This is a genomic window from Rhizobium sp. TRM96647, from assembly GCF_025780115.1.
Classification (GTDB): Bacteria; Pseudomonadota; Alphaproteobacteria; order Rhizobiales; family Rhizobiaceae; genus Mycoplana.
In genome coordinates this window covers 283,176-396,732 of the sequence record NZ_JAOXHF010000003.1, presented here as the reverse complement: position 1 = coordinate 396,732, position 113,557 = coordinate 283,176, and the positions used below count along the sequence as shown (strand labels likewise).

The 113,557-nt window shown below is 65.7% G+C and carries 107 protein-coding genes (2 of these 107 only partly in view); 68 read left to right on the top strand and 39 right to left on the bottom strand.

What is annotated here, in order from left to right; translation table 11 throughout:
- The 9 genes from otnC to OCK02_RS07620 form a co-directional block, all read left to right on the top strand.
- Positions 1-217, top strand: partial view of a 3-oxo-tetronate 4-phosphate decarboxylase gene (otnC, locus tag OCK02_RS07660; protein ID WP_263812508.1) — the final stretch only. It extends 425 nt beyond the left edge of the window; the window shows 217 of its 642 coding nt (coding positions 426-642); its start codon lies beyond the left edge, outside the window; it ends in the stop codon at positions 215-217.
- Positions 218-417: 200 nt separating this feature from the next.
- Positions 418-1,191: a FadR/GntR family transcriptional regulator gene (locus OCK02_RS07655; RefSeq protein WP_263812507.1), complete on the top strand. Its 774-nt coding sequence runs from the start codon at positions 418-420 to the stop codon at positions 1,189-1,191.
- A gap of 42 nt (positions 1,192-1,233) precedes the next feature.
- Positions 1,234-2,217, top strand: coding sequence for a D-erythronate dehydrogenase (gene denD / locus OCK02_RS07650; RefSeq protein WP_263812506.1), 984 nt, complete (start codon positions 1,234-1,236; stop codon positions 2,215-2,217).
- On the top strand, positions 2,217-2,993 hold the full coding sequence (locus OCK02_RS07645; protein WP_263812505.1) for an SDR family oxidoreductase: 777 nt from the start codon (positions 2,217-2,219) through the stop codon (positions 2,991-2,993). Before denD ends, OCK02_RS07645 begins: the two co-directional genes overlap by 1 nt.
- Before the next feature lie 103 nt (positions 2,994-3,096).
- On the top strand, positions 3,097-4,164 hold the full coding sequence (locus OCK02_RS07640) for an ABC transporter ATP-binding protein (protein ID WP_263812504.1): 1,068 nt from the start codon (positions 3,097-3,099) through the stop codon (positions 4,162-4,164).
- Positions 4,165-4,324: 160 nt separating this feature from the next.
- Positions 4,325-5,632: an ABC transporter substrate-binding protein gene (locus OCK02_RS07635; RefSeq protein ID WP_230806737.1), complete on the top strand. Its 1,308-nt coding sequence runs from the start codon at positions 4,325-4,327 to the stop codon at positions 5,630-5,632.
- 119 nt (positions 5,633-5,751) lie between these two features.
- Positions 5,752-6,684 carry a carbohydrate ABC transporter permease gene (locus OCK02_RS07630; protein ID WP_263812503.1) on the top strand — a complete coding sequence of 311 codons (933 nt, stop codon included), beginning with the start codon at positions 5,752-5,754 and terminating at the stop codon, positions 6,682-6,684.
- 13 nt (positions 6,685-6,697) lie between these two features.
- Entirely contained in the window at positions 6,698-7,600 is a 903-nt protein-coding gene (locus tag OCK02_RS07625; protein WP_230806740.1) for a carbohydrate ABC transporter permease, read from the top strand.
- A gap of 43 nt (positions 7,601-7,643) precedes the next feature.
- Positions 7,644-8,390, top strand: a complete 747-nt coding sequence (locus OCK02_RS07620; RefSeq protein ID WP_263812502.1) for an SDR family NAD(P)-dependent oxidoreductase — start codon at positions 7,644-7,646, stop codon at positions 8,388-8,390.
- 30 nt (positions 8,391-8,420) lie between these two features.
- Here OCK02_RS07620 and OCK02_RS07615 read toward each other — a convergent pair whose 3' ends face one another.
- The 5 genes from OCK02_RS07615 to OCK02_RS07595 form a co-directional block, all read right to left on the bottom strand.
- Positions 8,421-8,879, bottom strand: a complete 459-nt coding sequence (locus tag OCK02_RS07615; RefSeq protein ID WP_263812501.1) for a DUF6790 family protein — start codon at positions 8,877-8,879, stop codon at positions 8,421-8,423.
- Between the two features lie 456 nt (positions 8,880-9,335).
- Positions 9,336-10,715 (bottom strand): GntP family permease, encoded by a 1,380-nt coding sequence (locus tag OCK02_RS07610; protein ID WP_263812500.1) that lies wholly within the window; start codon positions 10,713-10,715, stop codon positions 9,336-9,338.
- 60 nt (positions 10,716-10,775) lie between these two features.
- Positions 10,776-11,315: a gluconokinase gene (locus tag OCK02_RS07605; RefSeq protein WP_263812499.1), complete on the bottom strand. Its 540-nt coding sequence runs from the start codon at positions 11,313-11,315 to the stop codon at positions 10,776-10,778.
- Between the two features lie 366 nt (positions 11,316-11,681).
- On the bottom strand, positions 11,682-12,920 hold the full coding sequence (locus tag OCK02_RS07600; RefSeq protein ID WP_263812498.1) for a saccharopine dehydrogenase family protein: 1,239 nt from the start codon (positions 12,918-12,920) through the stop codon (positions 11,682-11,684).
- A gap of 50 nt (positions 12,921-12,970) precedes the next feature.
- Positions 12,971-14,068 (bottom strand): carboxynorspermidine decarboxylase, encoded by a 1,098-nt coding sequence (locus OCK02_RS07595; RefSeq protein ID WP_263812497.1) that lies wholly within the window; start codon positions 14,066-14,068, stop codon positions 12,971-12,973.
- Positions 14,069-14,654: 586 nt separating this feature from the next.
- On the opposite strand from OCK02_RS07595, the gene OCK02_RS07590 reads away from it, so the two are divergent.
- Positions 14,655-15,491, top strand: a complete 837-nt coding sequence (locus OCK02_RS07590) for a pseudouridine synthase (protein WP_412178783.1) — start codon at positions 14,655-14,657, stop codon at positions 15,489-15,491.
- A gap of 12 nt (positions 15,492-15,503) precedes the next feature.
- Here OCK02_RS07590 and OCK02_RS07585 read toward each other — a convergent pair whose 3' ends face one another.
- Positions 15,504-16,670 (bottom strand): dihydrodipicolinate synthase family protein, encoded by a 1,167-nt coding sequence (locus OCK02_RS07585; protein WP_263812496.1) that lies wholly within the window; start codon positions 16,668-16,670, stop codon positions 15,504-15,506.
- A 463-nt stretch (positions 16,671-17,133) separates the two neighbouring features.
- On the opposite strand from OCK02_RS07585, the gene OCK02_RS07580 reads away from it, so the two are divergent.
- The 14 genes from OCK02_RS07580 (at position 17,134) to OCK02_RS07515 (ending at position 33,304) form a co-directional block, all read left to right on the top strand.
- Complete coding sequence (locus OCK02_RS07580) at positions 17,134-18,246, top strand: LacI family DNA-binding transcriptional regulator (protein WP_263812495.1); 1,113 nt, start codon at positions 17,134-17,136, stop codon at positions 18,244-18,246.
- The gene (locus OCK02_RS07575) at positions 18,176-19,204 is read left to right on the top strand and encodes a Gfo/Idh/MocA family protein (protein WP_263812494.1); all 1,029 of its coding nucleotides are present in this window, start codon (positions 18,176-18,178) and stop codon (positions 19,202-19,204) included. The genes OCK02_RS07580 and OCK02_RS07575 overlap by 71 nt, the downstream gene beginning before the upstream one ends.
- Before the next feature lie 8 nt (positions 19,205-19,212).
- Positions 19,213-20,823: an acyl CoA:acetate/3-ketoacid CoA transferase gene (locus OCK02_RS07570; RefSeq protein ID WP_263812493.1), complete on the top strand. Its 1,611-nt coding sequence runs from the start codon at positions 19,213-19,215 to the stop codon at positions 20,821-20,823.
- The gene (locus OCK02_RS07565) at positions 20,816-21,595 is read left to right on the top strand and encodes an enoyl-CoA hydratase/isomerase family protein (RefSeq protein WP_263812492.1); all 780 of its coding nucleotides are present in this window, start codon (positions 20,816-20,818) and stop codon (positions 21,593-21,595) included. Before OCK02_RS07570 ends, OCK02_RS07565 begins: the two co-directional genes overlap by 8 nt.
- Positions 21,595-23,103 (top strand): aldehyde dehydrogenase family protein, encoded by a 1,509-nt coding sequence (locus OCK02_RS07560; RefSeq protein ID WP_263812491.1) that lies wholly within the window; start codon positions 21,595-21,597, stop codon positions 23,101-23,103. The genes OCK02_RS07565 and OCK02_RS07560 overlap by 1 nt, the downstream gene beginning before the upstream one ends.
- A 185-nt stretch (positions 23,104-23,288) precedes the next feature.
- Complete coding sequence (locus OCK02_RS07555) at positions 23,289-24,530, top strand: ABC transporter substrate-binding protein (protein ID WP_412178776.1); 1,242 nt, start codon at positions 23,289-23,291, stop codon at positions 24,528-24,530.
- Positions 24,531-24,709: 179 nt separating this feature from the next.
- Complete coding sequence (locus OCK02_RS07550) at positions 24,710-25,591, top strand: carbohydrate ABC transporter permease (RefSeq protein WP_230806771.1); 882 nt, start codon at positions 24,710-24,712, stop codon at positions 25,589-25,591.
- The gene (locus OCK02_RS07545; RefSeq protein WP_263812490.1) at positions 25,588-26,469 is read left to right on the top strand and encodes a carbohydrate ABC transporter permease; all 882 of its coding nucleotides are present in this window, start codon (positions 25,588-25,590) and stop codon (positions 26,467-26,469) included. Before OCK02_RS07550 ends, OCK02_RS07545 begins: the two co-directional genes overlap by 4 nt.
- Positions 26,470-26,474: 5 nt before the next feature.
- On the top strand, positions 26,475-27,590 hold the full coding sequence (locus OCK02_RS07540) for an ABC transporter ATP-binding protein (RefSeq protein ID WP_263812489.1): 1,116 nt from the start codon (positions 26,475-26,477) through the stop codon (positions 27,588-27,590).
- Between the two features lie 8 nt (positions 27,591-27,598).
- Positions 27,599-29,110: a GMC oxidoreductase gene (locus tag OCK02_RS07535; protein WP_263812488.1), complete on the top strand. Its 1,512-nt coding sequence runs from the start codon at positions 27,599-27,601 to the stop codon at positions 29,108-29,110.
- A complete protein-coding gene (locus OCK02_RS07530) occupies positions 29,107-29,904 on the top strand; it encodes a 3-ketoacyl-ACP reductase (RefSeq protein ID WP_263812487.1) in 798 nt (265 codons plus the stop codon). Before OCK02_RS07535 ends, OCK02_RS07530 begins: the two co-directional genes overlap by 4 nt.
- A 142-nt stretch (positions 29,905-30,046) precedes the next feature.
- Positions 30,047-31,702: a GMC family oxidoreductase gene (locus OCK02_RS07525; protein WP_263812486.1), complete on the top strand. Its 1,656-nt coding sequence runs from the start codon at positions 30,047-30,049 to the stop codon at positions 31,700-31,702.
- Between the two features lie 9 nt (positions 31,703-31,711).
- The gene (locus tag OCK02_RS07520; protein ID WP_263812485.1) at positions 31,712-32,029 is read left to right on the top strand and encodes a Dabb family protein; all 318 of its coding nucleotides are present in this window, start codon (positions 31,712-31,714) and stop codon (positions 32,027-32,029) included.
- Positions 32,030-32,035: 6 nt separating this feature from the next.
- The gene (locus tag OCK02_RS07515; RefSeq protein ID WP_263812484.1) at positions 32,036-33,304 is read left to right on the top strand and encodes a glycerate kinase; all 1,269 of its coding nucleotides are present in this window, start codon (positions 32,036-32,038) and stop codon (positions 33,302-33,304) included.
- Between the two features lie 25 nt (positions 33,305-33,329).
- On the opposite strand, the gene OCK02_RS07510 is transcribed toward OCK02_RS07515, so the two are convergent.
- The gene (locus OCK02_RS07510; RefSeq protein WP_263812483.1) at positions 33,330-33,644 is read right to left on the bottom strand and encodes a plasmid stabilization protein; all 315 of its coding nucleotides are present in this window, start codon (positions 33,642-33,644) and stop codon (positions 33,330-33,332) included.
- 188 nt (positions 33,645-33,832) lie between these two features.
- Between OCK02_RS07510 and ung the strand changes: the two genes are divergently transcribed.
- Positions 33,833-34,528: a uracil-DNA glycosylase gene (gene ung, locus OCK02_RS07505; RefSeq protein WP_263812482.1), complete on the top strand. Its 696-nt coding sequence runs from the start codon at positions 33,833-33,835 to the stop codon at positions 34,526-34,528.
- A 42-nt stretch (positions 34,529-34,570) separates the two neighbouring features.
- Here the strand turns inward: ung and OCK02_RS07500 are convergent, their stop codons facing one another.
- The 6 genes from OCK02_RS07500 to OCK02_RS07475 form a co-directional block, all read right to left on the bottom strand.
- Positions 34,571-35,524, bottom strand: a complete 954-nt coding sequence (locus OCK02_RS07500) for a nucleoside hydrolase (RefSeq protein WP_263812481.1) — start codon at positions 35,522-35,524, stop codon at positions 34,571-34,573.
- A gap of 29 nt (positions 35,525-35,553) precedes the next feature.
- Entirely contained in the window at positions 35,554-36,792 is a 1,239-nt protein-coding gene (locus OCK02_RS07495) for an NAD(P)/FAD-dependent oxidoreductase (RefSeq protein WP_263812480.1), read from the bottom strand.
- A gap of 149 nt (positions 36,793-36,941) precedes the next feature.
- The gene (locus OCK02_RS07490) at positions 36,942-37,805 is read right to left on the bottom strand and encodes a metal ABC transporter permease (RefSeq protein WP_318530119.1); all 864 of its coding nucleotides are present in this window, start codon (positions 37,803-37,805) and stop codon (positions 36,942-36,944) included.
- Positions 37,802-38,632, bottom strand: coding sequence for a metal ABC transporter permease (locus OCK02_RS07485; protein WP_318530124.1), 831 nt, complete (start codon positions 38,630-38,632; stop codon positions 37,802-37,804). Before OCK02_RS07485 ends, OCK02_RS07490 begins: the two co-directional genes overlap by 4 nt.
- A 32-nt stretch (positions 38,633-38,664) precedes the next feature.
- Positions 38,665-39,552 (bottom strand): manganese/iron ABC transporter ATP-binding protein, encoded by an 888-nt coding sequence (locus OCK02_RS07480; protein WP_318530120.1) that lies wholly within the window; start codon positions 39,550-39,552, stop codon positions 38,665-38,667.
- Positions 39,549-40,445 (bottom strand): metal ABC transporter substrate-binding protein, encoded by an 897-nt coding sequence (locus OCK02_RS07475; RefSeq protein ID WP_263812478.1) that lies wholly within the window; start codon positions 40,443-40,445, stop codon positions 39,549-39,551. The genes OCK02_RS07480 and OCK02_RS07475 overlap by 4 nt, the downstream gene beginning before the upstream one ends.
- A gap of 267 nt (positions 40,446-40,712) precedes the next feature.
- Between OCK02_RS07475 and OCK02_RS07470 the strand changes: the two genes are divergently transcribed.
- Positions 40,713-41,402: a hypothetical protein gene (locus OCK02_RS07470; RefSeq protein WP_263812477.1), complete on the top strand. Its 690-nt coding sequence runs from the start codon at positions 40,713-40,715 to the stop codon at positions 41,400-41,402.
- A 256-nt stretch (positions 41,403-41,658) separates the two neighbouring features.
- Here OCK02_RS07470 and lysS read toward each other — a convergent pair whose 3' ends face one another.
- The 4 genes from lysS to OCK02_RS07450 form a co-directional block, all read right to left on the bottom strand.
- Positions 41,659-43,155, bottom strand: coding sequence for a lysine--tRNA ligase (gene lysS / locus OCK02_RS07465; protein WP_263812476.1), 1,497 nt, complete (start codon positions 43,153-43,155; stop codon positions 41,659-41,661).
- Positions 43,156-43,331: 176 nt separating this feature from the next.
- Positions 43,332-44,798 carry a glutamate--tRNA ligase gene (gene gltX, locus OCK02_RS07460; protein WP_263812475.1) on the bottom strand — a complete coding sequence of 489 codons (1,467 nt, stop codon included), beginning with the start codon at positions 44,796-44,798 and terminating at the stop codon, positions 43,332-43,334.
- 411 nt (positions 44,799-45,209) lie between these two features.
- Positions 45,210-45,968, bottom strand: a complete 759-nt coding sequence (locus tag OCK02_RS07455) for a TerC family protein (RefSeq protein WP_263812474.1) — start codon at positions 45,966-45,968, stop codon at positions 45,210-45,212.
- Positions 45,969-46,146: 178 nt separating this feature from the next.
- Positions 46,147-46,818 carry a TetR/AcrR family transcriptional regulator gene (locus OCK02_RS07450; protein ID WP_263812473.1) on the bottom strand — a complete coding sequence of 224 codons (672 nt, stop codon included), beginning with the start codon at positions 46,816-46,818 and terminating at the stop codon, positions 46,147-46,149.
- A 158-nt stretch (positions 46,819-46,976) separates the two neighbouring features.
- On the opposite strand from OCK02_RS07450, the gene OCK02_RS07445 reads away from it, so the two are divergent.
- From OCK02_RS07445 to OCK02_RS07410, 8 genes are all read left to right on the top strand, one after another.
- A complete protein-coding gene (locus OCK02_RS07445; protein WP_263812472.1) occupies positions 46,977-48,206 on the top strand; it encodes an HlyD family secretion protein in 1,230 nt (409 codons plus the stop codon).
- Positions 48,207-48,453: 247 nt separating this feature from the next.
- Positions 48,454-50,049, top strand: a complete 1,596-nt coding sequence (locus OCK02_RS07440; RefSeq protein ID WP_263812471.1) for a DHA2 family efflux MFS transporter permease subunit — start codon at positions 48,454-48,456, stop codon at positions 50,047-50,049.
- A gap of 121 nt (positions 50,050-50,170) precedes the next feature.
- Positions 50,171-51,292: a metallophosphoesterase gene (locus OCK02_RS07435; protein WP_263812470.1), complete on the top strand. Its 1,122-nt coding sequence runs from the start codon at positions 50,171-50,173 to the stop codon at positions 51,290-51,292.
- A 98-nt stretch (positions 51,293-51,390) separates the two neighbouring features.
- Positions 51,391-52,455, top strand: a complete 1,065-nt coding sequence (locus tag OCK02_RS07430) for a LacI family DNA-binding transcriptional regulator (protein ID WP_263812469.1) — start codon at positions 51,391-51,393, stop codon at positions 52,453-52,455.
- Positions 52,456-52,467: 12 nt separating this feature from the next.
- Positions 52,468-53,931, top strand: a complete 1,464-nt coding sequence (gene xylB / locus OCK02_RS07425; protein WP_263812468.1) for a xylulokinase — start codon at positions 52,468-52,470, stop codon at positions 53,929-53,931.
- Between the two features lie 234 nt (positions 53,932-54,165).
- Positions 54,166-55,476: a xylose isomerase gene (gene xylA / locus OCK02_RS07420; protein WP_263812467.1), complete on the top strand. Its 1,311-nt coding sequence runs from the start codon at positions 54,166-54,168 to the stop codon at positions 55,474-55,476.
- 126 nt (positions 55,477-55,602) lie between these two features.
- On the top strand, positions 55,603-55,854 hold the full coding sequence (locus OCK02_RS07415) for a GlsB/YeaQ/YmgE family stress response membrane protein (RefSeq protein WP_263812466.1): 252 nt from the start codon (positions 55,603-55,605) through the stop codon (positions 55,852-55,854).
- 238 nt (positions 55,855-56,092) lie between these two features.
- Positions 56,093-56,767 carry a class I SAM-dependent methyltransferase gene (locus tag OCK02_RS07410; RefSeq protein WP_263812465.1) on the top strand — a complete coding sequence of 225 codons (675 nt, stop codon included), beginning with the start codon at positions 56,093-56,095 and terminating at the stop codon, positions 56,765-56,767.
- A gap of 53 nt (positions 56,768-56,820) precedes the next feature.
- On the opposite strand, the gene OCK02_RS07405 is transcribed toward OCK02_RS07410, so the two are convergent.
- The gene (locus OCK02_RS07405; RefSeq protein WP_263812464.1) at positions 56,821-57,840 is read right to left on the bottom strand and encodes a LacI family DNA-binding transcriptional regulator; all 1,020 of its coding nucleotides are present in this window, start codon (positions 57,838-57,840) and stop codon (positions 56,821-56,823) included.
- A gap of 175 nt (positions 57,841-58,015) precedes the next feature.
- Between OCK02_RS07405 and OCK02_RS07400 the strand changes: the two genes are divergently transcribed.
- From OCK02_RS07400 to OCK02_RS07365, 8 genes are all read left to right on the top strand, one after another.
- The gene (locus OCK02_RS07400) at positions 58,016-59,542 is read left to right on the top strand and encodes a sugar ABC transporter ATP-binding protein (RefSeq protein WP_263812463.1); all 1,527 of its coding nucleotides are present in this window, start codon (positions 58,016-58,018) and stop codon (positions 59,540-59,542) included.
- 61 nt (positions 59,543-59,603) lie between these two features.
- Positions 59,604-60,614 carry an ABC transporter permease gene (locus OCK02_RS07395; RefSeq protein WP_263812462.1) on the top strand — a complete coding sequence of 337 codons (1,011 nt, stop codon included), beginning with the start codon at positions 59,604-59,606 and terminating at the stop codon, positions 60,612-60,614.
- A gap of 67 nt (positions 60,615-60,681) precedes the next feature.
- A complete protein-coding gene (locus tag OCK02_RS07390; protein ID WP_263812461.1) occupies positions 60,682-61,626 on the top strand; it encodes a substrate-binding domain-containing protein in 945 nt (314 codons plus the stop codon).
- 211 nt (positions 61,627-61,837) lie between these two features.
- The gene (locus OCK02_RS07385) at positions 61,838-62,890 is read left to right on the top strand and encodes a sugar phosphate isomerase/epimerase family protein (protein ID WP_263812460.1); all 1,053 of its coding nucleotides are present in this window, start codon (positions 61,838-61,840) and stop codon (positions 62,888-62,890) included.
- Positions 62,891-63,091: 201 nt separating this feature from the next.
- Complete coding sequence (locus tag OCK02_RS07380; RefSeq protein ID WP_263812459.1) at positions 63,092-64,276, top strand: Gfo/Idh/MocA family protein; 1,185 nt, start codon at positions 63,092-63,094, stop codon at positions 64,274-64,276.
- A gap of 191 nt (positions 64,277-64,467) precedes the next feature.
- Positions 64,468-65,502 carry an iron ABC transporter substrate-binding protein gene (locus OCK02_RS07375; RefSeq protein ID WP_263812458.1) on the top strand — a complete coding sequence of 345 codons (1,035 nt, stop codon included), beginning with the start codon at positions 64,468-64,470 and terminating at the stop codon, positions 65,500-65,502.
- 38 nt (positions 65,503-65,540) lie between these two features.
- Positions 65,541-66,548, top strand: coding sequence for a FecCD family ABC transporter permease (locus OCK02_RS07370; RefSeq protein WP_263812676.1), 1,008 nt, complete (start codon positions 65,541-65,543; stop codon positions 66,546-66,548).
- The gene (locus OCK02_RS07365) at positions 66,545-67,336 is read left to right on the top strand and encodes an ABC transporter ATP-binding protein (RefSeq protein WP_263812457.1); all 792 of its coding nucleotides are present in this window, start codon (positions 66,545-66,547) and stop codon (positions 67,334-67,336) included. Before OCK02_RS07370 ends, OCK02_RS07365 begins: the two co-directional genes overlap by 4 nt.
- A gap of 12 nt (positions 67,337-67,348) precedes the next feature.
- Here OCK02_RS07365 and OCK02_RS07360 read toward each other — a convergent pair whose 3' ends face one another.
- Positions 67,349-67,558 (bottom strand): TOBE domain-containing protein, encoded by a 210-nt coding sequence (locus tag OCK02_RS07360; protein WP_230806830.1) that lies wholly within the window; start codon positions 67,556-67,558, stop codon positions 67,349-67,351.
- A 187-nt stretch (positions 67,559-67,745) separates the two neighbouring features.
- Here OCK02_RS07360 and OCK02_RS07355 point away from each other — a divergent pair, with 187 nt between their 5' ends.
- Positions 67,746-68,144 carry a GFA family protein gene (locus tag OCK02_RS07355; RefSeq protein ID WP_263812456.1) on the top strand — a complete coding sequence of 133 codons (399 nt, stop codon included), beginning with the start codon at positions 67,746-67,748 and terminating at the stop codon, positions 68,142-68,144.
- Between the two features lie 36 nt (positions 68,145-68,180).
- Here OCK02_RS07355 and OCK02_RS07350 read toward each other — a convergent pair whose 3' ends face one another.
- The 3 genes from OCK02_RS07350 to OCK02_RS07340 form a co-directional block, all read right to left on the bottom strand.
- Positions 68,181-69,125: a rhodanese-related sulfurtransferase gene (locus OCK02_RS07350; RefSeq protein WP_263812455.1), complete on the bottom strand. Its 945-nt coding sequence runs from the start codon at positions 69,123-69,125 to the stop codon at positions 68,181-68,183.
- Positions 69,126-69,190: 65 nt separating this feature from the next.
- Positions 69,191-70,093, bottom strand: a complete 903-nt coding sequence (locus tag OCK02_RS07345; RefSeq protein WP_263812454.1) for a CHAD domain-containing protein — start codon at positions 70,091-70,093, stop codon at positions 69,191-69,193.
- Positions 70,068-70,565, bottom strand: coding sequence for a CYTH domain-containing protein (locus tag OCK02_RS07340; RefSeq protein WP_263812453.1), 498 nt, complete (start codon positions 70,563-70,565; stop codon positions 70,068-70,070). Before OCK02_RS07340 ends, OCK02_RS07345 begins: the two co-directional genes overlap by 26 nt.
- Before the next feature lie 227 nt (positions 70,566-70,792).
- Here OCK02_RS07340 and OCK02_RS07335 point away from each other — a divergent pair, with 227 nt between their 5' ends.
- The 4 genes from OCK02_RS07335 to OCK02_RS07320 all read left to right on the top strand — a co-directional run bounded on the left by OCK02_RS07335 (position 70,793) and on the right by OCK02_RS07320 (position 73,322).
- Positions 70,793-71,431, top strand: coding sequence for a 2-dehydro-3-deoxy-phosphogluconate aldolase (locus OCK02_RS07335; RefSeq protein WP_230806835.1), 639 nt, complete (start codon positions 70,793-70,795; stop codon positions 71,429-71,431).
- 146 nt (positions 71,432-71,577) lie between these two features.
- Entirely contained in the window at positions 71,578-72,318 is a 741-nt protein-coding gene (locus OCK02_RS07330; RefSeq protein WP_230806836.1) for a tellurite resistance TerB family protein, read from the top strand.
- Between the two features lie 99 nt (positions 72,319-72,417).
- Positions 72,418-73,110 (top strand): GNAT family N-acetyltransferase, encoded by a 693-nt coding sequence (locus OCK02_RS07325; RefSeq protein ID WP_263812452.1) that lies wholly within the window; start codon positions 72,418-72,420, stop codon positions 73,108-73,110.
- The gene (locus tag OCK02_RS07320) at positions 73,107-73,322 is read left to right on the top strand and encodes an intracellular growth attenuator family protein (RefSeq protein ID WP_263812450.1); all 216 of its coding nucleotides are present in this window, start codon (positions 73,107-73,109) and stop codon (positions 73,320-73,322) included. The genes OCK02_RS07325 and OCK02_RS07320 overlap by 4 nt, the downstream gene beginning before the upstream one ends.
- Before the next feature lie 13 nt (positions 73,323-73,335).
- On the opposite strand, the gene OCK02_RS07315 is transcribed toward OCK02_RS07320, so the two are convergent.
- From OCK02_RS07315 to OCK02_RS07305, 3 genes are all read right to left on the bottom strand, one after another.
- A complete protein-coding gene (locus OCK02_RS07315) occupies positions 73,336-74,421 on the bottom strand; it encodes a nickel/cobalt transporter (RefSeq protein WP_263812449.1) in 1,086 nt (361 codons plus the stop codon).
- Positions 74,415-75,056, bottom strand: a complete 642-nt coding sequence (locus OCK02_RS07310) for a DUF1007 family protein (RefSeq protein ID WP_263812448.1) — start codon at positions 75,054-75,056, stop codon at positions 74,415-74,417. The genes OCK02_RS07315 and OCK02_RS07310 overlap by 7 nt, the downstream gene beginning before the upstream one ends.
- Before the next feature lie 107 nt (positions 75,057-75,163).
- Positions 75,164-76,066, bottom strand: a complete 903-nt coding sequence (locus tag OCK02_RS07305) for a LysR family transcriptional regulator (protein ID WP_230806841.1) — start codon at positions 76,064-76,066, stop codon at positions 75,164-75,166.
- 529 nt (positions 76,067-76,595) lie between these two features.
- On the opposite strand from OCK02_RS07305, the gene odc2 reads away from it, so the two are divergent.
- Complete coding sequence (gene odc2 / locus OCK02_RS07300) at positions 76,596-77,729, top strand: ornithine/lysine decarboxylase (RefSeq protein WP_263812447.1); 1,134 nt, start codon at positions 76,596-76,598, stop codon at positions 77,727-77,729.
- A 95-nt stretch (positions 77,730-77,824) separates the two neighbouring features.
- Positions 77,825-78,415, top strand: coding sequence for a GNAT family N-acetyltransferase (locus tag OCK02_RS07295; protein ID WP_263812446.1), 591 nt, complete (start codon positions 77,825-77,827; stop codon positions 78,413-78,415).
- 26 nt (positions 78,416-78,441) lie between these two features.
- Here OCK02_RS07295 and OCK02_RS07290 read toward each other — a convergent pair whose 3' ends face one another.
- On the bottom strand, positions 78,442-80,370 hold the full coding sequence (locus tag OCK02_RS07290) for a hypothetical protein (RefSeq protein WP_263812445.1): 1,929 nt from the start codon (positions 80,368-80,370) through the stop codon (positions 78,442-78,444).
- Positions 80,371-80,790: 420 nt separating this feature from the next.
- Between OCK02_RS07290 and OCK02_RS07285 the strand changes: the two genes are divergently transcribed.
- The 3 genes from OCK02_RS07285 (at position 80,791) to OCK02_RS07275 (ending at position 83,311) form a co-directional block, all read left to right on the top strand.
- Complete coding sequence (locus tag OCK02_RS07285; RefSeq protein WP_263812444.1) at positions 80,791-81,483, top strand: OmpW/AlkL family protein; 693 nt, start codon at positions 80,791-80,793, stop codon at positions 81,481-81,483.
- Positions 81,484-81,642: 159 nt separating this feature from the next.
- Positions 81,643-82,674: a serine hydrolase domain-containing protein gene (locus tag OCK02_RS07280; RefSeq protein WP_263812443.1), complete on the top strand. Its 1,032-nt coding sequence runs from the start codon at positions 81,643-81,645 to the stop codon at positions 82,672-82,674.
- 193 nt (positions 82,675-82,867) lie between these two features.
- Complete coding sequence (locus OCK02_RS07275) at positions 82,868-83,311, top strand: glyoxalase superfamily protein (protein ID WP_263812441.1); 444 nt, start codon at positions 82,868-82,870, stop codon at positions 83,309-83,311.
- Between the two features lie 75 nt (positions 83,312-83,386).
- Here OCK02_RS07275 and cysE read toward each other — a convergent pair whose 3' ends face one another.
- The 4 genes from cysE to OCK02_RS07255 form a co-directional block, all read right to left on the bottom strand.
- Positions 83,387-84,229 (bottom strand): serine O-acetyltransferase, encoded by an 843-nt coding sequence (gene cysE / locus OCK02_RS07270; protein WP_263812440.1) that lies wholly within the window; start codon positions 84,227-84,229, stop codon positions 83,387-83,389.
- 95 nt (positions 84,230-84,324) lie between these two features.
- Complete coding sequence (locus tag OCK02_RS07265; protein WP_263812439.1) at positions 84,325-85,314, bottom strand: WD40 repeat domain-containing protein; 990 nt, start codon at positions 85,312-85,314, stop codon at positions 84,325-84,327.
- Positions 85,314-86,411 carry a CobW family GTP-binding protein gene (locus tag OCK02_RS07260; RefSeq protein WP_263812438.1) on the bottom strand — a complete coding sequence of 366 codons (1,098 nt, stop codon included), beginning with the start codon at positions 86,409-86,411 and terminating at the stop codon, positions 85,314-85,316. The genes OCK02_RS07265 and OCK02_RS07260 overlap by 1 nt, the downstream gene beginning before the upstream one ends.
- 105 nt (positions 86,412-86,516) lie before the next feature.
- Positions 86,517-87,323, bottom strand: a complete 807-nt coding sequence (locus OCK02_RS07255; protein ID WP_263812437.1) for a creatininase family protein — start codon at positions 87,321-87,323, stop codon at positions 86,517-86,519.
- A gap of 99 nt (positions 87,324-87,422) precedes the next feature.
- On the opposite strand from OCK02_RS07255, the gene OCK02_RS07250 reads away from it, so the two are divergent.
- From OCK02_RS07250 to OCK02_RS07235, 4 genes are all read left to right on the top strand, one after another.
- Positions 87,423-87,944: a MarR family winged helix-turn-helix transcriptional regulator gene (locus OCK02_RS07250; protein WP_263812436.1), complete on the top strand. Its 522-nt coding sequence runs from the start codon at positions 87,423-87,425 to the stop codon at positions 87,942-87,944.
- A gap of 52 nt (positions 87,945-87,996) precedes the next feature.
- Positions 87,997-89,028 (top strand): LacI family DNA-binding transcriptional regulator, encoded by a 1,032-nt coding sequence (locus tag OCK02_RS07245; RefSeq protein WP_230806851.1) that lies wholly within the window; start codon positions 87,997-87,999, stop codon positions 89,026-89,028.
- 30 nt (positions 89,029-89,058) lie between these two features.
- Positions 89,059-90,018, top strand: a complete 960-nt coding sequence (locus OCK02_RS07240; protein WP_263812435.1) for a 2-hydroxyacid dehydrogenase — start codon at positions 89,059-89,061, stop codon at positions 90,016-90,018.
- A gap of 101 nt (positions 90,019-90,119) precedes the next feature.
- Positions 90,120-90,536, top strand: coding sequence for an AprI/Inh family metalloprotease inhibitor (locus OCK02_RS07235; protein ID WP_263812434.1), 417 nt, complete (start codon positions 90,120-90,122; stop codon positions 90,534-90,536).
- Positions 90,537-90,546: 10 nt separating this feature from the next.
- Here OCK02_RS07235 and OCK02_RS07230 read toward each other — a convergent pair whose 3' ends face one another.
- Positions 90,547-91,326, bottom strand: a complete 780-nt coding sequence (locus OCK02_RS07230) for a gamma-glutamyl-gamma-aminobutyrate hydrolase family protein (protein WP_263812433.1) — start codon at positions 91,324-91,326, stop codon at positions 90,547-90,549.
- Positions 91,327-91,823: 497 nt separating this feature from the next.
- On the opposite strand from OCK02_RS07230, the gene OCK02_RS07225 reads away from it, so the two are divergent.
- From OCK02_RS07225 to OCK02_RS07200, 6 genes are all read left to right on the top strand, one after another.
- A complete protein-coding gene (locus OCK02_RS07225) occupies positions 91,824-94,136 on the top strand; it encodes a putative bifunctional diguanylate cyclase/phosphodiesterase (protein ID WP_263812432.1) in 2,313 nt (770 codons plus the stop codon).
- Positions 94,137-94,302: 166 nt separating this feature from the next.
- Positions 94,303-95,067, top strand: a complete 765-nt coding sequence (locus OCK02_RS07220; RefSeq protein WP_412178775.1) for an N-acyl amino acid synthase FeeM domain-containing protein — start codon at positions 94,303-94,305, stop codon at positions 95,065-95,067.
- Between the two features lie 200 nt (positions 95,068-95,267).
- Positions 95,268-95,492 carry an aa3-type cytochrome c oxidase subunit IV gene (locus tag OCK02_RS07215; RefSeq protein ID WP_230806857.1) on the top strand — a complete coding sequence of 75 codons (225 nt, stop codon included), beginning with the start codon at positions 95,268-95,270 and terminating at the stop codon, positions 95,490-95,492.
- An 84-nt stretch (positions 95,493-95,576) separates the two neighbouring features.
- Positions 95,577-96,728, top strand: a complete 1,152-nt coding sequence (locus OCK02_RS07210; RefSeq protein WP_263812430.1) for a Re/Si-specific NAD(P)(+) transhydrogenase subunit alpha — start codon at positions 95,577-95,579, stop codon at positions 96,726-96,728.
- The gene (locus OCK02_RS07205) at positions 96,728-97,138 is read left to right on the top strand and encodes an NAD(P) transhydrogenase subunit alpha (protein ID WP_263812429.1); all 411 of its coding nucleotides are present in this window, start codon (positions 96,728-96,730) and stop codon (positions 97,136-97,138) included. Before OCK02_RS07210 ends, OCK02_RS07205 begins: the two co-directional genes overlap by 1 nt.
- 10 nt (positions 97,139-97,148) lie before the next feature.
- A complete protein-coding gene (locus tag OCK02_RS07200) occupies positions 97,149-98,546 on the top strand; it encodes an NAD(P)(+) transhydrogenase (Re/Si-specific) subunit beta (protein ID WP_230806859.1) in 1,398 nt (465 codons plus the stop codon).
- A 174-nt stretch (positions 98,547-98,720) separates the two neighbouring features.
- Here OCK02_RS07200 and OCK02_RS07195 read toward each other — a convergent pair whose 3' ends face one another.
- Together OCK02_RS07195 and rpsU are read right to left on the bottom strand one after the other, a co-directional pair.
- Positions 98,721-99,608, bottom strand: a complete 888-nt coding sequence (locus tag OCK02_RS07195) for a tetratricopeptide repeat protein (protein ID WP_412178782.1) — start codon at positions 99,606-99,608, stop codon at positions 98,721-98,723.
- A 294-nt stretch (positions 99,609-99,902) separates the two neighbouring features.
- Positions 99,903-100,130 (bottom strand): 30S ribosomal protein S21, encoded by a 228-nt coding sequence (rpsU, locus tag OCK02_RS07190; RefSeq protein WP_097137118.1) that lies wholly within the window; start codon positions 100,128-100,130, stop codon positions 99,903-99,905.
- 326 nt (positions 100,131-100,456) lie between these two features.
- Between rpsU and OCK02_RS07185 the strand changes: the two genes are divergently transcribed.
- From OCK02_RS07185 to OCK02_RS07160, 6 genes are all read left to right on the top strand, one after another.
- Positions 100,457-101,710 (top strand): sarcosine oxidase subunit beta family protein, encoded by a 1,254-nt coding sequence (locus OCK02_RS07185; protein WP_263812427.1) that lies wholly within the window; start codon positions 100,457-100,459, stop codon positions 101,708-101,710.
- A 64-nt stretch (positions 101,711-101,774) separates the two neighbouring features.
- Positions 101,775-102,119 (top strand): sarcosine oxidase subunit delta, encoded by a 345-nt coding sequence (locus tag OCK02_RS07180; protein WP_263812426.1) that lies wholly within the window; start codon positions 101,775-101,777, stop codon positions 102,117-102,119.
- Complete coding sequence (locus OCK02_RS07175; RefSeq protein WP_263812425.1) at positions 102,116-105,109, top strand: sarcosine oxidase subunit alpha; 2,994 nt, start codon at positions 102,116-102,118, stop codon at positions 105,107-105,109. Before OCK02_RS07180 ends, OCK02_RS07175 begins: the two co-directional genes overlap by 4 nt.
- A complete protein-coding gene (locus OCK02_RS07170) occupies positions 105,102-105,650 on the top strand; it encodes a sarcosine oxidase subunit gamma (RefSeq protein WP_263812424.1) in 549 nt (182 codons plus the stop codon). The genes OCK02_RS07175 and OCK02_RS07170 overlap by 8 nt, the downstream gene beginning before the upstream one ends.
- A 69-nt stretch (positions 105,651-105,719) precedes the next feature.
- Positions 105,720-106,001: a CopG family ribbon-helix-helix protein gene (locus OCK02_RS07165; protein WP_263812423.1), complete on the top strand. Its 282-nt coding sequence runs from the start codon at positions 105,720-105,722 to the stop codon at positions 105,999-106,001.
- A 3-nt stretch (positions 106,002-106,004) separates the two neighbouring features.
- On the top strand, positions 106,005-106,292 hold the full coding sequence (locus tag OCK02_RS07160) for a type II toxin-antitoxin system RelE/ParE family toxin (protein WP_263812422.1): 288 nt from the start codon (positions 106,005-106,007) through the stop codon (positions 106,290-106,292).
- A gap of 5 nt (positions 106,293-106,297) precedes the next feature.
- On the opposite strand, the gene OCK02_RS07155 is transcribed toward OCK02_RS07160, so the two are convergent.
- From OCK02_RS07155 to glgB, 6 genes are all read right to left on the bottom strand, one after another.
- On the bottom strand, positions 106,298-106,786 hold the full coding sequence (locus OCK02_RS07155; RefSeq protein ID WP_263812421.1) for a MaoC family dehydratase: 489 nt from the start codon (positions 106,784-106,786) through the stop codon (positions 106,298-106,300).
- A gap of 113 nt (positions 106,787-106,899) precedes the next feature.
- Positions 106,900-108,861 (bottom strand): glycogen debranching protein GlgX, encoded by a 1,962-nt coding sequence (gene glgX / locus OCK02_RS07150; protein ID WP_263812420.1) that lies wholly within the window; start codon positions 108,859-108,861, stop codon positions 106,900-106,902.
- A gap of 105 nt (positions 108,862-108,966) precedes the next feature.
- The gene (locus OCK02_RS07145) at positions 108,967-110,595 is read right to left on the bottom strand and encodes an alpha-D-glucose phosphate-specific phosphoglucomutase (RefSeq protein ID WP_263812419.1); all 1,629 of its coding nucleotides are present in this window, start codon (positions 110,593-110,595) and stop codon (positions 108,967-108,969) included.
- 3 nt (positions 110,596-110,598) lie between these two features.
- On the bottom strand, positions 110,599-112,038 hold the full coding sequence (glgA, locus tag OCK02_RS07140) for a glycogen synthase GlgA (RefSeq protein ID WP_263812418.1): 1,440 nt from the start codon (positions 112,036-112,038) through the stop codon (positions 110,599-110,601).
- A gap of 3 nt (positions 112,039-112,041) precedes the next feature.
- Positions 112,042-113,304: a glucose-1-phosphate adenylyltransferase gene (glgC, locus tag OCK02_RS07135; protein WP_230806870.1), complete on the bottom strand. Its 1,263-nt coding sequence runs from the start codon at positions 113,302-113,304 to the stop codon at positions 112,042-112,044.
- Between the two features lie 22 nt (positions 113,305-113,326).
- Positions 113,327-113,557 carry the end of a 1,4-alpha-glucan branching protein GlgB gene (glgB, locus tag OCK02_RS07130; RefSeq protein ID WP_263812417.1) on the bottom strand. 1,974 nt of this gene lie beyond the right edge of the window, so only the last 231 of its 2,205 coding nucleotides appear in the window; its start codon lies beyond the right edge, outside the window — the gene reads right to left on this strand; it ends in the stop codon at positions 113,327-113,329.

Genomic DNA, 113,557 nt, shown 5'->3' with positions numbered 1-113,557 from the left:
CGATGCCGCGCTTGCCGGGGCAGTGGCGGAGAAGGCGCGCGAAAGCCATGCGGTGCTGCTTGCCAACCACGGTCCGGTGGTGGCCGGCGCGACGCTGCGCGAGGCGCAATATGCCACCGAAGAACTGGAGGAGACTGCCAAGCTTTTTCTGATGCTGCGGGGCGAGCGCATCCGGCCGCTGACGGCCGAGCAGCGCGACGCGCTGGCACGGAAGTGAGGCAGGCCGTGCCTTCGATCGCCCGGTCGCCGGCAACGGCCGGCCACGCGCGCGGCAGCCTCTATCGCGGCGCACAATCAGACTGGCGTTATTTGGTGCGTCGCCGCGACGAAGTTGGATTGACTAGTCATACTTTTGACCGTTCAATCGCAACTGATCTGGTGGACCAACCAGTAGTCAGTTATCAGCGGGTACGGTGCATGGGCGGACGTCCGATCCTCACGCAGATGCCGAAAGTCGGGCACAGCCTCGACCGTCGCACCGCGCGTGACGTGATCGCCGAGAAGCTGATGGTGCTGATCGCCACCAACATGCTGCATCCGGGCGACGAGATTCCCGGTGAGCGGGAGCTGGCGCAGGTGCTGCATGTGAGCCGGGAGACGGTGCGCGGCGCGATCCAGTCGCTGGCGGCGCGGGGGATCGTGGAGGTCTCCCAGGGCAGCAGGACACGGGTCGCAAACGTCGATCTCGGCAACCTGACCGTGACGATCGCCACGCCCAACGCTATCGACGCCTACGACCTCGAAGCGGTCCATGCGGCGCGGCTGCATATCGAACTGAAGGTCGTCGGCGATGCGGCGGAACGGATCGACGCCGAGACGCTGGGCAAGCTGGAAAGCCTGCTGGAGGCGCAGAGGCTGGGCGGCAGCGATTCGATGCGGTTTTTGATCTGCGACCGGGAATTTCACCTGGCGATCTATCGCGCCTGCGGCAACGCGCTTCTGTCGGATTTCGTCACCGACCTCTATACCTACATGATGAACCACCGGCGCATCGCCATGTCGCGCCCCGGTGCGATCGATGCCAGCTACGAAGACCATGCCGAGATCGTTGCCGCCCTGCGGCGACGGGACCGCGACGCCGTCGTCGCGGCCTTCCGGCACCACCTGACACGCATATACGAGACGACACGCGAGCTTCTGGCCGAGGTCGGCCAGGGCCCGGAGGAGACGAAGATCGAAACGGCACGCTGATCCGGTCCTTCCGGACGGCACAACTGGGAGGGTTGGCCGCGAATGCATGTGATGGTGATAGGCGCGGCCGGCATGATCGGCCGCAAACTGGTGGAAGCGATTGCAGCCGATCCGGCGGCAGTCGGGGCAGAGGTCGACAGGCTGACCCTCGTCGACGTGAACGCACCCGCCGTTCCGCCGGCGCTCGCTTCGGTCGGCAAGGCGCTGGCCGTGGACCTGTCGCAGCCGGGCGAGGCCGAGCGGCTCGTCGAGACGCGCCCCGATCTGGTGTTCCATCTTGCCGCGATCGTGTCCGGCGAGGCGGAAGCTGATTTCGACAAGGGCTACAGGGTCAATCTCGACGGCACGCGTGCGCTGTTCGAGGCGATCCGGCACGAGGGCCAGCGCGAGCCCTACGCTCCGAAGGTGATCTTCGCATCGTCGATCGCCGTCTTCGGCGAGCCGTTCCCGGAGAAGATCGGCGACGAGTTCTTCACCACGCCGCTGACGAGCTACGGCACGCAGAAGGCGATCTGCGAGCTGCTGCTGGCGGACTATACGCGCCGCGGCATCTTCGACGGCGTCGGCATCCGCCTGCCGACCATCTGCATCCGTCCCGGTACTCCGAACAAGGCGGCCTCGGGCTTCTTCTCCAACATCCTGCGCGAACCCCTGTCCGGCAAGGAGGCGGTGCTTCCGGTCGACGAGGGCGTGCGGCACTGGTTCGCCAGCCCGCGGTCGGCGGTCGGCTTCTTCCTTCATGCCGCACGGATGGACACGTCCGCGATCGGCCCCCGGCGCAACCTGACGATGCCGGGCCTCTCGGCGCTGGTCGGCGAGGAGATCGAGGCGCTCAGGCGGGTCGCCGGCGAACCGGCGGTCAAGCTGATCCGCCGCGAGCCCGACCCGGTCATCCGCCGGATCGTTTCCGGCTGGGCGACCGATTTCGACGCCAGGCGCGCCAGCGCGCTCGGGTTCAAGGCGGAGACGACCTTCGACGAGATCATCCGCATCCACATCGAGGACGAACTCGGAGGAAAGATCTGATGGCGCGCAGGGAGCAGACGGGCAAGGGGCGGATCGCGGTCGTCACCGGCGGCGGCACGGGCGTCGGGCGCGGCATCGCCGAAGCGCTGGCCGCGGAGGGCTATGCCGTCGTCATCACCGGCCGGCGCCTGGATGTGCTGGAACAGGCGGCGGCGGAGATTGCCGGCGCGAGCGAGGCGAAAGTCAGGGCGATTGCCTGCGACATCGGTGATCCCGAGCAGGTCGCCCGCCTGTTCGACGCCGTCCGTTCCGAATTCGGCCGGCTGGATCTGCTGGTGAACAATGCCGGCAGCGGCGCGCCGACGATCCCGATGGAAGAGCTGACCTTCGAGCACTGGAACAAGGTCGTTTCCGCCAATCTCACCGGCGCCTTCCTCTGCACGCAGCAGGCGCTGAAGATCATGAAGGCACAGGAGCCGCGCGGCGGGCGCATCATCAACAACGGGTCGATCTCCGCCACGACGCCGCGCCCGCATTCGGCCCCCTATACCGCGACGAAGCACGCGATTACGGGGCTGACGAAATCCACCGCGCTCGACGGGCGGCCCTTCGACATCGCCTGCGGCCAGATCGACATCGGCAACGCAGCGACGAACATGACGTCGAGGATGAGCTCGGGCGTGATCCAGGCGAATGGCGAGATCGCGACGGAGCCTACGATCGCCGTCGAGCATATCGCCGACGCCGTCGTCTACATGGCAAGCCTGCCGCTGGAAGCGAACGTGCTGACCATGACGGTGATGGCGACCAAGATGCCGCTGGTCGGCCGCGGGTAGCGGCAGCCGGCAGGAGGATGCGTCCCGGCGCGGCGGCAGACGGCCTGGAGAGGCCCGCCGCGCGCGGCCGGGGAAGAGGAACAACGTTCTGGGAGGAACGCAGATGGCAGGTGTCGACTTCGTCGATGTGAGAAAATCGTTCGGTGCCTTTCCGGTGATCAAGGGCGTCGACATCCAGATCGAAGACGGCGAGTTCGTCATCTTGGTCGGGCCGTCCGGCTGCGGGAAGTCGACGCTGCTCAGGATGCTTGCAGGGCTGGAGAACATCACCGCCGGCGAGATCCGCATCGGCGGGCGCACCGTCAATGCGCTGCCGCCGAAGGATCGCGACATCGCCATGGTGTTCCAGAACTACGCGCTCTATCCGCACATGACGGTTTCCGACAACATGGCGTTCTCGCTGATGCTGAATGGCTCGCCGAAGGCGGAGATCGACAAGCGGGTGAATGCGGCGGCCGAAATCCTCGGCCTGACCAAGCTGCTCGACCGTTTTCCCCGCCAGCTTTCCGGCGGCCAGCGCCAGCGCGTCGCCATGGGCCGTGCGATCGTGCGCGATCCGCAGGTGTTCCTCTTCGACGAGCCGTTGTCGAACCTCGACGCCAAGCTGCGCGTGGCCATGCGCGCCGAGATCAAGGAGTTGCACCAGCGGCTGAAGACCACCACGGTCTATGTCACGCACGACCAGATCGAGGCCATGACCATGGCCGACAAGATCGTCGTGATGCATGACGGCGTCGTCGAGCAGGTCGGTGCGCCGCTCGAACTCTACGACCGCCCGGCCAACCTTTTCGTCGCGGGCTTCATCGGCTCGCCGGCGATGAACATGATCAAGGGCCGCCTCGACCCGGCCGATCCGACCCGCTTCGTCGCGACCGACGGGACCGCGCTGCCGGTGCACCGGCCGCCCGCTGCCGCAAAGGGCCGCGACCTCGTCTACGGCCTGCGCCCCGAATACATGGCGCTGGCGGGCGAGGGGCAGCCGGCCGAGGTCGTGGTGATCGAGCCGACGGGCTACGAGACGCAGATGATCGTCCGCCTCGGCGGTACGGATGTCACCTGCGTGTTCCGCGAGCGGGTCGACGTCCGGCCCGGCGAAACCATCCACCTGAAGATCGATGCCGAGCACGTGCATCTCTTCGACGTCGAGAGCGGCAGCAGGCTGTTCGACTGATACTGTTGCGGATGCGTGCGTGCCGGGGAGAGGAGCCCCGCCATGCCGCTTCCGGGACGGACGTTTCCGGCGCTGCCGGGAGCCGATGCCGATGCATCCGCCAAACGGGACGGCGGGTGCCGGAATGTGACGTTCCCGTATTTTTCGAGGAGGAACTTTCATGACTTTCAAGAGACGTGATTTTCTTGCAGCATCCGCCGCTGCCGCCGGCATTGCCGGCCTCGGCATCCGGCCGTCCTTCGCGCAGGCCGCCGAGCCGGTCTACAAGCCCGAGGAAGGCGCAAGCCTCAGGCTTCTGCGCTGGACGCCCTTCGTCAAGGGCGACGAGGACGCCTGGCTCGCCAACACCGCGAAGTTCACCGAGGCAACCGGCGTCGAGGTCCGCATCGACAAGGAGAGCTGGGAGGACATCCGCCCGAAGGCTGCGGTTGCCGCCAATGTCGGCTCCGGCCCGGACATGGTGATGTGCTGGTTTGACGATGCGCACCAGTATCCCGACAAGCTCGTCGACATGACCGAGCTCGCCAACTATCTCGGCGGCAAGTATGGCGGCTGGTACGACGGCATGAAGGGCTATGCCGCCCGTGACGACAAGTTCATCGCCATCCCGCTGACGGCGATCGGCAACGCGGTGGTCTATCGCGACAGCCACATGAAGGCCGCCGGCTTCAACGAGTTCCCGAACGACACCGACGGCTTCCTCGAGCTCTGCAAGGCGATGAAGGCCAAGGGCACGCCCGCGGGCTTCCCGCACGGCAAGGCCGTCGGCGACGGCAACAACTATGCGCACTGGCTGCTCTGGAGCCATGGCGGCAAGATGGTGGACGAGAGCGGCGCCGTCACCATCAACAGCCCGGAGACGCTGAAGGCGATCAACTATGCCAAGGCGCTCTACGAGACCTTCATCCCCGGCACCGAAAGCTGGCAGGACATCAACAACAACCGCGCCTTCCTGGCCGGCCAGGTGTCGCTGATCGCCAACGGCGTCTCGGTCTATTATGCGGCGCAGAACGATCCGGCGCTGGCGGAGATCGCCGCGGACATCCGCTCGACCAACTTCCCGATCGGCCCGATCGGCCAGAGCGTGGAACTGCACCAGACCAGCTCGCTGCTCCTGTTCAGCCACACCAAGTATCCGGAAGCGGCCAAGGCCTACATCAAGTTCATGATGGAAGCCGACCAGATGAACTCGTGGATCTCCTCGGCGAGCGGCTATTGCTGCCAGCCGCTCAAGGCGTTCGCCGAGAACCCGGTCTGGACCTCCTCGCCGATCCTGGCTCCCTATGCCAAGGCGTCCGAGACGCTTCGTCCGAACGGTTATGCCGGACCTCTCGGCTACGCATCCGCCGGCACGATGGCCGACTACGTGCTGGTCGACATGTTCGCGGCAGCCGTGACCGGGCAGATGACGCCGGAAGAAGCCATGGTCGAGGCCGAGCGCCGGGCCAACCGCTACTATCGCGTCTAAGCCCCCGCAGCCTCGCCAAGGGAAGGCGCGGACTCTCCCCCGCGCCTTCCCGGAACGCCCGCGCGGCGCCACCGGCGCCGCAGTGAAATTCCGTGCAACCGCATCGCCGGAGACGCCCGATGACGACCGTACCCACGACCCAGCCGAAAGCGACGTCGGCGCCCTGGCTGCAGAACAACAACCTGCTCGGCTTCTTCTTCATGCTGCCGGCCGCCGTCTTTCTCGTCTGCTTTCTGACCTACCCTTTGGGTCTCGGCGTCTGGCTCGGCTTCACCGATACCCGCATCGGCCGCGACGGCGTGTTCATCGGGCTGGAAAACTACGTGTTCCTCTCGCAGGACAAGGTGTTCTGGCTCGCCGTCTTCAACACGTTGCTCTACACGCTGGTCGCCTCGATCCTGAAGTTCGCGCTCGGGCTGTGGCTGGCGCTGCTTTTGAACGAGAACCTGCCGATGAAGTCGTTCTTCCGCGCCATCGTGCTTCTGCCCTGGGTGGTGCCGACGGTGCTTTCGGCGCTGGCGTTCTGGTGGATCTTCGACAGCCAGTTCTCGATCCTGTCGTGGTCGCTGATGCGGCTCGGACTGATCGACGGGCCGATCAACTTCCTGGGTGACCCGACCAATGCGCGCATGTCGGTGATCGCGGCAAACGTCTGGCGCGGCATCCCCTTCGTGGCGATCTCGCTGCTCGCCGGCCTGCAGACGATCCCTGCGTCGCTGCAGGAGGCGGCCTCGCTCGACGGCGCCACCAACTGGCAGCGCTTCCGCTATGTGACGCTGCCGATGCTGACGCCGATCATCGCCGTCGTGATGACATTCTCGGTACTGTTCACCTTCACGGACTTCCAGCTCATCTACGTGCTGACCAAGGGCGGACCGGTGAATGCGACGCATCTGATGGCGACGCTGTCCTTCCAGCGCGGCATCCCCGGCGGGCAGCTCGGCGAGGGGGCTGCGATCGCGGTCGCCATGATCCCGTTCCTGCTCGCCGCCATCATGTTCAGCTTCTTCGGTCTGCAGCGCCGCAAATGGCAGCAGGGCGGCCAGGATTGAGGGGAGAGAGACGATGAACACGACCACCACCAAGATCCAGCCCGACGTCCTGACCGACAATGCCGAGGGGATGAGCTACCTCAACCGCCTGCCGCGGCGGGTCGTCACGCTCTACCTGCCGATGGCCGTCTTCGTCTTCGTGCTGCTGTTTCCGTTCTACTGGATGGCGATCACGGCGATAAAGCCGAACGCGCAGCTGACCGACTACAACAACTACAGCCCGTTCTGGGTGGTGGGGCCGACGCTGGACCACATCAAGTACCTTCTGTTCGAAACCTCCTATCCGGGCTGGCTGTGGAACACGATGCTGGTCGCCGTCTGCTCGACCTTCCTGTCGCTGGCAGCTTCGGTCTTCGGCGCCTATGCGATCGAGCGCGTGCGCTTCACCGGCGCGCGGCCGGTCGGGCTGATGATCTTCCTCGCCTATCTGGTGCCGCCGTCGATCCTGTTCATCCCGCTCGCCTTCATCGTCTTCAAGCTCGGCATGTACGATACGAAGCTGGCGCTGATCTTCACCTATCCGACGTTCCTCATCCCGTTCTGCACCTGGCTCCTGATGGGCTACTTTCGCTCGATCCCGTTCGAGCTGGAGGAAAGCGCGCTGGTCGACGGCGCATCGCGCTGGCAGATCCTGGTGAAGATCATCCTGCCGCTCGCCGTGCCCGGATTGATCTCGGCCGGCATCTTCGCCTTCACCCTGTCCTGGAACGAATTCATCTACGCGCTCACCTTCATCCAGTCGTCGGAGAACAAGACGGTGCCCGTCGGCGTGCTGACGGAGCTCGTGCGCGGCGACGTGTTCGAATGGGGATCGCTGATGGCCGGCGCGCTGTTCGGCTCTCTGCCCGTCGTGATCCTCTATTCCTTCTTCGTCGACTACTACGTGTCGTCGATGACGGGCGCAGTGAAGGAATAGCCCGCGTGTCTTCCAGCACTTCTTTTCAAGGATGGATTTGCCGATGAACCGGATCGATCTTTCAGGCCAGCACGCCGTCATCACCGGGGGCGCGCAGGGGCTGGGTTTCGCCATGGCCCGGCGCATGGTGGCCTCGGGGGCGAAGGTGACGCTCTGGGACATGGACGCTCCGCTTCTGGAAAAGGCGGTCGTGGAGCTCGGTGACCAGGCGCGTGCGGTCCGCGTCGACGTGACGGACTGGAATGCGGTCGAGGCGGCGGCGGCAGAAACGGCCTCGGGCGGCGGGCCGATTTCGATCGTCGTCAATTCGGCGGGCATCGCCGGTCCGGCGGCAGCGCTCGACGTCTATGACGTCGCGACCTGGAAGAAGATCGTCGACGTCAACCTGCACGGTACCTTCCATGTCTGCCGGGCGATCGTGCCGGGCATGAAGGCGTGCAACTACGGGCGGGTCGTCAACATTGCCTCCATCGCCGGCAAGGAGGGCAATCCGAACGCGTCCGCCTATTCGGCTTCGAAGGCCGGCGTGATCGGGCTGACCAAGTCGCTCGGCAAGGAACTGGCCTCCTACGACATTGCCGTCAACTGCATCACGCCGGCCACGGCCGAGACGCGCATCCTCGAGCAACTGACGCCGGAGTTCATCGAATACATGCGTTCGCGCATTCCGCGCGGACGGTTCCTCGAGGTCGAGGAGGCCGCCGCGATGGTGGCCTGGCTGGTGTCGAAGGAAAACAGCTTCACCACGGCCGCCGTGTTCGACCTTTCGGGCGGACGAGCGACCTACTGAACGGGCGGGGTGGCCGCTGCGGCGGGAAGATCAGGCCAGGCGCGCAATCACGCCGAGGGCGATGACGGCGGCGGCGAAGAAGTCGGTGAGCATGGCGATGTTCTCCGCCCTGCTGCGGCCCGTGTTCATGGCGTGCTTGATGCCGGCGAGGCCCAGGTAGAGCCCGCCGGTGATGCCCGCAGGAACGACCCAGGCCGGCTCCAGAAGCGTCAGCACACCGACCAGTCCCATGGCGAGATTGCCGAAGCCGATCTCGGTCACGAGCTTCTCGGCCTCCGGGTCTTTGATCCGGAAGATCGTCGTCGCCGTGAACGAGGGCTGCATCACCTGTCGGACGCCCGCGAGGAGGAGCCGGACGCCGACGATCCAGAACACGAACCATTTTCCGATCAGATACAACAGGCTGGCGTCTGTGCCGGACAGTTGCTCGATCAGGATCGAGGCGATCGGAAGGACGACCATCAGGGCCAAGAGCATCAGCAGGTACATCGGCATCCCCCGGTTTGCACATGATGCCATCATAGATTGCGGATGTTGTTGTACAAGCGCTTTCTCATATAATGCGCCCGCCTTGATCGAGGCGCACTCCAGCCCGCGTTCAACCCAGTTCAAGCGTGGTGACGGCGAAGACGCCGGAAGTGCTCTAATTCAGCAGTTGGATGCCTGACGCTGTTCTTCCTGCAACGGCCTGCCCGTCAGCGGCTTGCTGCAGCAGATCGTGTCGGCATCCTACGGGCTGTCGACGCAGGATCGTAAAGGCGTGGCGACCTGGCCTGGTCTTTCGTCAGGTTAGGTCGCCACGATCTCCCCGGAACGGGCCGCCTGTCAAAGGCGCACCCAGTTCGAGAGTCTGACTGCTTCAGTATGAAGCAGTCAGACTCTCGCTTTCTTTGTCATTGTTTGTCTTTTTCGGGAAAACCGGATTCCACTTTTCCCTGACAAACTCTAGGCGAGCCAGAACATAAGGCCCGCCAGCGCGAAGCCCATGAGGCCGACGAGCGTCTGCATGACGGTCCAGGTCTTGAACGTGGTCTTGACGTCCATGTTGAAGAAGCGGCCGACCAGCCAGAAGCCGGAGTCGTTGACGTGGGACAACATCACCGACCCTGCCGCCAGCGCCAGAACGACGGCCGAAAGCTGGAGTCCTTCGTAGCCTGCTGCCTGCACGGCGGGTTGCACGAGCCCGGCGGCGGTTATGAGCGCCACGGTCGCCGAGCCTTGGGCGACCCTCAGCGCGGTCGCGATGAGGAAGCCTGCAACGAACACGGGCAGGCCGATATCCGAAAGTGCATCCGACAGGGCGTTTCCGATGCCGGAGGCGCGCAGGACGCCGCCGAACATGCCGCCGGCGCCGGTGATCAGGATGATGGAGCAAACGGGTCCGAGAGCCGAATCGAGGATGCGTTCGACCTTGACGGCATCCCTTCCGCGCCTTGGACCCAGCACATAGCCGGCGACAAGGACCGAGATCAGGAGCGCGATGGGCGTAGCGCCGATCGTGCGTGCAAGCTGGAACCAGGCCGCATTGCTGTCGACCCACCCCTGTGCGCGGGCGAAGTCGAGACCCGTATTGATGAAGATGAGAAGCAGCGGCAGCAGCAGGAGGGCAACCACCAGACCGGGAGCCGGAGGATCCGCGTCTTCACCGGCGGATTTGTCGGTCGCAAGATTGTCCGGCACCGGCAGCAGGATGCGCTTGCCGATCCATGCGCCGAACAGATGGCCTGCCACGATCCAGGTCGGTATGGCGACCATGAGGCCGGCCAGAATCAGGAGGCCCGCATCGGCGCCCAGAAGCTCGGCTGCGGCAACGGGCCCCGGATGCGGCGGCACGAAGACGTGCATGACGGAAAACGCCGTGGCGACCGGGATGCCGTAGAGCAGGAGGCTGCCGCCCAGGCGGCGCGCAACCGTGAAGACCACGGGCAGCATCACCACGAGCCCGGCATCGAAAAAGATCGGGAAGCCGAAGATCAGGGATGCGATGCCCAGCGCCATCGGAGCCCGCTTCTCGCCGAAGCGTCTCACGAGATCGTCCGCAAGCGCCTGCGCACCGCCGGACACCTCGAGCATGCGCCCGAGCATCGCGCCGAGACCGACCAAGAGGGCGACCCCGCCCAGCGTCGACCCGAAGGATGAGGTGAGGGTCGTCAGGATATTGCCTGCCGGAATGCCGGCCACGATCGCCGTCAGGACGCTGACAACGATGAGGGCGACGAATGCATGGATGCGAAACTGGATGATCAGCAACAGCAGCAGCGCAACGGCGCCAACCGCTATGGATATAAGCGCTCCTGCGCCCAGTGTCTGTTCGAATTCTGGCACGTATCTACTCCTTGCACGCGTCCCCGGCCGCGATCGTTCCGGAGGACGCGTCTTCTAAATCTATTGCTTGATATGAGAATTCAGGTTCAACCCGGTGAGGGCGCGATCGACCACCGTCTCGGGCGGCGCGTCGACGGTGATCTTGACGCCATTCTCGTCCTCTTGCAGGTCCTCGAGCGTGGCGAACTGCGAATCAAGAAGCGACGGCGGCATGAAATGGCCCTTTCGCCGGGCCATACGCTCTGCCACGAGCTTCTTGTCTGCGACGAGTTCGACGAAGCGCACGTCCGCCCGCGCACCGTTCAAAATCTCACGATAGCTGCGTTTCAAAGCCGAACACGTCAGGACGACATTGCTGCCTGCATCCGCCTTCTCGCTGATCCAGTCCCGGATCTTCTTGAGCCAGGGCTGGCGATCGGCGTCGTCAAGGGGAATGCCCGCCGACATCTTCTCGATGTTTTCGGGCGGGTGGAAGGTGTCTCCTTCCGCACATTCCCATCCGAGTTTCTGTGACAGGAGTTCGGCCGTCGTGGTCTTGCCGATGCTGGAGGGCCCCATGACGATCAGGGCGATGGGTTTATCGTTGGTCGTTTCAATCATTCTAATAGATTCCGCTAATGTCCCGGCTCGGGGTGGTAAACGTCTGAAGATCAATTCGCATCAAAAAGCCGGTCCATCCAGTAAAAGGAACGTGTCGTCCCGCTGTCTGTGGTCGCCTTTGATTTCATTGCTTTTTCTGAAGCATGGGTATCTGAAGTCCGCCAGATCGTTCGTGCCTCGCCGGTTGTCGTGGCCGAGATCGGTGAAAAACACCTGTGCCCGTCGAGCGAAACGTCAAGGCCTCATGCAGCGCGTTCGCCGCAATCTGCAAGCGAAAGCGCGCGACAAGTCGTTCAGCGGACGACGACCCGCCACAGGATGGCGGGTCGTTTTCCGGTCGATGGACGGCAGGGCTGTGGCTGCTCCCTATTCGAACAGCGGGCGTTCCTGGCCGTTTTCGCGGATCCAGGTGGACAGGCCGATCCTGGCGAGGACAGAGAGGAAGGGCTTGGGCGGCAGTTCCTCGACGTTGGCCATCTGCTTCACGTCCCATTCGCCGGTGGCAACCAGCATGGCGGCGGCGACCGGGGGGACGCCGGCAGTGTAGGAGATGCCCTGCGAACCGACCTCGTTGTAGGCTTCCTTGTGGTCGGCGACGTTGTAGATGAAGACCTCGCGCTCCTTGCCGTCCTTGATGCCCTTGACGAAGTCGCCGATGCAGGTCTTGCCTTCGTATTCGGGGGCGAGCGAGGCCGGGTCGGGCAGGCAGGCCTTGACGACTTTGAGCGGCACGACCTCGGAACCGTCGGCGAGCTTGACCGGCTGCTCGGAGAGAAGGCCGATGTTCTTCAGGACGGTGAAGACGTTGATGTAGTGATCGCCAAAGCCCATCCAGAAGCGCACGTCGGCGCCGTCCATGTTCTTGGCCAGTGAATGTACCTCGTCATGGCCGCAGAGATAGGCGCGGCGGGTGCCGACGACCGGCAGGTCATAGTCCTTGCCGATCTCGAACATCTTGTTGACGTTCCATTCGCCGCCCTGCCACGAATAGACGACGCCGGTGAATTCGCGGAAGTTGATTTCCGGGTCGAAGTTGGTGGCGAAATACTTGCCGTGGCTGCCGGCATTGATGTCGACGATATCGACGTCGGTGACCTTGTCGAGATAGTCGTCCTTGGCCAGACGCGCATAGGCGTTGACGACGCCCGGGTCGAAGCCGGCGCCGAGGATGGCGGTGATGCCCTTTTCCTTGCACTCGTCGGCGCGCTTCCACTCGTAGTTTCCATACCACGGCGGGGTCTCGCAGATCTTGTTCGGCTCTTCGTGGATGGCGGTGTCGATATAGGCGACGCCGGTATCCATGCAGGCGCGCAGCACCGACATGTTGAGGAAGGCGGTGCCGACGTTGATGACGATCTGGCTGCCGGTCTTGCGGATGAGCGCCTTGGTGGCCTCGATGTCCAGCGCATCGAGCGCGTGGGCTTCGAGCACGCCCGGCTGCTTCATTGCCTTCTTCTCGCGGACGGAGGCGATGATGGCATCGCACTTCGCCTTGGTGCGCGAGGCGATATGGATGTCGCCGAGCACGTCGTTGTTCTGGGCGCATTTGTGCGCGACCACCTGCGCGACGCCGCCGGCGCCGACGATGAGTACGTTCTTCTTCATTTGGGGACCAACTCCTTGCGTCCAATCGTCAGAAAGTCTTCCTGAGGGTGTCAGGAAAGGCTCTGTTCGTAGTCCGTGTAGTCGAACTCACGGACCGTCCTGAGGCTGCCATCCAGTTCGCGGATGGCGATTGCCGGCATCTTCACGCCGTTAAACCAGTTTTTCTTGACCATCGTATAGCCGGCGGCGTCCTGGATCGAGATGCGGTCGCCGACGTTCAGTTCGTCCGGAAAATCGAACTCGCCGAAGATGTCGCCGGCCAGGCAGGACTTGCCGCAGACCATGTAACGATGCGGTCCCTGGTTGGGGTGAACCTTCGCGCTTTCACGATAGATCAGAAGATCCAGCATGTGCGCTTCGATGGAACTGTCCACCACGACAAGGTCCTTGCCGTTGTAAAGCTTGTCGAGCACGGTAACTTCCAGCGTGGTCGAGCGGGTGATGGAGGCCTCGCCGGGTTCCAGATAGACCTGGACGCCATATTCGCCGGAAAAGCGTTTCAGCCGCTCGGCGAACGTCTCCAGCGGGTAGTTGTCGCCGGTGAAGTGGATGCCGCCGCCGAGGCTGACCCATTCGGCCTTCTTCAGGAGCGGTGCGAACCGCTCCTCGATCGTGCCCAGCATGCGGTCGAACAGGGCGAAATCGCCGTTCTCGCAGTTGTTGTGGATCATGAAGCCGGAGACCCGTTCCATGACGCGCTCCACCTTCGCCACGTCCCATTCGCCGAGCCGGGAGAAGGGGCGGGCGGGATCGGCCAGGTCGAAGGTGGAGGAACTCACCTGCGGATTGAGGCGCAGGCCGCGGACGATGCCGGACGCCTTGTCCGAAAACCGCTCGAGTTGGCCGATCGAATTGAAGATGATCTTGTCGGCATGGGAGACGACCTCGTCGATCTCGTAGTCGGCATAGGCCACCGAATAGGCATGGGTTTCCTTGCCGAAGCGCTCGTGGCCGAGGCGGACCTCGTTCAGCGACGACGACGTCGTGCCGTCCATGTAGTCGCGCATGAAGTCAAAGACCGACCAGGTGGCAAAGCACTTCAGCGCCAGCAGCGCCTTGGCACCGGACAGCTCGCGCAGGGTCGCGATCTTCTCCATGTTGCGGAGCAGGCTGGACTTGTCGATCAGGTAGTAGGGCGTCTCGATCATGCGGGTCGGGTCTTTCGTGGGTGAAGCGTCGCGTCCGCCTGCCGGCGGGCGCGGCCGGCTTCGGACTTCGGGACCATCGTCATTTCTTGGCGCGAACGGCTTTGCGGTCGCCGTGTCAGGGAACTGTCATCATCGATCCGGAAGGCCGGCTGTCGAAACGGGGGCGGTATCGTGGTCTCTCGGCATCTGCCAGCCTGGTGAACGATCTGTCCCGACCGTGTACCGCGCAAATGTGACGGTCGGGCTACAATCGCGCGCCGAGGCGCGACAACTCCAGACTGGTTCGAGAGAGCAAAGACAGCATGGCGCCTATCTAGCTTCACGGCCAGGGAAGTCAAGGCGGGCGGGCTGCCGGCGTGTTGCCGGACGGACGCGATCCCGGTCTTGCGAAATCGCAGCGGAATGTTATCTGACGATCGAGACGCCGGCCCCGCTCAGCCGTGGCCCGCAAAGATCGACAGCTACGCCCCGGAGCGTCGCCTTGCCCAGAAGAGCCCTGCCCAGAAAGGCCCAGCCGCGAAAGCCTCTCTCGGGCAAAAAAGCGGCCGGAAAAATCGTGTCGGGGAAGCCCGGCTCTGGAAAAGCCGTGCCCGGGAAGGCGCTCGCCGGAAAGCCACCGTCCGGAAGACCCGGAGCGGACAAAGTCGGCCGGGTGACGCTGCAGCGGGCGTTCTCCAAGCTCGGCATCTGCTCGCGAAAGCAGGCGGAGGCCTTCATCGTGGAAGGGCGGGTGCGGGTCAACGGGCAGGTGACTGCGGCGGTCGATACCTGGGTCGACATGAATTCCGACCGGATCGAACTCGACGGCAGGCCGCTGGCGGCGCGGGAAAAGGTCTATCTCGCGCTGAACAAGCCGCGCGGCCTCGTCACCACGCGCGATGATCCGGAGCGGCGCAAGACCGTCTTCGATTGCCTGGAGGGGCTCGATCTGCCCTTCGTCGCCCCGATCGGCCGGCTCGACAAGGCGAGCGAGGGACTGCTGCTGTTCACCAACAACACGCAACTGGCGCAGCGCCTGCTCGATCCCGACAAGGACGTCCGGAAGGTCTACCATGTCCAGGTGACCGGCGTGCCGGGCGAGGCGGAACTCGCGCGGATGAGGGCCGGGATCGTCGCGGACGATCAGGTGCTGACGGCGGCGGACGTGCGCCTGCTGCGGGCAGGGGACAAGAACGCCTGGCTCGAAGTGGAACTCACCGAGGGCAAGAACCGGCAGATCCGGCGCATGCTGGACGTGCTTGGAATGGAGTGCCTGCGGCTCGTCCGGGTTTCCATCGGCGCCGTTCTCCTCGGCGACCTTGCCAAGGGCGCTGTGCGTTTCCTCAGCGACGACGAGATCCGGTCGCTGCGGGAGGGCGCCGGGCCTCGGCCGGCGGCCGAGACGGTCGAGAAGCGCCCGGCCAAGGGACGCAGTGCAGGCTGAGGCCCCGTCCCGTCAGCCCTCGATGCCGTGCACGGCCAGGAGGATTTTCATCCGCTCTGTCGCCAGGTCCGGCCGGTCCAGCACGCGGGCACGGTCGGCAAGGCGGAAGATGTCGGCATAGTGGACGATGCCGCGGGCCGATTGCAGGCCGGCCGGCATGGTGAAATGCGACTGGTGGCCGTTGAGCCAGGCGAGGAAGACGACGCCGGCCTTGTAATACTGCGTCGGCGCCTCGAAGATCTTGCGCGACAGCGGTACGGTCGGCTCGATCACCGCGCGGAAGGTGGCGACGTCGCCGGAGGCGAGGGCGGACAGCGCCTTCGAGGCCTGCGGGGCGACCGCATCGAAGATGCCGAGCAGGGCGTGGCTATATCTCTGTCCGTCGCCCTCGATCAGTTCCGCATAGTTGAAGTCGTCGCCGGTGAAGCAGAGCACGCCCTCTGGCAATTGCTCGCGGAGCGCCACTTCGCTGGCATTGTCGAGCAGCGAGATCTTGATGCCTTCGACCTTGTCGCGGTTGTCGGCGATGATCGACAGCACGGTCGAGAGCGCGCCTTCGAAATCCTCGCTGCCCCAGTAGCCCTTCAGGTGCGGGTCGAACATGGCGCCCAGCCAGTGCAGCACGACCTTGTCCTTCGCCTGGCGGAGGAGGCGGCCATAGACCTCGCGGTAGTCGTCGGGCGACCGGGCGACCCGGGCCAGCGCCCGGCTCGCCATCATGATGGCGCGGCCGCCGTGCGTCTCGACGAAGCCGATCTGTTCCTCGTAGGCGGCGATGACGTCGTCGAGCGTCTTCGCGTCGCCGGGCGAGAGCTGGTCGGTTCCCGCCCCGCAGGCGAGGTCGGCGCCGGGAACGGTGCGGGCTTCGGCCAGCGAGCGGCGAATGAGTTCCTGCGCGCCGGCCCAGTCGAGCCCCATCCCGCGCTGGGCGGTGTCCATCGCCTCGGCGATGCGGAAGCCGAGCGACCACAGGTGATGCCGGAAGGCGAGCGTCGCATCCCAATCGATCGCCGGCGCATCCCAGGGGCGCGCGTCGCGGACGGGATCGGATACGACGTGGGCTGCGGCATAGGCGATGCGGTTGAAGACGGGCGGAGCCACCGGCCTTTCGGTCGGAGCGCCCGAAAGCACATAGCGTTCGATCGTGCCGTCCGCTCCCGGCAGATGGATTGTCGACATGAGAACCTCCTCCACGGTTTGGAGGCTTGTTAATTTAGATCGATCCAAATTGCAAGGGCGGGGATGAAGGATGGATGCGGCCGGACGCGGCGGACGGGCGGGATGCGGGCTCTGGATGGTCGGATGTGCGTGCCGGGGTCCCGCTACGCGCGGGTGGCTTTCCTTGCTGGTATCATCCTCGGGCCTGTCAGGGGCCGAGTCCACCGAAAAACCTTTTGTTTTATTTGTTTATGGGGGTATCGAGGACGGGCTGGTGGGTCCTCGGGATAAGAAGAAGGATGGCGGCGGGGTGTGGTGCGCGGGCTGGGTCGAGGTTCTGTCGCGCACGACGCACAGAAGGGCGAGGCTCGGTTGACGGGTCTCGTTCCGCGGACGCCGTCGCAAATGACGCTTGACTATTTTGGAACGATCCAATAAATCCTTGCCTCGAAGCGGACGGAAGAGGGCCGCGCGGGAGGATGGCGTGAACAGGAGCAGGGTGACAGTCGTCGATATTGCGCGCGCCGCCGGCGTGTCGAAGTCGACCGTGTCGCTCGTGCTGCAGGCGAGCCCGCTGGTCAATGAGCAGACCCGCGCCAGAGTCAATGCCGCGATCCGCGAGCTGGGTTATGTCTATAATCGCGGCGCGGCGAACCTGCGCCAGACGGCGTCCTCGAAGATCGTCGGCATCGTCGTCAACGACCTCACCAATTCGTTCTTCGCCGAACTTGCCGTCGGCATGGACATGGTCATGCAGTCGGCCGGCTTTGTGCAGTTTCTCGCCAATACCGGCGAGAGTCTCGACCGCCAGCGCGAGGTGATCGCCTCGATGCGCGAGCACGGCATTTCCGGCCTGATCATCTCGCCGGCGCGCGGCACGGAGGCTGCGGACTTCAAGCCGCTGACGGCGAGCGGCGTGCCCGTCGTCGTCGTCGTGCGCAACGTCGCCGGCGCCAAGGTGTCCTCGCTGCTGTCCGACAACCGCGCCGGCGCGCGCGAGGCGACGGAGCACCTGATCTCGCTCGGCCATCGCCGCATCGCCTTTCTCGGCGGCTTTGCCGATACCGCCGTCTCCGGCGAACGCGTGCAGGGCTATCGCGAGGCGCTGTCGGCAGCCGGGCTCGACGCGGATGCGTCGCTCGTCGTCAATTCCGCGCCGTCGCGCGCCGGCGGCGTGACCGCGATCGAGCGCGCCATGCTGATTTCCGGGCGGCCGACTGCGGCGCTCTGCTTCAACGATGCGGTCGCCTTCGGCGTCTGCGACGGGCTGCGCGCCCGCGGGCTCGAGCCCGGCCGCGATTTCGGCGTCGTCGGCTTCGACGACGTGATCGAGGCGCAGACGGCGGTGCCGGCGCTGACGACGGTATCCGTCGATCCGCAGGGCATGGGACGGCGTGCGGCGCAGATGCTGCTGAAACAGATCAATTCCGGCCGGGTGGAGGCCGAGGCGACGGTTGCCTCGGTTCGGCTGGTGGTGCGCCAAAGCTGCGGCGCGAAGACGACGACTTGGTACGGAGGAACCTCGCATGACACAGCCCCTGGCGACAGAAGCTCAGACACGGTGGGGACTGATCGGCGCCAGCACGATCGCGCGTGAGTGGGTGATCGGAGCGATCCGCGCCACCGGCGGCGAGGTCGTTTCCGTCATGAGCACCAGCGCCGAGCGCGGCCGCGCCTATGCCTCCGAGCAGGGCATTGCGAAGTCGGTCACGCGGCTGGAGGACCTGCTCGGCGACGACGAGGTCGATGCCGTCTACATCTCCACCACCAACGAGTTGCACCGCGACCAGGCGATCGCCGCGGCCCGCGCCGGCAAGCATGTTCTTTGCGAGAAGCCGCTGGCCACCTCGCTGGAGGACGCGCGCGCCATGGTGAAGGCTGCGAGGGATGCGGGCGTGGTCCTTGCGACGAACCATCACCTGCGCAACGCCGCCACCCATCGCGCCATGCGTGACGCGATCGCGGCGGGCCGCATCGGTCGGCCGCTCGCCGCCCGGGTCTTTCATGCCGTCTACCTGCCGCCGCACCTGCAGGGCTGGCGCCTCGACCGGCCGGAGGCCGGTGGGGGCGTCATCCTCGACATCACGGTGCACGATACCGACACCTTGCGTTTCGTGCTCGGCGACGATCCGGTCGAGGCCGTCGCCTTCAGTCAGCAGAGCGGCATGACGAAGGCGGGGCTCGAGGATGCGGTGATGGGCGTGCTGCGGTTTCGCTCCGGCGTCATCGCCCAGTTCCATGACGGCTTCACCACGAAATTCGCCGAGACGGGCCTGGAGGTGCATGGCAGCGAGGGATCACTGATCGGGCGCAACGTCATGACCCAGCGGGCCGTGGGCACGGTGACGCTGCGCGATGCGGAGGGCGAACGCGACCTGCCGCTCGACCATCGCAATCTCTACGAGACCGGTCTTGCCGCCTTCCATGCGGCGATCGCCGGCAAGGGCGAGCCGTCCGCGACCGGCGAGGATGGCGTCTGGTCGTTGGCCGCGGGGCTCGCGGTCGTCAAGGCCGCGCAGGGCGGCATGGCCGTCAAGATCGAACCGGGACTATGAGCAGCAACATGAGCAAGCACATCTCGCCAGCGGAAGCGGCAGGCCTCATCCCGGACGGCGCGGTCGTCTCGGTTTCCTCCTCGTCCGGCCTCGGCTGCCCGGACCTGATGCTCAAGGCGATCGGCGATCGCTTCGAGGCGACGGGCCATCCGAAGAACATCACCACCCTGCACCCGATCGCGGCCGGCGACATGAGCGGCATCCGGGGCGTGGACCACATCGCCCGCAAGGGACTGCTGGCGCGGATCATCGGCGGTTCCTATCCGTCCGGCCCGTCCTCGGCGGAACCGCCGCTGATCTGGCAGATGGTCGCCGGCAACGAGATCCCCGCCTACAACATCCCCTCCGGCATCCTGTTCGACATGCACCGCGAGGCGGCGGCCAAGCGGCCGGGCGTGCTCACCAAGGTCGGCCTCGATACCTTCGTCGATCCGGCCCGCCAGGGCTGCGCGATGAACGACAGGGCCGCCGGCGAGCCCGTCGTGAAGAAGGTCACCTTCGAGGGCGAGGAGTGGCTCTATTTCCCGGCGATCGTGCCGCAGGTCGCGATCATCCGCGCCACGACCGCCGACGAGCGCGGCAACCTCACCTATGAACACGAGGGCGCCTATCTGGGCGGTCTCGACCAGGCGCTCGCCGCCCGCAACAATGGCGGGATCGTCATCGCGCAGGTCAAGCGCCTCACCAAGGAGGGCGCGCTGAAGCCGCATGACGTGCGCGTGCCCGGCATGCTGGTCGACTATGTCGTCGTCGATCCGGACCAGAAGCAGACGACGCAGACGCTCTACGATCCCGCCATCTCCGGCGAAATCATGCGGCCGCTCGGCAGCTTCCGCGTGCCGGAATTCAACATCCAGAAGGTGATCGCCCGCCGCGTCGCGCAGGAGCTGGAAGCCGGAAGCTGCGTCAACCTCGGTTTCGGCATCTCTGCCAACGTGCCGCGCATCCTGCTGGAGGAGGGGCTGCACGGCGACGTCACCTGGGTGATCGAACAGGGGGCGGTCGGCGGCGTGCCGCTGCTCGATTTCGCCTTCGGCTGCGCGTCGAACGCCGATGCCTACATGCCCTCGCCCTACCAGTTCACCTATTTCCAGGGCGGCGGCTTCGACGCCTCGCTGCTGTCCTTCCTCGAGATCGGCCGCGACGGCTCGGTCAACGTCTCCAAACTCTCCTTCCGCCCGCACGTCACGGCAGGCGCAGGCGGCTTCGTCGACATCACCGCGCGGGCGAGGAAGATCGTCTTTTCCGGTATGTTCAACGCCGGCGCGAAACTCGGCATCGAGGGCGGGAAGCTCGTGATCGAGAAGGAGGGCAAGCTGAAGAAGCTGGTCAACGAAGTCGAGCATGTGACCTTCTCCGGCCGCCGCGCCATCGAGCAGGGGCAGGACATCACCTATGTCACCGAGCGCTGTGTGATGAGGCTGACGCCTGATGGCATCGTGCTTACCGAGATCGCGCCCGGCGTCGACCTGCAGGCCCATGTCCTCGACCAGTCGGAATTTCCGCTGATCGTCTCCGAAAACCTGAAGGTCATGGATGGCGCGCTCTTTGCCGATGCGCCGCTCGGCCTGAAGTTGCCGCACAAGGTGCAGCGTATGCTGGGGGCGGGCCATGTCTGAGCCGCGCATCAGGATCGCCATCGAGGGCGCCGTTGCCGCCATCACCGTGGCCCGGCCCGAAAAACTGAACGCTTTCGATATCGGCATGCTGAAGGAACTGTCGGACGCTTGTGACACCGTCGAAGCGAATGCCGTCGTTCGGGTCGCCGTCCTGACCGGCGAAGGCAAGGCCTTTTCAGCCGGCGGCGATATCAGGGCCTGGGGCGGCATGCAGCCGAACGAGTTCGGCCACGCCTGGGTGCGCTTCGGCCATCGCGTGTTCGAGCGGCTGGCGAGCCTGCGGATGCCGCTGATCGCGGCCGTCAACGGCCATGCCCTGGGCGGCGGGCTCGAGCTTGCGGCGGCGGCCGATATCCGCATCGCCGAGGCCCAGGTGAAGATCGGCCTGCCGGAGGCGGGGCTCGGCATGGTGCCCGGCTGGTCGGGGACGCAGCGGCTGGTGAAACGCTTCGGTGCGCAGGCCGTGCGCCGGATGCTGCTCGGCGGCGAGGTGCTGACGGCCGCGGAGGCCGCGGGTCTCGGAATCGTCGACAAGGTTGTGGAGACCGGGCAATCGGTCGCGGCGGCAAAGGACTATGCGGCCCGTATCGCCGCGCGCGGCCCGGCGGCGACGGAAATCTCGAAACTGATGATCGCCGTGGCCAACGGCGAGGACAATGGCAGCGCGGTGGAGGCCCTCGGCTCGATCCTCGTCGCCAAGACCGGCGACCTGAAGGAAGGCGTCGCCGCCTTCACCGGCAAGCGCCCGGCGGAATTCAAGGGAGAATGGTGATGACTGCTATCGTGAAGCCGAAGGCGCTGGAAAACCACAAGGTGCGCGACTTCCGCATGCTGATTTCCGGGGCGTGGGTGGAGGCCGAGGGCGGCAAGATGCTGGAGCGCGTCGCGCCCGGCCACGGCGTCACCGTCAGCCGCTATCAGGCCGGCACAAAAAAGGATGCCGAGCGTGCCATCGCCGCCGCCCGCCGCAGCTTCGACGACGGCTTCTGGCCGCGCATGACCGGGGCAGAGCGCTCCAACATCCTGCTGAAGGCGGCGGACCTGATCGCCGCCCGCGCCGAGGAACTGGCCTTCCTCGATGCGATCGAGAGCGGCAAGCCGATCAGCCAGGCGAGGGGCGAACTCGGCGGCGCCGTCGACATCTGGCGCTATGCGGCAGCGCTCGCCCGCGACCTGCACGGCGAGAGCTACAACACGCTCGGCGACGGCACGCTCGGCGTCGTGCTGCGCGAGGCGATCGGCGTCGTCTCGATCATCACGCCGTGGAACTTCCCCTTCCTGATCGTCAGCCAGAAGCTCCCCTTCGCGCTGGCCGCCGGTTGCACGACGGTGGTCAAGCCGTCGGAACTGACGTCCGGCTCGACGCTGGTGCTCGGCGAAATCCTCGCCGAGGCCGGGGTGCCGGCGGGTGTGGTCAACATCGTGACCGGCACGGGGCCGGAGGTCGGCGCGCCGATGACGACGCATCCCGACGTCGACATGGTCTCGTTCACCGGTTCCACCGGCGTAGGGCGGCTGACCATGGCGAACGCGGCGCAGACGCTGAAGAAGGTCTCGCTCGAACTCGGCGGCAAGAACCCACAGATCGTCTTCCCGGACGCCAATCTCGACGACTTCATCGATGCAGCGGTGTTCGGCGCCTACTTCAACGCCGGCGAATGCTGCAATGCCGGCTCCCGTCTCATCCTGCATCGCGACATTGCCGACGCGGTGACGGCCCGCATCGCCGAACTGTCGAAGAAGGTGCGCGTCGGCGATCCGCTCGATCCGACAACACAGGTCGGCGCGATCATCACGCCGCAGCACCTGGAGAAGATCGCAGGCTACGTTTCGGACGCGCGGCAGGCGGGTGCCGGCGTGGCGCTCGGCGGCGAGAGCCTCGATCTCGGCCTCGGCCAGTTCATGGCGCCGACCATCCTCTCCGGCGTCAAACCGGACATGGCGGTGGCGCGCGAGGAGGTGTTCGGCCCCGTACTTTCGATCCTCACCTTCGAGACGACCGAGGAGGCGATACGGATAGCCAACGCCATCGACTACGGCCTTTCCGCCGGCGTCTGGAGCCGCGACTTCGACACCTGCCTGACGATCGGCCGCCGCGTCCGCGCCGGCACGATCTGGATGAACACCTTCATGGACGGCGCCTCCGAACTGCCCTTCGGCGGCTATCGCCAGTCGGGCCTCGGACGCGAGCTCGGTCGCCACGCGGTAGAGGACTATACCGAGACGAAGACGCTCAACATGCACATCGGCGCGCGCACCAACCGGTGGATGCCGCAATGAGCAAAAGGCGAGTGTTAATCGATTTAAGGAATGCGGAAGTGGCGCTTGACGCGCGCGCGACAGTCACATCTTAATTGGGAGCGCGGCGAGGAGGCCGCGCAACAGACAAACTGCAGACACGGATTGGGGTACACCCTGAGGCGGAAGGGGTTCCGCCATACAACTTGCTAGCTGGGAGGAAAACGATGCGCAAGTTTCTGACGACGACTGCAATGTCACTGGCACTGATGGCGGGCGCGGCGCAGGCCGCGGAAAACGTGGAGGTGCTTCACTGGTGGACGTCCGGCGGCGAGGCCGCGGCGCTCGACGTCCTCAAGAAGGACCTCGAATCCAAGGGCATCACCTGGACCGACATGCCGGTCGCAGGCGGGGGCGGTACCGAGGCCATGACCGTTCTGCGCGCCCGCGTCACCGCCGGCAACGCGCCGACGGCCGTGCAGATGCTCGGCTTCGACATCCTGGACTGGGCCAAGGAAGGCGCGCTCGGCAACCTTGACGACGTTGCAGCCAAGGAAGGCTGGGACAAGGTGATCCCGACCGCACTGCAGCAGTTCTCCAAGTATGACGGCCACTGGATCGCCGCACCGGTGAACGTCCACTCCACCAACTGGATGTGGATCAACAAGGCGGCCCTCGACAAGGCGGGCGGCAAGGAGCCGGCCAACTGGGACGAACTCGTAGCACTGCTCGACAACTTCAAGGAGCAGGGCATCACGCCGGTCGCCCATGGCGGCCAGCCGTGGCAGGACGCGACCATTTTCGATGCCGTCGTGCTCTCGCTCGGCAACGACTTCTACAAGAAGGCCTTCATCGATCTCGACGCCGAAACGCTCGGCGGACCGCAGATGAAGGAAGCCTTCGACCGCATGACGAAGCTGCGCTCCTACGTGGACGACAACTTCTCCGGCCGTGACTGGAACCTCGCTTCGGCGATGGTCATCGAGGACAAGGCCGGCCTGCAGTTCATGGGCGACTGGGCCAAGGGCGAGTTTCTGAAGGCCGGCAAGAAGCCGGGCACGGATTTCGTCTGCATGCGCTTCCCCGGCACGCAGGGCTCGGTCACCTTCAACTCCGACCAGTTCGCCATGTTCAAGGTCGCCGACGACAAGGTTCCGGCACAGCTCGCCATGGCCTCGGCAATCGAAAGCCCGACGTTCCAGTCGGCCTTCAACGTGGTCAAGGGCTCGGCTCCGGCGCGTACCGACGTTCCGGACACCGACTTCGACGATTGCGGCAAGAAGGCCATCAAGGATCTCGCCGAAGCCAATGCCAACGGCTCGCTCTACGGGTCGATGGCGCATGGCCATGCCAACCCGGCGGCGGTCAAGAATGCGATCTACGACGTCGTGACCCGCCAGTTCAACGGCGAGCTTTCCTCCGAGGAAGCCGTCACCGAACTGGTCGCCGCCGTCGAGGGTGCGAAGTAGGCCGGCATGATCGGGGGGCGCTGCCCCTCATCCGGCCTGCCGGCACCTTCTCCCCGCGAGCGTGGAGAAGGGCACATGCCGCATCGTATCCGTCCCCTCTCCCCGCTTGCGGGGAGAGGGTCAGGGTGAGGGGCAGCTTTCCCGCACCGATGACCTATTCACAACAGATGGTAACGCCCATGGACAGCCGCTCGCGCCTGCAGGAGCTTCTTCCCAAGCTCGTGCTCGCCCCCAGCTTTCTCATCGTGCTCGTCTTCGTCTACGGCTTCATCGCCTATACGGGGCTGCTGTCGCTGACCGACAGCAAGATGCTGCCGTCCTACAACTTCGTCGGCCTGCAGAACTATGTCCGGCTCTGGGCGCTGCCGCACTGGTGGCGGGCGATCAGCAATCTCGCGATCTTCGCCTCGCTCTACATCGTCATCTGCAGCGTGCTCGGCCTCGGGCTTGCGATCCTGCTCGACCAGCGGATCCGCATCGAGGGCCTGCTCCGGCCGATCTATCTCTATCCGATGGCGCTGTCCTTCATCGTCACCGGCACCGCCTGGAAATGGTTCCTCGATCCGGGCATCGGGCTCGAGAACACCATGCACCTGTGGGGCTGGGAGAGCTTCTCGTTCAACTGGATCAAGGACCGCAACTACGCGATCTACTGCGTCGTCATCGCCGCCGTTTGGCAGTCGTCCGGCTTCGTCATGGCGATGTTCCTCGCGGGGCTCCGCGGCGTCGACAACGAGATCATCAAGGCGGCGCAGATCGACGGCGCCTCCACCATGACGGTCTACCGCCGCATCATCATCCCGCTGATGCGCCCGATCTTCCTCTCCGCCTTCGTCGTCCTCGCCCATCTTGCGATCAAGGCCTACGACCTGGTCATCGCGCTGACCGGCGGCGGCCCCGGACAGGCGACCGAACTGCCGGCGACCTTCATGTATTCCTACACCTTCACCCGCAACCAGATGGGCATCGGCGCATCGTCTGCGATCATCATGCTGATCATGATCTTCTCGATCATCGTCCCCTATCTCTATTCCGAAATCCGAGGAGGCAAGGGCCGATGAGCGCTGCAAGCACCGACAACGTCATCAGCCACGACCGGCTCACGCGCGCCCTCATCTATACGGCGCTGATCATCTTCGCGGTCTATTACCTGCTGCCGCTCTATGTGATGCTTGTCAATTCGTTCAAGCCGCTGGAGGAGATCCGGCAGGGCGGCATGCTGAACCTGCCGCAGGTGTGGACCATCGAACCCTGGCTGTCGGCCTGGTCGACGGCACAGATCGGCGTGCAGCCGACTGGCCTTCGCCCGTTCTTCATCAATTCGATCCTGATGGTCGTGCCGGCGGTTGCCATCTCCACCATCATCGGTGCGCTGAACGGCTATGTGCTGACGAAATGGCCTTTCCGCGGCTCCAACATCTTCTTCGGGCTGCTGCTTCTGTCCTGCTTCATCCCGTTCCAGATCGTGCTGATTCCGATGGCGCGCATGCTCGGGATCTTCGGCATCGCCGGCTCGATCTGGGGGCTGATCATGGTGCACGTGATCTACGGCATCGGCTTCACCACGCTCTATTTCCGCAACTACTACGAAAATTTCCCGACCGAGCTGGTGCGCGCCGCCCAGATCGACGGTGCGAGCTTCTTCCAGATCTTCCGTCGCATTCTCCTGCCGTCGTCCGGGCCGATCATCGTCGTCTCGGTCATCTGGCAGTTCACCAACATCTGGAACGACTTCCTGTTCGGCGCGTCCTTCTCCGGCCCCTATTCCACGCCGATGACGGTGGCGCTGAACAACCTCGTCTCCTCGTCGACCGGCGTGAAGGAATACAACGTCCACTTCGCGGGCGCGATCCTCGCAGCCCTTCCCACCCTCATCGTCTACATCGTCTCCGGCCGCTACTTCGTGCGCGGCCTGATGTCCGGCGCCGTGAAAGGATGACCGCCATGTCGTTTCTCAAGATCAGCAACCTTCACAAGTCCTACGGCGCGCTGGAAATCCTGAAAGACATCAACCTGGAGATCGAGCAGGGCGGATTTCTCGTGCTCGTCGGGCCGTCCGGCTGCGGCAAGTCCACGCTGCTCAACACCATCGCCGGTCTGGAGCCGATCACGTCGGGCGACATCGCCATCGACGGCCGCTCGGTCGCGGGCCTGCACCCCTCCAAGCGCGACATCGCCATGGTGTTCCAGTCCTACGCGCTCTATCCGAACATGACTGTTGCCGGCAACATCGCCTTCGGCATGGAGATCCGCGGGGTGCCGAAGGACGAACGCGACAAGGCGATCCGGCAGGTCGCCGAGATGCTGCAGATCGGGCATCTGCTCGACCGCAAGCCCGGCCAGCTCTCCGGCGGCCAGCGCCAGCGCGTCGCCATGGGGCGGGCGCTGGTGCGCGATCCCAAACTCTTCCTGTTCGACGAGCCGCTGTCGAACCTCGACGCCAAGCTGCGCGTCGACATGCGCACCGAGATCAAGCGCCTGCACCAGCGGATGAAGACGACGATCGTCTACGTCACCCACGACCAGATCGAGGCGATGACGCTGGCGACCAAGATCGCCGTCTTGAAGGACGGCGTGCTGCAGCAGTTCGGCACGCCGGCCGAGATTTACAACAATCCGGCCAACATCTTCGTCGCCGACTTCATGGGCTCGCCGGCGATGAACCTCCTGAAGGCGAAGGTCGAGGGCGATGGCGGTGCGCTCGCCGTCTCGCTCGCCCGGCCCGAGGCCGAGCCGCTCAGGCTCGTCGTCGACAACGCACCGACCGGGCTCGGGGCCTATCGCGGCAGGGAAGTGATTTTCGGCATCCGGCCCGAGGCGTTGACCGATCCGGAGGGCGCCGACCACAACGCCCGCACGATCGCGCAGGGTGATTGCCTGATCGAGGTGGTCGAGCCTGCCGGCGCCGATACCTTCGCGGTGACGCATCTCGGCGGCAAGGAGATCGTCGCCCGGCTGCGCGCCGATGCGCGCATCGCTGCCGGGCAGAAGGCGCGGCTCGCCTTCAACCTCGACAAGGCGGTGTTCTTCGACCCCGACAGCCAGCGGCGCATCGCCTGAGACATCCGATGAGCATCCAGCCCGACATCGTCATCATCGGCTCCGGCATCGGCGGCGCAACGGTTGCGGCCGGCCTTGCGCAGAGCGGCGCCAGCATCCTCATCCTCGAGGCTGGCGGCCATATCGAGGACCGGCCGGAGAACCGCGACCAGCGCGCGATCTTCCAGCGCGGCCATTTCCGCCCTGACGAGACCTGGTACGAGGCCGGCGGCGAAGGCTTCAATCCCGGCAACTACTACAATGTCGGCGGCAATTCGAAGTTCTACGGTGCGGTTCTCGTGCGCTACCGGAGCGAAGATTTCCTGGAGATGCGCCACCGCGAGGGCGTCTCGCCGGCGTGGCCCTATCCTTACGAGGAACTGGAGTCCTGGTATTCGGCCGCCGAGCGGCTCTACCAGGTGCGCGGTACGCTCGGCGAGGATCCGACCGAGCCGCCGCATACTCTACCCTATCCCTTCCCGCCCGTTCCCGACGAAGCGGCAATCGCCCTGGTGCGCAAGCGGCTGATGGCGGCCGGCCTGCATCCCTATTCGCTGCCGCTCGGCGTCGACATCGACCGTTGGCTGAAGAAGGCGAAGACGCCGTGGGACGCCCATCCGAACGCGAACGACGGCAAGATGGATGCCGAGAGCGCCGGCCTTGCCGAGGCGCTGAAGCATGACAATGTCAGGCTGCAGACCGGCAGCCGCGTCACCCGGCTCGTGACCGGGCCGGACGGGCGCTCGATCACGGCGGTCCGCTATGTCCGGGCCGGGGTGGAGGAAACGCTGTCGCCGAGGCTCGTCATCCTGTCGGCAGGTGCGGTTCAATCCGCAGCACTCCTGCTGCGTTCGGCGAACGAGGCCAATCCGCGCGGGCTCGCCAATTCGTCCGACCAGGTCGGCCGCAACTTCATGAACCACAATTCGAGCGCGGTGATCGCGCTCTCGCCGTCCTATCGCAATACGTCGATCTACCAGAAGACCTTCGGCTTCAACGATTTCTACCTCTCCGACGGCGCCGGCGGACCGCCGCTCGGGAACGTCCAGCTGCTTGGGCGGGTCTCGGGCAAGATCCTCAAGGCGAACATGCCTGCGGTGCCGGAATGGCTGCTGGACCGGGTCTCCCGGCATGCGATCGATTTCTATGCCATGAGCGAGGACCTGCCGCATCCCGAAAGCCGGATCACGGTGGACGGGGACCGGATCGTGCTGAAATGGACCCGCACCAACTGGGACGCCCATCTGGAACTGGTGGCGAAGCTGAAGGCGGTGCTGAAAAAGGCGGGCTTCCCGATCGTGCTGTCGCGCGCCTTCGACAAGCGCACGCCCTCGCACCAGTGCGGCACGGTCAGGATCGGCGACGACCCGGCCACCGCGCCGCTCGACGTCTACTGCCGCGCCTTCGACCACCCGAACCTCTTCGTCGTCGATGCGTCCTTCCTGCCGACCTCGGCCGCGGTCAATCCGGCGCTGACGGTCGCAGCCCAGGCGCTGCGGGTGGCCGACCACATCCGATCAAGGGAGCTTGTGGCGCAATGACATCCTTTCGCTCGCTCCGTCATCGGAAATCCCGCCCGCTCGCCATCGTCACCGGCGGCCGGCGCGGCATCGGGCTCGGTATCACCCGGGCGCTGGCCGCGGACGGGTTCGACATCGCCATCACCGGCATCGGCGCACCGGACGAGGCCACCGACGCGGTGCTCGCCGGGTTCGGCGAAGCCCGGGTGAAGGCGGCCTATTTCCAGGCCGATCTCGCCGCCGTCGAGGGGCACGGGGACACGGTGGAGGCGATCGTGGAGGCTTTCGGCCGCATCGATTGCCTCGTCAACAATGCCGGCATCGCGTCTGTGGTGCGCGGCGACTTTCTCGACCTGCAGCCCGAGAACTTCGACACGATCGTCGCCACCAACCTGCGCGGTACGGTGTTCTTCACGCAGGCCGTCCTGCGCGCCATGCTCGCGGCTCCGGCCACCGGTCCGCGGTCGATCGTCAACATCACCTCCGTCTCCGCTTCGCTGTCTTCGCCAGAGCGGCTGGACTACTGCATGACCAAGGCGGGGCTCGCCGCGTTCAGCCAGGGGCTGGCGTTGCGGCTGGCCGATACCGGCATCTCCGTCTTCGAGATCCGCCCCGGCATCATCCGCTCCGAGATGACCGCCGGCGTCTCCGCTAAATACGACGCCCTGATCGCGGACGGGCTGGTGCCGATGAAGCGCTGGGGCGAGCCGGACGACATCGGTACCGCCGTCGCAGCGCTCGCCTCCGGCCGCTTCGCCTTCGCCACGGGCTCGGTGCTCGACCTCGACGGAGGACTTTCGATCGGGCGGTTGTGAGCATTCACCTCCCCCTTGAGGGGGGAGGTCGCCGCAAAGCGGCGGGTGGGGGTGACCGGCGACAAGGAAGTCCCCCCGCCCCGGACCTGCGGTCCGACCCTCCCCCTCAAGGGGAGGGTGATGAACACTTGAGGAAACGTGCATGGCTTACGACTACATCATCACCGGCGCCGGACCTGCGGGATGCGTGCTGGCCAATCGTCTTTCGGAGGATCCGACAGTGTGCGTCCTGCTGCTGGAGGCGGGCGGCGGGGACTGGAACCCGCTGTTCCACATGCCGGCCGGCTTTGCCAAGATGACGAAGGGCGTCGCCAGCTGGGGCTGGGAGACGGTGCCGCAGAAGCACATGAAGGGACGGGTGCTGCGCTACACCCAGGCCAAGGTGATCGGCGGCGGTTCGTCCATCAATGCCCAGCTCTATACCCGCGGCAACGCCGTCGATTACGACCTGTGGGCGGCTGAGGACGGTTGCGAGGGCTGGGACTACCGATCGGTCCTGCCCTATTTCAAGCGCGCCGAGGACAACCAGCGCTTCGCCGACGACTATCACTCCTATGGAGGGCCGCTGGGCGTCTCGATGCCCGTCTCGGGCCTGCCGATCTGCGATGCCTATATCCGGGCCGGCCAGGAGCTCGGCATCCCCTACAACCACGACTTCAACGGCCGCCAGCAGGCGGGCCTCGGCTTCTACCAGCTGACCCAGCGCGACCGCCGCCGCTCTTCGGCCTCGCTCGCCTATCTCTCGCCGGTCAAGGATCGCAGGAACCTGACAGTCCGCACCGGCGCCCGCGTCGCCCGCATCCTGCTGGAAGGCAGCCGCGCCGTCGGCGTCGAAGTCGTCACCGTGCGGGGGACAGAGACGATCCGGGCGGAACGCGAGGTTCTGGTCACCTCCGGCGCGATCGGTTCGCCGAAGCTCCTGCTGCAATCGGGGATCGGCCCGGCCGACCATCTGAGATCGGCCGGCGTCACCGTGACGCACGACCTGCCCGGCGTCGGCTCCAACCTGCAGGACCATCTCGACCTGTTCGTCATCTGCGAATGCACCGGCGATCACACCTATGACAACGTCGCCAAGCTGCACCGCACGCTCTGGGCCGGCCTGCAATATGTGCTGTTCCGTTCCGGCCCGGTTGCGTCCTCGCTGTTCGAGACCGGCGGCTTCTGGTACGCCGATCCCGACGCGCGCTCGCCCGACATCCAGTTCCACCTTGGTCTCGGCTCGGGCATCGAGGCCGGCGTGGAGCGGCTGAAGAACGCCGGCGTCACGCTGAACTCGGCCTATCTGCATCCACGCTCGCGGGGAACGGTGCGCCTGTCCTCGGCCGATCCCGCCGCAGCCCCGCTGATCGACCCCAACTACTGGGCCGACCCGCACGACCGCAAGATGTCGATCGAGGGGCTGAAGGTCGCCCGCGAGATCATGCAACAGGCGGCGCTGAAGCCCTTCGTCCTTGCCGAACGGCTGCCCGGCCCCAAATACGTCACCGATGACGAGTTGTTCGACTACGGTTGCGCCAATGCCAAGACCGACCATCATCCGGTGGGAACCTGCAAGATGGGCACGGGCGCGGATGCCGTCGTCGGGCTCGACCTGAAGGTGCATGGCCTCGAGGGGTTGCGCGTCTGCGACAGTTCCGTCATGCCGCGCGTACCCTCCTGCAACACCAACGCGCCGACGATCATGCTGGGCGAGAAGGGCGCAGACATCATTCGCGACCTGCCGCCGTTGCCGCGGCAAATCTTCGCCCACGAGCGCAACGACACCCGTGCGCGCGCCCGCGCCGATATCCGATAGGAGCACCGCATGATCCGCCATTGTGTGTTCATCCGCTTCAAGCCGACGATCGGCGCTGCGGCCAAGACCGAGATCTTCGACGAGATCGCCGGCCTGAAGGGCCGCATTCCCGGCCTTCTGGCGGTTCATTCGGGCACCAACGTCAGTCCGGAGACGGGCATGGACAAGGGGTTCTCCGACGGCTTCATCGTCGATTTCGACGACAGCTTCGCCCGGGACGCCTATCTGGAGGACGAGGAACATAAAAAGATCGCCGCCAAGCTCGTGGCGGCGGCGCTTGACGGGGTGAAAGGCATCCTTGTCTTCGATCTCGAAACGGAGGATTGATCGGGCATGACAGACGAACCCCGCGCCTTCCTCGCCGCCCTGTTCGATGAAGCGGTCAAGGCCGCCGATCCGCTCGCGGCCCTTCGCGCTCACCTGCCGGAGCGCCCGAAGGGGCGCACCATCGTCGTCGGCGCCGGCAAGGCGGCGAGCCAGATGGCAAGGGCTTTCGAGAGCCTGTGGGACGGACCGGTCGAGGGCGTGGTCGTCGCCCAGCACGGCCCGGTCGAGATCTGCGAGAGGATCCTCGTGCTGCAGGCCGCCCATCCCGTGCCGGACGAGGCGGGGCTTCAGGCCGCAGCGCGGCTTCTGGAGACGGTCCGGGGGCTTTCAGCGGACGATCTCGTGATCGCGCTGGTCTCCGGCGGCGGCTCCTCGCTGCTGCCGGCGCCGGCAGCGGGGCTGACGCTCGAAGACGAGATCGCCGTCAACCGCGCGCTGCTCGCCTCGGGGGCGCCGATCTCGGCGATGAACGTGGTGCGCAAGCACGTCTCGCGCATCAAGGGCGGGCGGCTCGCGCATGCCGCCCATCCAGCGAAGGTCGTGAGCCTGATCGTCTCGGACATTCCCGGCGACAATCCCGCCCATGTCGCCTCCGGCCCGACCGTGCCGGACGGCTCGACAGCACAGGATGCGATCGAGATCGTCCGCCAGTACCGCATGACCCTGCCGGAACGGGTGATGGCGCATCTCAGGTCGGAGGCCGCAGCCGCCCCCGGTCCCGAGGATGCCGCCTTCGCCGGCCACGAGCATCATGTCATCGCCTCGGCTCGCGTTTCGCTGGAGGCTGCTGCAGCCAAGGCGCGTGCCGCCGGGATCGAGACGGTGATCCTGTCGGACTCGATCGAGGGCGAGGCGCGCGACATCGGCCTGATGCATGCGGCGATCGCCCGCGATGTGCGCACGCACGACCGTCCCTTTGCCGCCCCGGTGCTGGTCCTCTCCGGCGGGGAGACGACCGTGACGATCGGCGGGGAAGGCTACGGCAGGGGCGGGCGCAACAGCGAGTTCCTGCTGTCCTTCGCCATCGCGATCGACGGGCTGGATGACGTCCATGCGCTTGCCGCCGATACCGACGGCCGCGACGGTTCGGAGCACAATGCCGGCGCCTTTGCCGATGGCGGCTCGGTCGGGCGCATGCGCGCGGCCGGCGAGGACCCGCGCGCACGCTTGCTCGGCCACGACGCCTATACCGCCTTCGACGCCGCCGGCGACATCTTCACAACCGGACCAACGGGAACCAACGTCAACGACTTCAGGGCGATCCTGATCCGCTGAGCAGTGTGCGCCCGGGCGTGGCGCCTCAGTGATGCGCGGCTTTCTCGTTGCGCTTGCGTGTCGCTGACGCCTTCCTGGCCGAGGCGGAGCGTTCGGCAGCCGGCCGACTGGCGGCGGCCGCACCGCCTTTCCTGCCGCCCTTCTTCGCCGACACGTTCGTATCGGGCTTGCCGCGGCCGGAGCCGGACTTGTTGCCGCCGCCGTCCTCCTTGTTCACCGTCGCCCAGGCGCGGCGCTCGGCCTCTTTCTCCGGCACGCCGCGTTCCTCGTAGCCTTCTTCGATATGCTTCGCCTTGCGCTTCTGCTTGTCGGTGTAGCTCGACTTGTCTCCACGTGGCATGGGGTCTCCTTCCAGGTCCTGGCCGTGTCTCCCGGCACGGTCTGAACCGGACCAACGTCCGACGGTCAGGCAGGTTCCATCGTGCCCTGGGGGCAGTCAGATGCCGCGGCGGGCGGCAATTGGCCGTGGACGGGTTCCGATTTTGCCGTGGCTGCGCTATCGAGTGCGGAGGAAGAACGGAGGGTGGCATGACGGCAGCGGACGTGCGGATCGGGGAGAGCTGGCGCCGGCCGCTCGCGGCGGAGTTCGACAGTCCCTATATGGCGGCGCTGAAGGGCTTCCTGCTGCGCGAGAAGGAACAGGGAAAGCGGATATTTCCCAAGGGCGCGGAGTATTTCCGGGCGCTCGACCTCACGCCGCTCGAAGACGTCAAGGTGGTGATCCTCGGGCAGGATCCCTATCACGGCGAGAGCCAGGCGCACGGGCTGTGCTTCAGCGTGCGTCCGGGCGTGCGCATCCCGCCGTCGCTCGTCAACATCTACAAGGAGATCGCGTCCGACCTCGGGATCGCACCGGTGCGGCACGGCTTTCTGGAGCATTGGGCGCGGCAGGGCGTGCTTCTGCTCAACAGCGTCCTGACGGTGGAGATGGGCCGCGCCGCCTCGCATCAGGGACAGGGTTGGGAGCGCTTCACCGATGCGGTGATCCGCGCCGTCAACGAAAACGACCAGCCGGTCGTCTTCATGCTGTGGGGTTCGTATGCGCAGAAGAAGGCCGCATTCGTCGACCAGAGGAAGCATCTGGTGTTGCGCGCGCCGCATCCCTCGCCGCTGTCGGCGCACAACGGTTTCTTCGGCTGCCGCCATTTCTCAAAGGCGAACGCCTTCCTGCAAGGCCACGGCCGCCCGCCGGTCGACTGGGCGCTGCCCGAACAGGTGGAGTAGGCGGCGAAAGCGCAGGCTTCTTCCCTCCTGCGACGGCCAGCGTCAGGCTGCGCGCGACAGCGTCTCGGCAAGCAGGCGCAGGGTGGCCTCGGCGTCGATGCCGGTGCAGGCCTGCTGGCTCGGCAGTTCGTCCCAGTTGCCGGGCGGGAAGGCCCGGCCGTCGGGCTTCTGGATCGTCTGGCCGTCGGCGATGCCGCCTGCGACGACGCGGATCGCGCCGCTGCGGGTGGTGAAGAGGTGCGGGGCGACGAGATAGATGCAGGCGCAGCTGTCGTGCACGACCATGCCGTCCTTCACGTGCCGGCCGTAGAAGTCGATGTAGAGCTGGGAGATGTCGGAGAGCAGCTTCGGCCGCGCGCCGCCCTTGGCGACGATCTCGTTCAGCAGCGTGCGCGTCATCACCGTCTTCATCGTCACGTCGAGGCCGACGACGACCACCTTCCACGGCGCCGTCATCACGACGTCGGCGGCCTCCGGGTCACCGTGGATGTTGGCTTCGGCCGCCGGCGTGATGTTGCCGGGAACGTCGAAGGCGCCGCCCATGACGATCACCTGCTTGACGAGTGCTGCGATCTGCGGGTCTTCCTTCAGCGCAAAGGCGAGGTTCGACATGCGGCCGACGGCGATCAACGTCACCTCGCCGGGATTCTCCCGCACGGTCTCGATGATGAAGCGATGGGCGGGGCGCGGATCGACGGGAAGGTCGATCGTCTCCGGCACATCGATATTGCCGAGGCCGTCATGGCCGTGGATCATCACCGGCCAGTCGACCGGATTGCGCATCGGGTCGAACGCCTTGCCGTCGCCCCTGGCGACGGGTGCCGTGATATTCCATTCGCGCTTCAGAAACAGCGCGTTGCGCGTCGTCGTCTCGACGGAGGCGTTGCCGAAGACGGTGGTGATGCCGATCAGGTCGATCTCGGGATGCTGGTGCAGAAACAGCAGCGCCATGGCGTCGTCGATGCCGGGATCGGTGTCGAATATGACCTTGTGCATGAAGGCGGATCTTTCGGTTCTGGGGCCGGCTACTGGAAGCGGCGGATCGAGAAGGCGTCGAGTTCCGGATCCGCCCCACCGGCTAGAAGATCGGCAACGTGGCGGCCGGTGGTGGCTGCGAGCGTCAGGCCGAGATGGCCGTGGCCGAAGGCAAAGGCGATGCGCGGATCGCCCGGATGAAGGCCGATGACGGGGACGGAGTCCGGCGTCGAGGGGCGGCGGCCCATCCATTCCGTGCCGCCCTCGTCGGGCAGGTCGGGCACATAGCGGCGCATCTTCTTGCGCATGGCGCTCGCGCGGGCGTAGTTGGCCGCCGTCTCCGGCCGCGCCAGCTCGACGGCACCGCCGACGCGCAGCATGTTCTCAAAGGGGGTGGCGACGAAGCCGTGTTCGGAGAAGAACACCGGCATTTCCAGCGTGACCGATGGATTGACGAAGGTGGTGTTGTAGCCGCGCTCCGTCTCGAGCTGGACGTGGAGGCCGAGATGCTCGACGAGCGGTTTCGACCAGACGCCGGCGGAGACGACGACCTTGTCGAACAGGTGGGTGTTCTGCGCCTCGGTGCGGACCGAAATGCCTTCATTGCTCCAGGCGAGCGAGGCGGCGGCGGCATCGATGAACGACGCGCGCTCCCGGATCGCCGCCTGCAGGCGGCGCAGGAAGGTCAGGGGATATTCGAAGGTCTGGTAGCCGGCATTGTAGATGGCGCCGGCGAACGCGCCGGCGAGCGCCGGCACCCGGCGGCGCGTCTCGGCGGCATCGAGTTTCTCCACCTCGAAGCCGCCGAGGATGCGGGCGTTTTCCACCTCATGGGCGAAGGCCTTGTCGCGCGCGGCTTCGGTGTCGAAGATTGCAAGCGCGCCCGTCTGGCGGAGATGGCCGGTGATCGCGATCATCCGTGCCATGGCGGCGTGGTCGGCCGCGGCCGTTTTCATCAGGAATGTCAGCGCTTGGCGGGAACGCTCCACCTGCGCCAGCCGGGAGGCGGCGAGAAGGCGCAAGAGCCAGGGCAGAAGCGCGGGTACGTCGCCCCAGCGAAGCGCCAGCGGGCCCAGCGGATCGAGCAGCCAGCGGGGTGCGGACAGCAACATGCCGGGCCGGGCGATCGGGTCGATCTCGGGAATGGCCAGGATGCCGGCATTGCCCACCGAGGCCGGCAGGCCGCCGGCATCGCGCTCGACGAGGGTCACCTGGTGGCCGCGGTCGAGAAGGTGAAGTGCCGTGGCGCAGCCGATGATGCCGCCGCCGACGATGCCGATATGTGCCATGCCTGTCCTGCTTTTGGTCCGCCGAAAGGCGCACCGCGGCGCCCTTTCCTGATCGGGCCGGACGATAGACGGAAAAGAAAAGCCTGTCGACCGCACGCGGCGGCAGTCTCAATTTCCGGTTGGGGCGGCCTCTGCCGGCCCGCGTGCGCCTATCGAGGCAGGGTCGGGCCGTCCGCCCGCTGCGCGCTTGCGCGGACGCGAACGGCCTGCCACAGGAAGGCGCAGACGAACAGGATCGTCATGAGGACGACGATGGTGGGGGCGGGGGCGCTGTCGAGGAAGAAGCTCAGGTAGATACCCGCGAGCGAGGCACCGACGGCGACGAGGACGGCTACCGCGAGCATCGAGCCGAACCGTCGCGTGACGAGTGCCGCGATTGCGCCCGGCGCCACCAGCAGCGCCACCGACAGGATGATGCCGACCGCCTTCAGCGCGCCGACGACGACCAGCGAGAGAACGGCGAGGAGGCCATAATGCAGCAGGCGGACGGGCAGGCCGATCGCGGCGGCGTGCTGGCGGTCGAAGGCCTGCACCAGCAGGTCCTTGCGGAAGAGCAGGATGAAGACGGTGCAGGCCAGCGCGATCAGCCCGGTCTCGACCAGATCGGCGGTGGCGATGCCCAGCATGTCGCCGAACAGGATGTGGTCGAGGTGGACGTCGGATTCGACCGCCACATAGAGCACGATACCGAGGCCGAACATGCCGGAGAAGACGATGCCGAGCACCGTGTCCTCCTTCACGCGGCTGTTGTTGCGGATGTAGCCCGCCGCCAGCGCACAGAAGAGGCCGGCTGCGAAGGCGCCTATGGCAAAGGGCAGGCCGACGACATAGGCGATGACGACGCCGGGCAGCACCGCATGCGAGACCGCGTCACCCATCAGCGACCAGCCCTTGAGTACGAGATAGCAGGACAGGAGCGCCATCGGCACGGCGATCATCAGGGTCACCGCAAAGGCATATTGCATGAAGCCGAGGCGGAAGGGCAGCAGCGCCAGTTCGAGCGTTTCGCTCATGCCGCGCCTCCCTTCTGCTCCAGCGCCAGCCGGCCCTTGCGGCGGATCGCGATCAGCCCGTGCTTCGGGGCGAAGACGAAGGCCGTGAGGAAGATCAGCGTCTGCAGGACGACGATGATGCCGCCGGTGGCGCCGTCGAGGAAATAGGAGGCATAGGCGCCGACGAGGCTGGTGCCGGCACCAAGCATAGCGGCGATGACGATCAGCCGCTGGAAGCGGTCGGTCAGGAGATAGGCCGTGGCGCCGGGGGTGACGACCATGGCGACGACGAGGAAGGCGCCGACCGTCTGCATCGCTGCGACCGTCGAGGCCGACAGCAGCGTGAAGAACAGCAGCTTCAGCGCCAGCGGTTTCAGGCCGATCGAGCGGGCATGGTTCTCGTCGAAGAAGGTCACCATCAGATCCTTCCACTTCAGGAGCAGGACCAGCAGGGTCACGCCGCCGATGATGGCGAGCTGCAGCGTATCGGAAGGCGTGATCGCCAGGATGTTGCCGAGCACGATCGTCTGGATGTTCACCGAGGTCGGCGACAGCGACACCATGAACAGGCCGACGCCGAAGAAGGAGGTGAAGATCATGCCGATGATCGCGTCCTCCTTCAGCCGCGTGCGGTGGTTGAGGAAGAGCATGGCACCTGCGGCAAGCCCGCCGGAGAGGAAGGCGCCGGCGGAAAACGGCAGGCCCAGCATGTAGGCGCCGGCGACGCCGGGCACGATCGAATGCGAGAGCGCGTCGCCGATCAGCGACCAGCCTTTCAGCATCAGATAGGCGGAGAGGAAGCCGCAGACGCAGCCGACCAGCGCGCTGACCCACATGGCGTTGACCATGTAGCCGTAGCCGAAGGGTTCGAGGAGCGCGCTCACTTTGCAGCCTTCTCCGTCTCGGCCGTGTCCTTCTTCTTCTCGCCGTAGATGACGAAGGGCCGCTCGTCGTCGGAGATGACCTTGACCTGACGGGGATCCTCGTCGTCGTGCAGGTCCTGCCCGGAGAGGATGAAATGGCGCAGCACGCCACCGAAGGCGCGCTCCAGGTTTGCCTCATTGAACGTCTCGGCGGTCGGCCCGGAGGCGATCACGGTGCCCTTGACGAAGACGGTACGGTCGCAGAAATCCGGCACGCTGCCGAGATTGTGGGTGGAGACGAGCATAACCCGACCCTCGTCGCGCAGCGTGCGCAGGAGCTCGACGATCTGCTCCTCGGTGGTGACGTCGACGCCGGTGAAGGGTTCGTCCAGCAGGATGACCCGGCCCTCCTGGGCCAGCGCGCGCGCCAGGAAGACACGCTTGCGCTGGCCGCCGGAAAGCTCGCCGATCTGGCGCTTGCGGAAGTCGCTCATGTTCACCCGGGCCAGCGCTTCCGACACCATCTCGTGATCGCGCCTTGTGGGAATGCGCAGCCAGTTCATGTGGCCGTAGCGGCCCATCATCACCACGTCTTCGACGAGGACGGGAAAGGTCCAGTCGACCTCTTCGGCCTGCGGCACATAGGCGACGAGGTTCTTCTTCAGCGCCTGGCGCACCGTCATGCCCAGGATCGTCACGGTGCCGCCGGCCAGCGGTACGAAGCCCATGATCGCCTTGAAGAGGGTGGACTTGCCGCTGCCGTTGACGCCGACCAGCGCCGTGATCGTGCCGCGGGGCACGGAAAAGCTGGCATGCTTCAGGGCGGTGACGCCCGTCCGGTAGGTGACCGTGACGTCGTCGGCGACGATGCCGTCCACGGGCCTGCTGCGTCCGCCCATGATCATTGCGACAGGCCCTTCACGATGGTCTCGGAGGTCACGCGCAGGAGATCGAGATAGGTCGGTACGGGGCCGCCCTCTTCGCTGAGGCTGTCGACGTAGAGGACGCCGCCATAGGCCGCGCCCGTCTCGGCCGCGACCTGCCGGGCGGGCTTGTCGGAGACGGTGCTCTCGGAGAACACGACGTGGATGTCGTGCTCGCGCACGGCATCGATCACCGCCTTCACCTGCTTCGGCGTGCCCTGCTGGTCGGCGTTGATCGGCCAGAGGAAGAGCTCCTTCAGCCCGAAATCGCGGGTGAGGTAACTGAACGCGCCTTCGCTGGTGACGAGCCAACGCTTGTCTTCCGGCAGCCTGTCGAGCTCGGCCCTGATCTCGGCCGACAGCGCCCTGATCTTTTCGCCATAGGCCTTCGCGTTGGCCGCGTAGACGGCGGCGTTGTCCGGATCGACCGAGGCCAGCGCCTTCCTGATGTTCTCGACGTAGATCAGCGCGTTTTCCGGCGACATCCAGGCGTGCGGATTGGGCTTGCCGGTGTAGGGGCCTTCGTTGATCCCCATCGGCTGGACGCCGTCGCTGACGACCGCGCTCGGCACGTCGTTGAGATTGGCGAGGAACTTCTCGAACCAGAGTTCGAGGTTGAGGCCGTTCCACAGAACCAGCGACGCATCCTGCGCCTTGAGGATGTCGCGCGGGGTCGGCTGGTAGTTGTGGATCTCGGCGCCCGGCTTGGTGATCGATTCCACGATTGCCGCGTCGCCCGCCACGTTGCGGGCCATGTCGGCGATGACGGTGAAGGTCGTGACGACCTTGGGCTTTTCCTGCGCCGCTGCGATCGGCGCCCCGCCCAGGATCAAAGCTGTTGCGAGGAGGGCGGACCGGGCCAGATCGATGAGCATCAAAATTTCCTAAGCGCTTTTGCAAATGAGTTGCAATCAAATATAGGCGACGCACGCCGCATGTCAATGCAATTGCAAATCATTCGCAATAACCCTCTTTATCGCGGAGGAGATGGCGACCGCCTGTTAACCATCGCAAGCGGGAAATGGCTTGCGGATGCCCGTAGCGCCGGCCCTTAAGGTTTCAGAAACATCCCGGGAAATACCGTAAATTCGATCCCGCGCCTCCCTGGGGCAACCTTTTCATTTCAAAACCGGTGCGTCCCGTTGAAGCTTCTCCCGTCGAAATTATGGCTGCCGAGGAAGGTGCTGATCCTGCTTTCGGGTGTGTTCGTGCTCACCGGCGCCTCGGGAGCGGTGGCCGTCTTCGTCGGCCGCGATGCCATCCTCGGCCCGCCGGCGGAACGGATCTCGGGGGTCGCCTGCACCACGGTCATGACCGTGCGGCAGAGCCGCGACGGCCAGGACTGGCTGCGCCACTACATCCGTGCCGATGCCGAGGACGGCGACATGCGCATCAAGACGGCCCTGCGGGTAGCCGGCGCGCTGTCCAACCGCGAACACGCCGATCTCTACCAGGTCGTCCTGCTCGACGAGGCGGGGCCGGACGTGCGGGCGGGCATGCGCGGCCGGGCGATCGGCGCGGAGGTCCTGTTCTCGCGCGATCCCGGCAAGATCGCCGGCCTGACGGCGCCGTTCCAGGCACGCTACGTGGAAGGTCCGGCTGCGGAGAACGGCGAGTTCTACGGCAAACGCAAGACGCTGAAGCTGGACGAGATCAAGGGGATCGTCACCGCAATGGCCGACCGGACGGACTGTCTGGACCCGGATGCCACCGGCGGGGCCGCGACCGCAGCCATTGCCGATGACCGGACCGGCGAAGACCATGCGGACGCATCCGGCAACGGCGAGGCAATCGCCGCGCCGCAGGAACACGCAGCCGTCTCGGCGCACTGACGTGGGCTTCCGGCGCTGCGCCGGACGAGCTCCCCCGTTCCTTCATCAAATGACAGCGATCAGCCGCATTCGGCAAGCCAGGGACACCGAACCGTCGGGCTGCCTCTCGTGCGCCTGCCGGCACCTTCTCCCGCTGACGGGGAGGGGGAAGATATGCCGCACCGCTTGCCCGATCTTCGACTTTCTGTAAGCCCAGTCCCGTCGCCCGCACGCCGGGTCAGGGAGAGGGGTATGCAGGCGATGGACGCCAGCTGGCTCAGTCCGCCTTAGCCCGCCGCGCCGGAAACAGGATGACGTCGCGGATCGAGGGCGCGTTGGTCAGGAGCATGATCAGGCGATCGACGCCGATGCCGAGGCCGCCGGCGGGCGGCATGCCCTGGTCGATCGCGTCGAGGAACTCGTCGTCCAACTGCTTGGCCTTCTCGCCGCGGGCATGCGCCTGCTCAAGCTGCTCGACCATGCGGGCGCGCTGTTCGACCGGGTCGTTCAGCTCGGAGAAGGCGTTACCGAGTTCCCAGGTGTTGCAATAGGTCTCGAAGCGCTCGACCAGACGCGGCTCGCCGGGGACTTCCTTGGCAAACGGCGAGATGTCCTTCGGGAAATGGGTCACATGCGACGGCTGGATCAGCGTCGGTTCGACCTTTTCTTCAAAGATGAAGGCCAGGCATTCGCCCCAGGTCCAGTCCTTCTCGACCTCGAAGCCGGCAGCCTTGGAAGCGGCGCGAGCCTCCTCGTCGGTCCTGATCGCGAGGAAGTCGATGCCGGTCGCTTCCTTGACGGCATCGGGCATCGGCACGCGCTTGAACGGCCCCTTGAAGGAGATTTCCTTGTCGCCATAGGCGAACTCGGTCGAGCCGTGGATCTTGATGGCCAGTTCGGCGAACATGCGTTCGACGAGGTCCATGATGTCCTTGTAGTCCGCATAGGCCCAGTAGCACTCCATCATCGTGAATTCGGGATTGTGCCGCGTGGAGACGCCTTCGTTGCGGAAGTTGCGGTTGATCTCGAAGACCTTGTCGGTCAGCCCCGAAACCAGCGTGCGCTTCAAAAACAGTTCCGGCGCGATGCGCAGGAACATGTCGAGCTTGAGCGTGTTGTGGTGCGTCTTGAAGGGCTCGGCCGTGGCGCCGCCATAGACCGAATGCAGCATCGGCGTCTCGACTTCCATGAAGCCGTCATTCTCCATGAAGCGACGGATGCCGGAAACGATCTTCGAGCGCTGCTGGAAGCGGAGCTTCGATTCCTCGTTGGTCATGATGTCGAGGTGGCGCTTGCGATAGCGGATCTCGACGTCGGCGACGCCGTGCCACTTTTCGGGCATGGGCAGCAACGACTTGGTCAGCATGGTGATTTCGTGCGCATTGATCGTCAGCTCGCCACGCTTGGTGCGGCGGACGAGGCCGGTGACGCCGATGATGTCGCCGATGTCGATCATCGGCAGCAGGCCGCGGGCCTCTTCCGGCGTCGTGTCCTTGTGGGAGAAGATCTGGATCTTGCCCGAGGCGTCATGGATGTCCATGAACATGCCGGAATTGCGCGAGGAATAGACGCGGCCGGCAACCGTCACGACGTCGCCGCTCTCGGTGTCGGGCTCCAGGCCCGCGTATTTCTCCGCCAGTTCCGCATTGGTCAGCGTGCGGTGAAAATGCGCCGGATAGACGTCGCCGATCTGCTCGCGCAGAAGGTCGAGCTTCTGGCGGCGCACCTCGGTGGCGTCGGAGGAGAGGGCGGTTTCGGTCTTGGTGTCGATCATCGTGTGTCGCCTTTTGGGGCTGGTTGTTCTGTTTGCCGGTGCGGCTGGCTCGGCCTGTTCCTTCCCCTTGGGGGGAGGGTCGGAGCGAAGCGACGGGGAGGGGTTTTCTTGCTCAACCCAGAAAGGCCCCTCCCCAACCCTCCCCACACGGGGGAGGGAGCGCGTCGCGAATTTCCTTACTTCCCGCTTCCCGCCATCGAGGCCACCACCTTGGCGGCGACTTTCAGGCGCTGGCGGACGACGGAGCGGCCGAGGATGGCCATACTGTCGAACAGCGGCAGCGAGCGCGAGGAGCCGGAGACGGCGACGAAGAGCGGGGCGAGCACCACCTTCAGCTTCTTGTCCATGCGCTCGGCGATGGCCCGCAGTTCCGCCTCGATGCTCTCGACGTTCCATTCGAAGATCTTCTCCAGGTCCGGCTGGACCGTGTTGAGGATCTCCAGGATCTCTTCCGGCGAGGACTTCACCTTGGCGAAGGCGGCGGGCTCGAGGCCGAGGTCGGACTTCAGCAGGAAGCCCGCAAGGTCGGGCAGTTCGCCGAGCTTGGTGATGCGCGACTGCGAAAGCCTCAGGCCTTCCTTCAGCCGATCGTTCTCCATCGCCCAGGCGAGCACGCGGGCGGCGAATTCCTCTTCCGAGAACTTCTCGCGCAGCCAGCGGCCGTTCAGCCAGTCGAGCTTCTGGATGTCGAAGATGGCGCCGGATTTCGACAGGTTCTCCGGGTCGAATTTCGCCGCCAGTTCCTCCATCGTCATCAGTTCCTCGCCCTCGGCGATCTGCATGAAGAACAGGCCGAGGAAGTTCATCAGCGCTTCCGGCACGTAGCCGAGCGCCGAATAGTAGGAGATCGAGGTCGGGTTCTTGCGCTTCGACAGCTTGGACTTGTCGGCATTGCGCATCAGCGACAGGTGCATGAAGACCGGCTGGTCCCAGCCGAAGTAGCGGTAGAGCAGGATGTGCTTCGGCACCGATGCCAGCCACTCCTCGCCGCGGGCGACGTGGGTGATCTTCATCAGGTGGTCGTCGATGACGTTGGCCATGTGATAGGTGGGCATGCCGTCGCCCTTGATGAGCACCTGCATGTCGACCGAATCCCACGGGATCGAGACGTCGCCATAGACACCGTCGGTGAAGTCGCAGGAACCCTCGGCCGGGATCTTCATGCGGATGACCGAGCTTTCGCCGGCCATCTTCGACGTGACTTCTTCCGCCTTCAGATGCAGGCACAGGCCGTCATATTTCGGCGGCTTGCCGCTAGCGCGCTGGGCCTCGCGCATCTGCTCCAGCCGCTCGGGCGTACAGAAGCAGCGGAAGGCGTGGCCCTTGTCGAGCAGTTCCTGCGCGTAGGGCTGGTACATGTCCTTGCGGTCGGACTGGCGGTAGGGGCCGTAGGGGCCGCCGATGTCGGGGCCTTCCGACCATTCCAGCCCGCACCATTTCAGCGCGTCCAGCACCTTCGTCTCGAACTCCGGGGTCGAACGGGTCGCGTCCGTATCCTCGATGCGCAGGATGAAGGTGCCGTTGTGCTTCCTGGCAAAAAGATAGTTGAACAGCGCGATATAGGCGGTGCCGACATGCGGCTCGCCGGTGGGGGAGGGGGCGATGCGGACGCGTACGGGGGCGTTCGTGTCGGAAGTGCTCATTTTTCTCAAGGCCCGGTCGAACTGCGGTGAAGCCGTCCGCTGGAGGATTTCCGCGTGATCGGCTCATGCATTTAAGGGAGGGAACGCCCGATCTGTCGCCGAAAAAGGCGGCGGATCCGGAGCTTTCCGTTTGGGCCCGGGTGAGACCACATTCGATCCGGCGCGTCAAGGCCCGGCGATTTGCGGGCAGGTCCGGAACCATATCGCTCCGGCATCATTATCCGCATGGGAGGCGCGGCCGTGCCAACCGGACATGGCGGAGATGGAGAACGCAGGGATTTTTCCGGTTTCTTCCTGCGGCCAACGAAACGGCAGTCGAGCTCCTTGACCCGCCCGGCCCGCGCGCCCTCTTCCCAGAAAACTCAAGGCCGGCGAGTGTTCACTCGCCGGCCCTTTTTCTTGCCGCATGTCTCAATGCAGTTTCTGGCTGCTCGCCTTCTTCCTCAGCCGCGCGTTGCGCGACAGCATGTTCAGGACCTCGACCAGCGCCGAGAAGGCCATGGCGGCGTAGACGTAGCCCTTGGGAACGTGGAAGCCCATGCCTTCGGCGATCAGCGTGGTGCCGATCATCAGCAGGAAGGCCAGCGCCAGCATGACGATGGTCGGGTTCTTCTCGATGAAGTTGGCAAGCGGGGTTGCGGCCAGCAGCATCACGGTGACGGCGACGACGACGGCCACGACCATGATCGGCAGATGCGGCGTCATGCCGACGGCGGTGATGATGCTGTCCACCGAGAAGACGAGATCGAGCAGCAGGATCTGGCCGATGGCGGCGCCGAAGGAGGCATTGGCCGTCGAGGCGATGAAATCCTGGTTGTGGTCGTCGGGATCGACGTTGTGGTGGATCTCCTTGGTCGCTTTCCAGACGAGGAAGAGACCGCCGGCGATCAGGATCATGTCCTTCCAGGAAAATCCGTGACCGAAGAGTTCGAACACCGGCGTCGTGAGCTTGACGATCCAGGCGATCGTGCCGAGCAGGGCGAGGCGCATGACGAGCGCAAGACCGATGCCGATGCGCCGTGCGGATTCGCGCTGGTCGGGGGGAAGCTTGTTGGTGAGGATGGAAATGAAGATCAGGTTGTCGATGCCGAGAACCACCTCCATAACGATCAGCGTTATCAGTGCGATCCACGCTTCTGGGCTCTGCATCAGGGCCAGGATGCTTTCCATCCGATGTCTTCCTCTCCGGGTTCAGGTTTCGGTGAGGCAGGTATGTATGGTGACTGCGGGAAGTTGCAAGACGCGACCGCGCATGTGGGCGCGATCGCGCCTGCAGCGGAGCGTGAATCCGTGCCGTGCGGGCACAATAGGGATCACATGCGCGTGATCCGGGCGATGGCAGCCGCCGTCAGGACTGCGGCGCGGCGTAGGCGGCGAGGAAGACCCTGATGCCGCTTGCGACGATGCGCTCGATCTCGGCATCGGGCGGCGGGGACGGCATGGTGCCGAACAGGCGATGCTTGAAGATGCCTACGGTCGCAAGTTCGAGGAACTGGCGGGCGCCGAGCTCGGTATCGTCGATGGCGAGCCGCCCGCGGGTGACCTGCCGGTCGAGGTAGTCCCTCAGAACGGAAACCGGGTTCATCGGGCTGGCAGAGAGGAAGCCGCAGGCGAGCGTCGGCATGCGCTGGTTGACGGCGAGCACCATGCGCATGGCCTTGATGGTGTATTCGGCCGATATGTGACGGGCGAACAGCACGCCGAAATCGTGCAGGGCTTCTGCGACCGTGAGGTCGGGGTTCAGCGCGTGGCGGGCGGATTCGGTGATGCGGAGGCGCTCGCGCTGGATGAGTTCGCCGAACAGGTCTTCCTTGTTCTGGAAGTAGACGTAGATCGTCCCCTTCGACACCCCGGCAGCCCGGGTGATGTCGTTCATGCTGGCGGCGTCGAAGCCCTGCTCCATGAACACGCGCTTGGCGCCGTCGAGGATCTGCTCGCGCTTGACCGGATCCTCGCCTGCGGCGCGCCGCCCGCCTTGCGGTGTCGCGCTGTCCTCGCGGGAGTCTTTTGTCAGCTCCATCGCCATCGTGTTCCGCAAAACCTCCTGCCTGATCCATTTTTCGAACCGCGCGGTTCGATTTGCTCTTGATATGGATCAGTTTTGGGACTATGTCAAATCGAACTGAACGGTTCAGTTCAATGTATTTCACGATCTCCTGACATATTCCGGGTAAGCAGATGTCCGTCCCAAAGAGCACGAGCAAGGCCAAGGTCCGCCCCGTCGACGACGACTTCCTCGCGGAGACCGCGGAGGCGCAGCCGGCGGCAGAAGCCCCGCAGGCACCGCAGCCCGCCGCGCCGGCGACTGGTGAGCAGGCTCCCCCCGTTCCTGCCGCCCCGGCTGCGAAGTCCGGCGGCAAGCGCCGCCTGCTGCCCATCCTCATCCTGGCCGCGCTCGCCGGCGGCGCCTGGTACGGCTACGACTGGTGGACGACCGGCCGCTTCATGGTCTCTACCGACGACGCCTATGTCGAGGGCGATATCGCAACGATCTCCCCCAAGGTCACCGGCTATGTCGCCAAGGTCGACGTCGTCGCCAACCAGCAGGTCAAGGCCGGCGACGTGCTGGTGACGCTGGACGACGGCGACTATCGCAATGCGCTCGACCAGGCCAATGCCCAGATCGAGACCGCCCGGCTCTCGCTGCACCGCATCGACGCGCAGATCGACGGCGCGCGGGCCTCGCTCGCCCAGGCGCAGGCGCAGAAGTCGGCGCTCGAGGCGGCCGTGCGCGGGGCCGAGATCAACCAGACGCGCGCCAGCGACCTGCAGTCGAAGGCCGTCGGCACCACCGCCGACCTCGATACCGCCAATGTCGCGCTCGACCAGGCGCGTGCGAACCTTGCCGGCGGCGAGGCGACCATCGTGTCGGCAACGGCCAACGTCACCTTGCTGGAAGCGCAGCGCAAGGAGACCGAGGGCTCGATCCGCACACTCGAACTGCAGCGCGACAAGGCTGCGCGCGACCTGAGCTTCACGGTGCTGAAGGCGCCCTATGACGGCGTCGTCGGCAACCGGTCCGTCCAGGTCGGCGACCTCGTTTCGCCCGGCCAGAGGCTGATGGCGCTGGTTCCGTCCCGCGAACTCTATATCGACGCGAACTTCAAGGAGACGCAGATCCGCCATCTCGTGCCCGGCTCGAAGGTGACCGTCTACGTCGACGCCTATGACGACGATCCGATCACGGGGACGGTTCAGTCGATCGCGCCGGCTTCCGGCTCGGTCTTCTCGCTGCTGCCGCCCGAAAACGCGACCGGCAATTTCACCAAGATCATCCAGCGCGTGCCCGTTCGCATCGCGCTGCCGCAAGAGGCGCTCGACAGCGGTCGCCTGCGGGCCGGCCTCAGCGTGGTCGTCGATGTCGATACCCGCACGGCTCCAGAGGCAGGCACCGTTGCGGGAAAGTGAGTGTTGCGCGCCCATGACGGGCGCGCAGCATTTCATGGCCTTCTCATGGCCTTCGCCGTCACGCATCCGCATCCGGGTGCCTGAGGGGGCAGGCCGATAAGCCTTCTTTCCGATGCCTGGCGCCTTGCCGCGCCGGCATGAACCGAAGCTGCCCGTTCCCGTCGATAGCGGCCGGCAGCTGGACCCAATGACGGCGCGATGCCCCTCCGGTTCCAATCCGGCGGGATGTGCGCCACCGGAGCCGAGCATGTCCGCCACCACTGCCATACCGGGCAAGGGCATAGCACCCGCAGCGCCTGCGACCGAGACCATGGATCCGAAGCGACTGATCGCCTTCCTGGCCATGGTGCTGGGCATGTTCATGGCGATCCTCGACATTCAGGTCGTCTCCGCCTCGCTGTCGGAAATCCAGGCGGGCCTGAGTGCCGGCACCGACGAGATCGCCTGGGTGCAGACCGCCTACCTCATCGCCGAAGTGATCATGATCCCGCTGTCGGGCACGCTCGCCCGGATCGTCTCCACGCGCTATCTCTTCACCATTTCCGCTGCCGGCTTCACGCTCGCCAGCGTGCTTTGCGCGACGGCGACCAATATCGAGCAGATGATCGTCTACCGCGCGCTCCAGGGCTTCATCGGCGGCGGCATGATCCCCTCGGTCTTCGCGGCCGCTTTCACAATCTTCCCGCCGTCCAAGCGCAGCGTCGTCAATCCGCTGATCGGCCTGATCGCGACGCTGGCGCCGACCATCGGCCCCACGGTCGGCGGCTATCTGAGCCACGCGTTCTCCTGGCACTGGCTGTTTTTGATCAATCTGGTGCCCGGCGTCATCGTCACCATCGTCGCCTGGAACTTCATCGATTTCGACAAGCCCGAATGGTCGCTGATCAAGAAGTTCGACTGGTGGGGCCTCGCTTCCATGGCCGTCTTCCTCGGCGCGCTGGAGTACGTGCTGGAAGAGGGCAACGCCAACGACTGGTTCAACGACGACCACATCGTCATCGGGGCGGTCGCATCGGCGACGGGCGCGCTGGTGTTCTTCTGGCGTGCCTTCAACGTCGAATTCCCGGTGGTGGATCTCAAGGCCTTCGCCGATCGGAACTTCGCCTTCGGCTCGATGTTCTCGTTCATCATGGGCATCGGCCTCTATGGCCTGACCTATATCTACCCGGTCTATCTCGGGCACATCCGCGGCTATGATTCCCTGATGATCGGCCAGACGATGTTCGTCTCGGGCCTGGCGATGTTCTTTACCGCGCCCGTGGCGGGCATCCTGTCGAACAAGCTCGATCCGCGGGTGATGATGTCGATCGGCTTCATCTCCTTCGGCGCCGGCACCTACATCATGACGGGCATCACCGCCGACTGGGATTTCTACGAGCTGTTCATTCCGCAGATCCTGCGCGGCTTCGGGCTGATGATGTGCATGGTGCCGATCAACAACGTCGCCCTCGGCACGCTGCCGCCGGCCCGCATCCGCAATGCATCCGGCCTCTACAACCTGACCCGCAACCTCGGCGGGGCGGTGGGGCTCGCCATCATCAATACGGTGCTGACGACGCGGCAGGACGTGCACTACATGCAGTTGCGCGAGCATGTCGACTGGGGCAGCCCGCAGGCCGTCGAGCAGCTGAACAACATGGCGGCCAATTTCACCGCGCACGGGCTGGACGGGGCGACCGCGGCCATCAGGCAGATGGTCAACCTCGTGGAACGGCAGGCGATGGTCATGGCCTTCAGCGACGTGTTCATGCTGCTGACGGCACTGTTCGCCGGCATGCTCCTGTGCGTGACGATGATCCGCAAGCCCCAGCCCCGCACCGGCGGGGGCGGCGGCGGGCACTGACGCCTTGTCCTCACGCTTGATCCCGATGCCTGGTCCAGGCGCCGGGCCCGCCCGCGGGGGCTGTACGGCGTCACCGGTTCCGCTCTAGGATGCCGATCTTCGGCATCAACCCGGTGGCAGCATGGCATTTCTCTCGCGGCGTATCCTTCTTACAGGCGCGGCCTGTGCCGCCACGGCAGGCGCTCTGTCGGGCCGTCCGGCGCGTGCGCAGAACCCGTGGCCGAAGACCGACGTGACCTTCGTCTTCGCCGCCGACATCCATGCGTGCCTGGTGACCGCCGACGGGCTCAGCCCGAACTGCGAGGCGGAGGGCAAGACGGACGCCAACCTCGTGCGCCATGTGCGGGCGATCAACGAGATCGCGAAAAGGGACTGGCCGCGCATGATCGACGGCGTGGCGACGGGGCTCAAGAGCGCCGGCACCCCGATCGGCCCACCGGCCGGGGTCGTCATCGGCGGCGACATGACCGACGACGGCGGCGGACAGCTGAAGGTTCCGGGGGAGGGCTGGCAGCTGCAGCAGTTCGCCAACCGCTACCGCCAGGGTACAGGGCTCGACCAGTTGCATTTTCCCGTCTATGCCGGGCTCGGCAACCACGACCTCGACCAGGACGGAGCGCCGCCGCACGTCAATTTCTATCGCCGCGAACTGCGCGACTATGTCGAGCTCAATCACCGCACGTCGGTGTTCTACAAGCCGCCGGTGCCGGTGACCAACTTTGACGTGCCGTCCGACAGCTATTCCTGGGACTGGGGCGGGCTGCATCTCGTCCAGTTGCAGCGCTTCGGCGGCGATCGTTCCAAGGGCGCCGTCAGCGGCCTCGACTGGCTGAAGCAGGATCTTGCCAGCTATGCCGGCGACGGTCGCCCGGTGGTACTGTTCCAGCACTATGGCTGGGATCCGTTCTCGCTGGAGCGCTGGGATCCGGCCGCCCGGACGTTCGACGACCATGGCGCGGGGGCGGCACACTGGTGGTCGGAGGAGGACCGGCAGGCGCTGCTGGACACGATCAGGGACACCAACGTCATCGGCATCTTCCACGGTCACGAGCATCCGACGCCGATGATCTACCGGGCCGAGGGGCACGACCTGTTCAAGCCGGTCGCCTCCTACATGGGCGGCTTCGTGGTCGCGCGGGTCACTGACGACGCCCTCGACGTCGTGCTGGCGCGCGCCTATGGCGACCGCGGCGACGTGGTCTTCACCAACGCCTTCAGCAAGCCTCTCAGGCCTGCGCCCTAGCTGTCTTCAAGCGAATCGCAAAGGCATCCCAGAAGCCCCACGAAATTTCTGATTTACGTACATCAGAAATTTCGCTAATGGTCGCCGCGGAGGACATCATGCGACCGACCGTCCACGACATCGCTGCCAAGGCGGGCGTCAGCCTCGCGACCGTGGACCGGGTCCTGAACGGCCGTCCCGGCGTGCGCGCGGTGACCCGGGCGAGGGTCGAAGACGCGATCGAAAAGCTCGGCTACGTGCGAGACGTCGCGGCCGCCAATCTTGCCAAGGGACGGGTCTATCCGCTGGTCTTCATCATTCCGGAAGGCGAAAACCCGTTCATGCGCGGGCTGGAGGCGGAGGTGAAACTGGCCGCCACCCGTTCGTCCTTCGAGCGGACCCGTATCGCCGCGGTCCACGTTCCCCCCTTCGACGCGCCGGCGCTGGTGCAGGCGATCGATGCGGCGGTCGCCGAGGGCGTGGCCGGCATCGCCGCCGTCGCCGTCGATGCGCCGGAGGTGGCAGAGGCGATCGGGCGGGCGCGGGCGGCCGGCGTCGCTTTCGTCACGCTCGTTTCCGATCTCGCCGCGTCCGTCCGCGACCATTTCTGCGGCGTCGACAACGTGGCTGCGGGCCGTACGGCGGGCAGCCTGATGGCGCGGTTCCTCGGCGCCCGCCCGGGCGCAATCGCGGTGCTGGCCGGCTCGATGCTGGTGCGGGACCACCGGGAGCGCCTGGAGGGCTTTGCCGCGGTCATGGCCGAGGCCTTCGGCGGGCGGCGGGTGCTGGACGTTCTGGAAGGCCAGGACGAGCCGGAGCGGGCGCGCGCGCTCGTCGGGGCGTGCCTTGCGGCCCATCCGGAACTTGCCGGGATCTACAGCCTCGGGGCGGGCAATGCGGGCCTGGTCGCAGCGCTGGAGGCTGCGGGACGGGGCGACGTCTGCGTCATCGCTCACGAGATCACGGAGCCGACGCGCCGGGGTCTCGAACACGGTATCATCGACGCCGTGCTGAACCAGGATGCCGGCCACGAGGTTCGCAGCGCCGTCCGCGTGCTGCGGGCAAAGGCCGACGGGCTGCCGGTGATCGCGGCCCAGGAGCGCATCCGCATCGACATCTTCATCAAGGAAAACCTGCCGCAGCCGCTCGACGAGACCGGGACGGCGCAGGCGGCAGAGGCATAGGAGGGCCAGCCCATGTATCTCGGAATCGACCTCGGCACGTCGGGCGTGAAGGCGATGCTGATCGACGACGGCCAGCAGATCATAGGCTCGGCGAACGGCGCGCTCACCGTGTCGCGGCCGCATCCGGGCTGGTCGGAGCAGGCGCCGGCCGACTGGATCAGCGCCACCGAAGACGCACTCGACGCGCTGAAGGCCGCCCATCCGGCGGCGCTCGCCGCCGTGCGCGGCATCGGGCTGTCGGGCCAGATGCACGGGGCGACGCTGCTCGACCGGCAGGACCGGGTGCTGCGCCCGTGCATCCTCTGGAACGACACGCGCAGCCATGCGGAGGCGGCAGCGCTGGATGCCGATCCGCGCTTCCGGGCGATCACCGGCAACATCGTCTTCCCCGGCTTCACCGCGCCCAAGCTCGCCTGGGTGAAGAACAACGAGCCGGACGTCTTTGCGCAGGTGCGCTGGGTACTCTTGCCCAAGGACTATCTGCGCCTGTGGCTGACCGGCGAGCATATGTCGGAAATGTCGGATTCGGCGGGAACGTCCTGGCTGGACACGGGCGCGCGCCGCTGGTCAACAGACCTTCTGGCGGCGACCGAACTGGAGGAGCGGCAGATGCCGAACCTCGTGGAAGGCACCGACAGTGCGGGCACGCTGCGTCCCGAACTCGCGGCGCGCTGGGGGCTCGGCGCGGGCGTCGTGGTTGCCGGCGGGGCAGGGGACAATGCGGCTTCCGCCTGCGGCATGGGTACGGTCAAGGACGGAGCGGCCTTCGTCTCGCTCGGCACCTCGGGCGTGCTTTTTGCCGCCAATGGCAGCTACCTGCCGTACCCGGCAAGCGCCGTGCATGCCTTCTGCCATGCGCTGCCGGACACCTGGCACCAGATGGGCGTGATCCTGTCGGCGACGGACGCGCTCAACTGGCATTCGCGTATCACCGGCGCCTCGGCCGCCGACCTCACCGCCGAGCTCGGCGAGACGCTGAAGGCGCCCACCGGCGTCACCTTCCTGCCCTATCTCTCCGGCGAGCGCACGCCGCATAACGATGCCTCGATCCGTGGCGCGTTTGCCGGTCTCGGCCATGAGAGCGACCGCGTGGCGCTGACGCAGGCGGTGCTGGAGGGAGTGTCGTTTGCCATCCGCGACAGCCTCAAGGCGCTGCGCCTCGCCGGCACCAGCCTTTCGCGCGTCACGGCGATCGGCGGCGGCTCGCGCTCGCGCTACTGGCTGAGGTCGATCGCGACCGCGCTGTCGCTGCCGGTGGACGTACCGGCCGACGGCGACTTCGGCGCCGCCTTCGGGGCGGCCCGTCTGGGGCTGATCGCGGCAACGGGCAGCGACCCGGTGGCCGTCTGCCAGGCGCCCGCGACGGCCGAGACGATCGATCCGGACACCTCGCTCGCGTCTGTCTACGAGGAGGCCTACGGGCGCTACCGCCGGCTCTACCCGGCAATCCGCGATGCGGTGACTGACATGTCATAAACGCCCCCCTCTGCCCTGCCGGGCATCTCCCCCTCAAGGGGGGAGATCGGCAAGACGAAGGCTCACTGCTCTACCGCTGGTCGGGGCAGCGAACACGGGGCTTGTCGAGGATTGGGGGCAGCGCTCCACCCAATCTCCCCCCTTGAGGGGGAGATGCCGGCAGGCAGAGGGGGGTAACCGATCCGCGGCGCGTGTCGCGGGAAACGAATTTTAGAATCAAACAGGAGGAATCCCATGAGCACAGGCTTTTTCGGCGATATCGCCAAGATCAGATACGAGGGACCGCAGAGCACCAATCCGCTCGCCTTCCGTCACTATGACAAGGACGAGGTGGTGCTCGGCAAGCGGATGGAAGACCACCTGCGCTTTGCCGTCGCCTACTGGCACACCTTCGTCTGGCCGGGCGGCGACCCGTTCGGCGGGCAGACCTTCCAGCGGCCCTGGTTCGAGGACACGATGAAGGCGGCCAAACTGAAAGCGGATGTGGCCTTCGAACTGTTCGACCTGCTCGGCGTTCCGTTCTACTGCTTCCATGACGCCGATGTGCGCCCGGAAGGCCAGAACTTCGCGGAGAACACGAAGAACCTCAACGAGATCGTCGACCACTTCGAAAAGAAGCAGGCCGAGACCGGCGTCAAGCTTCTTTGGGGCACGGCCAACCTGTTCTCCAATCGCCGCTATATGGGCGGGGCCGCCACCAATCCGGATCCGGACGTCTTTGCCTTCGCTGCCGCGACCGTGAAGACCTGCATCGACGCCACCCAGCGGCTTGGCGGGCAGAACTACGTGCTCTGGGGCGGACGCGAAGGCTATGAGACGCTGCTGAACACCGATATCGGCCACGAGCTCGACCAGCTCGGCCGCTTCGTCAACCTCGTCGTCGAATACAAGCACAAGATAGGCTTCAAGGGCGCGATCCTGATCGAGCCGAAGCCGCAGGAGCCGACCAAGCACCAGTACGACTACGATGTCGCGACCGTTTACGGCTTCCTCAAGCGGTACGGTCTGGAAAACGAAGTGAAGCTCAACATCGAGCAGGGCCACGCCATCCTCGCCGGCCATTCCTTCGAGCATGAGCTGGCGCTCGCGAACGCGCTCGGCATCTTCGGCTCGATCGACATGAACCGCAACGACTACCAGTCCGGCTGGGATACCGACCAGTTCCCGAACAACGTGCCGGAAATGGCACTGGCCTACTACCAGGTTCTCGCCGGCGGCGGCTTCACCACTGGCGGCACCAATTTCGACGCCAAGCTGCGCCGCCAGTCGATCGATCCGGAAGACCTGCTGATCGGCCATATCGGCGGCATGGATTGCTGCGCCCGCGGCCTCAAGGCGGCGGCGAAGATGATCGAGGACAAGGCCTTGTCGAAACCGCTCGACGAGCGCTATGCGGGCTGGAACGGGGCGGAGGCGAAGAAGATGCTCTCCGGCGGCTATTCGCTGGAGGAGATTGCGGCCAGGGTGGAGCGGGACAATGTCATTCCCGAACCGAAATCCGGCCGCCAAGAATATCTGGAAAACGTCGTCAATCGCTACGTCTGAAGTGGTCGGGGCCCCGATGTGCGGGGCCCCGCCTTTGTCCCCTGCGGGACCTTTCCGCAGGTTGCCGGTTGAAGCGCGGGCGGTGCGCCCTAGTCTCATCCCGAGCGTGCAACCCAGGAGGATGGAATGGAAGACGCAGGTATCGGCTGGATCGCAGCCATCATCATCGGCGGGCTTGCCGGTTGGCTCGCCGAAAGGTTCATGAAGTCCGACATGGGCGTGTTCATGAACATCATACTGGGGATCGTCGGCGCGTTCGTCGCCAATCTCATTCTCAGCCTCGTCGGCGTAACGCTGGGCGGCTGGCTCGGATATCTGATCGCCGGCTTCATCGGCGCCTGCATCCTCATTGCCGCGGCAAGGGCGATGAAGCGATAGGGCATGCGCCGCTGCCGGGCGCTCGACGGTGCCCGGCATAGCGTGCGGGTTCCGTCGCGGTTTGAAGCTCTCTCCGAAGGCATCGCACATCGTCATCGGGGCGGCGGCGTCCATGTCTGGCCGCGGCAGGCACGTGGTGAACCGCGGGAGGATTGCTTCCGTGTGCCACACTCCCTATCTCTCGACGCCGATCCCCCCGCAACGACCGAGCGTCCGCCAAAGCGTCAGGAACCATCCCGTGTCGTCCTTTTCCGATCTCGAAGCGGTCTCCCGCTATGCCGAAGGCCCGGCCCGGCTCGTGCCCGGCTTCCACGCCCTGCAGCGCATGGCGGCGCTTTTGCTCGGCGAGCGCGTCCGGGAGGATGGCTGTCTCCTGGTCGTCGGCGCCGGCGGCGGCCTCGAGCTGAAGATCTTTGCCGAGTTGCAGCCGCTTTGGACCTTCGACGGCGTCGATCCGTCGGCCGAGATGCTGGATCTGGCGAAGCAGACGCTTGGCCCGCTGATGTCGCGCATCCGCCTGCACGAGGGCTATGTCGACACCGCACCCGAGGGACCGTTCGACGGCGCCACCTGCATTCTCGTCATGCATTTCGTGCCGCGCGAGGAACGCTTGCGGATGCTGGGCGAGATCTTCCGGCGCCTGCGGCCGGGCGCGCCGTTCGTCGTCGCCCACCACAGTTTCCCGCAGGCCGATCCGGAAAAGGCGCTCTGGCTCGAACGCTACGCGGCCTTCGCCGCCGCTTCCGGCGTTTCGACGGCCAATGCGCAGAATGCGGCCGAGGCCATCGGGGTTCGCCTGCCGGTGCTGTCGCCGGACGAGGACGAGGCCCTGCTGCGGGAGGCCGGTTTTGCCGACGTGCAGCTCTTCTACGCCGGGTTCACGTTCAGGGGATGGGTCGGCTACCGGCCATGACGGCGGGTGGGCGAGGCGGGGCAGAAACGATTGCCACGACAACCTCGCTCGCTCTAGCGCCTGGCCGGTGAGGTCACCGATCCGCGCACCACGAGATCGGGCATGATCAGCACCTCGCGGCTTTCGGACAGCGGCTCCGACAGGTTTTCCAGCAACAGCGCCATCGCCTGGCGGCCGATCGCCGAGCGGGGCTGGCGGATCGTCGTCAGCGCCGGGTTCAGGTAGGTCGCCTGGGGGACGTCGTCGAAGCCGATCACGGAGAAGTCCTGCGGCAGGTCGTAGCCGCGGGCGGACAGCCCGTTCATGACGCCGACGGCGGTCGCGTCGTTGACGCACATGAAGGCGGTCGGCAGCGTGTCGCGCATGAAGAGCTGTTCGACGGCGAGCCGGCCGCTTTCGATCGTGCCCTCGCCGTCGATGACCATGCGCTGCTCCGGCGCGATGCGGGCGGCGTCGAGGGCGAGATCATAGCCCCTGCGGCGCCTGAGGTGGCCGAGGCGGGTCTTGCTGTCACCGATGAAGGCAATGCGGCGGTGGCCGGCGGACAGCAGGTATTCGGCGGCCTTGCGGGCGCCAGCGGTGTCGTCGACGCCGACATAGGGGATGGTGCTGCCGAACACCGGTTCGAAGACGGCGACGGACGGCGGCAGGCGCTGGGTCATTTCCTGGTGGCCGAACGGCGCATGGCCGGTGAACAGCAGCAGGCCCGCCGCCTGGTTCGAATTCAGGAACTTCAGGTATTCGAGCCCGCGTTCCGGATCGTTCTGGGTGTGGCCGATGAGGACGCCGTAGCCGTGTGCGCGCGCCTCGTTCTCGAGCCCGATCAGGATGGAGGAGAAGTTCGGGTCGCCGATATCAGGCGCCAGCACCAAGATCATGTTCGACCGGCCCATGCGCAGGGATCGCGCCATGGCGTTGGTCGTGTAACCGGTGATCGCGATCGCCTGATTGACCCGCTGGCGCGTGGATTTGGCGACCTTCTCGGGATTGTGAATTGCCCTGCTGACGGTGGCGATCGACACTTCCGCCAGGCGGGCGACGTCCTCGATCGTGGCAGGGTTCTGGGTTGACACGTTGACCTGATGTCCTTGCGGGTGGATGGGCCCTGCACCCTAGAACCAAAGCGCCGCCATTTGAAAGCGGTTTGGGTGTGGAATTCCCACTGATGCACATGATGTAAACCTTTACATACGCCATGTAAAGGTTTACACAGTGATCCCAAGTGGTGGGGAGCCACAGGGAGGGAATATGGCCAACGATGGGACGATCGCATCCGTGCCGGTGCTTGCGGCCGAGCGGATATCGAAGACGTTCGGCGAGGTGCAGGTTCTCTTCAGCGTCGACATGGACATCCTTCCGGGCGAGGTCCATGCGCTGGTCGGCGAGAACGGCGCGGGCAAGTCCACCTTCATCAAGATCCTTTCGGGTTTCCAGCCGCCTTCGTCGGGCCGCATCCTGCTCGACGGCGAGCCGGTGACGCTGCCGGCCAACAGCGCCGCCGAGGCGCTCGGCATCATCCTCATCCACCAGGAATTCAATCTTGCCGAGCACCTGACGGTGACCGAGAGCCTGTTCCTCGGCCGTGAGGTCGCCCGCTTCGGCGTGCTCGACCGCAAGGCCATGCGGGCGGAGACGCGCCGGGTGCTCGACATGCTCGGATCGCGGATCGACGAGAATGCGCTGATCAGCTCGCTCGCCGTCGCCGACAAGCAGATGGTCGAAATCGCCAAGGCGATCAGCCGCGACGCGCGGGTGATCTTCATGGACGAGCCGACGGCGGTTTTGTCGCGCGAGGAGGCGGGCGTCCTGTTCGACCAGGTCCGCAAGCTCAAAGCCAAGGGCACGAGCTTCGTCTTCGTCTCGCACAAGCTCGACGAGGTGATGGAGATCAGCGACCGCGTCACGGTGCTGCGAGACGGCCAGTGGATCAAGACGGCGCCGACCTCGATGCTCGACGGCGAGGCGATCGCCCAGCTGATGGTCGGCCGCGAGCTCTCCAGCCTCTATCCCACCAAGCACGAGCCGGACGTCGACGAGACGATCGTCCTGTCCGTCCGCGGCCTGACCACGGGCTATGTGCAGGATGCGAGCTTCGAATTGCGCAAGGGCGAGGTGCTGGGCTTCTCCGGGCTGATCGGCTCGGGCCGCTCGGAACTGATGGAGGCGATCGCCGGCCTGCGCCCGCGCCTTGCCGGGGAGGTGCTCCTGCACGGCGAGCCGCTCGTTGCCGGCGACTTCCGCGAGGCGAACCGCCGCGGCCTCGCCTACATGACCAAGGACCGCAAGGGCATGGGGCTGTTGCTCGACGAGGGGATGACGACCAACCTGACCCTGCAGTCGCTCGGCCAGCACGTCACCCACGGCTATCTCGATCCGGGAAGCGAGGCGAAGGCGATGGCGCGCGCCAGGCGGCGCTTCGACATCCGCGTCCGCGACGACCGGGTGCGCGTCGGGCGCATGTCGGGCGGAAACCAGCAGAAGCTCCTGCTCGCCAAGGTCATGGAGACCGAGCCGCAGGTCATCATCATCGACGAGCCGACGCGCGGCATCGACGTCGGCACCAAGCAGCAGATCTATCATTTCATCGCGGCCCTTGCCCGCGAGGGACGTTCGATCATCGTCGTCTCCTCGGAGATGCCCGAGGTGATCGGGCTCTGCACGCGGGTGGCGGTGATGCGCGAGGGGCATCTGGTCGGCATGCTCGAGGGAGAGGAAATCTCCGAGCAGATGATCATGCGCTATGCGGCCGGCCTGCGGCGGAAGGCCGTGGGCTGAGCGCACAAAGAAGACGACGGGATTTTCGGCGCCTGGCGCCATCGGGAGGTTGAACTTGGACATGAGCACCAACAGCGACATCGAGGAGCGCGTGCCGCGGCGGCGCACCTGGCGGGACATCGATCTCAGGGCGGTCGCGCCCTTCGCCGCTCTCATCCTGCTGCTCATCATCGGCGCGCTGGTCAACCCGAACTTCATCGGGCTCACCAACCTCGCCAATGTCGCAACCCGCAGCGCCTTCATTGCCATCATCGCCGTCGGTGCGACCTTCGTGATCTCGTCGGGCGACCTCGACCTTTCGGTCGGCTCGATGGTCGCCTTCGTCGCCAGCTTGATGATCCTGTTCATGAATTCCGGCGCGATCGCCGATCCCTCGCTGATGCTCGTCGCCGCCATGGTGCTGGCCGTCGTCATCGGCGGCGCCTGCGGGCTGCTGAACGGGCTGATCACCACGCTCGGGCGGATCGAGCCGTTCATCGCCACGCTCGGCACCATGGGCATCTATCGCGGGCTGACCACCTGGCTGTCGCAGGGGGGCGCGATCACGCTGCAGTCGTCCGAACTGCAGTCGCTCTACCGGCCGGCCTATTTCGGCAACGTGCTCGGCGTGCCGGTGCCGATCGTCGTCATCCTCGTCGTCACCGCGATCGCCGCCTTCGTGCTCTACCGCACGCGCTACGGCCGCCACGTGGTCGCCGTCGGCTCCAGCCGCGAGGTGGCGCGCTATTCCGGCATTCATGTGGATCGCGTGCGCACCATCGCCTTCGTCATCCAGGGCCTGTGCGTCGCCGTCGCCGTGCTGCTCTACGTGCCGCGGCTCGGCTCGACCTCGGCCACCACCGGTATCCTGTGGGAGCTGCAGGCGATCACGGCCGTCGTCGTCGGCGGTACGGCTCTGAAGGGCGGGGCGGGGCGCGTCTGGGGCACGATCTGCGGCGCCTTCATCCTGGAGCTAGTCGGCAACATCATGCTGCTCTCCAATTTCATCAGCGAATATCTGATCGGCGCCATCCAGGGCTCGATCATCATCATTGCGATGCTCGTCCAGCGCTCGCTGACGCGCAAATCGTGAACCGGCCGGGCTTGGGGTCGCCCGGTCGCCGCTTCATGGACCCCTTTTTACCTCGGGAGGAAAAAGCATGCAGAAGAGACTGATGGGCCTTGCGGTGGCCGCGACGATGGCGTTCGGCTCGGCCTACGCCCAGGACACCAAGACGATCGGCGTCTCGATCCCGGCTGCCGACCACGGCTGGACCGCCGGCGTCGTCTACCACGCCAACCGCGTGGCCGAACTGCTCATGAAGGAGCATCCGGGCCTCAACGTCATCGTCAAGACCTCGCCGGATCCTGCGACCCAGGCCAACGCCCTGCAGGATCTCGAGATCCAGGGCATCGATGCGCTCGTCATCCTGCCGACCGATCCGGATCCGCTGGTCAACGCGATCAAGGAAGTGAAGGGCAAGGGCACGTTCGTGTCGATCGTCGACCGCGCGCCGTCCACCAACGACAATTCGGTGCGCGATCTCTATGTCGCCGGCAATAACTCGGCGCTCGGCGAAGTGGCCGGCAAGTACATTGCCGCCAACACGCCGGATGCCGAGGTCGTGGTCATCCGTGGCCTGCCGATCCCGATCGACCAGGAGCGCCAGGACGGCTTCGACAAGGGCATCGCCGGCTCCAACGTCAAGGTGCTTGACCGACAGTTCGGCAACTGGAATCGCGACGACGCCTTCAAGGTCATGCAGGACTACCTGACCAAGCATTCCAAGATCGACGTGGTCTGGTGCCAGGACGACGACATGGCCGTCGGCGTGCTGCAGGCGATCGAGCAGGCCGGCCGCACCGACATCAAGTATGTCATCGGCGGTGCCGGCTCCAAGGACATGATCAAGAAGGTGATCGACGGCGACAAGATGTTCCCGGTCAACGTCCTCTATCCGCCGTCAATGGTTGCCACTGCCATGGAACTGACGGCGGCTGCCCTCTACGACCAGGTTCCGGTGCACGGCACCTACACGCTGGACGCCACCCTGATCACGCCCGAGAACGCGGAAGGCTACTACTTCCCCGATTCTCCGTTCTGATCCGCTGATACGACGCCCGGGCTGCTCAGGTCCGGGCGTCGTCGACTTGTCTGTTCATCGCCGGGCGACTGTCATTGCCGGATGCGGCAATCGACGCTAGTTTCGTTCGCGGCAACGTTGCAGGTGGCGCCGTTCGCGCCGAAAAGTGCCTGTGTCATACCATATGTGAGAGACGCGACCGCAGAACGGGACGCGACGGGAGGAGCACTGGATGAAGACGATCAAGGGGCCGGGTCTGTTCCTGGCGCAGTTTGCCGGCGATACGGCGCCCTTCAACTCCTGGGATTCGATCACCAAGTGGGCCGCCGACATCGGCTACAAGGGCGTGCAGGTGCCAACCTGGGACAGCCGGCTGATCGACCTCAGGAAGGCTGCGGAATCGAAGGCCTATTGCGACGAGTTCGCGGGCAAGGCGCGCGACAACGGCGTCGAGATCACCGAGCTCTCCACCCATCTGCAGGGCCAGCTCGTCGCCGTGCACCCGGCTTATGACGAGGCCTTCGACGGCTTTGCGGCACCGGAGGTGCGCGGCAATCCGAAGGCGCGGCAGGCATGGGCGGTGGAGCAGGTGAAGCTGGCGCTGACGGCCTCGAAGAATTTCGGGCTGGATGCGATGGCGAGCTTCTCTGGCGCGCTCGCCTGGCCCTTCGTCTATCCCTGGCCGCAGCGCCCGGCCGGCCTCGTCGAGACGGCCTTCGACGAACTGGCGCGGCGCTGGAAGCCGATCCTCGACCATGCCGAGGATTGCGGGGTCGACGTCTGCTACGAGATCCATCCCGGCGAGGACCTGCACGACGGCATCACCTACGAGATGTTCCTGGAGCGCACCGGCAACCATGCCCGCGCCTGCATGCTCTACGATCCGTCGCACTACGTGCTGCAGTGCCTCGACTATCTCGACAATATCGACATCTACAAGGACCGGATCCGGATGTTCCACGTCAAGGACGCGGAGTTCAATCCGACCGGCCGGCAGGGCGTCTATGGCGGCTACCAGAGCTGGGTGAACCGGGCCGGGCGCTTCCGCTCGCTCGGCGACGGCCAGGTCGATTTCGGCGCCGTGTTCTCCAAGATGGCGGCCAATGATTTCGCCGGCTGGGCCGTGGTCGAGTGGGAATGCGCGCTGAAGCATCCCGAGGACGGCGCCCGCGAGGGGGCCGATTTCGTCAAGCACCACATCATCCGCGTCACCGAGAAGGCCTTCGACGACTTCGCCGGCGCCGGCACCGACGAGGCGGCCAACCGGCGCATGCTGGGGATCTAGTCTCGGCAAGCAATGTAGGACCCGTCACCCTTGCCCCTCACCCTAGCCCTCTCCCCGCAGGCGGGGAGAGGGACGTGGCCTGCTCAGACGTTGCGTTCGTAGCGAGCGTTGCGATTGTGGTCCTTCTCCCCGCCTGCGGGGAGAAGGTGCCGGCAGGCGGATGAGGGGCGAAATCAGGCATAGATTTTTCAGGAGAAACACATGGCCATCGAAGGAAGCACGACGGAAGCGCGACAGCCGCGGATCAGGCTCGGCATGGTGGGCGGGGGTGCCGGCGCCTTCATCGGGGCGGTGCACCGCATTGCCGCCCGCCTCGACGATCATTTCGAACTCGTCGCCGGCGCGCTGTCCTCGACGCCGGAAAAATCCGTCGCCTCGGGGCGGGAGCTCGGGCTCGATCCCTCGCGCTGCTACGGCTCGTTCAAGGAGATGGCGATCCGCGAGGCGAAGCTGAAGAACGGCATCGAGGCGGTGGCGATCGTCACGCCGAACCACGTCCACTACGAGGCGGCGAAGGAGTTTCTCAAGCGCGGCATCCACGTCATCTGTGACAAGCCGCTGACCTCGACCCTGGGGGATGCGAAGAAGCTGAAGAAGCTCGCCGGCGAGAGCGAGGCGCTGTTCGTGCTCACCCATAACTACACCGGTTATCCGATGGTGCGCCAGGCGCGCCAGATGGTGATGAACGGCGATCTCGGCACGATCCGGCTGGTGCAGATGGAGTATCCGCAGGACTGGCTGACCGAGGCGGTCGAGCAGAGCGGGTCGAAGCAGGCCGAATGGCGCACCGATCCGGCCCGCTCCGGCGCCGGCGGCTCGACCGGCGACATCGGCACTCATGCCTACAATCTCGGCTGCTTCGTCTCCGGCCTCGAACTGGAGGAGCTTTCCGCCGATCTCGACAGCTTCGTTCCCGGGCGCAAGCTCGACGACAACGCGCATGTGATGATGCGTTTCAAGGAGAAGGACGGCGCACGCGCCAAGGGCATGCTCTGGTGCAGCCAGGTGGCGCCGGGCCACGAGAACGGGCTGAAAGTGCGCGTCTACGGCACCAAGGGCGGCATCGAGTGGGTGCAGGCCGACCCCAACTATCTCTGGTACACGCCGTTCGGCGAGCCTAAGCGCCTGCTCACCCGAGGCGGTGCCGGTTCCGATGCCGCCGCCGCGCGGGTCTCCCGCATCCCTTCGGGCCACCCGGAGGGTTACCTCGAAGGTTTCGCCAACATCTATACCGAGGCCGCGCGGGCGATCTTCGCCCGGCGCAAGGGCGAAGAGGTCGATCCGGCCGTGATCTACCCGACCGTCGACGACGGTTTGAAGGGCATGCTCTTCGTCGATGCCTGCGTGCAGTCGTCGAAGAAGAACGGCGCCTGGGTCAAGGTCTGACCGCCGTCGCGTGTCCGGAACGTGCCGGGCGGGGAGCTCTTCCTCCCCGGCGTACTTCTCTTCACAAATCGCCCCTGCTGCTCGCCCGGTCGAACACCGGGCGGGTCGCTCGTCTTTTCCGGCGGACCGAATGGAACTATCGTGATATACGGGAAAATATAACGATTCAGCTCCCATGTTGGGGACCTGGCATGTTCATCAGGGCACTGGTCTTTGCTGCCACCCTTCTTCTCGCAGGAAACCCGACGGCGCAGGCGGCATCGTTCGTCGACGCTGCCGGGCGGGTGGTCGAGGTTCCGGACAGGATCGACAAGGTGTTCGTGGCCGGGCCGCCGGCATCGGTCCTCGTCTATGTGCTCGCTCCGGACAAGCTTGCGGGATGGGTGCGCGAGCCCGGCGAGAAGACCAGGACATATCTTCTCCCCGAAGCCCGCGCGCTTCCCACCACCGGGTGGCTGACGGGCAGGGGCGGCACGGCCAATATCGAGGCCGTCCTCGCTTCCAGACCGGATGTGATCATCGACGTCGGAACGGTCAACGACACCTATATCTCGCTGGCCGACCGCGTGCAGGAACAGACGGGGATTCCTTACGTCCTGATCGGCGGGCGGTTCCGCGACACGCCCGGGACGCTCCGCCAGGCGGGAGCCCTTCTGGGTGTGGGTGCGCGCGCCGAAGAACTTGCCCGCTATGCCGAAGAGCGTCTGGCCGGCGTTCAGTCGCTGTTGCGGGACATTCCCGAGAGCGAGCGCCCCAGGGTCTATTACGGGCGTGGCCCGAAGGGGCTGGAAACCGGGCTCGCGGGCTCGATCAACATGGAAGTCCTCGAGGCCGCGGGTGCCGCAAACGTCGCCGCCGCTGCGGGCGAGGGCGGCCTGTCGGAGGTGTCGCTCGAGCAGGTCCTTGCCTGGAAGCCCGACGTGATCCTTGCGAGCGACGCCCGCTTCACCGAAACGGTTGGCTCCGACCCGCTCTGGTCGACCATCCCGGCCGTGCGCTCCGGCCGGGTGTACAAGGCCCCCGACGTCCCGTTCGGGTGGTTCGATTCCCCGCCGGGGATCAACCGGCTGATCGGCCTTACATGGCTTAAATCCGTCCTCTATCCGGATGCCGGCAAGGTTGCTCTGCGTGCGGAGGTGCGGGACTTCTTCAAGCTTTTCTATCACGTCGAACTGACCGAGGCCGATCTCGACGGCTTCCTCGCGGACACCGGGAGCGGAAATTGATCCGTACGGGCGAGACCGGCGCGGATCGGCCGGCGAGGATGCGAGCGGCCACCGCGTACGGTCTGGCGGCGGCGCTCCTGACCATCGTCGTTCTCGTCGCCCTGTCGGTCGGCAAGTTCCCGGTGAGCCCGGGAACGACATTCGCGATCCTCTGGAACGGGATTGCAGGAACGGCGAAGGACCTGGACCCGACGCTTGGCAACGTGATCTGGAATGTCCGCCTGCCGCGGGTGATGGCGGGGCTGTGCGTCGGCGCGGTGCTGGCGGCCGCGGGGGCGAGCTATCAGGGCGTCTTCCGCAATCCGCTGGTGTCACCGGACATTCTCGGCGTCTCGGCCGGCGCCAGCCTCGGGGCGGTCCTCGGAATATTCCTGTCGCTGCCGGTGCTGGCGATCCAGGGGCTCGGTTTCATGGGCGGGCTCTTTGCGCTGGGGGTGGTCTACGCGGTCGGGCTGGCGGTTCGTGGGCGCGATCCGGTCCTGACGCTCGTGCTCGCGGGGATGGCCATCGCGGCGCTGCTGGCGGCGGGGATTTCGTTGCTGAAGATCCTGGCGGACCCTTATGACCAGTTGCCCGCGATCACCCACTGGCTGCTCGGTAGCCTCGCCAGCGTCACGAACGGGGACCTGCTGCTGGTCGTCCCCAGCCTCGTCCTCGGCGTTGCCGTCCTTCATCTCTTGCGCTGGCGGATCAACCTCCTGTCGCTCGGCGACGACGAGGCGCGCGCGCTCGGCGTGGAGACGCGCCTGCTCCGGCCGGCGCTGATCGTCGCCGCCACCCTGATCACGTCGGCCTCCGTCTCGATCAGCGGCGTGATCGGCTGGATCGGCCTCGTCATCCCGCACATGGCGCGCATGCTGGTGGGGCCGGACTTCCGGGTCCTGTTGCCCGCCTCCCTCTTTCTCGGCGCGGCCTTCCTCGTCGTCATCGATACGGTCGCGCGCACGGTCTCCACGGTGGAAGTGCCGCTCGGCATTCTCACCGCGGTGATCGGCGCGCCTTTCTTCCTCGCACTGCTGGCGACCGGCCGCGCGGGCTGGTCGTGATGATCCGGCTGGACGACCTGGCTTTCGGCCATAGCCGGGTTGCGATCGGCTCGAAGATGAGCCTGTCGGTCCATGCCGGCGAGGTGCTGGCGGTCCTCGGGCCCAACGGCGTCGGCAAGACGACGCTGTTCAGGACGATCCTCGGTCTTCAACGGCCGCTTGCCGGCCGCGTCCTCGTCGACGGGACGGACCTGGCGCAATGTTCGCGCAGCGAGATCGCGTCGAAGATCGCCTATGTGCCGCAGGCCCACGGCACGCTGTTTCCGTTCCGGGCGCTGGACATCGTGGTCATGGGGCGGGCATCGAGGCTCACCGCCTTCCAACAGCCGGGACGCAGGGATCGCGACCTGGCGTTCGAAGCGATGGCGCGGCTGGGCATCCAGTCGCTGGCGCACCGGCCCTATACCGAGATCAGCGGCGGCGAGCGGCAACTGGTCCTGATCGCCCGGGCCCTGGCGCAGGAGGCCAGCTTTCTCGTTCTCGACGAGCCGACCGCAAGCCTGGACTACGGACACCAGTTCCAGGTTCTCGAGCAGATTCGGCTTTTGGCCGCAGGCGGAAAGGGAATTCTGCTGTCCACGCATAATCCGGATCACGCCTTCTTCGTCGCCGACCGGGCCGCGCTGATGGCGGGCGGTTCCATCGTGGACGTGGGCGAACCGCAGCAGGTGCTGACGCCCGCGGCGCTTCGCTCCGTCTTCGGGGTCGACGTCGTCGTCGGCAAGATAGAGGGAAGCGTGCATCTCACATGCGCGCCCGCCCGCATCAGCGGCGCTCCGCAGGACTGAGACGAAAGATCGTCAGTCGTCCACAGCGACCATGACGTCGGAGGCCTTCACGACAGCGTAGGCCTCCTTGCCCGCCGAAAGCCCCAGTTCGGTGACCGCCTCGTTGGTGATCGAGGCGGTGATGACGGATCCGCCGATGTCGATCCGCACATGCGCAGTCGTCGCTCCCAGCGTCACATCCACCACCTTGCCCTTCAGCCGATTGCGCGCACTGATCTTCATCGCCGGTAACTCCTTGTTGTTGCTCCGTGAAGGGGAATGCCTAGCACACTTGCCGGCATGTCGAAATGCCGGGCCCGAAACGAGGCGTGGGCAGGTTTGACTTGTCTTCCGTGGAGCTTGCTGCGACGTTGCAAGACGAACGTCGCCGCCAGAAAGTTCATTTCTGCAACAGGGAGGAGGGCAGGTGATGAAGGGTGGATGCCTTTGCGGTTCGGTCCGATACGAGACCGTGGCCGCGCCGCTATATTCCGGGTTCTGTCATTGTCGCGACTGCCAGAAGGCGACCGGCACGGGGCACAGCTGCTACATGATCTTCGGTCGCTCGGATTTTTCCTGGAGCGGCGACGTGCGGTCCTATGCGGTGACGGCCGAAAGCGGCCAACCGTCCCTTCGGCACTTCTGCCCGACCTGCGGCACCATCGTGCTTGGGTCCGGGCCGGACGGCGACGATCGCTGGACGATCTATGCCGGCACGCTGGACGATCCGTCGGAATTCGTCCCGCAGGACGCGATCATGACCCGCAGCCGCCAGCCATGGGATCACATGGCGGGCAACCTTCCCGAATTCGAAGGCATGCCTGAATAAGGTCCTGTCCGGAGGGTCGAGGGTGCGGCCTTTGGCCTACTTGCCGAGGTGCCGTTCGCCGCGCTTTCGGGCCAGATCCATCTGCAACTGGCGCTGGCGGAAACGGGCGCGGTCCTCGTCGCTACGGCTATCGAAGCAATGCGGGCAGGAGACGCCGGGCTCGAAAGTGTCGGCCTTGATCTCCTCGGCGGTCAGGGGATGGCGGCAGGCGCGGCAGAGCGTGTGTTCGCCCTCCTGAAGGCCATGGGTGACGGAGACGCGCTCGTCGAAGACGAAGCAGGCGCCCTCCCACAGGCTCTCGTCCGCCGGCACTTCCTCCAGGTATTTCAGGATGCCGCCCTTGAGGTGGTAGACCTCGTCGAAACCCTGCTCCTTCATGAAGGCGGTCGCCTTCTCGCAGCGGATGCCGCCGGTGCAGTACATGGCGATCTTCGGCTTGTTATGCAGGCCCGTATGGTTGCGCACCCAGTCCGGAAATTCGCGGAACGATTTGGTCTGCGGATCGACCGCGCCCCGGAAGATGCCGATCGCGGTCTCGTAGTCGTTGCGGGTGTCGATGACGATCGTGTCGGGATCGGAGATCAGCGCGTTCCAGTCCCCGGGCTCGACATAGGTGCCGACCACCCGGTTGGGGTCGATGTCCTCGACGCCCATGGTGACGATCTCCTTCTTCAGCCGCACCTTCATGCGCAGGAACGGCATTTCCGCGGCGTGGCTTTCCTTGTGCTCCAGCGTGGCGAACTCGGGCTGGGTGCGCAGGAAGGCGAGGACGGTGCGGATGCCCCCGGACGGGCCGGCGATCGTGCCGTTGATGCCCTCGTGGGCGAGCAGCAGGGTGCCGCGCACGCCGTTTTCCTCGCACAGGGCCTGCAGCGGCGCGCGCAATGCGGCAAAGTGCGGCACGGAAACGAAGTGATAGAGGGCCGCGACGAGGAAGGAGGCTTCCGTCCGCGGCGTCGTGTCGGTGTCAATCTCGGTCATGGCCGCTGGAATACAGCTTTGCGCGTTGTGGCGCAATCGGGCGCTCTCGGCAACGGCCGGCGGCGTCAGGCCGCATGCCGCCACAGGAGCTCGATGCGGCCGGCATCCTCGCGGGTATCCTCGGGGAAGAGCAGTTCGGCCAGCGGCAGCGCCTCGGCGCGCAGGCGGTCGCCCTCGGCGATCATCACGGCGAGCAGGTGCGTCAGGTCCTTCGGCGTGCCGATCTCGCCCGGATGGGCGTCGGCGAAGCTCGTCAGCAGGGCGATGTCCTGGTTTTCTCCGAGCAGCGTGACGAGCGCCCGCGCTTGTTTGCGGGTGCCGTTCAAGGCCGCCGGCCAGGCCTCGGCCAGGAAGCGGCAGTGCACCCAGCGGTCCTGCGTGCGCTTGCGCAGCGTATGGAAGCAATCGGGCTCGCCGGTCTTCCTGGCCAGCCGGAGCGCTTTGGCGGCCTTGCGGCCGGTCGACCGCCAGCCGTGGCCGAGGATTTCGGCGGCGCGCTTGTGGCCCCCGTCGATGCGCAGGCGTTCCGCAGCCGCAAGGGCCTCCTTGCAGGTGGACACGGCCTCGTCCATCCGTTCCTTCGTCACGGCGGTATCGACCATCGCGTCGCGGCGGGCCACCAGCTTCCCGTGGATGCGCTCCAGCGCCATGCGTTCCTCAGCGGTCGAGGCGGCCTCGCCCAGACGGTGGGCCGTCTCCACCAGCGAGGTGGCGTCGCGGCTCGCCGCGAGGCTGCGGCCGAGCGTGCCGATCCGCTCGTTCTCCCGCTTCTGGAAGCCCTTGTCGGCAGACGCCACCAGCCGGTAGAGGCTGCGGATGCGCTTGAACTGCTTGCGGGCGGTGTGGATGGCCTCGTGCGGTCCCTCGGGTTGGTTCTCCAGTGCATCGAGCGCCCGCGAGAGGTATCGGGACGCAACGCGACGGACTTCGCTTTGAAGAGATTTATCCGCTTTGAGACTGAGGCTCATGAGAGGACCGGAGCGCTCCTTCGGACAGGGCCATTGCCTGGTTGGAATAGCGATAGTCGCCGGTCACCTCCCGCCCAATCCAATCGGGGATTTCCGGCCTGTCGGTCTCGTTGCGCAGTTCCACCTCCGCCACGACGAGGCCGCTGTAGCGTCCGCCGTAGACATCGACTTCCCAGGTGAAGCCCTTGTACGCGACTTCGTGGCGCACCTTCTCGATCACCGTGCCGATCGCCTGGCCCAGCATCTCCTCGGCGACGGCCGGGTCGATCTCGAACTCGTATTCGTCGCGGGAAAGGGCTGCCTGACCGATCTTGAGCGTCAGGCAGGCGCGCCCGTCGCCATAGGTGCGGACGCGCAGCGACCGGACGTCCATCGTGGCGAGATAGCCCTGCTTGATGGGGACGCCGGCGTCGGCCGAGAGACGCCACCGCTTGCCGGAAACCAGAAACTTTCTCTCGATTTCTTTGGCCATGCCACTCGCTTTCGCATTGTGGTAGTCGGTTGAACAAACTGTACACGATGAGCCTGTCATGGCAAGGCGCGAAAGAACCCGACGCCTGCCAGCCCCTGTTGCGATGCCTGCAACGATGTCCGCCGCGATCCGGTTCCGCGCCGCTTTGTAGCGGGCCTTTTTTCTCGACATGCGCGGCCCGAAAAGGTATCTCACGGCCAGATTCAATCGTTTCAGGGAATGCGCCGATGGCCGAGAAAACCGAAAAGCTCCTGTCCGTGTTGAAGCTGCAGCCGGTCGTCCCTGTCCTGATCGTCGATGACGCGGCGACGGCGGTGCCGCTGGCGCGTGCATTGGTCGCAGGCGGTCTCAAGGCGATCGAGATCACGCTTCGCACGCCGGCCGCGCTGGAAGCGATCCGCCGCGTCGCAGGCGAGGTCGAAGGTGCCGTCGCCGGCGCCGGAACGATCCTGAACGCGGCGCAGTTCGACGAGGCGGTCGAGGCGGGCTCGCAGTTCATCGTCAGCCCCGGCACCACCCAGGAGCTGCTGGATGCCGCCTCGCAATCGCCGGTCCCGCTCCTGCCGGGGGCGGCCACCGCCAGCGAGGTCATGGCGCTGCGCGAAGAGGGCTACGAGGTGCTGAAATTCTTCCCCGCCGAGCAGGCCGGCGGTGCCTCCTACCTCAAGGCGCTGTCCTCGCCGCTTGCCGGCACGCTGTTCTGCCCGACAGGCGGGATCTCGCTGGCAAACGCGAAGGACTACCTGTCGCTGCCGAACGTCATCTGCGTCGGCGGCTCGTGGGTCGCGCCGAAGGATCTGGTTGCGAAGGGCGACTGGGCCGGCATCACCAGGCTCGCCGCCGAGGCGGCGCAGCTGAAGGGCTGAGCGCGGGGCGCCGACAGCCTGCCTGCGCCTGCTGTCGTCGCGCGGCTCCTGCGTGCGACGATCACGATTCTTGAAAACCACGGTTTGTAATCCGGCCTCGCATCCCTATCTCTCACTCCGGCTCATACTGGAAGGGAGAGAACCCGATGTTCGATGCGAAAAAGTTGCTGGATCAGTTCCTCGGATCGCAGATCCCGGGCGCGGGCGGCACCGTGCGTGAGCGCGCAGGGCAGGTGACGCAGGCGGCCAAGGACAATCCACTCGCAGCAGGCGCCATCGCCGGCGTTCTCCTCGGCACGAGCGGCGGCCGCCAGGTCGCAGGAACCGCCCTGAAGCTCGGCGGACTGGCCGCGATCGCCGGCCTCGGCTACCAGGCCTACAAGAACTACAAGGCCGGCCAGGCCCCCGCAGCGCCGGCGCCGGATGTCGAGCGGCAGCCCGAGCTGCTGCCGCCGCCGTCGGATTCCGGTTTTGCCACGCAGGCCGTCAGCGACGATTTCGCGCTGACGCTGATCCGCGCGATGATCGCGGCGTCCCGCGCTGACGGCCACATCGACGCTGCAGAGCGCGCCCATATCATGGACAGGCTCAAGGTCTCCGGCCTCAGCGGCGATGCCGCCGCCTTCCTGGAGAAGGAACTCGCCGATCCGACCGATCTCGACGGCATCGTCGCGGCCGCCAGGACCGAGGAGCAGCGCGTCGAGCTCTATACGGCCTCGCGGCTGACGATCGAGCCCGACAGCCGGGCCGAGCGCGGCTATCTCGACCTGCTCGCCGGCCGCCTCGGACTGCCGGACGCGCTCGTCGATCACATCGAGGCCACCGTGTCCTCGGCGAAGGTTCCGGCCGGTCCCGCCTCCAGTCCGACCTCCAATCCCTGGGCCTGATCGTCGCATCAGCACTTTGCATTTGTTTCCCGGCCGTTGCTGCCCTATGCCTCCTTGAGAGCGCGACGCAGCGACGAACCGGGAAGCGGGGGAGAAGGAATGCACGATCTGAAGCACTGGACGGCCCGGCCGACGCCGGCCCCCGTGACGCTGGAAGGACGCTACGTCCGCATCGAACCCTATGATCGCGCAACGCATCTCGAAGCCCTGTGGGACAGCTTCGGCGGACTGACGATCAATCCGCTGCTGAAATATTTCACCCAGGACGATTTTTCCGGCATCGCGGATTTCGACGCGTGGCTCGCCTCTGTCGGCAAGGGCGGCTGGGTGACGGAGGTCTTCCGCGACAAGGCGAGCGGCAAGGTCGTGGGCATGGCGAACTACATGCGGCCGGATCCGGCCAACGGCGTGGTGGAGATCGGCGGCATCGCCCATGGTCCGGCGATGGCGCGTTCGCCGCTGTCGACGGAAGGCCAGTACCTGCTCGCCCGGCATGCCTTCGAGGATCTCGGCTATCGCCGCTACGAATGGAAGTGTCACAACCTCAACGAAGCGAGCAAGCGTACGGCGCAGCGGCTCGGCTTCAGCTTCGAGGGCGTCTTCCGCCAGCACATGCTGTCCAAGGGGCAGAACCGCGACACCGCATGGTTCTCCATCATCGACAGCGAATGGCCGGTCACCGCGAAGGCCTTCGAGGCATGGCTGTCGCCCGACAATTTCGATGCGCAGGGAAACCAGAAGCGGCGGCTGGAAGATATCCGCGCGGACCTGAAGCAGGCGGGTGCGCCGTGAACGGGGACGAGAAGGGAAATCGATCCTCGGCGATCGCCGCCGCCGTCATCCTGCTCGTCACCGGGCTTGCCTTCTATTTCCTGCCGGGCGTCATGATCTCGCTCGGCAGTGTCTCGCCCTGGCTTTCGGCGGCATTGGGCACCGCGCTCGTGCTCGCCTTCTTCCTGCTGTTCTGGCTGAGGGCCCGCCATCAGAGGCGCCGGGGCAAGTAGGGCCGGTTCCGGCTCAACCCTGTAGCGAGGCCCCGAGCAGCACCAGGCCCAGCACCATCACCAGGAGCGCACCGAGAATCTCGATGGCGTTGCCGACGCGGAGGGCGGCGCTGTCGCCGCCCGCAAGCCGCATGGCGACGCCCTTGGCGGTGACCGCCAGCGTGGCGAGAGCCGAAACGGTGATGGCAGTGCCGATCGACATGGCGATGACGGAGAGCAGGCCGCCGACATAGAGCCCGTTCAAAAGCGCAAACGAGAGCACGATCAGCGCGCCCGAGCATGGACGCAGCCCGACGGCGACGATCGCCGACCAGGCTTCGCTGAGCGCGAAACGGTCGCCTTTCAGAAGCTCGGGATCCGGCGCATGGGCATGGCCGCAGGTGGCGCAGACCTCGCCCGCCGCATGCGGATGGCCGTCATGATGGCCATGTTGATGATGGGCATGGCTGTGCGCGGGCGCGCCGTGGGTGTCATGGGCATGCAGGTGGTGGCCGTGGCCGGCGGTGTCGGCAAGCGCCATGGCGTAGGCTTCGACCGGTGCCGTGCGGCGGGACCGGCTCCGCCAGAGCTTGCGATAGAGCAGCCAGGCGCCGAAGGCTGCGATCAGTGCGTAGCTCGTCGTCTCCAGCGCCCGGGTGGCGTCCGTCATCGAGATGGCGGTTCCGCGCAGGACGAGATAGCCAGCACCGACGAGCAGGATGGCGACGATCCCCTGCAGCATCGACGAGATGAACGACAGCGCCACGCCCCGCTTCAGCTCGATCTCGTTCGCCAGCATGTAGGAGGAGATGACCGCCTTGCCGTGGCCGGGGCCGGCGGCGTGAAAGACGCCGTAGGCAAAGGACAGCCCGACGAGGGTGGAGGCGGCCCACGGGTTCTCGCGCATGTTCTTCAGCGCACCGGTAAGCGCGTGATAGAAGGCCTGCTGATGGGCGTTGATCCAGGCGAAAAGGCTGCCGAACATGCCGCCGGACGTGCCGAAGCCCGGTTCGGCGCTGCCGATGCCGAGCGGCGACTGCGCCAGCGCTACCCCGGTGCCCGCCAGCAGGGCGAGAAGGGCAAGGGCTGCGGCGCGCTTTCCATGTCGAGGTCTCAGCATGTCACTTCCAGTCTCGTCGCAAACAGCCGCGACATGTCGGTGCCGGTCGGGTCGTTCCAGAAGGCATCGGTCAGCGTGCCTTCGTTCTGTGCGAGCACCTCGTCCGGGTCCGGCCGCACCACCTGGTGCTTGCAGGCGGAGAACCTGTCGCCGACCACCACCATATTGTCGTCGGTCGGGAAATCCATCGAGGCGTACATCGTCGGATCGTAGACGCCGAAGGTCAGCTTGCCCTTCAGCGGCATGGCCTGGCCGGGCTTGAGCGTAAAGAACATCAGGAGCTGGCCGTCCTGGAAATCGACGTTGATCGCGTCCGGCTTGCCGACCTTCACGGTCTTCCCGTCTTCGGTGATCGTCGTGTAGTAGCTGAACTCCTCCAGCGACTCGAGGACGGTCTGGCCCACTTCGGCCAGTTCGTCCGGGTCGAGCTTGAGATTTGAGTTCTTGTCGAAGTCGAGCACGACGCTCGAGGAGAACATTTCGTCGAACCGCCAGACGTTGCGCAGTTCCGACACGGTGCCGTCCTCGCCGGCGACGACCTCGAGCCGCGCCTCGGCGAAGATGTGCGGATGCGCCAGGGCGGCTGCCGGCAACAGCCAGACGGCACCTGCGATCAGGAGGGGAGCGTGCTTCATGCGCGAGGGTAACCTCTCGTCCGGCTTTGAGGATTCGCTACCGAATGTACCGCAATTGGGCCGGAATTGGGACTTCGGCCGAGCGCGAATTGTCGCGCCCGGCGCATTCAGGCGCCGTCACCGTTTTTCCTGAACCAGTTGTGCAGGAAATCCACGAAGGTGCGCACCTTCGCCGGCAGATAGCGGCGATGCGGATAGATCGCATAGATGCCGCGGTCGGCGGGCAGGTAGTCTTCGAGGATGGAGACGACCGCGCCCGATTCGATGCGGCTGCGCGCGATGAATTCGGGCACCTGCGCGATGCCGAGGCCGCTCTGGGCGGCGCGCACGGCGGATGTCGGGCTGTTGACCTCGATGTGTCCGCTGACGGGCACGCTGAAGCCCGTGCCCTTTGCGTCGATGAAGCGCCAGTTGCTGTGCGACTTGCCGTTCGTGTCGATCACGCAGGGCAGGCGGGAGAGGTCGGAGGGGTGGGTGATCGGGCCGGTCTTCTCCAGAAAGTCCGGTGCGGCGCAGATCTTCAGGTAGAAGTCGCCGAGCTTGCGCGCGATCAGGGTGGAATCCTCCAGCCGCGTGATGCGGATCGCGACATCGAAGCCTTCCTCGACCAGATCGACGAAGCGGTCGTCGGAGACGATCTCGAGCGACAGTTCGGGATGCTCGCGGCCGAAATCGATGAGAGACTGGCCGATCTCGGCGTCCACGAAGGTGCGCGGGGCGGAGATCTTCAGCTTGCCTTTCAGGTCGGTGTTCTTCTCGCGGACGAGATCGGCGAGGTTGTCGATCTCCTTCAGGATCTCCGAGGCTGTGCGGTAGTAGGTGTGGCCCGCTTCCGTCATGGAGAACTGCCGGGTGGTGCGGTTCAAAAGCAGCGCGCCGAGTTCGTCTTCCAGTTCGCGCACATATTTGGACAGGAGCGCCTTGGACTTTCCGACCTTGCGGGACGCTGCGGAAAACCCTTCTGCATCCACGACGTCTATGTAGGCGCGAATGCGGGTCAGCGTATCCATGCAATTGTCCTTGCTGCGATGCCGTATCGGATGCGGGAACCGGAATGTCGTGGGCGGGGCGATTTTTTTCAATAGCGGGGCCAAAAAACTCTTGATTGCGACAGGGAATCTTCTTATCTCCGCCCTTGCCCAAAGTCGCACGTGCCTGTGGGTGTCCGCCGACCCTCGATTTGGTGAGGATCTCGGTAAGGTACCTGGAACTAACCGCTCCAGTCGCTATTCCGGCCAACCGGGAAATGCGAGGACATCTTGAAGCAACGACGGTGCGGGCCTTTCTGGTGTCTGCCGGCTTTCCATCAGCCGGGGTTACTGAAGAGGCACACCTTCATTGCCGGAAGTGCGGTTGGGACCATTCCCTCCAATCCATGGCAGACAAAGCCGAATCCGAGCCTAGGCGGGCTCAGGTTCACCGTTCGCGCATACCGCGCATGCTTGGTTCCGGGGTCTCCACCGGCTGGTTCCATCGCATGAACGCGTATGCCCTTTGTCCTCCGGTTTTTCCGGAGCGCTGGATCATGGGAATACTGAAATGGCGACTGCACGCATTATCGACTTCCTGAACACCCGACGTCCTGACGGTCCGTGCCTCGTGGTCGACCTCGATGTCGTGCGCGACAACTTCAAGGCGTTCCGCCACGCGCTGCCCGACAGTGCGATCTACTATGCCGTCAAGGCCAACCCGGCGCCGGAAGTGCTGCGCCTTCTGGCCAGCATGGGCTCCAACTTCGATTGCGCGTCCGTCGCCGAAATCGAGATGGCGCTCGATGCGGGCGCGACGGCGAACCGCATCTCGTTCGGCAACACGATCAAGAAGGAGCGTGACATCGCCCGTGCGCACGCGCTCGGGATCAGCCTCTTTGCCGTCGATTGCCATGAGGAAGTGGAGAAGATCTCCCGCGCCGCTCCCGGCGCACGGGTGTTCTGCCGCGTCCTGACGGACGGCGAGGGCGCCGAGTGGCCGCTGTCGCGCAAGTTCGGCTGCGTGCCGCAGATGGCGGTCGACGTGCTCGTCTACGCCCACCAGCTCGGCCTCGTCTCCTACGGCGTCTCGTTCCATGTCGGCTCGCAGATGACGAAGGTCGACGCCTGGGATTCAGCGCTCGCCGACGCCAAGCGCGTCTTCGTCCAGCTTGCCAAGCAGGGCATCGAACTGAAGATGGTCAACATGGGCGGCGGCTTCCCGACGAAGTACCTGCGCGACGTGCCGGCGGCCGAAGAATACGGCCAGGCGATCTTCGGTGCGCTGAAGAAGCACTTCGGCAATCACATCCCGGAGACGATCATCGAGCCGGGCCGCGGCATGGTCGGCAATGCCGGCGTGATCAAGGCGGAAGTGGTGCTGGTGTCGAAGAAGTCGGACAACGACGCGCATCGCTGGGTGTTCCTCGACATCGGCAAATTCGGCGGTCTCGCCGAGACGATGGACGAGGCGATCCGCTACCCGATCCGCACCACGCGCGACGGCGACGCGATGGAGCCTTGCGTGATCGCCGGCCCGACCTGCGATTCCGCCGACGTGCTCTACGAGAAGAACATGTACCCGCTGCCGATCACCCTTTCGATCGGCGACGAGGTGCTGATCGAGGGCACCGGCGCCTATACGACGACCTACTCGGCCGTCGCCTTCAACGGCTTCGAGCCGCTCAAGGCCTACGTGATCTGAACCGGTCGAGGCAGCTCCCGCGGCAAGCGGGAGCGCCAATCACAATGATTTCCGATGTCCGCTGGTGGCGGCAATTTGAAGTTCGGGAGGCCGGGATGGCCACTGTTCTTGGTTCTGTCCGCGCGTTTTTCGCGCCATCCGCATTCGCGATCGACCGGGAGAATGCCGGCGACGTTCTGGCGCGCGAGCGCCTGCTCGACCGCGCCATGGGCGAGGGGCGCTTCCGCAAGTCATCGGAGAAGCTGCGCCGCGGCCGGGTGCCGGCCGAAGGCCTGGCGCTCGTCGCCCGCGATGGTGACGGCCACGTGATCGGTACGGTGCGGCTGTGGAACGTCGAGGCCGGCGTGGATGTGTCCGGCAATCCGGTGCCGGCGCTGCTGCTCGGCCCGCTCGCCGTCGACCCGGCCTACGAAGGCACGGGTATCGGGTCGGCGCTGATGCGCGCGGCAATCACCGAGGCCGCCCAGCGCGGGCACGGCGCCGTTCTGCTCGTCGGCGATGCGCCCTATTACGAGCGCTTCGGCTTCTTTGCCGGAAAGGCCGCCCACCTCGTCATGCCCGGTCCGTTCGAGCGCCACCGTTTCCTGGCGCTGGAGCTGAAGGAAGGCTGGCTGGAGGGCGCCGCCGGCATGCTCGTCGCCTCCGGGAGCCGGCTCGGGCGGGGCGAGCTTCCGAAGGCGGCCTGAGGGCCGCCAGGCAGTGTCCAGGCGGGTCAGATCATCGGCCCGCCATAGACGAGCGATGCGTCCCGTGACGCTGCCTCGCGCGGTTCGCGGCTGTCGGACCGCGCGACGATCTCGCTGAAGCTTCGCTGGAACACCTTCAGCGCGACGAGGCTGTAGCAGGCCACTGCCACGAAGTTGTGCCAGAATGCACGGGGCTGCTCGGCATAGCTCGGGTTGACGAGCAGGCACAGGACCTCCACCGCGAGAATGAAGATCAGCGGATAGACGATGTATCTGGCGCTCTCGGTTCGGCCTTCGTCGATGAAATCGGCGATGATGCATGTGCTGACGCCATAGGCGACCGCGACGAACCCGAGGATGTAGCGGAAGAACATGTCGCTGGCGATGATCTCCGGCGTCATCTTGTCGAGGTCTTTTACGCCGGGGCCGATGTAGTAGTAGATGATGAACGAGACCAGGAGCGGCATGAAGGCCGCAAGGCTGCCCCACGAGACGATCGCCAGATAGTTTGCGAACGGGAAGTTCCAGATGCTGGTGAACCTTTCCCAATTCTCCTCCTCGATCCGCAGCGAACGCAGGAACAGGGCGATCAGGCTGGTGAGGGCGAACATGGCGCCCACCGTGAGCGCGGTGATTAGCCCGCTCTTGATGATCGTCGTGGCATCGGTCCGGGCAATGGCCTGACCCCAGTCGATTTCAGGTTTTGCGGCCTGCGTCAGGATTTCCGTGACGTAGAGGTAGAGGCAGAGCGGAACGACGCAGCCGACGAAGCCGATGCCGATCGCAAGCAGCGCCGCGTTGCTCCACGGATAGGTCGGGACACTGTCGTTGACCAGCCTGAACAGGGTCGCCAGAACGGCGTCTGGCTTCTTCGCCGCCGGAAGCATGCCCGCGGCGGCGCCCCTCTTGATCGTCAGCGCCGTCTCGCGATCGTTGCGGGCGAGGATCGCAAAGAGGGCGGAGAGCCGCTTCGCGCCGGTTTCGCATTCGCTGGCCAGCAGCGACCAGCGCTTCACCAGTTCCTCGTAGTTCCTGGCGGCCTTCAGGTCCTTCTCATCGACGGAATCGTTGAGGGCGCGCACCAGCGCCTCAGCGTCACGGTTCAGTTTCTCGCCGGTTTCCCGGGAGAGATCCTGCGCGGGATCCTCGATGTTCGATTTCGCCAGGATCTCCCTGACCTGCGGGGATTTCAGCGTCGTTGCGACGAGCGTCTCGATCTCGTTTTCGAGCATGTCGGACTTCGGCCGCAGGACCTGGATGATCTCCCGGTATTTCTCGTACTCCTCCTTCGACCAGATGCGTTCGCCGCGGATCGTGAGCGTCGCGAACAGCCGCAACGCGATGCAGTTGCGCCCCATCAGCGTCGCCTGGTCCTCGTTGAAGCCGAGGCCGAGCAGGAGATTGCGGATGCGCCAGAACTTGCGCATGTCCCGCCGGTAGTCCGGCGCATCCGCCACCAGCGTCTCGATGTCGTTGCGCGACAGGCGCTGCACGCGGGCATAGAATTCGCCGGGAATGCTGGCGACGCGCTGGGCAAGTCCGCGCAGCATCGCCTCGATCTGGGCGACCATCGGCACCGAGGGTAGGATGCCGACCACGATCAGGGCCGCGCCGAAGGGCCATGCCATGCCCTGGAAGGGCGCCTGCGCACCGGTCGGATCGTTGGCGATCAGCAGCACGACGGGTTTGGCCGTGCACATGAACAGATACAGGAATTCCAGGAAGATCAGGTAGAGCACGAAGGAGCGGTTGAAGATCGATCGCCCGACGATGTCGCCCATCGTCAGCATCTTGGTGAAATCAAACTCCTCGCCCTTCGGCGGCCGCGTGAACTCCTCTATGCGTTTCCTCGCATAGAGCGCGATCACGATCGCGCCCACCGCAAGCGACAACGCAAAGGAACTCTGCTCGCTGAGAAAGCCAGCGACCTGGTCCTGTGCCGGAACGGTTGCCATTGTCGCTTATGTGCACTGGCTGATGCTTGGATTGCACGGGCTTTGGGCCTGCACGCTTCCGCTTGCAACCAGGGCGCCGACAAGGACCAGACCGAATACCAGAAGTGAGACTTTGAGGGGCACCGCAAATGCTGTTGCCATGACAGCCTCCACGCAAAACAAGTGAATATGATCGATCGCTTATAAAGCAAAGTCAACTTATCCCTGCGAAGTACCTCTTTCGGTTGTGGCGAACGCCCGCCCGCCCGGCAGGCAGAGGGGGCGTAGTATTTCCGCCACGGTCGTCATGCGCGCGGCAATGTCGCGGGCAGACAGTGCTAAAGTATTGATCCATCTCAACTCCGTCTCTCCGCCGCGCGAGATATTGACCGCGGTGCAGCGCTTCGTGCCGCTGTCAATGATCGACGAAGGAGAGAAGAGATGTCGAACACCCTGACCCGCCCCTTGAGCCTTGTTGCGGCCGTAGCCCTCGCGGCGATCGGGCAGGCTGCCGCGGCGGCGGATCTGATGCCTCCGGCGGCGGCAGCGGCGGAAGCGGCGGATATCCGGGCACTCGGCCCCTGGCAGATCCGCCTGCGCGCGCTGGGCGTGATCACCAACAATTCCGGCCGTGTGAGCGGCATCGACGGTTCGGATCTCTCCTACAGCGACACGATCGTTCCGGAGCTCGACATCTCCTACTACTTCACCGACAACATCGCGGCCGAACTGATCCTGGGCACGACCTATGCCAATATCGACGCCGCCGGCTCGATCGATACGCTCGGCAGGGTGGGCAAGACCTGGCTGCTGCCGCCGACGCTGACGCTGCAGTACCATTTCACCGATTTCGGCGCGTTCAAGCCCTATGTGGGCGCGGGCGTGAACTACACGTTGTTCTACAACCAGTCCGGCAAGGGCGCGTTCTCGGACCTCGACGTCAAGAACGAGTTCGGCGCGGCCCTGCAGGTCGGCTTCGACTACATGATCGACGAGCACTGGGGCGTGAACTTCGACGTCAAGAAGCTGTTCCTCGAGCCGGAATGGAAGGTCAAGCTCGACGGCGCGCCGTTGTCGGGCAAGGCCAAGCTCGATCCCTGGCTGATCGGCACGGGTATCACCTACCGCTTCTGAAGACGCTCTTCCGGCGGGGGCACGGAAGAGCCGCGGTCGCGATTGCGGCCGCCGGGCCGGCGCGAAACGAGGTCGCGCCGGCCTCACCGCCTTTCAAAAGCGCGTGATATCGCGCCTGCAGCCACGAATTCGGCGAAGCTGCGCCCTACCTCGTGTCCTATGAACAGACGCACCCTGCTTGCTGCCCTTTCCCTCACCCTGACCACGGCGCCCTTTTCCGTCCGCGCCCAGACACCGTCGTCCACAGCCGCTGCGAATGCTCCGGCCGACCTGACCCGCATCCTCGACGAGGCGCGGGCGCTGCCGGCGCTGAGGGCCGTGATCGTCTCCCGCAGGGGGGCCGTCGTCGCGGAGCGTGGGTATCGCGGACATAGCGCCACCGAGAGCACCAATATCAAGTCGGCCTCGAAGAGCATCGTTTCGGCCCTGGTCGGGATCGCCATCGACAAGGGGCTGCTTCAGGGCGTCGACCAGCCGATCGCATCGATCCTCAGGACCGACCTGCCGGCGGACCCGGATCCGCGGCTGGCGCGGGTCACGATCGGCCATCTCCTTTCCATGCAGGCCGGGCTGGAGCGGATGTCGGGGGGCAACTACGGACGCTGGGTGTCGAGCCGGAACTGGGTGCGGGCGGCGCTCGCCGCGCCGTTCGTCGACGAACCCGGCGGCGGGATGCTCTACTCCACCGCATCGACACATCTGCTCTCGGCGATCCTGACGAAGGTCGGCGGCAAGCCGACGCTGGCGCTGGCGCGTGACTGGCTGGAGCCGCTCGAGGGCTTCCGCATCGGCGCGTGGGAGCGCGACCCGCAGGGCATCTATCTCGGCGGCAACCAGATGGCGATGAGCGCACGTTCGCTGCTTGCCTTTGGCGAGCTCTATCGCAACGGCGGACGGACGCCGGAGGGCGCGCAACTGGTCCCGGAGGACTGGATCCGGCAATCCTGGCAGTCGCGCACCCGTTCGCGTTTCTCCAACGACGGCTACGGCTATGGCTGGTTCGAGCGCGTGATCGGCGGCAGGACGGTGCATTTCGCCTGGGGCTATGGCGGGCAGATGCTCTATATCGTGCCGGACCTCGGGCTGACGGTGGCGATGACCTCGGACGAGAGCGGGCCTTCCGCGCGCAACGGATACCGCGATGACCTGCACGCCCTGCTGGCGAAGATCATCGGCACGGCGGAGAGCTGACGCCGGCGGCAGAATTTGACAGGCGCGGTCCGGACGTGTACCCCATCGCGCAGGGTGAGAGCCCCTGCCGTCCGCAAGCGCAAGCTTTGGTGAAGTCTCTCGTACAGGCACACGGTTTTCCAGCTTTCAAGCATGCGAACCGGCGGCAATGCGGACCCCTCCGAACGAACGCATGCAGACACTGGAGAAACCCATGCGTCTGTCGACGCCACTCCCTTCCCTTGACGGCCTGAAGGATCAGGCCAGGCGCCTTCGGGCCCGCTTCGAGGCCGACGGCCAGCCGATCGGCCATTCCCGCGCTCTCGAACTTGTCGCCGCGCAATATGGTTTTCGCGACTGGAACACCCTCCATGCCGCCGTCGGCAACCGGCCGCCATTCGATCCGTGGCGGCTCGGCGCGCGCGTGCGCGGGCACTACCTCGGCCAGCCCTTCGATGCGAAGGTGCTGGGCGTGCAGGCGCTGACGGCGCAACCGGGGCACTACCGGCTAACGCTGCATTTCGACGAGCCGGTCGACGTGGTCACCTTCGAGAGCTTCTCCGCCTTCCGGCAGCGCGTGAACTGCACCGTCGACGAGACGGGGAGGACGGCCGCAAGAACCTCCGACGGCCGGCCGCACCTGGAGCTGGAATGGTAAGGGAACGGCCCGGAACGCGATCTGGGCCGCTCGCCTCACTTCAGGTTTCGTTGGGTTTGTCCTGCCGCGGCAGGTCTACAGGATGTCCTGCGACATCTCTTCTGCCGGGACTTCGGCCCGTTCATGAACGCGGACGAGCACGGCCGGCACGCCGGCGACGGTCGTCCTGGCCGCCACGGGCTTGAGCACGACGCTGCCGGCCGCGACCCTGCTGCATTCGCCGACCTCGAAATTGCCGAGGATCTTGGCGCCGGCGCCGATCATGACGCCGCGGCGGACCTTCGGATGGCGGTCGCCGGTCTCCCGCCCGGTGCCGCCGAGGGTGACGTCCTGCAGGATCGAGACGTCATCCTCGATGACGGCGGTCTCGCCGATGACGATACCGGAGCCGTGGTCGAGCATGACGCCGGAGCCGATGCGGGCGGCCGGGTGGATGTCGACGTCGAAGGCGAGCGCGGCCTGGGTGGCGAGGAAGCGCGCGCTTTCGCGCTTTCCGCCGCGCCAGAGCCGATGGGCGAAACGATGGACCTGCAGCGCCTGGAAGCCCTTCAGGTTGACGAGGACATGGCAGGGACCGGGGCAGGCGGGATCGCGGGTGGCGACGGCTTCGATGTCGGCCTCGGCAGCGCGCAGCAGGTCGCCGTCGGCCGCAGCCGTCATCACCTGCTCGAGCGTGCCACGGTCGACGCCGCCTGCGGACAGCCGGGTCGCCAGGACCCGGACGAGCATCTGCGTGCCGGATGTGGAGATCAGGACCGGCTGGACGAGCGAGCGCAGCATCGGCTCACGCTTCGCCAAAGCCATGGCTTCAGTGCGGATCACCTCCCAGACGGGGCCGCCCGTGCCGGGCAAACCCCGGGACTGAACGTCCCGGGCGTCCCGAACGTCCTGTGCGACGCCTTGCAGCTTTCCTTGCATGGAATTCCCCTGATACCCGTCCCGCCCTTCGTCCGAAGAGCCGTTTTGTCCCGTTTCCTGTCGGGCGTTCGTGCCGGAATTGTCTCCGCCCGCCGTCAGCCGGCGATGTCGACCACGCCACAGTCTCCCGCCTCGCTGGCGAAGGCAAGCAGCTTGCCGCTGCCGCTCCAGGCGAGCGAGGAGATCGCGCCCTTGCCGGGTCGGCGCAGCAGCACCTCGCGATTGTCCGAGAAGCGGGCCGCAAGCACCATGCCGTCCGAATAGCCGATCGCGACGACGTCTTCTGCCGGATGGCAGGCGACCGCGGTCACCATCACGTCGCCGCGGGTGCCGAGTTCCAGCGGCGCCTTGCCCATCGGGCCGTCCTTGGAGGCGAAGGGCCAGACGATCGCCGCCGGCGCGCCTGACGAGGCGAGCCACTTGCCCTTGGCCGACCAGGACATGGACTTCACCTTGGCGGGGTAGCCGGTCATGCGCATGTGGCGCGTCTCGGCGCCCGGCTTGCTGTCGAGCTTCCAGCCGTGCAGGGCGTTTTCCTGCATGCTGGTGACGAGGAAGCGGCCGTCGGGGGAGAAGGTGACGCCGGTATGCGCGCCCTTCCACTCCAGGTCGACCGGCTGGCCGGCCGTCGCCACCCAATGCAAAGTCGCGCCGTTGTAGCGGGCGACGGCGATGCGCAGGCCCTTCGGCGCGAAGGCGACGCCTTCGACGGTGCGGCTTTCGGCGAATTCCTTGACGGTGCCGTCGGTAAGGCGGACGCGGGTCGTCCGGCCCTCGGCGAAGGCGACCGCGCCCTGCGGGCCTGCGGCGACGACAGAGATCCACTTGCGCGGCACCTCGGCCAGAAGCGTGGCGGTCCCGTCAGCGGCGATACGGAAGACCTTGCCGTCCTCGCCGCCGGTGACGAGCGTGTCGCTGGCCTCGTCGCGGACGCAGGCGAGCAGGCCGTCATTGGCCTGGCTCACCTTGTGGCCATGGTCGAGCCGATGAATCTCGCCGGTAGCGGAGGCGAAGAAGGGGACGTCGCCAAGGAAGGCCGCGGCGACGACGTGGCCGTCGAGATCGAGGGGAGCGACAGTCGGCATCAGTTTGCTGCGGCCTCGCAGGCCTTGAAGCTGCGTTCGATCTTCTCCCGGTCGAGGTCTCGGCCGATGAAGACGAGGCGGCTTTCGCGCTTCTCGCCATCCTTCCAGGCGCGCTGGTGGTCGCCCTCGACGATCATGTGCACGCCCTGCACGACGTAGCGCTCCTCGTCGCCGGCAAAGGCGATAATGCCCTTCAGGCGCAGGATGTTCGGACCGTCGGTCTGGGTGATCTTCTGGATCCAGGGGAAGAAGCGGTCGGGGTTCATCTCGCCGCCACGCAGCGAGATCGACTGCACCGTGACGTCGTGGATCGGCGAGGGGCCGTGGTCGTGGTGATCGTGACCATGGTGGTGATGATCGTGGTCGTGATCATGCCCATGATGATCATGGCTATGGTCGTGGCCGCAATCGGGGCCGCAGACGTGGTCGGGATGATCGTGTTCGAGGAAATGCGGATCGTTTTCCAGTGCGCGCTCGAGGTTGAACGCGCCCTGGTCGAGGACCTTGGCGAGGTCGATGTCCGAGCGGCTGGTGCGGTAGATGCGGGCCGATGGATTGATGGCCCGGACGGTCACTTCAACCACCGCCAGCTCTTCGGGCGTGACGAGGTCGGTCTTGTTGACGAGCACGACGTCGGCAAAGGCGATCTGGTCCTCGGCCTCGCGGCTGTCCTTCAGGCGCAGCGGCAGGTGCTTGGCATCGACCAGCGCCACGACGGCGTCGAGTTCGGTCTTGGAGCGCACGTCGTCGTCCATGAAGAAGGTCTGGGCGACGGGAACCGGGTCGGCGAGGCCCGTCGTCTCGACGATGATCGCGTCGAACCGGCCGGGGCGGCGCATCAGGCCCTCGACCACGCGGATCAGGTCGCCGCGGACGGTGCAGCAGATGCAGCCGTTGTTCATCTCGTAGATCTCCTCGTCGGATTCGACGATGAGGTCGTTGTCGATGCCGATCTCGCCGAACTCGTTGACGATGACGGCATACTTCCGGCCGTGGTTCTCCGTGAGGATGCGGTTCAGGAGCGTCGTCTTGCCCGCACCGAGGTAGCCGGTGAGGACGGTGACGGGGACGGGTTTTTGCGTGGCGGTGTCGGTCATGTCAGGATCCCTGAAAGTTTCAGCCCTCATATAGGGCGCAGGGTGCCGTCGCCGCAATACATGGCGCGCTCCCTCGACACGATTGCGCCGCAAGAGCGGCTGCCGTCAGCGCAGGGCCGATGCGTCGAAGGCGTGCACGTCTTCCAGCAGTTCGACGAGGCCGGCGGTGGCGTGGGCGAGAAGCTGTTCGCCGCGTTCGGCCGAAGCCTTCGTCGCGTCGCCGGTCGCGCCCTTTTCGTTGAGGTCGGACATCTTCCAGCCGAAGGCGTGCGCGCCGTAGGCGCGCAGGTGCCGGTAGCTCCTGGCGAACTCGGACTGTCGGGAGGAAAACCGCTCGGCCCTGTCGAGACGGACCAGTTCGGGGTTGATCGCCAGCATCACCGAGGTCTCGATGTCGCCGCCGTGAATGTCGATCGCCTTGTCCTCCGGTGCGATCCAGCCGTCCGGCTGGCCGAAGCGGGTCCAGCTCGTCGCGACCGCCAGCATGTGATGGCGCACCCGCGCCTCGGTCGCCACGATCGTCATCAGCGGCGAATTGCCGCCATGGGCGTTCAACATGACGAACTTGCGGATACCCAGTTCGGACAGGCTGGCGGCGATGCCGAGCCAGCGCCGCACGGCCTCGTCCCAGCCGAGCGACTGCGTGCCCGGCACGTCCAGGTGTTCGGGGGAATAGCCGATCTTCTCGGTCGGAAGGAAGGTGACGGGCAGATCCAGGGGAAGGGCTGCGGAAAGGCGGTCGACGATCGCGTCGGCGATCAGCCAGTCGGTCTCGAAGGGCAGGTGCGGCCCGTGTCCCTCGTGGGCGCCGAGCGGAAGGACCGCGATCCAGTGCGCGCGGGCAGAGGCGGGAAGGGCCGGATCGTTGTCCTGCCAGCGCCGCGCGGGTCGCAGCGTCACGGAACGCGCCATTTCAGAGCTCGTCGTTTGATGTCTTGCGCATGGTCTTGTCGTCAACGGGTCGCCTCTGTCATACAAGGTGGCAGCGGCGAAACAAGATCGGGAGGCTTGATGGGCAAGAAAAAGAAGGAAGAGAAGAAGGAAAAGGCCAGGAAGAAGGAGCATGCCGCGATCGGGCCGGCCGACGTTTCCGGCGCCGTCGTCCAGGCGGCGCGCTCCGTCCGCACGGTGCTTTCCCGCAATCTTCTATCGATCGGGCTCTATGCCGGGCAGGACGGCGTCATGCTGGCTCTGGCCGAGGCCGGTGGGATGACCGCCGGCGCACTGGCCGCCCGCCTCGGCGTGAAGGCGCCGACCATGACCCGGACCATCGGCAGGCTGGAGGCGCAGGGCTTCGTCGAACGCCGGCCGGACACGACCGATGGCCGCCTGACCGTCGTCGACCTGACCAGGGCCGGCCGGGATTCGCTGGAGAAGATCGGCAAGGCCTGCGAACTCAGCGAGCGGCAGGCTCTCGACGGCCTGAGCGACAAGGAGGTTCGCACCCTGCTGAAGCTCCTGCGGACCGTGGACGGCAACCTGCGGGGCGTCGTGCTGCAGGATGGCGACAAGCCTGTTGCGGAGGATTTTTAAATAGTTTAAATAAACGATTTAAACGACCTGCGACACGAACATGGGGAGGGGCATGGCGCAAAAGGTCAAATTGTCCACGATTGCGGAAACGCTCGGGGTATCCACCGCCACGGTTTCGCTGGCCCTGAGAGACAGCCCGCTGGTGGCGCTTTCGACACGGGACCGGATCAAGGAACAGGCGCGCGCGCTCGGCTACATCTACAATCGCCGCGCCGCCAGCCTCCGCACCTCCAGATCCGGCATCATCGGCGTCGTCGTGCACGACATCATGAACCCGTTCTACGGCGAGATCCTGAAGTCGATCGAGAGCGAACTCGACCGCGACCGCCAGACGTTCATCCTTTCCAACCATTACGATTCGGTGGAGAAGCAGCGCAACTTCATCGAGACGCTGCTGCAACTGGGCGGCGACGGGGTCATCATGTCGCCGGCGATCGGCACGCCGCCGGAAGACATCCTGCTGGCCGAGGACAACGGCATGCCGGCCATCCTGATCGCCCGCTCGATCGACGGCCTCGACGTGCCGATCTTCCGCGGCGACGACACCTACGGCATCTCGCTTGCGACCAATCACCTGATCGGCCTCGGCCACCGCGTCATCGCCATGGTCGGCGGCACCGACCAGACATCGACCGGGCGCGACCGCTACCAGGGCTACGTCAACGCGCTGCGCAAGGCCAATATCGAGGTCGATCCGGCGCTTCGCATTCCCGGCCCCCGGTCTAAGCAGGGCGGCTTCGAGGCCGCCGTCAATTTCCTGTCCTTGCCGCAGAAGCCGACGGCGGCGGTCTGCTGGAACGATCTCGTCGCCATCGGGCTGATGAACGGCATCGCCCGCGCCGGCCTGGTGCCGGGCCGCGACGTCTCGGTGACCGGCTATGACGACCTGGAGGAGGCGTCGATCGCGACGCCCTCGCTCACGACCGTCTGGAACGGCCAGTCCGAGGTCGGCCGCAGCGCCGCCCGCGCGCTGCTCGACAAACTGTCAGGCAGCCACGAGCCTGACGGCATCCACCTGATCAAGCCGGAAATGCGCATCCGCCAGTCGACGGGGCCGCTCCGCCACAACGGCCACGATCACTGAATTTCGAACGATCATCAAGGCAGGAAGACCATGCAGGAAAAGCCGAAGGTTCTCATCGTCGGGAAGGTGCGCGAACGCGTTGCCGAGCAACTGGAGGGAGCAGTCGAGCTGGTGCGCTGCCCCACAGCGCTTGCCCCCGGCAAACTCGCGCCGGGGATTGCAGAAGGCATCCAGGGCGTCGCGGTGTCCGGCAGTTTCGACGCGGACGCCATCGGCTGCCTGCCCAATCTGCAGATTATCGCCAGTTTCGGCGTGGGCTATGACGGCGTCGACGTCGGCGCGGCTGCCGCCCGCGGCATCGTCGTGACCAATACGCCCGACGTGCTCAATGACGAGGTGGCCGACACGGCGATCGCGCTGCTTCTCAACACCGTTCGCCGCTTTCCGGAAGCGGAAACCTGGCTGCGGGAAGGGCGGTGGGAGCGCACCGGCGCCTTCCCGCTTTCGAAGCTGTCGCTGCGCGGGCGCTCGGTCGGCATCTACGGCCTCGGCCGGATCGGCCTCGCGATCGCCCGGCGGCTCGAGGGTTTCGGCGTTTCGATTTCCTATCACACCCGCAGCCGGCGCGACGAGGCGCCCTACGACTACCATCCGACGCTGATCGGCATGGCCGAGGCGGTGGATACGCTGATCGCGATCGTTCCGAAGACGCCCGAGACCTACAAGGCGATCAATGCGGACGTGCTCGCTGCACTCGGCCCGAACGGCGTCCTGATCAATGTCGGGCGCGGCTGGACCGTGGACGAGGACGCGCTGACGGAGGCCCTGGTCTCCGGCACGATCGCCGCCGCCGGTCTCGACGTCTTCCAGGACGAACCGCATGTTCCCGGCGCCCTGCTGGCAGCCCCCAATACCTGCCTCCTGCCGCATGTGGCATCCGCCTCGGTCGCCACCCGCGACGCGATGGCCGATCTCGTCGCCGGCAATCTCCTGACCTGGTTCAGGTCCGGCAGGCCGCTGACGCCCGTGCCGGAGACGCCGGTGAGGTGACGGCCTGCGGGTTCTCGCCCGAGGCGGTAACCGCTCGTTAACCAATCGGCAAGTTTGCGGTGGCATGCTTTCTGGCGAATCGCACGAATTCGGAGATAGCCATGCGAAAGCTGATCATGCCGGCCTTGGGTGCTGCCCTCGTTCTTGCCGGTGTCTGGTCAATCGGCGGGACAACGCCGCCGGATGTCGACCCGGTCATTTCCGGGTCGATCCCCCGCGATGCGGGGTCTGCTGCCGGAAAGGCATTCTCCGTTGCCAACATCGAGACCAAGGCGGATTGCGTGCTCACCCGCGGCGAGCGGATGACCCATCACAGCATGCGCATGACCGCATCCGACGCATGCGACGCGGTCTGGTCGGGGCTGTCGCACGCTTCCAGCTGGACGGAAGCGGGGGACGGCACGGTCGTTCTGACGGACGCCGCGGGGGATGCGATCCTCACGCTGGCCGAAACCGACGGCCTCTACGAGGTGATCGATCCGTCCGGCGCGATTATCACCTTGCGCGCGGCGGAGTAGCGCGGGCGGATCAGCCGGCGGCCTGGCGTTTCGCCGGGGACAGTTTCGCTGCGGCGTAGTCACGGACGGCCTCGCCGAATGCCTTGAAGAGATTGTTCGACGGCTCGTCCGAGCCCACCCAGTATTCCGGATGCCACTGAACGCCGACGGCGAAGGCCTTCGAGCCGATCACGGAGACAGCCTCGACCGTTCCGTCCTCGGCGACCGCCTCGACGGCAAGCCGCGGCGCCGTTGCCGAAATCGCCTGGCGGTGCAGCGAGTTGACGCGGACGGTGCCGGCGCCCACCACCGAGGCGAGACAGGTTCCCTCCTTGACGATGACGTCCTGGCGGATGCCATAGGCAACGTCGAGATCGGCGGTGTCGGGCTTGCGATGGTCCCAGTTGCCGGGAATATCCTGGATCTCGTTGGCGAGCGTTCCCCCGAGGGCGACATTGAGTTCCTGCAGCCCGCGGCAGATGGCGAGCAGCGGAACTCCGCGCTCCAGCGCGCGCTTGATGAGCGGCAGCGAGGTCGCATCCCGTGCGGGATCGAAGGGGCCGTCGGCCTCGGTCGCCTCGCGGCCGTAGTGCGAGGGATGGACGTTGGTGCGCGAGCCGCTGACCAGCACCCCGTCGACGCGGTCGAGGATCTCGTCGAAATCGTGGCCCGTTTCCAGGGCAGGGACCAGCAGCGGGATGACGCCCGCACCCTTGACGGCGGCGCGTACGTACTGATTGGGCGTAGCCTGCCAGACGTTGCCTTCGATTTCGCGGATGTCCGCAGGGATGGCGACGACAGGTTTCGGCATGACGAAGGAACTCCGATGTTGGGCGCGGCAGGCACCGGCTGCACGATGCCCGATCGCCTGCCGGAGCGCGGCCGTCTGTTCACATGCGCCGCTGCTTCCCGCTTCCAAGGATTTGCCGGGAAAATGCGCTTCAGTCAATTCCCCCGTGGCGGCCCGAGGGAGGCCGCCTTCCTGCGCGGGGGCGAAATCTTGCCGCCCCGCATTAGGCTCCGGCTAACCCTGATTCGCGAAATCCGTCGGCCGCGTTGAATTGAGCGTGATGCAATCGGCACGCACCGTCTCCGGACGGCGATGCCATTTTGCATTGCTCGTCTATGCAGGGTTGCGTCGGCGCAACCGGTGGAGGCGCAAAGCAATTTAAGGTTGAGTTTATTTCGAGGGGCATTGGCACGATTGCGGAAATGCTGTGCATTCCCCCGCTGAATAGAATAATCTCGCGAAATCATTCATTAAAATTTCGCCGGTAACCCTCGCCCGTCAATGGGAGCGCCGAGTCCATGAAGGATCGAGGTCAAAGCACGCTGCCGACAGATGTGTACCTGTCGTTCGTCAGCTCGCTTTACGGAAACCGTCAAACGCTGTTCGTCGGCATGATCTCCCATGTGGTGACGTTCGCGTTCGTGTACGCGAAAACGGCCGATTCCTTCTTCCTCGCCTGCGCCGGTGCGATCGTCCTGATATGGTCGCTGCGCGCCGCCGGCATGCGCCGCTTCGACCGTGTCGACCAGTCCAGGCTCGACAATGACGGCATCCGCTACTGGGAGAACTGGTACAACACCGGTGCCGTGGGCACGACGCTGGTGCTGGGCGTAGCGAGCGGCTACAGCCTCCTGATCAGCCGCGACAGTTTTGCCGAGCTTGCGACGATCTCTGTGACCCTCGCCACCATGGTCTCGGTCGTCGGGCGCAACTGCGGCTCGCGCCGGGCGGTCGACTACATGACCTTCTGCGCCTGCTTCCCGATGGTGGTGGGCTTCCTCGGGCTGCAGGATTTCTACCACGCCGTGCTGGCGCTGCTCATCCTGCCGTTCAGCCTGACGACGCGGATGATGGCCAACGGCGTGCGCAGCTTCCTGGAGAAGGCCGCCCTTGCGACGCGGGAGATCACGACGATCGCCGACCGGTTCGATGCGGCGCTCAACAACATGCCGCACGGCCTGCTGATGCTGGACGCCGATCACCGCATCCTGGTCGCCAACCGGCGCGCCTGCGAGCTTCTCCAGCTCGGAGACAAGGAGCGCCTGAAGGACTGCCATCTCGACGTGGTGCTGCGCTATGGCGTGCGCAGCACCTTCCTCAATGCCGAGCAGAGCAAGGCCATGCTGCAGAAGCTGGACGAGCTCTTGCGGGGGCAGCGATCGCGCGCCCTCGTGCAGGTGACGGACGACTTCTACCTGGAATTCACCGCCAGCCAGCGCGAGAACGGTGGCGCGGTGCTGATCTTTGAGGACGTGACGGCCCGCATGCGCGCCGAAAACAAGATCCTGCACATGATCCGCTACAACAGCCTGACGGGGCTGCCGAACCGGACCTATTTCGGCGACCTCGTCCAGCACGCGCTTTCGGAGCGCAAGCGCCCGGGGACGGTCGGCTTCCTGGTGCTCGACGTCGACGAGTTCAAGCACGTCAACGACGTCAAGGGACACGTGACCGGCGACCGGCTGCTCTGCATGCTCGCCGAGCGCATCCGCAGGGTCGCGGGCGAACGCGCGGTGGCGGGTCACCTGATGGGGGACGAGTTCATCCTGTTCTTCCCCAACGAGAGCAACCGCAAGGACCTCGAGGAACGCATGCGCCGGCTGCACCAGCAGGTGCAGGGAAGCTACGAGCTTGCCGGCACGACGTTCCGCATCTCGCTCAGCGCCGGCGCCGTCCTCTGCGAGAGCGACGAGTTCCGCATGGAGGACATGCAGATCAAGGCCGACCTCGCCCTGTTCGAGAGCAAGTCGCGGGTCAAGGGCGGCTTTACCGTGTTCGAGGACGAGATGGACGCGCGTTACCTGGAGCGGCAGAAGCTCAAGCAGGACCTGCGCGAGGCGGTTGCCAACAACGAGCTGTCGGTCGCCTACCAGCCGATGTTCCTGCCGGACGGCTCCAAGATCGCATGCTGCGAGGCCTTGGCGCGCTGGACGCATCCCGAGCGCGGGCCGATCCCGCCCACCGTCTTCATCCAGATCGCCGAGGAGATGGGGATCGTTTCCGACATCACGCGCCGGATCATCGAGCGGGCCTGTGCGGATTGCGTCGGCTGGCCGGAGCACATGGGTGTCTCGATCAACCTGTCGGTCCAGGACCTGCGCAATTCCGAGATCGTCGGCGTCGTGACGGATGCGCTCCTGAAGGCGGGGCTGAAGCCGTCGCGGCTTCACCTGGAAGTCACCGAAAGCTGCCTGATGGAAGAGCCGGTCAAGGTGCAGGCGGTGCTGCAGGAACTGCGCGCGCGCGGCATCACGATCGCGATCGACGACTTCGGCACCGGCTACTCCAGCCTCAGCTATCTCGACGCCCTGCCGCTCGACCTGATCAAGATCGACCGGTCCTTCGTCCGCAACATCAGCGAGGATGCGCGCCGCTTCAAGCTCCTGCGCGGCACGGTCAATCTGTCGCGGGAGCTCGGCCTCAAGATCGTCGTCGAAGGCGTGGAGACCCGCGAGCAGCTGGCGCTGATCAACAAATACAACTGCGCCGACCTGATCCAGGGCTACGTCTTCGCCGCGCCGATGTCGAACAGCGCCATCATCGACCTGACCCAGGCGCTCGCCCGCAAGGCCGCCGACAGCCGCGCCAAGAGCGGCCGGCACGTCGCCTGATCTTTCTCCCTCCGCATTGTAGTTATCGCTAAAATACTGATTTTCAACAGGATGGTTAATTACTGTTAACGTTAATAATTGGTAATTTACACAAATTGACCGAAATGATTGAGTGTATTCCGGCGGTGGGGCAGCCGCGGTCATTTCAATCGGGGGTTTGTGTTTCATGGCCAGCGTGCAATCGGCGACCAATCGGTTTTCAGACAAGCTCATGCAACTTCTGGATCAGGTAGAATATCGCCGGGTCGAGACCGGGGAGGACATGGAGGAGGTCGCCCGCATCCGCTACAAAGCCTACAAGGCCGGCGCCGTGATGCATCTGGGCGACGATTCGCCGCTTCTGATCGACGAGGTCGACTTCGACAGCCATGCCTATGTCTTCGGCATCTACTACGAGGAACGGCTGATCTCGACCGTGCGCCTGCACCATGTGACGCCCGAGCATCGCGTCACCTCGTCCGGCAAGGTGTTTCCCGACGAGATCACCGCCTTTCTCGACGCCGGCATGACGCTGATCGATCCGGTTCGCCTGGCCGCCGATCCGGAGATCTGGAGCGAGATGCCGGCCATTCCCTATCTCACGCTCAGGCTGGCCACCATGGCGACCGACTATTTCCAGACCGACCGCTGCCTGCAGATGGTCAAACCAGCCCATTCCGCCTTCTACAAGCGCGTGTTCGATGCCGACTTCGTGGCCTCGCCGAAGAGCAACCAGGGCAAATTCATCATCGACCTGATGCTGATGGCGACGCGGGTGAAGGAGGTTCTGCCGAAGCTTTACGAGCGCTTCCCCTTCTTCAAGTCGGAGCCCTTCGAGCGGCGGATGATGTTCGACCGCAGCGGCGACCCACTGACGGTCCGGCCGACGGCGCGGCTCGCCCATTTCGGCACCAGCCGCATCCAGATCAGCCCGGCGAACATCATCGGCTAACCTCCGATTTTTCCTGGGCTCCGCATCGGCCCGGTCCATCGGAAAATGCGCGGTTGCGCGTTGCGCTTTTGCCAGCCTTTGTGTAAGGCCAGAGACGGTGGAGATTGTGCAAGGCGCGGCGTTGCGGCGGCCGGCACCTTCGCAACGAGGAGGCGGATCGACGGTTCGGCGTCGAACGCATGCAGACAGGAGACGATAGCATGGCAGAACATCACTCCGGGCCGGTCGAGACGGGTGCTCCGATGGATTATTCCGAGCACGAGAAGACCTACGAGTTCTTCATCGCCGCGACGAAATACGGCACGATGTTCTGCGTGACGCTCCTGATCGCCATGGCTGCCGGCTTCTTCACCGGTGCGGGCTTCTTCTCCGCGCTGATCCTGCTGATCGTCCTCAACGTTCTCGGTTTCGTCATCCTCCGCTAGCGGTTCCCTTCCGGATCGGCTGACGCGGCGCCCCTTGCCGGGCGCCGGGAGAAATTGACGCGACCAACTCGGGGGAGGATTGGCGTGGGTGAGGTAGTGTTCGTGTCGCGGGAAACGGATCCCGCGGAAAGCCGCGTCGCGGCATCGGTCGAAACAGTCAAGAAGATGAAGGCCCTGGGCTTCGACGTCGTCGTCGAGGCCGGCGCCGGGGCGACATCGCGCATTTCCGACGACGATTTCGCCGCGGCGGGCGCCACGGTCGGGACCGCGGCGGACGCCAAGGGCGCCGACGTGGTACTGAAGGTGCGCCGGCCGAGCACGGCGGAAATCAAGTCCTACAAGTCCGGCGCGATCGTGATCGCGATCATGGATCCTTACGGCAACGAGAAGGCGCTGGCGGCGATGGCCAAGGCCGGCCTGACGACGTTCGCCATGGAACTGATGCCGCGCATCACCCGCGCCCAGTCGATGGACGTCCTTTCATCGCAGGCAAACCTCGCCGGCTACCAGGCGGTGATCGACGCTGCGGCCGGATTCGACCGCGCCATGCCGATGATGATGACGGCCGCGGGCACCGTTCCGGCGGCCAAGGTGTTCGTCATGGGGGCGGGCGTCGCCGGCCTGCAGGCGATCGCCACCGCACGGCGGCTGGGCGCCGCCGTCACCGCAACCGACGTGCGTCCCGCCGCCAAGGAGCAGGTCGCCTCGCTCGGGGCCAAGTTCATCGCCGTCGAGGACGAGGAATTCAAGGCGGCCGAGACTGCCGGCGGCTATGCCAAGGAGATGTCGAAGGAATACCAGGCCAAGCAGGCGGCACTGGTGGCCGATCACATCGCCAAGCAGGACATCGTCATCACCACCGCGCTGATCCCCGGCCGTCCGGCGCCGAAGCTCGTCACGCGCGACATGCTGCGGAATATGAAATCGGGCTCGATCGCCGTCGACCTCGCCGTCGAGCGCGGCGGCAACATCGAGGGATCCGAGCCGGGCAAGGTCGTCGACGTCGAGGGCGTGAAGGTCATCGGCTATCTCAACGTGCCCGGCCGCATCGCCGCCTCCGCCTCGCTGCTCTATGCCAAGAACCTCGTCACCTTCCTGGAGACCCTGGTCGGCAAGGACACCAAGGCGCTTGCCGTCAACCCGGAGGACGAACTGGTCAAGGCGACCATGCTGACGCAAGGGGGCGCTGTGGTCCATCCGAACTTCGCGGCGGCCGACAGCAAGGGAGGCGCATGATGGCAAACGAACTTCTGGACAAGGCAATCGCCGATCTCGAGCGCGCGGTCGAAGCGGTCCGCACGGCGGCAGAATACGTTCCCGACGCTGCGGGCGCTGCCGCCCACGGCGTTTCCGGCGGGGCGATCGATCCCTTCGTGTTTCGCCTGGCGATCTTCGTGCTGTCGATCTTCGTCGGCTACTATGTCGTCTGGTCGGTGACGCCGGCGCTGCACACGCCGCTGATGGCGGTGACGAACGCGATCTCGTCGGTCATCGTCGTCGGCGCGCTTCTGGCCGTCGGCATCTCGCTTTCCGGTGTGGCCACCGGCTTCGGCTTCGTCGCCCTCGTCCTCGCTTCCGTGAACATCTTCGGCGGCTTCCTCGTCACGCAGCGCATGCTGGCGATGTACAAGAAGAAAGAGAAGTGAGGTCGCGCTGATGTCCCCGAATATTGCTGCCTTCCTCTATCTCGTCTCCGGCGTGCTGTTCATCATGGCGCTGCGCGGCCTGTCGCATCCGACCACCAGCCGGCGCGGCAACATGCTCGGCATGGCCGGCATGGGGATCGCCATCGTCACCACGCTGCTGCTGGCCACGCCGTCCTTCGGCGGGCTCGTGCTGATCGTGCTCGGCCTTGCCATCGGCGGCGGGGCAGGGGCCTATATCGCCCGCTCGATTCCGATGACCTCGATGCCGCAGCTCGTCGCCGGCTTCCACTCGCTGGTCGGCCTGGCGGCCGTGCTGGTGGCGTCCGCCGCGCTCTATTCACCGGCCGCCTTCGGCATCGGCGATGTCGGCTCCATTCACGCCCAGGCGCTGGTCGAGATGGCGCTCGGCGTCGCGATCGGCGCGATCACCTTTACCGGTTCGATCATCGCCTTCCTGAAGCTCGATGGGCGCATGTCCGGCAAGCCGATCCTGCTGCCCTACCGGCACCTGATCAATGCCGCGCTGCTGGCGCTGATCGTCTTCTTCATCTTCGGCCTCGCGGTCAGCGAGAGCCATTTCGACTTCTGGGCGATCGTGGTGCTGGCGCTGGTCCTCGGCGTCTTGATCATCGTGCCGATCGGCGGGGCCGACATGCCCGTGGTCGTGTCGATGCTCAACTCCTATTCGGGCTGGGCTGCCGCCGGCATCGGCTTCACGCTCGGCAACCTGGCGCTGATCATCACCGGTGCGCTGGTCGGTTCCTCGGGCGCGATCCTCTCCTACATCATGTGCAAGGGGATGAACCGCTCCTTCGTCTCCGTCATCCTTGGCGGCTTCGGCGGGGAGACGGCGGCAGCGGCCGACGACGGCGTCCAGCGTACGGTCAAGCAAGGTTCGGCCGACGACGCCGCCTTCCTGATGGCGAACGCATCCAAGGTCATCATCGTGCCCGGCTACGGCATGGCGGTGGCGCAGGCGCAGCATGCGCTGCGGGAACTCGCCGACAAGCTGAAGGCGAACGGCGTCGAGGTGAAGTATGCGATCCATCCCGTCGCCGGCCGCATGCCCGGCCACATGAACGTGCTGCTCGCTGAGGCCAACGTGCCCTATGACGAGGTGTTCGAGCTGGAGGACATCAATTCCGAGTTCGCCCAGGCCGACGTCGCCTATGTCATCGGCGCCAACGACGTGACCAATCCGGCCGCCCGCGACGACAAGACCTCGCCGATCTACGGCATGCCGATCCTCGACGTCGACAAGGCCAAGACCTGCCTGTTCGTCAAGCGCTCGCTGGGCTCCGGCTATGCCGGCATCGACAATACGCTGTTCTACAAGGACGGCACGATGATGCTGCTCGGCGACGCCAAGAAGATGACGGAAGACATCGTCAAGGCGATGAACCACTGAGGCGTCGCAAGGGCGTCACGGATCTGCACTACCTGAAAATGCCCGTCGATTCGGCGGGCATTCTCGTATCGGCCCTGCGAGTCGGCGCGGACCCCATGCCATCGCGAAAAGAAGAACCCGGAGAGCGAGCGACTCCCCGGGTTCTATATATCGATCGCGAAATACGGGTGAGGCTTACGCCGCGCCGCCGCGGGTGCGGGAGACGCCGTCCTTGGCCGGCTGGTACTTCGGGTCGAGGCGCAATGCGTGCGAATAGGACTTCGCGGCCTTCGCCATGTCACCGCGGCGCTCGTAGATCAGCGCCTGGTTGGTCCAGGATTCGGCGTTCTTGCCGTCGAGGCCGATCGCGGTGTTGAAGTCGGCAAAGGCGTTGTCGTCGTCGCCCTGGGCGGCGTAGGAGAGGCCGCGGCCGTTGTAGGGCTCGGCCGAGCTCGGAGAGAGCGAGATCGCCTTGGAGAAGTCCTCGATCGCCGGGCCGTGCTGGCCGCGACGCTGGTAGATCAGCCCGCGATTGTGATAGGCGCGCGGATCGGTGGTGTCGAGGCTGATCGCCTTGTTGAAGTCGTTGAAGGCTTCGTCGACCCGGCCGGCCTGGCGGTAGAGATTGCCACGGCCGATATAGGCGACGTCGTAGCTTGGGTTGATCTGCAGCGCCCTGTTGTAGTCGGAGGCGGCATCGCCCTGCCGGCCGAGACTGCGCTGGACGAGCGCGCGGTTGGCATAGGCCTGGTAGAAGCGCGGGTTGAGCTCGATCGCCCGGTCGAAATCCTCGATCGCCTTGCGATAGTCGCCGGCGCGGCCATAGGCTGATCCGCGGACGTTGTAGCCTTCCGGATCCTGCGGGTTTGCCGCGATCACGCTCGAGAGCGAGGCGATGTTCTCCGTGGAGCCCTGGGCACGCTCGACGCGGATGACGTCGGTGCTCGTGCTGGCGCTCTGGCAGGCGCTGAGCGATGCGGCGGCAATGATGGAGAAGAGAGCTGCGGCCGTAGGCCTGCGGAGATCCGAGGCGGGAACAAGGCGTTTCAGGGAGAAAGGCGATTGTCCCGTGGTTGCTGCCATTTTCAAGATAGACGTCCCTCAACAAGGCGCTTCATGCGCCGATCCTGCATCCGCTTGCGCCGGGATGCTCCTCGCCACGTCGTGGCTGTCCGACGGGCAATGCCCGGGCTCTTCCTGCGGGGCGCGCCATCGGTCGACATCCCCGCCGCCCAGCCTTCCCGACGTCCAGGGCAAGCTTATCCAGCCGTCCCGCTCGACACGCCTTGCTATTGTCCCCGGCGCATCAAAAAAGGCGGTGGCAATCGCTTCGCCACCGCCAGACCTTGCATTCGAAAACGTCGAAAAAACGACGGATCAACGAGCCGTGCGGCCGCCGCTGACCAGACCCTCGCGCTGGGCGCGCTTGCGGGCCAGCTTGCGAACGCGGCGAACGGCTTCAGCCTTCTCGCGGGCGCGCTTCTGCGACGGCTTCTCGTAGTAGTCCCGCATCTTCATTTCGCGGAAGATACCTTCGCGCTGCATCTTCTTCTTGAGAGCGCGGAGCGCCTGATCGACGTTGTTATCGCGGACTAGTACCTGCACGAGTATCCCGTTCCTTGGTTTGTGTTGAACGCCTCGGGGCATCAGGTCAACGAGGCAATACATATATCGTTTCGCAGGCCGGAAGGCGTGCGATTGGATGCTCGGATACCAGATCATCGCGGCCAAGTCCAGACGGTTCGGGCGAAACCGGTGCAAAATTAACGGAGCCGCCCGGGGCAGCGCAATCGCGACAACGGGGCTTCTGGCGGGATGTCGCAAGCGTCACATGGGACGGCGGAATGCGTCGCAAAGAAAACGTTGTAACCCGGCCAGATTTGCTTTCTATCGACGACACGGAAATGACCCGGACATACGGAGTAAGGCGGATGCGCAAATATTCGGTCTTCGCCGTCGCACGCGAGGCGTTGCGCGGCCACAAGGGATGGGAGCCGCAATGGGTTTCGCCCGAGCCGCGCCAGGAATACGACGTCATCATCGTCGGCGGCGGCGGCCACGGACTGGGTGCTGCCTATTACCTCGCCAAGGAGCACGGCATCACCAACGTCGCGGTGATCGAGAAGGGCTGGCTCGGCGGCGGCAACACCGGCCGCAACACCACCATCATCCGCTCCAACTATCTCTACGACGAGAGCATGGACATCTACGAGCACTCGCTGAAGCTCTGGGAGGGGCTGAGCCGGGAGCTCAACTACAACGTCATGTACTCGCCGCGCGGCGTGATGATGCTGTCGCACAATGTCCACGACCGGCAGTCGTTCAAGCGCCACATCCATGCCAATCGGCTGCACGGCATCGACAACGAGTGGCTGACGCCCGAGCAGGCGAAGGAGTTCTGCCCGCCGCTCGATATCGCTGCCACCGCCCGCTACCCGATCAACGGTGCGGCCCTGCAGCGCCGCGGCGGCACGGCGCGCCACGATGCAGTCGCCTGGGGCTATGCCCGCGCCGCCTCCGACCGGGGCGTCCACATCATCCAGAACTGCGAGGTCAAGGGCATCCGCCGCGGACCGGGCGGCGAGGTCACCGGCGTGGAAACGTCGCGCGGCTTCATCGGCGCCCGGAAGATCGCCGTCTCGGCTTCGGGCCACAATTCGGTGATCATGTCGATGGCGGACGTTCGCGTGCCGCTGCATTCGGTGCCGCTGCAGGCGCTCGTGTCCGAGCCGATGAAGCCGATCTTCCCCTGCGTCGTCATGTCGAACACGGTGCATGCCTATATCTCGCAGTCCGACAAGGGCGAATTGGTCATCGGCGCAGGCACCGACCAGTACAATTCCTACTCCCAGACCGGCGGCCTGCAGATCATCACGCATACGCTGGACGCCATCTGCGAGCTCTTCCCGATGTTCCGGCGAGTGAAGATGATGCGCCAGTGGGGCGGCATCACCGACAACACTCCGGACCGCTCGGCGATCCAGGGCGTCACGCCTGTCAAGAACCTGTTCGTCAACTGCGGCTGGGGCACCGGCGGCTTCAAGGCGACACCGGGCTCGGCGAACCTGTTCGCCCATCTGATCGCCAAGGGCGAGCCGCACAGGCTCGCCGCCGGCCTGACGCTGGACCGCTTTCGCACCGGACGCCTGATCGACGAGGCCGCCGCCGCCGCGGTGGCGCACTGAACCCATTTTCCCCGCGCGTCCGGTGGCCCGATCGCGGCAGCCGGCGCGGGACAGGAGAGACCGCATGCTACTGATCCATTGCCCCTATTGCGAGGAAGAGCGCTCCGAGCTCGAATTCCGCCACGGCGGCGACGCGCATATCGCCCGTCCGACCAACATTGCCGATATCTCGGATGAAGAATTCGAGGCGTTCTTCTTCCTGCGCGACAACCCGAAGGGCCTCATCTTCGAGCGCTGGCGTCACGTCCACGGCTGCGGCCGCTTCTTCAACGCCGCACGCGACACCGTCAGCGACAAGTTCTTCGCCAGCTACAAGGCCGGCGAGCCGAAACCCGACCTTCCCGGCATCTCGCCCGCCACGGAGAAGACGGTCGAAACCTACGAAGCCACGGAAGGGACTGCGAAATGAGCGGCGCCAATCGCATTGCCGGTCAGGGCCGCCTGACGCCTGCCAGGACTGCGCGTTTTTCCTTTGACGGAAAGAGCTACGAGGCGCTGGAGGGGGACACCGTCGCCTCGGCGCTCATCGCCAACGGCGTCCATCTCGTCGGCCGCTCGTTCAAGTATCACCGCCCGCGCGGCATCGTTTCCGCCGGGCCGGAAGAGCCGAACGCGCTGATCGACGTCGCCCGCGATGCCGCCCGCCGCCAGCCAAACGTGCGTGCGACGGTGCAGGAAGTGTTCGACGGCCTGAAGGCCACCTCGCAGAACCGCTGGCCGTCGCTGTCCTTCGACGTCGGCGGGTTCAACAACCTTCTGTCGCCCTTCTTCGCCGCGGGCTTCTACTACAAGACCTTCATGTGGCCGAAGGCCGCCTGGGAGAAGGTCTATGAACCTTTCATCCGCCGCGCCGCAGGTCTCGGCACGGCGCCGACGGAAGACGACCCGGACCACTATGCCAACCGCTACGCCACCTGCAACGTGCTCGTCGTCGGCGCCGGCGTCGCGGGTCTTTCCGCAGCGCTCTCGGCCGCCGCCACCGGCGCGCGCGTCATCCTCTGCGACGAGCAGCCTGAAGTGGGCGGGGCACTGCACTACGACCGGTCCGTCACCGTCGACGGCAAGGATGGCTTCGCCTGGGCGCAGGCTGCCGCCGCAGGGCTCGCGGCGATGGAAAACGTCACCGTGCTGACGCGCACGACCGCGTTCGGCTACTACAACCACAACTTCGTCGGCCTCGTCGAGCGGGTCACCGATCACGTCGCCCGTCCGGACAAGAAGGCCCCGCGCGAGCGGCTGTGGCAGGTCCGCGCCAAGCGCGTCATCCTCGCCACCGGCGCGATCGAACGCCATATGGTCTTCGGCAACAATGACCGGCCGGGTATCATGCTGGCGTCCGCCGCCCGCACCTACCTCAACCATTTCGGCGTCGCCGTCGGCAAGAAGGTTGCCGTCTATACGGCGAACGATTCGGCCTACGAGGCGGCCTTCGACCTGAAGCGGGCAGGCGTGCAGATCGCCGCGATCGTCGACAGCCGCGCCAAGCCGGGCGATGCGGTGCTGAACGAGGCCCGCAGCCACGGCATCGAGGTGCTGACCGGCCATTCGGTGATCGACACCAAGGGCCACCGTCGTGTGTCCTCCATCGTCGTCTGCCGCAACGGCGGTGGCGGCAAGCGCACGATCGCCGTCGATGCGCTTCTGACCTCGGCCGGCTGGACGCCGTCGGTGCACCTGTTCTCGCAGTCGCGCGGCAAGGTTGCCTACAATGCCGAGACCGGCCAGTTTCTGCCCGGTACCTACGCGCAGGACTGCCTGTCCGTCGGGGCCTGCAACGGCACGGGAAGCCTGCAGGCGACGATCGAGGAGGCGCTGGCGGCGGGCGAACTGATGGCGCGGGCGACCGGCAACGACGGCAGCGCGAAGGTCCAGTTGCAGGCGCAGAACGCCTTCGAATGGACCGGCGGCATGGCCGGTGCGGCCGAGGGCGCGGGTGCCGATACCAACGTCAAGGCGTTCATCGACTTCCAGAACGACGTCTGCGCCAAGGATATCCGCCTTGCCGTGCGCGAGGGCATGCACTCGATCGAGCACATCAAGCGCTTCACGACGAACGGCATGGCAACCGACCAGGGCAAGCTCTCCAACCTGCACGGGCTTGCGATCGCCGCCGAGACGCTGGGGCGCGAAATCCCCAAGGTCGGGCTCACCACCTTCCGTGCCCCCTATACGCCGGTGACCTTCGGCACGATCATCAACCATTCGCGCGGCGACCTGTTCGACCCGGCCCGCAAGACGCCGATGCATGCCTGGGAGGAGGCGCACGGCGCCATCTTCGAGGACGTCGGCAACTGGAAGCGTGCCTGGTACTATCCGCGCGCCGGCGAGACCATGCACGAGGCGGTCGACCGCGAGTGCAAGACCGTGCGCGAGGTCGCCGGCGTATTCGACGCCTCGACACTCGGCAAGATCGAGGTCGTCGGCCCGGATGCGGCCGAGTTCCTCAATCTGATGTACACCAACGCCTGGGACACGCTGAAGCCCGGACGCTGCCGCTACGGCATCATGTTGCGCGAGGACGGCTTCGTCTATGACGACGGCGTCGTCGGCCGCATCGCCGAGGATCGCTTCCACGTCACCACCACGACCGGCGGCGCGCCGCGGGTGATGAACCACATGGAGGACTATCTCCAGACGGAGTTCCCGCACCTGAAGGTGTGGCTGACGTCCACCACCGAGCAATGGGCGGTGATCGCGGTCCAGGGGCCGAAGGCGCGCGAGATCATCGCGCCGCTCGTGGAAGGCATCGACGTTTCCAACGAAGCGTTTCCGCATATGAGCGTGCGCGAGGGCAGGATCTGCGGCGTGCCGACCCGGCTGTTCCGCATGTCGTTCACCGGCGAGGCCGGCTACGAGGTCAACGTGCCCGCCGACTATGGTCAGGCGGTGTGGGAGGCGATCTGGGCCGGGGCGGAGGCGCTCGGCGCCTGCGCCTACGGCACCGAGGCCATGCACGTGCTGCGCGCCGAGAAGGGCTACATCATCGTCGGCCAGGACACGGATGGCACGGTGACGCCCTTTGATGCCGGCCTTGCCTGGGCGGTGTCGAAGAAGAAGGCCGACTTCGTCGGCATCCGCGGCCTGAAGCGGCCGGATCTCGTCAAGGAAGGACGCAAGCAGCTCGTCGGCCTGAAGACGAAAGACCCGAAGGTGGTGCTGGAGGAAGGCGCGCAGATCGTCGCCGATCCGAACCAGCCGGTGCCGATGAAGATGATCGGCCACGTCACCTCCGCCTACTGGTCGGAGAACTGCGGCCAGTCGATCGCCTTCGCCCTCGTCGAGGGCGGGCAGTCGCGCATGGGGCAGACGCTCTACGTGCCGATGCCGGACCGCACGATCGCAGTCGAGGTGACGGACATGGTGTTCATCGACAAGGAAGGAGTTCGCCTCAATGGCTGAACAAGCACTCCGCAAGGCGCCGCTCGGCGGCTTCCACGGCGGCTCCGCCGCAGCCCATGTGACCGCCGCAGGCCCTGCCACGCGCCTGTCGCTGCGGGCGGGAGCCGATGCCGTTTCCGCGCTGTCGAAGGCGTTCGGGCTCACCCTGCCACAAAAGCCGAAGACGTCGGCATCGGCGAACGGCCGCCATGCGCTGTGGCTCGGTCCGGACGAGTGGCTTCTGATCGACGAGAGCGGTGCGGATCTTGCAGCCCTTGCCGCGAAGGCGGATGTGCTGCATTCGGCGGTCGACGTCTCGCACCGCAACACCGCGGTGCTCGTCGCCGGCGAAAGGGCTGCCGAGGCAATTGCGAGCGGCAGCCCGCACGACCTGTCGCCGAAGGTCTTCCCGGTGGGGGCCTGCGCGCGCACGGTGCTCGGCAAGATCGAAGTGGTGATCTTCCGCACCGGCGAGCAGGAGTACCGCGTGGAATGCTGGCGCTCGTTCGCGCCTTACGCCTTCGCGCTGCTCGCGGAAGGGGCGGAAGACGCAGGGCTGTAATTTCCATTTCATCGATGCAAGCGATTGCGATACAATGTAGCGATCTGCGCTACATTGTATCGGTGTGCCATGACTGCTCCGTTTTCACTTCGTCTCGATCCAGCCCTGAAATCGCGGCTCGAAGAGGAGGCGCGCCATCAGGACCGCTCCGCGTCCTACGTCGCGACAAAGGCGATAGCGCAGTTTCTCGATGCGCAGGATGCCAAACGCGAGGCCATCGAACAGGCAATCAGCGATGCAGACGCCGGCGTGTTCGTGTCTGCTTCCGCAGTGCATCGATGGATGGACGGATGGGATGGGGATGAGCCTGCGCCCGACCCCGAAGCGGATGTCAAGCCCGCCGGGCGCTGACCGGTGGAGGTCGTCTATCTTCCGCAGGCCGTGGCAGATCTCCGATGGATGCGCCGCTACTATGTTTCCATCTTCCCGCAAGGCGCCAAACGGGCGCGCGAACAGATCCTTGCGACAGAACGACTGTTGTCGGAAAATCCGCACATCGGTGAGATGTTGGGAATTGCGGACGTTCGCGAGTATCCCATCCGCCGAACGCCGTTCGCGTTCATCTATCGCACAAGATCAGAACGCGTGGATATCCTGCGCGTATGGGATCAGCGCGGCGATCCCCGCCGTTTCAGCGTCTGACGCGCTCAGGCATCCCCCGGCCGGTCGTTCGGATCGAACTGGATGATGGTCATCCAGTTGGCGGTCAGCGCAGGCTTTCGCTCGTTTTCGATCTCGACGGTAACGTCGTAGGTAACCATCAGCATGCCGCCGCCGCGGAAGCGGGCGTCGGCCATGGTGAAGCGGCCGCGGACGCGCGCGCCGGATTTCACCGGCGTCATAAAGCGGACCTTCTCGAAGCCGTAGTTGATCCCCATCGTCTGTTCGATCACGCGCGGCAGGCAATCATAGTTCATCGCCGAAAGGAGCGACAGCGACAGGAACCCGTGGGCGATGGTGCCGCCGAACGGGGTTTCGGCGGCTGCGCGGACCGGATCGGTGTGGATGAACTGATGGTCCTCGGTCGCCTCGGCGAAGCGGTCGATCATGGTCTGATCGACGGTGAACCAGCGGGACACGCCAATCTCCTGCCCGACGAGGCTTCTGACGTCGGCGAGGTGAATTTCGCGAGGCATTCTCGATCCTTTCGCCCGGCAAGATATGCGTATTCCGCTGCGCGATCTTTAGCCTATGCAGAGCCGGTTGATAACTGGTTTCACTGCGATTTTCCGTCCCGACGCCTGCGGGGTCAGGATGAGGCGAGAAGAATGTCGATGCTGCGCGGGGCGATCGTATCCGGCGGGGCGTCGCTCTCGGCCAGGAGGCTTCGCCATGACCTGCCGATGGCGTCGAGGGCAAGCGCCACAGGCTCGGCACGCCGGTTGATGCAGAGGGCCAGCCGGACCTTGCGCCCGGACTCGTCGTCGCTTTCGAGCAGCATGACCAGGGCGCCGGCGTCAGGCGCCTCCCAGTCGGAAACCTGCATCGGCGCACCGTCGGGACGAAGCCAGACGACCTCGCCATTGTTGCCGAAGAACGCCGGATCCGTGAACACGGCGAAGCGGCGGCGGATCGCGGCAAGGGCGGCGGCATGGGCGATCAGTCCCGCGTCGAGGCTCGCCCAGTCGAGCCAGGTGATGGCATTGTCCTGGCAATAGGCGTTGTTGTTGCCGTTCTGGCTGCGCCCGCCCTCGTCGCCGGCGGTGAGAAGCACCGTTCCCTTCGAGACGAACAGACTTGCCAGCAGCGCCTTCACATCGCGGTGGCGCGCGGCGCGGATGTCCGGATCGTCCGTCTCGCCCTCGACGCCATTGTTCCAGGCGTGGTTGTCGTTGTGCCCGTCGCGATTGTCCTCGCCGTTCGCCTCGTTGTGCTTGTCGCGATAGGAGACGAGGTCCGCCAGGGTGAAACCGTCATGGGCGGCGACGAAGTTGACGCTGCGGGTGTACGTCGCGCCGTTGCGGCCGAAGACGTCGGAGGAACCGCAGAGCGCGGTGGCAAAGGCACCGAGCCGCCCGGGATCGCCGCGCCAGAACAGGCGGGTATCGTCGCGGAAGCGGTCGTTCCATTCGAGAAAGGTGTCGGGGAAGTTGCCGAGTTGGTAGCCGCCGGGGCCGATATCCCAAGGCTCGGCGACCAGGATCCGGTCGGCCAGGACCGGGTCGGCCCGCATCTCCTCGAACAGGACGGCCTTCGAATCGAAGCCATCGGCCGTTCGCCCGAGGATCGGGGCCAGGTCGAAACGGAAGCCGTCGATGCCGGCATGGACGACGAAGTGGCGCATGCTGTCGAGGATCAGGCGGCGGACGACAGGATGGTCGCAGGCGATCGTGTTGCCGCAGCCGGTGTCGTTGACAAGGACGGCCGGATTGCCGGCGTCGTGGCGGTGGTAGGTCCGGTTGTCGAGGCCGCGCATGGACAGCGTTGCGCCGAAGCGGTCGCTTTCGCCGGAGTGGTTGAAGACGAGGTCGAGGATGACGCCGATGCCCTCGGCGTGCAGCTTGGCCACGGTCGAGGCGAGTTCGGCCATTCCGCCCGGCGCAAGCCGCGGATCCAGCGCCATCATGGCGATCGGGTTGTAGCCCCAGCTGTTGTGCAGCCCGAGCGGGGGGAGGTGGCGTTCGTCGATCCAGGCGACGATCGGCATCAGCTCGACGGCGTCGACGCCGATGCGCTTCAGATGGGCGATGACCGCAGGGTGGGCAAGCGCTGCGATCGTGCCGCGCAGAGGCTCCGGGATATCGGGATGAAGCATGGTGAAGCCGCGGACGGCGACCTCGTAGATGACGCCGCCGCGGCGGAAGCGCGGGGGCTCTGCCGCTGCCGGCCGGTCGACCGTGACGATCGCCTTCGGCACGAGATCGGCCGTGTCCACGCCATATTGCGTGAGGCGGACGTCGTGGACGAAGCGGCGGTCGAGTTCCCTGGCATAGGGATCGACCAGGAGTTTCGCCGGATCGAACCAGAGGCCGTCGTCGGGAGAATTGATGCCGTCTGCCCGCAGGCCGTAGCGGCTGCCGGCGCCGATGCCCTCGACGAAGGCCTGGTGGAGATCGCCATCGCGCCGCATCGGGACCCGACGGGTTTCCTGCCGCCCCTCGTCGTCGAAGAGGCAAAGGTCGATCCGGGCAGCATCCTGCGACCGGACGGCGAAGGCGACGCCGCCGTCTCGTGCCGTGGCCCCCAATGTCGCGTCGAGCGGTTCTGGCATCGCTTGGACGAGCCTCCGGCGGATGGAGTATTTCCTCTCCCCTTTCGGGAAAGGCGGTCCGAAGGACCGGAAGAAGGCCGTGGCCGCGCGGGCCACGGCGTGCGATCAGGTGATCACGCTCGGCGCATCACGGCCGGTGCGGGACCTGATGCCGGCGATCTCGTCGGCGATCGTGATGAGGTCGGCAAGTGCCGTCTGCGTCTCGATGTCGTGGCGGGCGGCATCCGGCTCGAAGCGCTCGATATAGACGCGCAGGGTGGCGCCGGAGGTGCCGGTGCCGGAGAGGCGGAAGACGATGCGCGAGCCGCCGGAAAAGAGGATGCGCACGCCCTGGTGCTCGCTGACCGACTTGTCGATCGGGTCGTGATAGGCGAAGTCGTCCGCCGTCTCGACCGTCAGTCCCCCGAAGCTCTTGCCGGGCAGGTCCGCGAGCTTTGCGCGCAGGTCGGCCATCAGTCCGTTGGCGGCGGCCGAATCCACTTCCTCGTAGTCGTGGCGGGAATAGTAGTTGCGGCCGTAGGTCGCCCAGTGCTCCCGCACGATGTCGATGACGCTTTCCTTGCGTACGGCGAGCACGTTGAGCCAGAGCAGCACCGCCCAGAGCCCGTCCTTTTCGCGCACGTGGTTGGAGCCGGTGCCCGCACTTTCCTCGCCGCAGATCGTCACCTTGCCGGCATCGAGCAGGTTGCCGAAGAACTTCCAGCCCGTCGGCGTCTCGTACATGCCGATGCCGAGCTTTTCGGCGACGCGGTCGGCGGCCCCGCTCGTCGGCATCGAACGGGCGATGCCGGAGAGACCCTTGCTGTAGCCGGGCGCCAGGTGCGCATTGGCGGCGAGCATGGCGAGGCTGTCGGAGGGGGTGACGAAGATGCCGCGGCCGATGATGAGGTTGCGGTCGCCGTCGCCGTCGGAGGCGGCCCCGAAATCGGGCGCGTCGTCCGCCATCATCGTCTCGTAGAGGGCGCGCGCGTGGACGAGGTTGGGATCCGGGTGATGGCCGCCGAAATCGGGCAGCGGCATGAAGTTCAGCACCGAGCCCTTGGGCGCGCCGAGGCGGTTCTCTATGATCTCTTTCGCATACGGCCCGGTGACGGCGCTCATGGCGTCGAACACGACGCGGAAGCCGCCGTCGAACATCTTGCGGATGGCGGCGAAGTCGAAGAGCTGCTCCATCAGTTCGGCATAGTCCGCGACCGGGTCGATGACCGTCACGGTCATGCCCTCGACCGTCTGCGTGCCTTCGAGGTCGAGATTGACGTCGGCGGCATCGGCGATCTTGTAGCTGTCGATCGCCTTGGTGCGGGCGAAGATCGCGTCGGTGATCTTCTCCGGCGCCGGGCCGCCATTGCCGATGTTATACTTGATGCCGAAGTCCTCGGTCGGTCCGCCGGGGTTATGGCTCGCAGACAGGATGATGCCACCGAAAGCCTTGTGCTTGCGGATGACGTTGGAGGCGGCCGGCGTCGATAGGATGCCGCCGCGGCCGACGAGAACCTGGCCGAAACCGTTTGCCGCCGCCATCTTGATCGCGATCTGGATGACTTCGCGGTTGTAGTAGCGGCCGTCGCCGCCGATCACGAGCGTCTGGCCGGCAAAACCCTCCAGCGAATCGAAGATCGACTGGATGAAATTCTCCGCATAGTTCTGCTGCTGGAAGACGGGGACCTTCTTTCGAAGACCCGAGGTCCCGGGCTTCTGGTCGCTGTAGGGCGTGGTGGATACGGTCTTGATCATCTCTTAGACTCTCGCAAGGAGGCTGGAATAGAGTTGGCTGTAGCGCTCTGCGCTTCGTTCCCAGGAAACGTCGCACTTCATGCCCTGGTTCTGCAACCGGGCCCAGACCTTAGGTTCTGCAAATGCGGTGAAAGCACGGCGGAGCGCCTGTCGAAATCCGTCCGCGGTCACGGGGGCGAACTGGAAGCCGGTGGCGACGCGGGCGGTGAGCGCGGCCTCGTTGGCGTCGATCACGGTATCGGCAAGGCCGCCGGTGCGGGCGACGATCGGCACGCAGCCGTAGCGCAGGCCGTAGAGCTGGGTCAGGCCGCAGGGCTCGAAGCGCGAGGGGATCAGGATCGCATCGGCGCCGGCCTGCATCAGGTGCGACAGCGGCTCGTTGTATCCGATGACGACGCCGATGCGGCCGGGATGGCGTGCGGCCGCAGAAAGCAGCGCACCTTCGAGGGCGGCATCGCCCGCACCCAGGACGGCAAGCCTGCCACCTTCCGAAACGATCCAGTCGGCGACTTCGGCGATCAGGTCGATGCCCTTCTGCCAGGTCAGCCGCGACACGACGCAGAACAGCGGACCGGCCCCGTCGTCGAGGCCGAAGCGCTCCATCAGCGCCTTCCTGTTCTCGCCGCGCTGGCGCAGCGAGCCGACGCCGTAGCGGGCGGCGATGTGCGGATCGGTGGCCGGGTCCCAGACCGTGGTGTCGATCCCGTTGACGATGCCCATGAGTTGGTGGGCACGGGCGTTGATCAGCCCGTCGAGCCCCATGCCGAAGTCCGGCGTGGTGATCTCCTGCGCATAGGTCGGGCTGACGGTGGTCACTTCCCAGGCCGTGCGCAGACCGCCCTTGAGGAAGCTGACGTGGCCGTAATATTCCAGCCCTTCGACGCTGAAAGCGTCCTGCGGCAGGCCGAGCCCGGGGAAGATCTCCGGGCCGAACTGACCCTGGAAGGCGATGTTATGGACGGTGATGATGTTCGGCACCTGCTCCAGGCCGGTATAGCGCATGTAGACCGGCGTCATCGCTGCCTGCCAGTCATGGGCATGGACGATATCGGGCCGCCAGTCCGGCAGAAGGCCGCGGGCGATCTCGCAGGCTGCGTGCGAGAGGGCGGCGAAGCGCTTCCAGTTGTCGGGATAGTCCAGGCCTGTCACGTCCAGGTAGGGTCCGCCGCTGCGGTCGAAATAGGCGGGTGCGTCGAGGATCAGCAGGTCCAGCCCGGCCTGCTGCGTGGCGAGGATCCGCATCTCGTCGCCGAAGGTGCTGGTCATCGAGGCGATCCTGTGGGGTCGCGTCAGTTGCTGCATGACCGCCGGATAGCCGGGCAGGAGGGTGCGCATCCGCACCCCCTGGCCCTCGAGCGCGAGCGGAAGCGCGCCCGCCACGTCGGCAAGCCCGCCGGTCTTGATCAGCGGGAACACTTCCGATGCGACGGACAGAACATTCATGGCCTAGAGGTCCAGCTTGTCGATCATCGCTTGGGTAATCAGGCAGATGCCGTTTTCGGACCGGCGGAACCGCTTCGCGTCGAGATCCGGGTCTTCGCCGACGATCAGCCCTTCCGGGATGACGACGCCGCGGTCGATGACGACGTTGCGCAGTTGCGCATGGCGGCCGACTGTGACGTTCGGCAGTACGACCGCACCCTCGAGGCGGGAATAGGAGTTCGCCCGGACGCCGGTGAAGAGCAGGCTGCGGTGCAGGGCGGAGCCGGAGATGATGCAGTCGCCGGATACCAGCGAGGAGATCGCCGATCCGCGGCGGTCCTCGTCGTCGTGGACGAACTTGGCGGGGGGCTTGATCTCCGCGAAGGTCCAGATCGGCCAGGTGCTGTCGTAGATGTCGAGTTCGGGGGTGATGTCGGTCAGGTCGATATTGGCCTGCCAGTAGGCGTCGACGGTGCCGACGTCGCGCCAGTAGGCCTCGCGCTCGAAGTCGGAGCGGACGCAGGAGGAGGTGAAGCGGTGGGCGACGGCCTTACCGTGTTCGACGATGTAGGGGATGATGTCCTTGCCGAAGTCGCGCGAGGAGTTCTCGTCGGCGGCGTCGCGGCGCAAGAGGTCCATCAGGAACTTCGTGTGGAAGACGTAGATGCCCATCGAGGCCAGCGCCATCTCCGGATTGCCGGGAATGCCCGGCGGGTCGACGGGCTTCTCCACGAAGGCGATGATCTCGTCCTTTTCGTTGACGTGCATGACGCCGAAGCCGGTGGCTTCCATGCGCGGCACCTCCAGGCAGCCGATCGTCACCTGGGCGCCGGAATCGACGTGCTGCTGCAGCATCAGTTCGTAGTCCATCTTGTAGACATGGTCGCCGGCGAGAATGACCATGTATTCGACGCCGTAGTCCTCGATGATGTCGATGTTCTGGTAGACCGCGTCGGCGGTGCCCTCGTACCATTGCGTCTCGGAGACGCGCTGGCTGGCGGGCAGGATGTCGAAGCTCTCGTTGCGCTCCGGCCGGAAGAAGTTCCAGCCGCGCTGCAGGTGGCGGATCAGCGAATGGGCCTTGTACTGGGTGGCGACGCCGATGCGGCGGATGCCGGAATTGAGCGCATTCGAAAGCGCGAAATCGATGATGCGGGCCTTGCCGCCGAAATAGACCGCCGGCTTGGCGCGGCGGTCGGTCAATTCCTTCAGGCGGCTCCCCCTTCCGCCTGCCAGAACATAGGCCATCGCGTCACGCGCAAGTGGCTGATTGCGTTTCTGCTCCATCGTGTCCTCCCCGACCACTATCTCATGCATCCTGTTCCAGCAGCAGCGTCGCCAGCGGCGGCAATGTTATCACGGCCGAAACGTTCCCGTTCTTGTCTCTTTGTGCCTGCACGGCCCCGCCATTGCCCTTTCCGGAGCCGCCATAGATCTCGGCATCCGTGTTCAGGATCTCCTTCCAGCGCCCCTCGACGGGAAGCGGGATGCGGTAGCCTTCGCGATAGACGGGCGTGAAGTTGGTGACGACGGCGATCGT

Bases quoted from the DNA above. Each gene is read 5' to 3' on its own strand.
- OCK02_RS07655 (WP_263812507.1), top strand. From the start codon at position 418: ATGGGCGGACGTCCGATCCTCACGCAGATGCCGAAAGTCGGGCACAGC.
- denD (WP_263812506.1), top strand. From the start codon at position 1,234: ATGCATGTGATGGTGATAGGCGCGGCCGGCATGATCGGCCGCAAACTG.
- OCK02_RS07645 (WP_263812505.1), top strand. From the start codon at position 2,217: ATGGCGCGCAGGGAGCAGACGGGCAAGGGGCGGATCGCGGTCGTCACC.
- OCK02_RS07640 (WP_263812504.1), top strand. From the start codon at position 3,097: ATGGCAGGTGTCGACTTCGTCGATGTGAGAAAATCGTTCGGTGCCTTT.
- OCK02_RS07635 (WP_230806737.1), top strand. From the start codon at position 4,325: ATGACTTTCAAGAGACGTGATTTTCTTGCAGCATCCGCCGCTGCCGCC.
- OCK02_RS07630 (WP_263812503.1), top strand. From the start codon at position 5,752: ATGACGACCGTACCCACGACCCAGCCGAAAGCGACGTCGGCGCCCTGG.
- OCK02_RS07625 (WP_230806740.1), top strand. From the start codon at position 6,698: ATGAACACGACCACCACCAAGATCCAGCCCGACGTCCTGACCGACAAT.
- OCK02_RS07620 (WP_263812502.1), top strand. From the start codon at position 7,644: ATGAACCGGATCGATCTTTCAGGCCAGCACGCCGTCATCACCGGGGGC.
- OCK02_RS07615 (WP_263812501.1), bottom strand. From the start codon at position 8,879: ATGTACCTGCTGATGCTCTTGGCCCTGATGGTCGTCCTTCCGATCGCC.
- OCK02_RS07605 (WP_263812499.1), bottom strand. From the start codon at position 11,315: ATGATTGAAACGACCAACGATAAACCCATCGCCCTGATCGTCATGGGG.
- OCK02_RS07600 (WP_263812498.1), bottom strand. From the start codon at position 12,920: ATGAAGAAGAACGTACTCATCGTCGGCGCCGGCGGCGTCGCGCAGGTG.
- OCK02_RS07595 (WP_263812497.1), bottom strand. From the start codon at position 14,068: ATGATCGAGACGCCCTACTACCTGATCGACAAGTCCAGCCTGCTCCGC.
- OCK02_RS07585 (WP_263812496.1), bottom strand. From the start codon at position 16,670: ATGTCGACAATCCATCTGCCGGGAGCGGACGGCACGATCGAACGCTAT.
- OCK02_RS07575 (WP_263812494.1), top strand. From the start codon at position 18,176: ATGACACAGCCCCTGGCGACAGAAGCTCAGACACGGTGGGGACTGATC.
- OCK02_RS07570 (WP_263812493.1), top strand. From the start codon at position 19,213: ATGAGCAAGCACATCTCGCCAGCGGAAGCGGCAGGCCTCATCCCGGAC.
- OCK02_RS07565 (WP_263812492.1), top strand. From the start codon at position 20,816: ATGTCTGAGCCGCGCATCAGGATCGCCATCGAGGGCGCCGTTGCCGCC.
- OCK02_RS07560 (WP_263812491.1), top strand. From the start codon at position 21,595: ATGACTGCTATCGTGAAGCCGAAGGCGCTGGAAAACCACAAGGTGCGC.
- OCK02_RS07555 (WP_412178776.1), top strand. From the start codon at position 23,289: ATGCGCAAGTTTCTGACGACGACTGCAATGTCACTGGCACTGATGGCG.
- OCK02_RS07550 (WP_230806771.1), top strand. From the start codon at position 24,710: ATGGACAGCCGCTCGCGCCTGCAGGAGCTTCTTCCCAAGCTCGTGCTC.
- OCK02_RS07545 (WP_263812490.1), top strand. From the start codon at position 25,588: ATGAGCGCTGCAAGCACCGACAACGTCATCAGCCACGACCGGCTCACG.
- OCK02_RS07540 (WP_263812489.1), top strand. From the start codon at position 26,475: ATGTCGTTTCTCAAGATCAGCAACCTTCACAAGTCCTACGGCGCGCTG.
- OCK02_RS07535 (WP_263812488.1), top strand. From the start codon at position 27,599: ATGAGCATCCAGCCCGACATCGTCATCATCGGCTCCGGCATCGGCGGC.
- OCK02_RS07530 (WP_263812487.1), top strand. From the start codon at position 29,107: ATGACATCCTTTCGCTCGCTCCGTCATCGGAAATCCCGCCCGCTCGCC.
- OCK02_RS07525 (WP_263812486.1), top strand. From the start codon at position 30,047: ATGGCTTACGACTACATCATCACCGGCGCCGGACCTGCGGGATGCGTG.
- OCK02_RS07520 (WP_263812485.1), top strand. From the start codon at position 31,712: ATGATCCGCCATTGTGTGTTCATCCGCTTCAAGCCGACGATCGGCGCT.
- OCK02_RS07515 (WP_263812484.1), top strand. From the start codon at position 32,036: ATGACAGACGAACCCCGCGCCTTCCTCGCCGCCCTGTTCGATGAAGCG.
- OCK02_RS07510 (WP_263812483.1), bottom strand. From the start codon at position 33,644: ATGCCACGTGGAGACAAGTCGAGCTACACCGACAAGCAGAAGCGCAAG.
- ung (WP_263812482.1), top strand. From the start codon at position 33,833: ATGACGGCAGCGGACGTGCGGATCGGGGAGAGCTGGCGCCGGCCGCTC.
- OCK02_RS07500 (WP_263812481.1), bottom strand. From the start codon at position 35,524: ATGCACAAGGTCATATTCGACACCGATCCCGGCATCGACGACGCCATG.
- OCK02_RS07495 (WP_263812480.1), bottom strand. From the start codon at position 36,792: ATGGCACATATCGGCATCGTCGGCGGCGGCATCATCGGCTGCGCCACG.
- OCK02_RS07490 (WP_318530119.1), bottom strand. From the start codon at position 37,805: ATGAGCGAAACGCTCGAACTGGCGCTGCTGCCCTTCCGCCTCGGCTTC.
- OCK02_RS07485 (WP_318530124.1), bottom strand. From the start codon at position 38,632: ATGGTCAACGCCATGTGGGTCAGCGCGCTGGTCGGCTGCGTCTGCGGC.
- OCK02_RS07480 (WP_318530120.1), bottom strand. From the start codon at position 39,552: ATGATCATGGGCGGACGCAGCAGGCCCGTGGACGGCATCGTCGCCGAC.
- OCK02_RS07475 (WP_263812478.1), bottom strand. From the start codon at position 40,445: ATGCTCATCGATCTGGCCCGGTCCGCCCTCCTCGCAACAGCTTTGATC.
- lysS (WP_263812476.1), bottom strand. From the start codon at position 43,155: ATGATCGACACCAAGACCGAAACCGCCCTCTCCTCCGACGCCACCGAG.
- gltX (WP_263812475.1), bottom strand. From the start codon at position 44,798: ATGAGCACTTCCGACACGAACGCCCCCGTACGCGTCCGCATCGCCCCC.
- OCK02_RS07455 (WP_263812474.1), bottom strand. From the start codon at position 45,968: ATGGAAAGCATCCTGGCCCTGATGCAGAGCCCAGAAGCGTGGATCGCA.
- OCK02_RS07450 (WP_263812473.1), bottom strand. From the start codon at position 46,818: ATGGAGCTGACAAAAGACTCCCGCGAGGACAGCGCGACACCGCAAGGC.
- OCK02_RS07445 (WP_263812472.1), top strand. From the start codon at position 46,977: ATGTCCGTCCCAAAGAGCACGAGCAAGGCCAAGGTCCGCCCCGTCGAC.
- OCK02_RS07440 (WP_263812471.1), top strand. From the start codon at position 48,454: ATGTCCGCCACCACTGCCATACCGGGCAAGGGCATAGCACCCGCAGCG.
- OCK02_RS07435 (WP_263812470.1), top strand. From the start codon at position 50,171: ATGGCATTTCTCTCGCGGCGTATCCTTCTTACAGGCGCGGCCTGTGCC.
- OCK02_RS07430 (WP_263812469.1), top strand. From the start codon at position 51,391: ATGCGACCGACCGTCCACGACATCGCTGCCAAGGCGGGCGTCAGCCTC.
- xylB (WP_263812468.1), top strand. From the start codon at position 52,468: ATGTATCTCGGAATCGACCTCGGCACGTCGGGCGTGAAGGCGATGCTG.
- xylA (WP_263812467.1), top strand. From the start codon at position 54,166: ATGAGCACAGGCTTTTTCGGCGATATCGCCAAGATCAGATACGAGGGA.
- OCK02_RS07415 (WP_263812466.1), top strand. From the start codon at position 55,603: ATGGAAGACGCAGGTATCGGCTGGATCGCAGCCATCATCATCGGCGGG.
- OCK02_RS07400 (WP_263812463.1), top strand. From the start codon at position 58,016: ATGGCCAACGATGGGACGATCGCATCCGTGCCGGTGCTTGCGGCCGAG.
- OCK02_RS07395 (WP_263812462.1), top strand. From the start codon at position 59,604: ATGAGCACCAACAGCGACATCGAGGAGCGCGTGCCGCGGCGGCGCACC.
- OCK02_RS07390 (WP_263812461.1), top strand. From the start codon at position 60,682: ATGCAGAAGAGACTGATGGGCCTTGCGGTGGCCGCGACGATGGCGTTC.
- OCK02_RS07385 (WP_263812460.1), top strand. From the start codon at position 61,838: ATGAAGACGATCAAGGGGCCGGGTCTGTTCCTGGCGCAGTTTGCCGGC.
- OCK02_RS07380 (WP_263812459.1), top strand. From the start codon at position 63,092: ATGGCCATCGAAGGAAGCACGACGGAAGCGCGACAGCCGCGGATCAGG.
- OCK02_RS07375 (WP_263812458.1), top strand. From the start codon at position 64,468: ATGTTCATCAGGGCACTGGTCTTTGCTGCCACCCTTCTTCTCGCAGGA.
- OCK02_RS07370 (WP_263812676.1), top strand. From the start codon at position 65,541: ATGCGAGCGGCCACCGCGTACGGTCTGGCGGCGGCGCTCCTGACCATC.
- OCK02_RS07360 (WP_230806830.1), bottom strand. From the start codon at position 67,558: ATGAAGATCAGTGCGCGCAATCGGCTGAAGGGCAAGGTGGTGGATGTG.
- OCK02_RS07355 (WP_263812456.1), top strand. From the start codon at position 67,746: ATGAAGGGTGGATGCCTTTGCGGTTCGGTCCGATACGAGACCGTGGCC.
- OCK02_RS07350 (WP_263812455.1), bottom strand. From the start codon at position 69,125: ATGACCGAGATTGACACCGACACGACGCCGCGGACGGAAGCCTCCTTC.
- OCK02_RS07345 (WP_263812454.1), bottom strand. From the start codon at position 70,093: ATGAGCCTCAGTCTCAAAGCGGATAAATCTCTTCAAAGCGAAGTCCGT.
- OCK02_RS07340 (WP_263812453.1), bottom strand. From the start codon at position 70,565: ATGGCCAAAGAAATCGAGAGAAAGTTTCTGGTTTCCGGCAAGCGGTGG.
- OCK02_RS07335 (WP_230806835.1), top strand. From the start codon at position 70,793: ATGGCCGAGAAAACCGAAAAGCTCCTGTCCGTGTTGAAGCTGCAGCCG.
- OCK02_RS07330 (WP_230806836.1), top strand. From the start codon at position 71,578: ATGTTCGATGCGAAAAAGTTGCTGGATCAGTTCCTCGGATCGCAGATC.
- OCK02_RS07325 (WP_263812452.1), top strand. From the start codon at position 72,418: ATGCACGATCTGAAGCACTGGACGGCCCGGCCGACGCCGGCCCCCGTG.
- OCK02_RS07315 (WP_263812449.1), bottom strand. From the start codon at position 74,421: ATGCTGAGACCTCGACATGGAAAGCGCGCCGCAGCCCTTGCCCTTCTC.
- OCK02_RS07310 (WP_263812448.1), bottom strand. From the start codon at position 75,056: ATGAAGCACGCTCCCCTCCTGATCGCAGGTGCCGTCTGGCTGTTGCCG.
- OCK02_RS07305 (WP_230806841.1), bottom strand. From the start codon at position 76,066: ATGGATACGCTGACCCGCATTCGCGCCTACATAGACGTCGTGGATGCA.
- odc2 (WP_263812447.1), top strand. From the start codon at position 76,596: ATGGCGACTGCACGCATTATCGACTTCCTGAACACCCGACGTCCTGAC.
- OCK02_RS07295 (WP_263812446.1), top strand. From the start codon at position 77,825: ATGGCCACTGTTCTTGGTTCTGTCCGCGCGTTTTTCGCGCCATCCGCA.
- OCK02_RS07290 (WP_263812445.1), bottom strand. From the start codon at position 80,370: ATGGCAACCGTTCCGGCACAGGACCAGGTCGCTGGCTTTCTCAGCGAG.
- OCK02_RS07285 (WP_263812444.1), top strand. From the start codon at position 80,791: ATGTCGAACACCCTGACCCGCCCCTTGAGCCTTGTTGCGGCCGTAGCC.
- OCK02_RS07280 (WP_263812443.1), top strand. From the start codon at position 81,643: ATGAACAGACGCACCCTGCTTGCTGCCCTTTCCCTCACCCTGACCACG.
- OCK02_RS07275 (WP_263812441.1), top strand. From the start codon at position 82,868: ATGCGTCTGTCGACGCCACTCCCTTCCCTTGACGGCCTGAAGGATCAG.
- cysE (WP_263812440.1), bottom strand. From the start codon at position 84,229: ATGCAAGGAAAGCTGCAAGGCGTCGCACAGGACGTTCGGGACGCCCGG.
- OCK02_RS07265 (WP_263812439.1), bottom strand. From the start codon at position 85,314: ATGCCGACTGTCGCTCCCCTCGATCTCGACGGCCACGTCGTCGCCGCG.
- OCK02_RS07260 (WP_263812438.1), bottom strand. From the start codon at position 86,411: ATGACCGACACCGCCACGCAAAAACCCGTCCCCGTCACCGTCCTCACC.
- OCK02_RS07255 (WP_263812437.1), bottom strand. From the start codon at position 87,323: ATGGCGCGTTCCGTGACGCTGCGACCCGCGCGGCGCTGGCAGGACAAC.
- OCK02_RS07250 (WP_263812436.1), top strand. From the start codon at position 87,423: ATGGGCAAGAAAAAGAAGGAAGAGAAGAAGGAAAAGGCCAGGAAGAAG.
- OCK02_RS07245 (WP_230806851.1), top strand. From the start codon at position 87,997: ATGGCGCAAAAGGTCAAATTGTCCACGATTGCGGAAACGCTCGGGGTA.
- OCK02_RS07240 (WP_263812435.1), top strand. From the start codon at position 89,059: ATGCAGGAAAAGCCGAAGGTTCTCATCGTCGGGAAGGTGCGCGAACGC.
- OCK02_RS07235 (WP_263812434.1), top strand. From the start codon at position 90,120: ATGCGAAAGCTGATCATGCCGGCCTTGGGTGCTGCCCTCGTTCTTGCC.
- OCK02_RS07230 (WP_263812433.1), bottom strand. From the start codon at position 91,326: ATGCCGAAACCTGTCGTCGCCATCCCTGCGGACATCCGCGAAATCGAA.
- OCK02_RS07225 (WP_263812432.1), top strand. From the start codon at position 91,824: ATGAAGGATCGAGGTCAAAGCACGCTGCCGACAGATGTGTACCTGTCG.
- OCK02_RS07220 (WP_412178775.1), top strand. From the start codon at position 94,303: ATGGCCAGCGTGCAATCGGCGACCAATCGGTTTTCAGACAAGCTCATG.
- OCK02_RS07215 (WP_230806857.1), top strand. From the start codon at position 95,268: ATGGCAGAACATCACTCCGGGCCGGTCGAGACGGGTGCTCCGATGGAT.
- OCK02_RS07205 (WP_263812429.1), top strand. From the start codon at position 96,728: ATGGCAAACGAACTTCTGGACAAGGCAATCGCCGATCTCGAGCGCGCG.
- OCK02_RS07200 (WP_230806859.1), top strand. From the start codon at position 97,149: ATGTCCCCGAATATTGCTGCCTTCCTCTATCTCGTCTCCGGCGTGCTG.
- OCK02_RS07195 (WP_412178782.1), bottom strand. From the start codon at position 99,608: ATGGCAGCAACCACGGGACAATCGCCTTTCTCCCTGAAACGCCTTGTT.
- OCK02_RS07185 (WP_263812427.1), top strand. From the start codon at position 100,457: ATGCGCAAATATTCGGTCTTCGCCGTCGCACGCGAGGCGTTGCGCGGC.
- OCK02_RS07180 (WP_263812426.1), top strand. From the start codon at position 101,775: ATGCTACTGATCCATTGCCCCTATTGCGAGGAAGAGCGCTCCGAGCTC.
- OCK02_RS07175 (WP_263812425.1), top strand. From the start codon at position 102,116: ATGAGCGGCGCCAATCGCATTGCCGGTCAGGGCCGCCTGACGCCTGCC.
- OCK02_RS07170 (WP_263812424.1), top strand. From the start codon at position 105,102: ATGGCTGAACAAGCACTCCGCAAGGCGCCGCTCGGCGGCTTCCACGGC.
- OCK02_RS07165 (WP_263812423.1), top strand. From the start codon at position 105,720: ATGACTGCTCCGTTTTCACTTCGTCTCGATCCAGCCCTGAAATCGCGG.
- OCK02_RS07155 (WP_263812421.1), bottom strand. From the start codon at position 106,786: ATGCCTCGCGAAATTCACCTCGCCGACGTCAGAAGCCTCGTCGGGCAG.
- glgX (WP_263812420.1), bottom strand. From the start codon at position 108,861: ATGCCAGAACCGCTCGACGCGACATTGGGGGCCACGGCACGAGACGGC.
- OCK02_RS07145 (WP_263812419.1), bottom strand. From the start codon at position 110,595: ATGATCAAGACCGTATCCACCACGCCCTACAGCGACCAGAAGCCCGGG.
- glgA (WP_263812418.1), bottom strand. From the start codon at position 112,038: ATGAATGTTCTGTCCGTCGCATCGGAAGTGTTCCCGCTGATCAAGACC.
- glgC (WP_230806870.1), bottom strand. From the start codon at position 113,304: ATGGAGCAGAAACGCAATCAGCCACTTGCGCGTGACGCGATGGCCTAT.